The organism is Paenibacillus crassostreae, assembly GCF_001857945.1.
GTDB classification, from domain to species: Bacteria; Bacillota; Bacilli; order Paenibacillales; family Paenibacillaceae; genus Paenibacillus_AQ; species Paenibacillus_AQ crassostreae.
Map to the genome: position 1 here is coordinate 3,460,294 of NZ_CP017770.1, position 115,343 is coordinate 3,575,636.

The window sequence follows — 115,343 nt, forward strand, 5'->3', positions numbered from 1 at the left end:
AACGGGATCATTTGGTGAAGGATCTGGACCCTATTTAAATGCGCATGTATGGGGTAGTGGATCTAACCGTCGCCCTGTGAAGTATTCACGGGAAGAGGCTGTAGCTTATGCAGATCTGTGGTGGGATTCTGAGAACCCAGAATTTATAACCTTTACGGTAAACTGTACTAATTATATCTCGCAGTGCCTCTTTGCAGGGGGGGCTCCAATCCACTATACTGGTAACAGAGCAACAGGTTGGTGGTACAAAGGATACGTAAGCAATAAAGAGTGGTGGAGTTATAGTTGGGCTGTATCTAATAGCTTGGAGTATTTATTGAGTACTAGTACCAAGGGCCTTAGAGCTGAAGTTGTCGATCGGGCAGAACAATTAATGCTTGGAGATGTAATCATCTATGATTGGGATGGTGATGGGAACTATCAGCATAGCACCATCGTAACGGCATTTGACGCTGGAGGAATGCCATTGGTTAATGCAAATACCGTGAGTAGTCGACATCGTTATTGGGATTATAAAGACTCTTATGCTTGGCAAGAGAATACTAAATATCAGTTCTTGCATATTCCAGATATCTTTTAACTTGGGGATTGCATTAGAGAAATTTATAATGAATGATACATGGAAAAATGGAATGACATAACATTAGGTTAGAAAGAGGTTAAGTATGAATAAATCTAGAGTAGGTCTTGTATACGGTGGTAAATCAGGAGAACATGAGGTATCATTGCAAACTGCTTTCGCGGTAATGAACGCCTTTGATTACAATAAATATGACATTATTCCTTTCTACATTACGAAAAAGGGAGAATGGTTAAAAGGGGAAGTACGACAATCTCCTTTTGAGAAGATAGAAGATCTAAAACTAATGAATCATTCGGAAGGATCACAAGCTGCATTAGCTGTTTTATTCAGTCGGTTAAATGACGGAGAATCTTCTGCAACACTGGATCTTATGTTTCCTCTTCTGCATGGAACTTTTGGCGAAGATGGTACCATTCAAGGGTTATTCGAAATGGCTAACATGCCTTATGTGGGTGCAGGAGTATTAGCTTCAGCTGCTGGGATGGATAAGGTAGTTATGAAGAAGTTATTTGCTGAAGCTGGGTTACCGCAAGTTGGCTATCGTTATTTCACACGTAGTCAATGGATGCACGACAGTTACGAAATTATTGTAGGTGTGGAAGATCATTTGGGGTATCCGTGTTTTGTTAAGCCAGCCAATCTAGGTTCCAGTGTAGGAATCTCTAAAGCTAAAGACCGCGATGAACTTGAGCGGGCGATTAACTTTGCCTTGCGTTATGATATTAAGGTCATAGTCGAAGAATTCGTTGATGCAAGGGAAATAGAGGTTAGTGTACTTGGGAATGATGAACCTATGGCTTCAGTTCCTGGTGAAATCGTATCATCAAGCGAGTATTATGACTATGCTGCTAAATATACCGATGGTCAATCACAAATGCTGATCCCTGCACCACTTGATCCAGAATTGGCTGATAGGATTAGGGATGCGGCAATAGTTGCATTTCAAGCGCTTGAAGGAAGTGGAATTAGTCGGGCAGATTTCTTCGTACGTAAATCGGATCAGAGTATCCTTATTAATGAAGTGAACACGATGCCTGGTTTTACACCTTATAGTATGTACCCTCTATTATGGCGGGAGACAGGATTGGATTATGCGACACTACTCGATCGTATGATTGAATTGGCATTGGAACGTTACGCTAGCAAACAAGCATTAGATTATAATAACGATTAATAGATATGTTCTTCTAATCTTGAATAGGAAAGAGGAATCGATTATGGGCTTTCAAACAGAATTTAATTCAGTATGTAAATTTAAGAACGAACAAGAGATTTATGAACTTATGGAGTATGGCCGTGGAAAAATGGTGAAGAAGGGTTTTCGTGTTTTTCCAACAGGACAAAAAGTCATTGCTTATACGCCTGACAACCTTGCAATTGCTATTGTTAAGATTGTTGGATACATTGCCGAGATTAACTTTCAGGGAGAAGAAGTAACGGAAGTAGAGATGGAATTGGTTCGTAAACTAAATGATGAGGAGTCGCGCATCCAGACCGATCTAGCATACGAGATGTTCTTTGGTGATCAAGAGGAATGATTGTTCGGTTCGGATATGTTGCGATGTCCATGGTTGTGCAGGATACATCTCCTTCCAAAACGATGACGATGACCAGTTTTAATAAGTTAGCTGATCGGGAGGGAGCGCTTCTGAAGTTGGAACGTATTGCACGCACGAATCTGCATAATACGTTGCGGCTTCTGAAACATAATGTAGCACACGACATAAAGGTATATCGCTTTTCTTCCAAACTAATCCCACTAGCAACACATGGAGATCTGGAAGATTGGAGCCCTATGCCTGTGTTACAGGATTCATTTGCTGAGGTAGGTGAATTTGTTAAGAAACATGAGATGAGAGTGTCCTTTCATCCAGATCATTTCACGGTATTAAGCACACCGCGTCCAGTGGTTCTAATTAATTCTGTACGTGATCTGAAACATCATGTGACTATGTTGAATGCAATGGGACTTGATGCAACCGCTAAGAACAATATTCATATAGGTGGAGCTTATGGGGACAAGCCATCTGCCGCTGCTCGATTTGAAGAACATTTCGAACATTTAAGCCGGGATATCCAGGAGAGATTAACGCTTGAGAATGATGATAAGACATTCAACGCTATCGAGACTTTGAGAGTATGTCAAAATGTTAAACTACCGATGGTATTGGATATTCATCATCAATGGGTGAACAATGAGGGTGAACTACCATGGGAGCTATGGCCATATATACGCGAAACATGGCAGAGTGAACTGGCGCAAGCTGACGCACAAGTTAATAAACCTTTGGTACCTAAAATTCATGTGTCCAGTCCTAGGAGTGTAAGGGATATCCGAAGTCATGCAGATGGTGTAGAGGTTGGACCGTTGTTAGATTTTCTAAGAAGAATTGCAAAGGATACACCGTATTTAGACGTTATGATTGAAGCTAAAAGTAAAGATACAGCGTTGTTTGGGCTGATGCAGGATTTGGGTCAGTTTGTTACAGAAGGGGTAACCGTTAAAGATAAGGCGAGTATTGAGATCCAACCATAGCCATACAGTGAACTATAGTATGAACACCACTTGAATTTAGAGGTAAAATAAGGTACTTTTAAAGTGATTATGTAAAAAGAGTTCCGAACTGCTAGATTTAAACAGAAAGTAGATGAGTGCTTTGAACCAAAAGGATAAAGTTCCTTATGTTGTGACAAGCAAGAGCTTTACCGCAGTTGCAATTAATGCAGCAGCGAAGGCGGGCGAATGGATCAAGAGTAGATTAGGTACGGTGAAAGAATTAAATACAAAATATTCATCACATGATTTAGTGACAGAAGTAGATAAAGGTGCAGAGCAGATGATACGCAAGCTCATTCTCACACATTTCCCTGATCATGAAATTCTCGGAGAAGAGGCTGTTGAGCCAGGACCAGATGCTTCGGTACGTGCTTTAAAGGAATCTCTAGATGCAGAATACTTATGGATCGTTGATCCTGTAGATGGTACCACTAATTATGTACACGGATTTCCATTCTTTGCTGTCTCTATTGCACTTGCCTACAAGGGTGAAGTCATTGTAGGTGTAATTTATGATATATCAAGAGATGAACTGTTTGTAGCTGAGAAGGGTAAAGGCGCTTATGTTCATGGAAAACCAACCCTAGTCTCGCAGGAATGTACGATTGGAACAAGCTTATTAGCAACGGGTTTTCCGCCTGATCAAAACTTTGCTTTTCCAATAAATATGTTGGGTCTACAACATGTAGCACCAAAGTCTCGTAGTATTCGTGCGGGTGGATCAGCTGCCTTGCATATGGCCTATGTAGCCGCAGGAAGACTTAGTGGATATTGGGAAATCGGTCTGAATTCATGGGATTTAGCTGCTGGAGTTCTTCTGGTGAAGGAATCTGGGGGGGAAGTTACGGATACATTGGGACGCCCTTATGATCTAAGTGTTAGACATATAGTGGCAAGTAACGGTCAAATTCATCATGAATTGATTGAAGCATTGGAAGAAGCAGGAGCTACAGGGTTTTAGAACATATGGTTCTATACAATCGTGAAGGGGGTTCTTTCCTTATGAATGAAAAGGATGATCTGGAACGGCAAATAAGTGAGCTACTGATCGATGGTGAGATGATGAATCAAGAGGATTTACAGGAACAGGGACGAAGAATGATTCCACCTAAATATGAAATTCGTATTCAGACTACATTAGATCCTATTGTAGAAGAGACTCGTAAATACCGAGAAATCGCAGAAGAAATAGATGATAGGTATGATAGTTATTTAGAAAAAGCAGATCGTAACAATACTAAGATGAACTAAGAATAAAGATTTTGGAGAAATCCCTTCAAATTTAAGGGGTTTCTCCTTTTTTTTTATTAGTAGGTAATGGTAAAATAGTTGTATTAAGGTTTGAGTTATTATGTCAGAATGACAAAAAAGGGAGTTGATGAGTTGGTACAATTATGGAAAAAGAAGATTTCAGTTGTGAACTTAGCTGTTTTGCTATCTACAACTTTAGGAATGTTTAGTGGATTGACTTCTGTACAAGCGCAGGCAATAGAGCCAGATCCTTATCGCATTGTTGCACTAGGGGATTCTCTTACGGTGGGATATGAGCCTGAGATGGATCTGACTAGTACACCATATGGATTTGTGGATCGTTTACATGAACAAGGATTATTCCATAGTAGAACAGAGACTATTAATTATGGGATCTTAGGTTTGAAAGGTACAGGATTGGAACATTTTCTAGATGCAGCCCAAAAGGGGGTAGCTATTTCTGCAGAGGATATTCAACCTGGACTTGTAGACCCTAGAGCAGGGGAAATTGGAGCATCTGCTATTCAATTGAAAGCTGACATCCAATCAGCAGATCTCATTACAATTACTATAGGAGGTAATGATTTAGGAATCATTATTAGTGAAGCTGATAATTTGGTTGACGCAGAACTTAACTTAAAAGTAGAGCAATTATTAACTTCTTATAAGACTACAATGACAGCAATCATCGAAAACTTGCATGAAATGAATAAGGATGCACTTATTGTTGTTGCTGATCAATATCAGCCTATTCCTGAAATTGCTAATCGAGCAATGTATCCTAAATTAATTAATGCTGCAAATTCATTTACAGGTGTCGTAGAGCAGTTAGTTACTGATTTTCAAAGTCAAAGTGTGAATATCAAAATTGCTCATGTAGCTGAAGAGTTTGTGGGTGGGGAGAGTACGATGACTCATATTATCGGAGATCGGGATATACATCCTAATCAACTTGGATATGGGGTTATGGCTGAAGTATTTGCAGAAGTCGTCTGGGGTGAATACTTGAAACCAAGTATCAATGATAAAGCTGAACCTATGACAATTGTGGTGAAAGGAAAGGAACTGAAGACCCCTTATCAACCAGTGTTACGTAAAAATCAGAATTTCGTTGCGATCAAGGATATCGTAGATGCTATTGGAGCAACATCTGTTTGGGATAGTAAATCTTCCAGTGCTACAATTACCTATGGAGATCGAACAGTAGTTATTAAGATCGGTTCATCTACAGTCACTGTGAATGGAGAATCGATAGCTGTAACTTCACCAGCTTTTTTACACAAGGTGGGAACTGAAGGGAAAACTTATGTTCCGTTAGCCGTAATTGCTACAGGTCTAGGGTTCGATGTGCAGTATATTGCTTCATTAAGAACCGCCTTCATTAATCAATAATAGAAATTGTTCATAATATTTAGTTAATAGTCGCCTCTATGTATGGGCGGCTATTTATTGTATGGTATTGTAGAGTTATTATAAGAAATGAACTTTGTAGTATAGAAGGGCGGGAGCAACCATTCTTATACGAAAATATAAAAGCGCTTTCAAAAATGTTGGAATTCATTATCAGGTGATTGGTCTCATTTCTCTGTTAATGCTAGTTAGTTTTGCTATTTATATAACAGTTCTGAAAAATGTATTCAGCATTTATGATGAACAAATCTATAAGAAATCATCTCAAGTGTTAACGATGTCCTCTATCGGAATTGAGAGTCAGCTAAAAGAAATGGAAGAGTTATCTTTTAAAGTTGTATCAGATGAGCAAATTCAAAGTTACTTATCGCAACTACAGGATGATAGTTCTGCCTATGAAAAATTGGTATTACATAAAAAGATAACAGATCGAATCATTGCCTTTGCAGGATCGGAGAAATATGTGTATTCGATGATGGTGATAGATCAGGAGAGAAATGTCATGGTAGCGGGCAACCGTGAGGGAATTCCAGAAACACTTCAGAATGACCTTGTTGCACTTGCCGAAGAATATGATGGATCTAATGCATGGATGTTGGGTGGAAGAGGGTTCTCTTTACTTAGCGTTCGAGAAATCAAATCATTCACGAACGCTACGTTCACTTTGGAGAATCTAGGCACACTTGTCTTTCGGGTTCGTATCGATCGAATTGTTGACGATCAAGTGCAAGATGCAGGAAATGAAGGTCAATTAATTATTACGGACGGTAAGGATATTCTCTATCCCCAGGAGCCATTACTAACCGAATCTGAAATGTTGATTGAGATGAATAATGACAAACTCTATAGTATAGATTCTTATGAGCATGGTAGGTATTTCGCAGCGAAATTTCGATCTTCGTATACGGATTGGACCTATTTTCATATAACTCCTTTTCATCAAATGTTTGAACGAATTACGTTCATCAAAAGTTTTGTCACGATCGTCTTTATATTTATTTTTGTACTGGCCATTCTGTTTGGAACGAGGTTAGCGTTAAGTATCACACGGCCGATTGATCGACTTATCAAAAAAATGCGTGATATAGAGGAAGGTGATCTCGATAAATTAGAAGAGTTGGCTTTAGGGACGGTACCTTCTTCTCCGCAATCTGAGGTTGGACTACTTTATCGCACATTCAAAATGATGATTCAACGCATTCGTGAGTTAATTAACGAGAATTACACGAAACAACTACTTATTAGAGAAACCGAACTAAAGGCACTTCAGGCTCAAATCAACCCTCATTTCCTCTACAATACGCTTGAATCCATTAATTGGTTAGCTAAAACGAACAAACAAGATCAGATTTCAAAAATGGTAGAATCTCTAGGATTTCTATTACGTAGTTCAATCAATTTTGACAATCAATTAATTACGCTTGGCAGCGAAATAGATATAGTCATGAGTTATGTAACGATACAAAAGGTTAGATTTGAAGAACGCTTAGAATTCACGATAGACATAGAATCATATTTAGAGAACGCCCTTATTCCAAAACTAACTTTACAGCCACTGGTGGAGAATGCTATTCATTATGCTCTAGAGCCTAATATTGAACCATGTCAGATTGTAATTATAGTAAGGGAAAATCAAGGGGTCATTACTATCTTTGTGCAGGATAATGGACCGGGAATGGACCCAGAGTTTCTTAAACAGTTATCAGAAGGAAAAGTGCAGACATTAGGAAAGGGGATTGGTCTAAGTAATATTGAAGAGCGAATAAAATTGACCTATGGGAGCGAGTGGGGGCTCCATATCGAGAGTGAACCTAACATCAAGACGTCCGTCCAAGTTAGAATTCCCTATATCAAAGGAGGCGAGCTAGATGTATAAAGTGATGTTAGTGGATGATGAACGTATGATTCTCGATGGCATATCACAGGTGGTGGATTGGAGAAGTTCCGGAACTGAACTAATAGCTACTGCTAGAAACGGGATAGAAGCTTACGAGAAGATCATTTCTAACAAGCCAGATATTGTAATCAGTGATATTTGTATGCCTGGACTTGATGGATTGGGTCTTGTAGAGAAAACATGGTTGAGCTACCCAAGTGTAAAATTTATTATGTTGTCTGGACACAAGGACTTCGATTATGCCAGACGTGCCATGCAATATGGGGTGAAGCACTATTTATTAAAACCATGTAACGAGTCGCAAATTCTTAAAGCAATTCAGGAGTTACTAAAGGAACGGGAAGAGCAACAAGAACGTGATAAATTTATGGATCGCATCAAGCATGGACTCCAAAAAGTGTTGCCTCATGTTAAGGAGCAATTTCTTAAAGAATTTATTACGAATAAAACATATGGTACAACGGATGTAGAGTATTACGAGGATTTGTTTGAACTCTCGTTAATTAGCCAATCAGTAAGGATGGTATTAATTCAACTTGATGAGATTCGTGAATATGAGTACTTATTTGCTTTGAAAAATATAGCGGAGGATATTCTTCCAAGTGTTCTACTTAGTACAACGATTGAAGGTCGGTTATTAATTCTTCTACCAGAATCCGATCATGTCGAAACACTTATTCAAGATATTGAAATGGTACGGTCAACATTTTATAAATTCTATAAGCTAGATATCACAATTGCTCTAAGTGAAGCAGATCGTATGGTTAATGCCCGTAAATTGTATCGTGAGATGCTTCAATGTATGAATCATCGTTTTTATATTGGTGAAGGTAGTTTAATTATGATGCATGATTTAGCACTCCATGAACGTGATGGTGCGTTAGATTTAAATTATATATTGGATGAAGAGAAGTTTTGTTTACTCATCAAATCTGGAAATATTGATGAGGTAGGACAAGATATTGAGCGGTTATTTACGCATTTAGATGAGATGAGATTGGAAATTGCTATGACTCGTTCATACGTACTCCAACTTTATGCTGCAATGATACGTATCTGTCCATCAGGGGAGATTAACTCCTTTACGAAGGGGATGACAATGCTGGCAGAAATGGAGACGCTGGCTGGATTGAAGATATTTGTAATCGAAGCAGCGAATCAATTAACTAAGGGATATTATAAGAATAATATTCATCGACAGTCATCAACGGTAGATAAAATGATTTCCATTATCGTGAATAATTATAAGAATGATCAATTGTCTTTAAATGGTGTGGCTAATCAAATTTTATATATGAACCCAGATTATTTAGGTAAGATATTTAAAAAAGTAACCGGCAATAGTTTCTCAAATTATGTGAATCAGTATCGAATCCAGCGCGCCTGTGAATATATTCGCAGCGGTGATAATGTGAGGGTATTCGAACTTGCAGATCAGTTTGGATTCTCAGGCAACTCGCAATATTTCAGTCAGGTATTCAAGAAATATATAGGGATGACTCCAACGGAATTTATTAAATCATGAAAACTCTGTTTTTTTAACCAATAGCTCTGATTTGTGTATTCAACTTCTAGTATCAATTTGGGAAAATAAGCTTACATAATTGAAAGCGTTATCAATCTGAGAGAGATGTTAATCATTATATTTGAAAAGGGGCGAAAAACTTGAGGAAAAAAGCGACCATGTTGTTGACTGTATTAATGCTTCTAATAGTTACTGCATGTGGAAATTCAGCAAACACGAAAGAAACACAAGCTACCGCAACTGAAGGAGAAACGACAAGTACAGAAGCAACAAGTACAGAAACAAAGAAGGATATAACTTTACGGATAGCTTGGTGGGGATCAGATACTCGTCATGAATACACTCAGAAAGTAATCGATTTATACAAATCCGCAAATCCGCATGTCAAAATAGACTTCGAGTATGCTTCCTTCGACGATTATTGGAAAAAACTCGCACCTCAAGCTGCTGCAAATCAATTACCGGATATTGTACAAATGGATGTCTCTTATATTAGCCAATATGCTAAGAACGGACAATTGGAGGATCTCAGTCCATTTATGAATAATCAGATCCAATTATCAGATGTAAGTGAGAATGTTCTCAGCACGGGGATCATTGAAGGCAAGCAATATGGTATTCCCACGGGTGTCAATGTTCTTGGGTTTCAATATGACCCTGCATTGTTGACGAAGGCAGGAATTGATACTATTCCAGAAGACTGGGATTGGGATAAGTATGAAGAACTTGCGGTAACAGCAGCTTCAAATAAATTGTTTTTCGATAGTGGTATGGCTCCGGATGTATTCTTCAACTACTATCTTCGTACCAAAGGCAAAACATTATATAACCCTGAAGGTACAGCTCTCGGATATGAAGATGATGCTTTATTTATAGATTTCTTCGACAGACTTGCACGCCTAGTGAAAGCTGGGGCTGCGCCGGATCCAGGTGTAGCGAATCAATCGAAAGGGATTGTGGAAGAATCTGATCTTGTGAAAGAAAAAGGTGTGGGTATCTGGCAATGGTCGAATCAATTCGTTGGATTACAAACGGTCGTTAATCGTCCGATGGATTTCGCTCCAATGATTGGTCCAGATATGGAAAAGGGTCTGTATATGCAACCAAGTATGTATTGGTCAGTCACTTCTAACTCTAAGGCAAAAGAAGAAGCTGCTAAGTTTATCGACTTCTGGGTTAACGACGTAGAGGCGAACAAGTTAATCAAAGGGGATCGCGGTGTGCCGATCTCTGGCAAAATTAAAGAATCTTTAGCACCTGAATTAAGTGATCAGACAAAACAAGTATTTGAATTCGTTGCAGCTATGGAACCTAAAGCCTCGCCAATGAGTCCAGCACCTCCTGTAGGATCACCTGAAATCATCGCTATGTTGGCGGATTACGCAGAGGAAATTAATTTTGGGCAGACAACAGCAGCTGAAGTAGCACCTAAATTTAGAGAAGCCGCAAATGCCATCTTAGCCAATAACTAGTAGATAAATATACAATTAATAATTCTGAAATCGGAGGTGGAGATGATCCATCTCCGATTTCAACTAAGTAGGATGTTATTAGATATGTAGTAGGGTACAACAGAAAGGGAGGCAGGGTATCTTGCGACGGAATGGTGTTCTGAAATCGAATCTAACCGGATATGCGTTTATTAGCCCGTTTATTATAGGTTTTCTTGCATTTACTTTGATACCAATGGTCATATCATTGTATCTATCGTTCACGAATTATAATTTGTTCTCGTCACCTCGATGGGTAGGATTTGATAATTTCGATAAAATGTTCACGAATGACCCGAAATATTGGAATTCAGTAAGAGTGACCTTAATCTATGTGTTGCTAGGTGTTCCTCTTCGGTTGATGTTTGCTTTATTTATTGCCATGATCCTTAATACGAAATCTCGCATGGTTGGGGCATATCGTACAATGTACTATTTACCTTCCATTATTGGAGGAAGCGTAGCCGTCTCCATTATGTGGCGTAATATTTTTAGTAATGAAGGAATTGTGAATAGTGTGATCGGTTGGTTCGGAATAACTCCAGTACAGTGGTTTGGAAATCCTGACGCTTCTCTAGTCATGCTGATCTCTTTGTCTGTATGGCAGTTCGGATCATCGATGCTCATCTTCCTTGCAGGACTTAAGAATATATCCGTGGAGATGTATGAAGCTGCTGGGGTGGATGGGGCAAAACCAATACGTAAATTTTTCAGCATTACACTCCCCTTATTAAGTCCAATAGTGCTATTTAATCTAATTATGCAGACGATTAGTGCCTTCATGACATTCGTACCTGCCTATATCATTTCTAAGGGTGAGGGCGGACCTATGGATGGAACGATGTTGTATTCACTGTACTTGTTCCGTCAAGCCTTTATGTTTAATAATATGGGCTATGCCTCAGCAATGGCCTGGATGATGCTCATTTTAATTGGGATCATGACTGGACTCTTGTTTATTACTTCTAAGTTTTGGGTCTTTTATGAATCCGAAGGGGGCCGTTGAACGATATGGTATGGAAAAGATTCAAGTGGCCTGTATATCATATTCTCGTGACTGCACTGGCAATTATCATGCTCTATCCTGTAATTTGGATGTTATTTAGTTCGTTTAAAGAAAGTCGATTGATATTCTTAACAGCGGATTCGCTGTTTCCTGACACATGGATTTGGAGTAATTATTCAGAAGGATGGAAAGGGACGATCTATCCTTTCAGTAAATATATGACGAACACAATAGTAATCGTTGTTATTGCAACCATTGGGGCTGTCATATCATCTTCACTGATTGCATTTGGTTTTGCACGTCTTCGCTTCGTAGGGCAGAAATTCTGGTTTGCATTGATGATGGTAACGTTGATGCTTCCACATGATGTGGTACTTGTCCCGCAATACATTATTTTTACAAAATTAGGTTGGTTAAATACGATTCTACCGCTGGTCGTTCCATCTTTTTTTGGTATGCCTTTCTTCATATTCTTAATGGTACAATTTATTAAAACGATTCCAGGTGAATTGGATGATGCAGCAGCTATTGATGGGTGTGGGAAATTTCGTTTGTATTTACAGGTTATTATGCCACTTCTGAAATCATCCCTTGCTACAGCAGCAATTTTCTCATTTTATTGGCGATGGGAGGATCTGCTTGGTCCCGTTCTATATCTCAATTCTCCAGAGAAGTACACCGTATCCATGGCGCTCAAAATGTTCCTAGATAGTGAATCCGCATCGAATTGGGGGGCAATGTTTGCAATGTCCATTGTTAGTTTAATTCCTGTAATCGCCATATTCTTTGCTTTCCAGAAACAAATTGTGCAAGGTATGAGTAGTAGTGGGTTGAAGGGATAAGAGAGGAGATGTAGGTATAAATGAAAGGAATTAATCAAGAATGGGCATTTGACTTTGGAATAGGCACGCCAACAGAAGGTTATATCGGTGTCTCAGCGGATACTCTTTATGATGATGACAGGGGGTATGGCTTTCAAGGGAATGGTCAAGTATTTGCCCGTAATCGAATGGATCGTGATGTGAAAGTTATGGGAGAAGAGCAATTACAACAGAGTTTTTGCATTCCGAAGGGAATGGATTTTATTATTAAAATTCCTGATGGAACGTATCGAATAACTGCGGAGATCGGGGATGCTATTGCCGACACCCATACGATCATAAGGGCAGGAGAGAACAAGGCGGTGTTACCTCCTATTTCAACCTTTCAAGGTGAATTTAAAAAGGTGATGTTTACCGTAGCTGCGCGAAATGGAAATCTCGTATTAAAATTCACGGGATTAGCTCCACGTATCAATAACCTGCATATTTCTCCAGTAGAAACATTAACATTATTTATAGCTGGAGATTCCACTGTGACGGATCAAGCAGCCATTGGATATCCCTATGCAGGTTGGGGACAGATATTACCAGCTCTCTTCAAATATGATGTGCTCGTGGATAATCACGCGATATCAGGGCGAAGTTCACGGAGCTTTATTGAGGAAGGTAGACTTGATGAAATATCGGAGAAAATGAAGTCCGGGGATTTCCTCTTCGTTCAATTCGGACATAATGACGAGAAGAGTGATCCTAAACGAGGAACCAAACCTTATACAACATATAAACAGCATCTGAAGGAATACATAGTGGCTGCTAAGGAGAAGCAAGCTTGCCCGGTATTCATAACTCCTGTCCATAGACGGTATTTCAATGATGATGGTACTCTGTCAGATACACATGGCGACTATATTATAGCTATGAAAGAACTCGCTGTAGAAGAGAACATACCACTGATTGATTTGGCAGCAGAGAGTAAGATTCTTTTTGAAGAAGCGGGAATAGAGGGAAGTAAGCGGTACTTCATGTGGACTTACCCAGGTGAATATATTAATCATCCCGGAGGAGTGGAAGATAACACACATTTCCAAGAACTTGGGGCACTTCGACTAGCAGAACGGGTGGCTGAACAAATTCGTCAACTGGATCTACAACCTCTTCGAATGTATTTAAGATAATGAGTAAGGAGTGATAAGAATGGCTAGTTTAATTGTTGATGAACATGAAATTGCTAAGGTGATTGATCGAGTAGTGGATCGGACGTTTAAGATGGATTTTAACTGGGACTGGCCAGGTGGTGTAGCCTTCTACGGAATTTGTGAGGTATATCAGGCAACAGGTAAGGTGGAATATTTAGAACGTCTTAAGATATGGGCAGATGAGAATATTGAGGATGGGTTACCCCAATTATCAGTTAATGGTGTATCGGTAGGACATTCCTTATTAACTTTATATGAAGCAACGAAAGAGCAGAAATACCTAGATATTGCGATTCAAATGGCTGAATTTCTGTCACATAAGGCAGAACGATTCGGAGAAGGAGTTTTTCAACATACCGTTAACTCTGTGCATGATGTATTTCCAGAGCAGGCTTGGGTGGATACGATGTTCATGGCAGGGTATTATTTACTGCGAATTGGATATCTAACAGGAAATAGAGATTATATTGAGGATGGATTAAAGCAATATCATGGACATGAGAAATATCTTCAAGATCCGGGGAGTAATTTGTATTATCATGGATGGGATCATCTTCAGCAGAACCATATGTCAGGGATGTATTGGGCAAGGGGTAATTCTTGGGCAGCACTTACGATGTCGAAAGCCCTGAAGTTAGTCGAAGTTACTCACCCTTCTTATATGAAGATCGATGGATCGCTTCGTGATCAGCTTAGTGCATTAGTTCGAGTACAATCTCCGGAAGGCTTGTGGCATACTATTCTAGATGATGATACATCTTATCTTGAAATATCAGGTTCAGCAGGAATTGCAACAGCCATTCTAATGCGAGGTCGACTCTATAATAAGTATACACAGAAGGCTATTGATGGAATCCTAGCTCGAATTAATGAAGATGGAACTGTGACTGAAGTCTCGGCAGGAACAGCTGTGATGAACGATATTCAAGGATATCGTGAAGTTCCTTGTAATCGTATTCAAGGCTGGGGCCAAGGCTTAACGCTAGCATTTCTTGCTGAACTATTACGGACTAAAGAGAATCGATTTGGGTGAGAAGAGATGGAGGATATCCAATGAATGATGTAACAGAACAACATACTAATCATAGTAGTCGTGGAAGCATGTACTGGGTCATTCCTGATGGTTATATTCCCCTGATCAGCCAAGGTGAACTTGAGAGTCATGATAGTATTTGTGTACTGAACTGCGGAACACAGAGTGCGGAACTTCATATCACCATTTTCTTTGAAGATCGTGAGCCACTAGAGAATATCGTTCAATCTGTCGACGGTCGAAGAACGAAGCATATCCGAACGGCCACATTACGATCAGATAGAAAATATATTCCCAAAGGCGTACCCTATGCGATTGTCGTAGAGAGTAGTGTCCCAATTATCGTTCAATACAGTCGCCTGGATTCGACACAAGCAGAGTTAGCATTAATGAGTGTTATGGCACATCCTATATCATAAATGAATTTAAGGGCACTCCAAGGCTATAGTCTTGGAGTGCCTTTTTTTATGATTCACGCTTATTACCTAAGAAATTGGTGCCAAGCACACCTAGAATAATCATGATTGCAGCGATCACATGATAGTATTGTAATTGTTCGTTCAGAAAAATCACACCAGCGACCATCGAGACAAGTGTAGAGAAATTAATGAACACACTCATTTTAGAAGCTTCAATACGTGAGAGTGCGAAGCTTGAGAGTAAGGTTGTAACCATAGTGGAGAGAATCCCAAGATACAGTAATGCCCCAATATAGCTTATATCTGTTAGCGGCTGAAGAAATTCATGCAATGTTCCAGCAGTGGTATGTCTTCCTACAGCCATTATATTAAATAATATGAAGCCCACTCCAAGCGTGATGTACGTAAGTTCTATCGGTTTAAACGTACGTGTTAAGGGTCGTGCAAGGACACTGTATCCAGCAAAAGCGAGTGCCGATAAGAGTAGTAATAATACACCTTGGAAGTTACCTGAGCTTACCTGAGAACTACCTTTCATTACAAAGATGAAGATGACACCTACTACAGATACTAGTAGCGATATTTTTTGCAGACTACTGCTCCGCTCCTTAAGAAAATAAGAGGCAAGTATTAAAGTAAAGATGGGTACGGAAGCCTGAATAATTCCAGCCTCTGATGAGGAGGCACTCATGAGTCCAAAAGCTTGAAAGGCGAAAAATAAGACTGGAGATAGCAATGCAAGTCGTAAAATGGGCCAGAGGTCTTTCAGTTTAATACTTACAGATATCCAGCCAAAGATCACAGGAATGCTGATAGCAAAGAAGGATAGTGTGAAGCGATGCGCTAACACATCTAATGGATGTGCTGCGGAGATGGTCATTTTAACGAATAGAAAAGAGAACCCAATAATGATAGCATATAAAAAAGCAGCAAAATAAGCAGAACCATTCTGACGTGTATTATTCAATCGTACCCCTCCTGTATAAATAAGTTCGTGGTTGTGGCTAACCAGCTCATTCAATATACAGGAACCTTTGGAAAGGGTACAATACCAATAAAGCTAAATTGTACCGGTACAATTTATTTCAAGGAGGCACGATGAAGAAATATTCACGACTAATGCTGGCGCTTGAAGGACGTATCCAAACGGGTGAATTCTCGCAAGGAAAGAAACTACCTTCGATCAGAAACTTAGCAGAGATGTATAGTTGTAACAAAAGTACGGTTATTCGTGCATACGAGGAGATGGAGAAGCATCATCTCATATATTCAATACCCCAAAGTGGATACTATGTGGTACAGAAGAAGGGTTGGAATCAAGGTAATTTACCTCAAGAAAATATAGAAATGGTATTGGATTTTGCATCAGCTGCACCAGATCAGCGTATTTTCCCTTATGTGGATTTTCAGCACTGCATTAATAAAGCTATCGATGCTTACAAAGATGATTTGTTCACCTATGGAACACGCAAAGGACTCTCTTCACTTATTCAGATTCTACAGAGACACTTAGCTGGGTATCAGGTATTTGCGGACAAGGAACAAATTATGGTGACTTCGGGTGTTCAACAAGCGCTAGCTATTCTTGTGTCTATGCCTTTCCCAAATGGTAGGGACACGATTGTTATTGAGCAGCCTGGGTACTTTCTATTCATTGAAATGCTGAATATAATGAACATCCCAGTTATAGGAGTGCCTAGGGATGATGAGGGGTTAGATCTGGAGAAGTTAGAGGACATATTCGCAACGGGTTCTATAAAGTTCTTCTACACAATGCCTCGTTTTCATAACCCACTAGGAACCTCCTTAACGCTGAAGCAGAAGCAGGAAATTATACGGTTAGCACTTAAATATGATGTATATATAGTTGAGGATGATTATCTAGCTGATTTGGAGGGCGACTCTAAGGCAGACCCTATTTACGCTTATACGACTTCACCACAAGTGATTTATCTTAAAAGCTACTCCAAAATTCTCTTCCCTGGGCTGCGGGTAGGTGTTGCTGTTCTACCAACGTTGTTGATAGATACGTTCAGTAGATTTAAAGTCATAATGGACATTGATACTTCTATGATATCTCAAGCTGCACTTGAAATATATATGAAAAGTGGGATGTTCGAACGTCATCGTGAGCGGATTAAATCTTCATACAATAGGAAAATGAAACAGTTAAATCAGGCATTAGTTCGGAACTCTGATCATGAATCATTCGCATCTACACCACGTAATCGTGTTATTCATACCATTGTACCCATGCCAAGTAAGCTTTCATTTGCAACCCTGAAGCATGCACTTCATAAACGTAACATTATCGTGGACAGTACGGAGGCATATTATCTTTCTGGTGGATATACTGAGTCAATGCTACGATTGAATGTATCTAATGTACCGGATACGAGCATAGTTACAGGAATCGGAATCATTCGTAGCGAGATCGAAAGGTTACATATTCCACACTGAAGAGAGTGGTAGACTAAGGATTGCTCCTTGTCTACCACTCTTTAATAATTATTTATATTACTAATACAACAATGTAGTGCTTACATCAACTGGAAGCATTTCTCCGCAGCCTCTAGGGTCTGTTCAATATCTTCATCGGTATGAGCTGTAGTTAGGAACCATGCTTCATACTTAGAGGGAGCCAGATTAATACCATGATTCAACATGTGGCGGAAGAATGAGGCGAAAACTTCTCCGTCGGTATCTTGAGCTTCATCATAATTCGTAATCGGATGATTACAGAAATGGGTAGAGAAAGAGCCGCGAATTCGGTTTATCGTTAATGGAATACCATGACGATCTGCTGAGTTTTGTATACCCGCAGTTAGTTTTACGGCTAGACGATTCATTTCCTCGTATACACCTTCGCCCTGAAGAACCTCCAAACAAGCAATACCTGAGAGAATTGAAGCGGGATTGCCTGCCATCGTTCCGGCCTGATATGCAGGTCCGAGTGGAGCAACTTGCTCCATAACATGCTTTCTACCGCCATATGCGCCAATCGGTAAGCCACCACCAATGATTTTGCCTAATGCGGTAAGATCGGGTACGATCGCATCATGATTGTGTAAACCCTCAAAGGTCTGAGTTGATCCATAATGAAAACGAAAAGCTGTGATTACTTCGTCATATATTACAAGGGAACCATTATCATGTGTCATCTTACAAAGACCTTCAAGGAAACCGTCTTGTGGCATAACCATACCGAAATTACCAACAATCGGTTCTACCATAACAGCAGCAACATCATCTCCCCAACGTTCGAGGGCTGCTTTAAGTCCTTCTAAGTCGTTAAAAGGTACTGTAATGACTTCCTGCGCGATACTTGCAGGAACACCCGCACTATCTGGAATACCTAATGTGGAGGGTCCAGATCCTGCGGCCACAAGGACTAAATCCGAGTGTCCATGGTAACAACCAGCAAATTTAATGATCTTATTACGTTTGGTATAAGCACGAGCTACACGTATGGTTGTCATCACTGCTTCCGTACCTGAATTTACGAATCGTACCTTATCCATTGAAGGGATAGCTTCCTTCAACATGACCGCAAGTTGTATTTCCCACTCTGTTGGGGCGCCATAAAGTGTACCATTCTCTGCAGCTTTAGTGATAGCCGCAGTAATATGAGGATGTGCATGGCCTGTAATGATGGGACCATATGCTGCGAGGTAATCGATATATTTATTATCATCTGCATCCCAGAAATAGGCACCATTAGCTCGTTTCATAAATACAGGTGCTCCTCCACCTACGGCTTTGAAAGACCGCGAGGGGCTATTGACACCACCAACGATATGTTGCAGGGCTTGTTCATATAATTGTTCGGAGTTAGTTCTATTTATCATTTGTTAACCAACCTTTTTATGCTTAATTTTTGTTCAATTTGTTGTTTGGTCACTTTCTTCATTATCCATCATCGATTCAACCCCTGGGTCAGTAAGGGGGTCTGTTTCTACTACAGGAGGATTCAATGTGTCTTGTACAAATTGTTGAAGTTCGTCTAAATCTTTTACGGCAATCACAGATGCGCCACCAATCGTTTCTTCAGCGAGCATATCCATTGGAGGAATCTGTTCACTGCTCGACATCGAGCTCTGATATCCAATAGTCGCGAGCTTCCACATGTCGTTGATCGATAGGTTAGTATCGACAAATGGACTTACCTCTTCTAATATCGTTGGAAGCTTCATAATCGATGTTGTAGATATCATTTTCTCTGCAACAGCTTTTACGAAATCACGCTGTCTCCCTGTACGAGTGAAATCAGATAAAGCATCATGGCGGAAACGAACATATTGTAGTGCCATATCTCCATCAAGATGTTGCTGACCTTGCTTGAGGTTGATATCAAACTCATGGTTATCCGCTTTACTACTATATTTCATATCTTTCTCTACGTAGAAATCTACCCCACCAATGGCATCCACAAGTTTAATAAATCCCTGAAAGTCGGTATAAACATAGTATTGAACAGGAATACCTAGAAGTTCACTAATAGTATTCATAGCAGTGTTAGGGCCATGTGTGATAGCCGTATTAATTCGGTCACTACGATATTCAGGAATATCAACATATGTATCCCTTAGTATGGAGAATAGGTAGATTTTTTTCTGTGTGGGATCTAATGTTGCAACCATCATACTGTCAGAACGAGGGATCTCGCCTTCTGATACGCCACGGCCATCCACACCCATAATCAATATACTGACAGGTTCTGTGCCTTCCCATTTAGGAGGTTCTGGTGCTGCAGCTTCGATTTGTTCTACTTGGCTAAAAGGAGATGCATCTCCTTCTTTTTTCAATCCTTCTAAACCATTATAAATAGATGTGAAATAATAAACAGCGTAACTAATCACGGCAAGTAAGAGTACGGCAAGAACCCACCAAATGGTTCTTCTTGTTTTTTTTGTCATGAAGCTTCTTCCTTTCAATAACTCCCAGTAATAATTGCGATTTTCGACATTAAAGGATTTGGGTTCAATACATTATAATTTTTTTTGCAGATACAATCAATTTATTAGTAGAATAATGACATATTATAAAGGGGGAAAGGGTAAATGGAAGCATTAGAAATAGGTTGTGTCGCACCAGAATTTACACTTATGGCTTCAAATGGAAGAGAAGTATCGCTTAGTGACTATCGTGGACGGAAATTGGTGCTTTACTTCTATCCTAAGAACATGACACCAACATGTACGCAGGAAGCATGTGATTTCCGTGACGCGAATTCTGCCATAGAAAAACTAGGTGCCGTAATAATTGGAATTAGTACAGATGAGTGGAAGTCACATAATAAATTTATTACACGTCATGATCTACCATTCCTATTATTGTCGGATGTGGATCATATGATTAGTGAAAAATATGGGGTCTGGCAGCTGAAGAAAATGTTTGGGAAAGAATATCTAGGTATTGTACGCTCTTCCTTTCTTATTAATGAAGAGGGAATACTTATGAAAGAATGGCGTAAGGTTAAAGTCGCTGGACATACAGAAGAAGTATTGGCATCATTACAATCCGAACAATAATTAATATTAAATGTATGATTGCAGATCAACTGACATGCCTGTATGGCGGCAGTGATCTGCTGTTTTGTGTATCTGCTTATGAAAATTCCTTGAAACGCTAGTAGTTGGGAGTAATTGATGGACGGGCAATTCGAGAGATTTAGACTTTGAAGAAAACAAGGTGTTTATTTTTCGGTCTTTTTATGTAAAAAAAGCCAACATCTTAGGGATTTAAGATGCTGGCTTTTTGATCATTTACGTTACAAGGGGGAACACACCACTTCATCCACAATCCCATAGGATTTAGCTTCTTCAGCAGATAAGTAATAGTCTCGTTCCATATCCATTTTTATCTTCTCTAAGGATTGACCAGTCTTTTCAGCATATAAATAATTCAGTTGATCCTTTATTTTTAGAATACGTCGTGCGGTTATTTCAATGTCTGTTGCTTGACCTTGTGCTCCGCCCAAAGGTTGATGAATCATAATTTCACTGTGCTGTAATGCAAGTCGTTTACCTTTATGGCCAGCTAAGAGCAGTAATGATGCAGCGGAAGCAGCAAGTCCTGTGCATATAGTTCTGACTTCAGGTTTGATAAATTGCATCGTGTCATATACTGCGAAGGCGGCTGTAACGGAACCACCAGGACTGTTAATGTACAGAGAAATATCTTTGTCAGGATCATCTGCTGCTAGAAAAAGAAGCTGTGCAACAATGTTGTTAGCCGTAGCGTCGTTAATCTCCGATCCTAGAAATACAATGCGATCTTTCAGTAGACGAGAATAAATATCATAAGACCTCTCTCCGTGAGAGGTCTGCTCAACAACATAAGGTATAATACTCATTTTGGATCCTCCTAAAATTTTTGCGTAGCAAAAATACTTCGAAAGCATGGGTGTTAAAGTTTTTTGAAGAAAAACTAGCATCGTAAGCAAAAATTTATGCTGCCATTTGGATTGGCGATAATGATTGAAACTTTATGCAGACCGGTGAACGGAATTCTTTGTTTACACGTTTCTGTATGGTTGGTTCACTAATGGCAATAATCAGTTCTTCTAGAACGGTGGGACTCTCATATTTAACCGCTTGGAGCAGTCGATTTTTAAACCAATCTTGAGAAATGTTGAGCCAGTAGTGACTAAAGTCTCCGGGATGTTCTTGGGATTTCTGGCGAGCCCGATACAGGAGTGCTTTGACTGCTGTTTCTTTGATCTGTAGTCTATTTGCTATCTCAGACAATGAATACATGAAGCCTTCCTTCATAACGAACGCTAACAATTGCTTGGGAGTTAACCTCTCCATTAGCTGTTCCAACCCTTCTTGAAGATCTTCTGAGCTCTGATCTTCATGGCCACATTCATCTATTGGCCCTAGCTGTAACTTAGACTTTTTGCGCAACTCGTCAATCCATGAATTTCGCGCAATGGTACGCAGTAGGGGCATGGTGATATTGGGTTCGCATTTAGACGAATAGAAGGATAATGTCTTAGCGAGGGTCTCTTGTGTTAAATCGTCAGCGTCCCAACGATTATTAGTGATGGAGAGACAGTGTTTTTGCAATATTGTATATAGATCTTCACATTGTGCCTTTAGTTCAATTTGTGTTTCAATTTTTTTGTGGATTAACATGTTAATCACTCCTTCAGGGCCTATATTTATATAACGTATGAGAAGGTTGGAAAGATACGCCCTCGATTTATTTATAATAAAACAAAGTGAAAAGGAGCCTTATATATCCCTGTCAGGCTCCTCTAGTATGTGCAAAGTCTATGATGAACGTTTAACTTTTTTCTTGTTTTTTTTAACAAACACAATGTGTCTCACTTTTTCACGGAAGCGATATATGATCAACATAAGTACAATAATACCGAGTCCAGAGAAGATCCAAAGAGAATATAACTCTACTAAATGGAAGACAACGGACCATTGTGGACCGAATATTTTACCGAGACCAAGGAAGAGAATGACCCAAAATAGTGCGCCACCATATGCGTATAGGGCAAACTTACGAAAGGGGAGAGCATTCAAGCCCGAGAAATACCCTGTGAAATGTCGGACACCAGGAATAAAATAGCCGATAAAGATCAGACCATGTCCGTATTTGCTAAACCATATCCTCGGTTTTTCTAATTTGTGAGGAGACAGGAACAACCACTTCCCAAATCTATTTATAAAAGGTAGACCCGCTTTTAGACCAATGAAATAAGTGATGGTTATACCGATAGTTGTACCCAAAAAGGATAGAATTAGAAGCCATCCGAAATGGAGCGTACCCAGATAGGAAAGATAACCTGCATAAGCCATAGTTGTTTCTCCTGGAAAGGGGAGAGCGACAAACTCTAATAATAAGCCTATAAATAAAACGAGATAGCCGTGTTCCTCAAATAGAGTTTGAATCCAACGAAGTATTTCCAATTTATACACTCTCCACTATAAAATTAAGCGATTTATAATTTTTAACTCTAGTCTATTTCAATAATCTTCACCATATAATCTATCAGAAATGTCAATTTCATAGAAACGGTGGAGGTTAAATTTATGAATTTACGATGGTTAAATTTGGATAAACACAATTTAAGTTTTTTGATCATGATTCTATTCATTTCAATGGTGATCTTCCCTGTACAATTGCAGGAAGGACAACCTCATACACTTAATCCAGTAGAAACAGAAGTTAATAGTTTGTTACCACAATTGTCTGAGGAAAAAACGGTAGAGTTATTGTCTACATCAAAGACTAATGCTGTTAAGCCAATTACACAAAAAACAGTATATCTTACATTTGACGATGGACCAAGTAAACTCACAGGCCAAGTACTTGATATTTTAAAAGAAGCTAATGTAAAGGGCACCTTCTTTGTTTTGGGGCAACAAGTTCATCAATATCCAGAATTACTTACAAGGACTCTGGAGGAGGGACATGCGGTCGGTAATCACACGTATAATCATAGCTATGATGAACTATATAAGGAATTCTTTCCATTTTGGAATCAAATCAAACAAACAGAGGATGAAATTAATCTCATCACGGGATTCCGGCCGTCCTTAGTCAGGGCACCTGGAGGAACAGCAGGACATTTCGATGATACTTATTTCTCTTTGTTGAAGCAAGGTGGATATCAGGTGATAGATTGGAATGTCGATAGTGGTGACTCGAAGCGAAGAAGTGTTCCGGCCCAAGAAATTATTAAAAATGCGACATTAGAAATCCAAACTGACGAGGTTATTGTCTTAATGCATGATGGTGGTGGACACGAGGAGACCATAAAAGCACTTCCTACGATTATTAAGTTCTACCAGGATAAAGGATATAAATTTGATGTTCTATCATCAGAGCAAGAACCTGTTCAATTTAAAGTGTCGAAGAGCGCACAAACTCTCAACCGTCATCAACCAAGTCAATCATGGATTGCTACTCATGTTATTCCCAATGCGGCTCTATTTGCTGAAGGTAAACGCCTGGTGCTGGAGGTAGGTAGAATGGAGACATCCCTTGAACATGGAGAATATATGATTACTGAAGATAAGATTATGGTACCACTTCGGATAACGATGGATAAATTAGGAGTTCAAGTGAAGTGGGATGCAAAGAATAAGCAAGTGATGATTCAAAAAGGGTTAGAAACACTTCAAATTCATGTAAGTACAGGTGAATGGACTGTATTGAATCGTAAGACGAATGGATTGATTGTGAGCAGGAATGTTCCAATGCAATTGCGAGGAGATACTTTGTGGGTGCCATTACGTGAATTACTTCAGGAAACAGGACATAAAGATATCTCTATTAGTATGAACGAAGAGGAATGGCGTGTATCTACTAGGGAGGCTACAAAGATATATCTTAATCAAAATCTATGAAAATATTTGTTTCTGCATGTCTATGTTCCTTCCTTCATGGAAATACTAGTTGATAGATTTCATATTAATCAATCCATGAGGAGAAGAGAGGAATACAATTGTCTACTCCATCTATGAATCAAAATGAGATTTCATCAGAACTATTAAATAGAATGATTTCGAGAGTGAGCACGGTAATGGTTGGCAAAGAGGCTGAGATCCGTCTTGTACTGATCTCCATGTTAAGTCGTGGACATATCTTATTAGAAGATGTTCCAGGTGTAGGAAAGACACTGTTAGTTCGGGCAATCGCAGCCTGTATGGGGGGATCTTTCGGGCGTATTCAGTTTACTTATGATCTAATGCCTTCTGATATTACAGGTATATCGATCTATCATTCCCATAGTGGTCTCTTTGAATTTAAGGCAGGACCAATCTTATCTAATGTAGTATTAGCAGATGAGATCAATCGTGCATCTCCAAGAACGCAATCGGCTTTACTTGAAGCAATGGAGGAAAAGAAGGTGACCGTTGATGGTACAACTTATCCATTACCACGGCCTTTCACGCTCTTAGCAACTCAGAATCCTCTTCAATTTGAAGGCACATATCGATTACCGGAAGCACAACTTGATCGCTTCCTCATGAGGATTAGTCTTGGATACCCAACTCCTGAGCAAGAGATGGAAATGTTATCACGGATGCAGATGACACATCCTCTAGAGCGTGTAAGACCTGTGATCATGGTTGAAGAGATGGAAGTAATGCAACGAGAAGTACAAAGTGTATTTGTGGATGACTCTATCAAACAGTTACTAGTTACTGTTGCAGCTGAATCACGTCATCATCCCAAACTTCATCTTGGGATAAGTCCACGGGGGACGTTAGCTTGGATGGTTGCTTCACAAGCTGCAGCCTACATGAATGGAAGAATGTATGTGACACCAGATGATATTAAAGAGACCGCCATTGCTGTCCTTTCTCATCGTATGGTGGTTCAATCCCACAACCGGTTGGAGGATGTTACTGGAGAAGAAGTTGTGTTGGAGTTAATATCTAGAATTAGTATGTCTCCGCAACGCAGTCGGAGCGGGAGACGCTCATGAGGTATAGATGGCTTGAATGGGCTTTTGCTTTCGGATGGTTAGGTGTCTTAACTACGCTATTTCAATGGTATGGGGGAGCAACAGTATGGTTCCTGATAGTTCTGAGTACCTTATTTATTGTGGGGGGACTTGTTACACAATGGTTTGGTGCTCGCAGTATTGAGGTTAAGCGGTATATTACTCCATCGCGTCCTATTGCGGGAACAGAATTAGAAATTGAGGTGTGTATTAAATATCGGTCTATATTGCCTCTTCCTTGGATGAGTGTCACAGATTATTTCACCGAGGGGAATTTTTGTAAAGTATGGTTTCCAGGCTGGCATCGAACCTTTACCTATTCGTATAATCTTCAGAATGTACCCAGAGGGATTGTCACTTTTCAAGTCTGCCAAGTAGAGTGGGGTGGACTATTTGGTTGGTTCAAGAATAGCCGAATGATACCTTGTGATGAAAGTATTATTGTACTTCCTTTGCCTATTATGGTTGCTATGGAAGAAGGAATAACTAGTAATGATTGGAGAGCAGGCGAACTGGAAATAACGAAACGCCATTTGATCGGTCATTGGGGGTTAGAAATCCGTGATTATAGGGTAGGGGACCCATTAAGTAGAATCCATTGGAAGAGTTCAGCGCGTCTTGGTCGTATGCAAAGCCGTCTTCCAGAGGATGAATTAGACCAAGAGTTGTGGATCATTCTGGATCAATCAGCTGAGAGTTATAGAGGAATGAGCGCAAGCATAGATATTCAAAATCACAAGGCAGAGCATTTATTTGAATGGGCCGTTTCGTTTGTTGCGGGTCTGTTTCAAACAGCCGATAAAGATGGAATGCATGCAGAGCTTATTGTTGAGAAGAAAGTCCCTATTCCGAATACGTTTACAGTATCAGCCTACCAGTCCAATCTGATGACTCTCGCTCTGATCGAATTGAATGGAACGAAAAGAATAGAAAACATCTTGGAGGAAACAATGGGATTTTTACAATATGGGGGTAGAGTTGCTGTAGTGACAGGGTTTTTACAAGAAGAATCTATCCAAGTGATAGTCAACATGCAGCATCAGGGAATCCATATCGATGTATATTCCGTCCTGCCCTCAATGGCTTTATTAGAATTGAAGGGGGATGTTTCAGAACGAATCAGACAAGTCAGAATGGAAAATATACTCCTTTCTTTAGGAGTTAGATTCTATAGGTTAAATGTATCTTTATCAGAGAAAGAGAATAATGTGGATATCTTTTTAAGCAAGGAGGTGAGAAGGCTTAGTGGTTCATAATCTCCTTTATCGAACACTACTTTCTATACTTCTTATGGGATTGTTTATGGAATGGTTGTATCCACTTCAATTCTTGGATAACGATTCCATCAGCACTTCGTTCATATTTATTTTATATGGTTTATCTGCGTTGAATTTACTTCTAGGGATATTCCAATGGAAGCAATGGATTCGTATTCCGATATATCTTACGATCATTGCGGGTGCGTGGGGGCTTCTTTTTGAAAAAGGCAGAGGATTCGAATGGTACCTATCTGTTGGGGGTATTCTTCAACATGATGTTACGATTGTGATCCAGGAGTGGAGTTTATCGACTCTTGGCGCAGAGACTCGAACATTGATTCTAATCTTAGGATGGGGCATTCTTGTTACAACAGTGCAGTCATTAGCGCTTGACCGGTCAAGCATTGGGCTTTTTGCGGGAGCATCTATCATTTATTTATTATGTTTAGAAGCTTTGTTAGGACTGGAGGTGTTCGCTGATATTGTTCGCACATCTCTACTCTTGATGGTTCTTATAGCGATGCTTTCATTATCTAGGCTCCGTGAACATTCATCAACTCCTCATGAGTTTCTTAATCTACGGTATGTACAGTGGTTTATTTCTGTTTGTATTGTGGTTAGTATGGCCGTATGTGTAGCTTGGATAGGAGACAAAGTTGTTTCTGCTGAACCTACAAAGAAGGTGAACTTAGAAGCTGCGATGGATACATTTAAAGATTGGACAGGCTTATCTATGTATCGTCATACCTCAAAGCAAGCTACGACAGGTTACGGTGCAGGTGAAGGAGATATGGGTGCACCTTTACAAGTATCTAATGAGATTGTGTTCACAGCGGTATCACCCATATCGACTTACTGGAAAGGGGAAACCTTTGGATATTACGATGGACGCCGTTGGGCTGAGCCTCAAGTATATTTCCAGTCGATTGATATGAAGGGTGAAATACAAGGCAGTTACAGAACCGAAGAGCGTGAAAAGGAATCTATCATTCAAACTCTAAATTTCATTCCCTCTAAGACAGGTGAATTTCCTTTGTTTAATGGTGGCAATATAGAAAGGGTTCTGAATATCACAACTGAGAACGGAGAAAAACCCATTTATCTGTTACATGATGAAATTTCAGATACATTAAAGTTTCCAGCAGCGACTGGTTCAAGTCCAGTTAAGAATTATCAAATCGAAGTGGCTATACCTTTGATTCAAACTAATGTATTACGTAACAGTTCTGGTCCTGATCTTGAGTCAGTGACCGAACGGTATCTTCAATTGCCAGAAGAACTTCCCTTGCGTGTTAAAGTACTTGGTAATGAAATAACGACTCATATGACTAATCGTTATGATGCCGTGGTCGCAATAGAGACCTTCTTGAAGAATCAATATACATATTCATTGAAAACTAGCGTACCACCGTCGAATGAGGATTTCGTTGATCATTTCTTATTTCAGTCTAAAATTGGATATTGTAATCACTTTGCTACATCTATGGTTATACTTTTGAGGAGTCAAGACATTCCAGCCCGATTCGTTAAAGGCTATTCGCCAGGGATGCTTGAAACGGGTAGTCAAGATACCTACGTTATTAAATCGTTGAATGCTCATTCGTGGGTGGAGGTGTATTTTCCTCAAATAGGTTGGATTCCATTCGATCCAACTCCGGGATTCTCCACCATTCATGAAAAGTCAGAACCGATAATCATAAATAATCAGAATGCAGAAAGTAAGAATATAGTGGATTCAGTAGTTGATGTGTATACGAACTTGGTCCATTTCTTTGGCAAGATATTCATTAACTTGCAATATTCATTAACACCTGAAGTAGCATATATGCTAATTGGAATGAACTTGGCAGTAGTACTAATAATTGCGAGTGTATGGCGTATTTATCAAGGCCGTAGATATTTTTTTCTGTGGCGGTTACGTTTCATTACCCGAAATACCTTTCCTCAAAAGGAACAGATGTTGAAGGCGTCCTGGATTGTATGGGATGAGTTTGAGCGGAAATTTGGCTGTATTCCTCAGGGGATTACAGTAAGGGAGTACATTTATTCAATTCAGGATGAGAATCTAAGGAAAGAAATCCTCCAATTTACTGAACAATGGGAAAGAATTACCTACGGTGAGACTAGTATAAATCGTACGTATAGCATCTTATTTTTACAACGTTGCACACAACTAGCACATTTACTAAGTAATTAACCAATCCTGCTTTCTTGACGGTATGATTTATCGTTGCGTATAATTAACATCAATGAATTGAGGGAGGCACGTTATGAAAGCAAATGAAATCATCGTAGTCCTAGATTTCGGAGGACAATATAATCAATTGATAGCAAGACGTATCCGAGATCTGGGTGTTTATAGCGAGTTGTTACCATACAACACACCAGCTGAGAAGATCCGAGAACTTTCTCCAAAGGGAATTGTATTCTCAGGTGGACCTTCCAGTGTATATGAAGAAAATGCACCACATGTTGATCCGGCTATTTATGATTTGAACGTTCCAATCCTAGGTATTTGCTATGGAATGCAGCTTATGGCACATCAGCTTGAAGGAAAAGTAGAGCGTTCTTCTAAGCGGGAATATGGTAAGGCAGATTTACAATTTGGATCTCAAACTACGCTTCTTAAAGGGTTAGAGTTGAATCAGACTGTATGGATGAGTCACGGAGACCATGTAGTGGAGCTTCCAGTTGGATTTATTCTTGATGCAGGGACGGAATCTGCTCCAATTGCAGCGATGAGTAACGTTGAGAAGAAGTTGTACGCTGTACAGTTCCATCCAGAAGTTCAGCATTCTGTAAATGGTAACGAGATGATCCGTAACTTCCTATACGAAGTGTGCGAATGTGAAGGTAATTGGACGATGGAATCTTTTGTTGAGGATAAGGTTCGTGAGATTCGTGAACTTGTTGGACAAGATAAAGTACTGTGCGCGCTTAGCGGAGGCGTAGATTCATCTGTTGTGGCAAGATTGATCCACAGAGCTATAGGTGATCAATTAACCTGTATGTTCATCGACCACGGCTTATTGCGTAAAGGTGAAGCTGAGAGTGTAATGGAGACTTTCGTAGGTAAATTTGATATGAAAGTTGTTAAAGTTGATGCGCGTGATCGTTTTATGTCCAAGCTTAAAGGCGTGGATGATCCCGAGCAGAAACGTAAAATCATTGGTAATGAATTTATTTATGTATTCGAAGAAGAATCAGGTCAGTTCGATGACTTCAAATACTTAGCTCAAGGCACACTGTATACGGATATCGTAGAGAGTGGAACAGCTACAGCACAAACGATTAAATCTCATCACAATGTTGGTGGACTTCCAGAAGACATGAAATTCAAACTTATTGAGCCATTAAATACTTTATTTAAAGATGAAGTCCGCAAAGTTGGGGAAGAATGTGGTCTACCAACTGAGATCGTATGGCGTCAACCTTTCCCTGGACCAGGTCTTGCTATTCGTGTATTGGGAGAAGTAACGGAAGACAAGCTTACGATTGTACGTGATTCGGATTATATTCTACGTGAAGAAATTGCAAAAGCAGGATTAGATCGTGAGATATGGCAGTACTTTACGGCTCTTCCTAACATGAAGAGTGTTGGTGTCATGGGAGATGCTCGTACTTATTCTTACACTGTTGGGATTCGTGCCGTAACATCCATTGATGGAATGACTGCTGACTGGGCGCGTATTCCATGGGATGTACTTGAGAAAATCTCAGTGCGTATCGTAAATGAAGTGGATAATGTTAACCGTATTGTGTATGACATTACCTCTAAGCCACCGGCGACGATTGAGTGGGAGTAAACTGGAAAAATTGATGATGTTAATCGCTTAAAAACCCTTGATATATAAGGTTTTGTGAGCATTGGTATTGGTGATATTCCACGTACACCTGCAACAATTGAGTGCCAAAAATTACTCTCTTTTATTTGCGTTTTTTAGCGAATAGAAGAGAGTAATTTTTTTAAAATATAAGAAAGTATATGGTATTCACGATAGAATCAATCGTGCAGCTTTCCTAAACTATTATGTAGATATTTCATCCAAACAATGGGAATACTAAAATGAAATGGTATTTTATATACAGTAATATGGCAATTTACGAACAATAATAAAGATACACAAAATAATGTTCGGATTTATCATTGACAATAGCCTGTTTTCGACCTAAAATGATAAAGCACAACAACATATTTCGTATAATTCCGAGAATAGGCTTGGAAGTCTCTACGAGGTCACCATAATGACCTGGCTACGATTATAAAAGAAACTCACGTTTACAACAGAAATTATCTGTTAATATACGGGATGTTCTCTTTTTACGGGCTGGAGTCTATCAGATTTCAGTTTTTTTGTTGCTGTCAAACATATCTAAGGGGGAAGTATTCTAATGGATCGGTTTTTTAAACTGAAACAGAATGGTACCACAGTGCGTACTGAAATTATGGCTGGATTGACTACATTTATGGCAATGGCTTATATCTTGTCAATCAATCCGAACACGCTAACAGCTTTTGGTCAAATTGATATGGGGTGGTATTCCGTATTTTTGGCTACTGCACTAGCGGCAGGGATTTTCACCATAGCAATGGGTTTGTTTATTAATTTCCCGGTTGCTTTAGCGCCTGGTATGGGCTTGAATGCTTATTTCGCTTCTGTTGTATTGTCTTCAGCAACGACTGATCATCCTTTTACTTGGCAAATGGGCTTGACTGCAGTATTTATCTCTGGGTTAATCTTCATACTATTAACTATTACTCATATACGGCAGATGCTACTTGATGCTATCCCGGATAGCCTGAAACATGCCATTACAGTCGGAATTGGTTTGTTCATTACAGTTCTTGGTCTGAAGAACAGTGGACTTATGGCGATCGGTGTCGAAGCTGGAACCGATATTCCTGCACATACCTATACAGAGGTTCTTTCCTTTGAAACAGTAATTCATTTAGGTAGTCTTCTGGATTCGAATGTTCAATTAGCTCTTGTCGGAATTATTTTAATAGCTATATTAATGGTATTGAATGTTCGAGGTGCGATATTGTTCGGTATACTTGGTACAACGGTTATAGGCATTCTAATGGGTGCGGTAGACTTTAACACATTATCCAGTCCTGATAATCACTGGGTTCCTGATTTCACTCAGTTAAACTTTGTTGCCTTTGACTGGGATGGTATCTTGCATACGGGTCTTGTCTCCGCAATTGTAACGTTTACCTTTGTAGAGTTGTTTGATACATTTGGTACTTTGGTTGGTACGGCTACTCGTGCAGGAATTATGAAAGATCCAGTTGAAGGTAAAAAACGTGTAGGTAAAGCAATGTTTGTAGATGCAGTTGCTGTTACAGGTGGTGCAATGCTTGGGACTTCGACTACAACAGCTTTTGTTGAAAGTTCAGCGGGAGTAGCTGCAGGTGGACGTACAGGACTTACTGCTGTTACGACAGGCGTATGCTTCTTGTTGTCATTGTTCCTTGCACCGATAGCCGCATTGATTCCAGGATCAGCTACATCGGCAGCACTCATTATCGTAGGTGTACTTATGCTTCAATCAATTAAGGAAATCGACTTTATGGATATGGTAGTTGCCATTCCAGCCTTCTTAATTATTGTAATGATGCCTTTCACCTATAATATTGCTAATGGGATCTCGTTCGGGATCGTAGCTTATGTCATTTTAGCTGCTTTCGGCAATCTTAAGGAGAAGAAGAAATATAATATCCACTGGTTAATGTGGGTATTGGCGGTTCTGATTATTCTGCGGTATGCATTCTTGGGTAGTGCAGGTTAATTATCACTTTAATTTAAACTAGTATGGCCTTAAAGGCTATACTAGTTTTTTTGTAGTTATACATTAAACGAAATGAGCTCGTCGACATTTATATAGAAGAAAAGATAAATACTATGAATGAATGATTAAGAGATACGATGATCGATAAATGAGTTCCAACAACTTCCTGTATAAAAATCTTGCATTAAACTTGTACCCATGTTATATTAACTATCCGGCCAAGAAAACATTAAACTTTCTTGGTACGAGCACAGTTTGTAAGTATTATGAGATAAATAAAATACTTGCTTTATCAAACTGAATGCGATATACTATAAAAGTTGTCACCGAGAATGAGGTGCAACAATAACGAAAGAAATTGATCTTTGAAAACTGAACAACGAGTGAGTGGTTTTCACGAAAGTGAGAACAAAACAAATGAGAAATCATTTGATAGAGAAAGAAATTTCTCGTCAGTTTGTTTCAAAATGAGCGAATCGCTCTTTTCATAGTTCGTTCCAAATGGCTGCAAAGCTAATTTGAAACGAACTCCTGATGAATTTCAAATCACTGCAAAGTCGATCTGGAATTCATCCTATATGGAGAGTTTGATCCTGGCTCAGGACGAACGCTGGCGGCGTGCCTAATACATGCAAGTCGAGCGGAGTGATTTGAAAGCTTGCTTTCAAATCACTTAGCGGCGGACGGGTGAGTAACACGTAGGTAACCTGCCTGTAAGACTGGGATAACTACCGGAAACGGTAGCTAATACCGGATAACTTGTTTCCTCTCCTGGGGAGACACTGAAAGGCGGAGTAATCTGCCACTTACAGATGGGCCTGCGGCGCATTAGCTAGTTGGTGAGGTAACGGCTCACCAAGGCGACGATGCGTAGCCGACCTGAGAGGGTGAACGGCCACACTGGGACTGAGACACGGCCCAGACTCCTACGGGAGGCAGCAGTAGGGAATCTTCCGCAATGGACGAAAGTCTGACGGAGCAACGCCGCGTGAGTGATGAAGGTTTTCGGATCGTAAAGCTCTGTTGCCAGGGAAGAACGCTTGGGAGAGTAACTGCTCTCAAGGTGACGGTACCTGAGAAGAAAGCCCCGGCTAACTACGTGCCAGCAGCCGCGGTAATACGTAGGGGGCAAGCGTTGTCCGGAATTATTGGGCGTAAAGCGCGCGCAGGCGGTCATTTAAGTTTGGTGTTTAATTCCAGGGCTCAACCCTGGGTCGCACTGAAAACTGGGTGACTTGAGTACAGAAGAGGAGAGTGGAATTCCACGTGTAGCGGTGAAATGCGTAGATATGTGGAGGAACACCAGTGGCGAAGGCGACTCTCTGGGCTGTAACTGACGCTGAGGCGCGAAAGCGTGGGGAGCAAACAGGATTAGATACCCTGGTAGTCCACGCCGTAAACGATGAGTGCTAGGTGTTAGGGGTTTCGATACCCTTGGTGCCGAAGTTAACACATTAAGCACTCCGCCTGGGGAGTACGGTCGCAAGACTGAAACTCAAAGGAATTGACGGGGACCCGCACAAGCAGTGGAGTATGTGGTTTAATTCGAAGCAACGCGAAGAACCTTACCAGGTCTTGACATCCCTCTGAATCCACTAGAGATAGTGGCGGCCTTCGGGACAGAGGAGACAGGTGGTGCATGGTTGTCGTCAGCTCGTGTCGTGAGATGTTGGGTTAAGTCCCGCAACGAGCGCAACCCTTATGCTTAGTTGCCAGCACATTATGGTGGGCACTCTAAGCAGACTGCCGGTGACAAACCGGAGGAAGGTGGGGATGACGTCAAATCATCATGCCCCTTATGACCTGGGCTACACACGTACTACAATGGCCAGTACAACGGGCTGCGAAACCGCGAGGTGGAGCCAATCCCAACAAAGCTGGTCTCAGTTCGGATTGTAGGCTGCAACCCGCCTACATGAAGTCGGAATTGCTAGTAATCGCGGATCAGCATGCCGCGGTGAATACGTTCCCGGGTCTTGTACACACCGCCCGTCACACCACGAGAGTTTACAACACCCGAAGTCGGTGGGGTAACCCGCAAGGGAGCCAGCCGCCGAAGGTGGGGTAGATGATTGGGGTGAAGTCGTAACAAGGTAGCCGTATCGGAAGGTGCGGCTGGATCACCTCCTTTCTATGGAGAATCGTTTCCTGCAACGGAAACATTCAAAGCGTCCGATGTAAGTCGGCGTAAATAGACTTTGCAATGCAAAGTCGACACTCACTCGTGTTCAGTTTTGAAAGAGCAATCTTTCAAAGTAATATCTTTTCCAATACTTACCGGGTGACTGGTGAGGAAAGAAAATGATATGATATTCTTCCGCTGAACAAGCGGTAGGAATTTGATCCTTGAAAACTAGATAACGAACGAATTTGCAAGTTGAAACATTCTTTTATATTTACGTTTTGTTACTTGTTAACAAAACAAAGTGTAAAAGTAGCTACAATATTTTCTCTTTGAGAAAAATTGAGGTTAAGCTACTAAGAGCACACGGAGGATGCCTAGGCGCTAGGAGTCGATGAAGGACGTGGCGAACAACGAAACTGCCTCGGGGAGCTGTAAGCAAGCTTTGATCCGGGGGTGTCCGAATGGGGAAACCCGGCTGTGGTAATACGCAGTCACTCCCACCTGAATACATAGGGTGGGTAGAGACAGACCAGGGGAACTGAAACATCTAAGTACCCTGAGGAAGAGAAAACAATAGTGATTCCGTCAGTAGCGGCGAGCGAACGCGGATTAGCCCAAACCAAGGAGCTTGCTCCTTGGGGTTGTGGGACGTCTCACATGGAGTTACAAAGGAATATATTAAGCGAAGAGGTCTGGAAAGGCCCGGCATAGAAGGTAAAAGCCCTGTAGCTGAAAGTGTGTTCCCTCCGAGACGTATCCCGAGTAGTGCGGGGCACGTGAAACCCCGTATGAATCCAGCAGGACCATCTGCTAAGGCTAAATACTCCCTAGCGACCGATAGTGAAACAGTACCGTGAGGGAAAGGTGAAAAGCACCCCGGAAGGGGAGTGAAATAGAACCTGAAACCGTGTGCTTACAAAAAGTCAGAGCCCTATTAATGGGTGATGGCGTGCCTTTTGTAGAATGAACCGGCGAGTTACGTTCCCGTGCAAGGTTAAGCTGAGAAGGCGGAGCCGCAGCGAAAGCGAGTCTGAATAGGGCGACATATAGTACGTGGACGTAGACCCGAAACCGAGTGATCTACCCCTGTCCAGGGTGAAGGTGCGGTAACACGCACTGGAGGCCCGAACCCACGCATGTTGAAAAATGCGGGGATGAGGTGGGGGTAGCGGAGAAATTCCAATCGAACTCGGAGATAGCTGGTTCTCCCCGAAATAGCTTTAGGGCTAGCCTCGGATGAAGAGTCGTGGAGGTAGAGCACTGATTGGGTGCGGGGCCCGCAAGGGTTACCAAGCTCAGTCAAACTCCGAATGCCATGTACTTATATCCGGGAGTCAGACAGTGAGTGCTAAGATCCATTGTCGAAAGGGAAACAGCCCAGACCATCAGCTAAGGTCCCCAAGTGTGTGTTGAGTGGAAAAGGATGTGGAGTTGCACAGACAACCAGGATGTTGGCTTAGAAGCAGCCACCATTGAAAGAGTGCGTAATAGCTCACTGGTCGAGTGACTCTGCGCCGAAAATGTAACGGGGCTAAACACACCACCGAAGCTATGGCTAGATGCTTTGCATCTGGGGTAGGGGAGCGTTGTATAGGGGTTGAAGGTGTACCGTGAGGAGCGCTGGACACTATACAAGTGAGAATGCCGGTATAAGTAACGAAAAGATCAGTGAGAATCTGATCCGCCGAAAGCCCAAGGTTTCCTGAGGAAGGCTCGTCCTCTCAGGGTAAGTCGGGACCTAACGCGAGGCCGAAAGGCGTAGTGGATGGACAACAGGTTGAAATTCCTGTACCACCGTAATCCGTTATGAGTAATGGGGTGACGCAGCAGGGTAGTGACGCGGACTGATGGAATAGTCCGTCTAAGCAGTGAGGCTTGTGTGTAGGCAAATCCGCACACTAATAGGCTGGGCTGTGAAGGGGAGCGAAAATTATAGTAGCGAAGGTCATGATCTCACACTGCCAAGAAAAGCCTCTAACCAGGAGAAGGTGCCCGTACCGCAAACCGACACAGGTAGGCGAGAAGAGAATTCTAAGGCGCGCGGAAGAACTCTCGTTAAGGAACTCGGCAAAATGACCCCGTAACTTCGGGAGAAGGGGTGCCCCGGTAGTGTGAATAGCACGAGGGGGCCGCAGTGAAAAGGCCCAAGCGACTGTTTAGCAAAAACACAGGTCTGTGCGAAGCCGTAAGGCGAAGTATACGGGCTGACGCCTGCCCGGTGCTGGAAGGTTAAGGGGAGTGGTTAGGGGAAACCCGAAGCTATGAACCGAAGCCCCAGTAAACGGCGGCCGTAACTATAACGGTCCTAAGGTAGCGAAATTCCTTGTCAGGTAAATTCTGACCCGCACGAATGGCGTAACGATTTGGGCGCTGTCTCAACGAGAGATCCGGTGAAATTTTAATACCTGTGAAGATGCAGGTTACCCGCGACAAGACGGAAAGACCCCATGGAGCTTTACTGCAGCTTGATATTGAATTTGGGTACGATTTGTACAGGATAGGTGGGAGCCTGAGAAATAGGAGCGCAAGCTTCTATGGAGGCGCCGTTGGGATACCACCCTGATCGTATCTAGGTTCTAACCTAGGACCGTAAACCGGTTCGGGGACAGTGTCAGGTGGGCAGTTTGACTGGGGCGGTCGCCTCCTAAAGAGTAACGGAGGCGCCCCAAGGTTCCCTCAGAATGGTTGGAAATCATTCGAAGAGTGCAAAGGCAGAAGGGAGCTTGACTGCGAGACCTACAAGTCGAGCAGGGACGAAAGTCGGGCTTAGTGATCCGGTGGTACCGCATGGAAGGGCCATCGCTCAACGGATAAAAGCTACCCTGGGGATAACAGGCTTATCTCCCCCAAGAGTCCACATCGACGGGGAGGTTTGGCACCTCGATGTCGGCTCATCGCATCCTGGGGCTGAAGTAGGTCCCAAGGGTTGGGCTGTTCGCCCATTAAAGCGGTACGCGAGCTGGGTTCAGAACGTCGTGAGACAGTTCGGTCCCTATCTGTCGTGGGCGCAGGAAATTTGAGAGGAGCTGTCCTTAGTACGAGAGGACCGGGATGGACGCACCTCTGGTGTACCAGTTGTTCCGCCAGGAGCATAGCTGGGTAGCTACGTGCGGACGGGATAAGCGCTGAAAGCATCTAAGCGTGAAGCCCCCCTCAAGATGAGATTTCCCAATTAGTAAGACCCCTTGAAGACTACGAGGTAGATAGGTTGGAGGTGGAAGTGCAGTAATGCACGGAGCTGACCAATACTAATCGGTCGAGGGCTTATCCTAAAAGTTTTCCGTAGGAAAACTAACTTCGGAAGCGTTACGCTTTACATCGAAGGAAAAACTACGGAGACAAGTGTTTCAATGCAGATTCGTTCGTATCTAGTTTTCAGGTGATCAAACATCTGATAGCTGCAGGTCCTTTCTAAGGGCTCATATTTTCTCGCAGCGAAGAACTGATTTTAAGTTGCATGCCCTTTATAAGGGTGGATATTTTGCTGAAGTGAATTCACTGAAGTAAATGGCAACGCATAAATCCTGTTTGGTGGCGATAGCGGAGGGGTTCCACACGTACCCATCCCGAACACGACCGTTAAGCCCTCCAGCGCCGATGGTACTTGGACCGCAGGGTCCTGGGAGAGTAGGACGTCGCCAAGCATAAGAACCACTATTGATTTCGATCAATGATGGTTTTTCTTTGCGTTTTTTTGAATTGAAGAAGGTATATTTCGATTGATAATGGATTCTTAATGTCTTCACAGAGAGTGAGGCTGTGCGTGACCCAAGACTAATATGTTTATCAATGAGTACAAATGATAGAACGTTCATAGAATAGATGCACAGAGTACACTTAATATATTAGAAAATATAAGTGAAGAATAAATAGTTGTAAAAAGTACACTTGAAATAGTGATATATCTGAAAATACACTGATTCCGCAAAATTAGATGTAGGTTTTACAACTAAAATTAGCAAATAGTCTACATGGATGGAAATAGGTGTACTTTATACAACTATTAGTGGGCTTGAAGGGCTTGATAGGCTGAGGCTTCGAGAGATTTGTATACACTTGAAGACCTGGGAGTTGATAGTACTGGTTAGGATATCAGAGAGTAGGACGTCGCCAAGCATAAGAACCACTGTTGATTTCGATCAATGGTGGTTCTTTTTGCGTTTCTAAAATGATATTAAACTTAGAAGGCTTGGTCATGAACGAGTTGCTTGCTGAATAAAATAAATGGACATGTAGTATAGGTGGAAGTAGCCGATACAATGCATACAATCTATATAACAGGAGGATCTATGAATACTTTTATTGGATATATCTTTCTCGGTCTATCATTATCGGCACCAATGGGGCCAATCAATGCAGCTCAAATGGATAAAGGATTGAAGCACGGTTTCATACATGCATGGGTACTAGGTTTAGGTGCAATTGCAGCAGATATATTCTATATGATGTTAGTTTATTTTGGAGTAGTACATTTTCTCAATACGCCATTTATTCAGACCTTTCTGTGGTTATTTGGTTTCTTTGTACTAACATATACAGGTGTAGAAAGCTTAATTGGTGCACATAAAGTTACTTCAAATGAAATGAGAAGTAGTGAAAACTTAAGTAAATCATTTCTATCTGGTTTATTCATGTCATTGTTTAATCCGTTGTCTATATTATTTTGGTTAGGTATTTATGGTTCTGTATTAGCAAAGGCGGCATCAATGTACAATTTATACGATCTTTTATTATACAGTTCTGCAATCATTATAGGTATTCTAATCTGGGATATCACAATGGCGAGTGTGGCAAGTACCTTCCGACATTTATTAACGGATCGAGTTCAGAAACTTATATCATATTCATCTGGGCTGTCATTGATAGGCTTTGGATGTTATTTTGGCATTCAAGCTTGTAAAGTACTATTTTTGTGAAGCAAAGTTACTAGGCATGGAATGGACTAAATCATAGTTTTAGTTCTATTGCGTGTTTCAATTTGTCTTCCGTGGAGGATGATTGTGAATCAGTTATTATTTTGTTTATTTCTTTTGCTTGGCATGATAATCAAAAGAAGAGTATGATCAATTAAGAAACTTAATAATTAGATTAAAGCGGGTGTGAAATTGTCGGATTCATCGTCATCTAAGTCTAACCGCCGACAGCGGTTTCTTTTCATCATCATCGTATTTCTATATTGGTTCTCTATGTACATATATGTCCCCATTTTATCGCCTTACATCGAACATTTAGGTGCGTCCTACACAGTTATTGGAATAATTCTCGGTGTATATGGCCTGGTACAAATTTTATGTAGATTACCCATAGGTATGGGATCAGATTATATCAAGAAACGTAAACCTTTTATCATGCTTGGGATTGTAGCTTGTGGGGTTAGTTGCCTCGGATTTACCCTTACGGAACAATTGGGATGGACATTGGCCGCTAGAGCTATGGCAGGAGTTGCGGCATCTACTTGGGTTGTGTTCACGGTAGGATTCGCAACATTCTATCCCAAGAATGAAGTATCTAGGGCCATGAGTATGATGCAATTCACAATGGTTATCGCCCAACTTTCGAGCATGATGATTAGTGGTTATTTAGTAGAAACGTATAGTTGGAAAGTGCCTTTTGTGCTCGGTGGCATAGTGGCATTAATAGCTTTAGTGTTGTCCTGTTTTCTCAAAGAAACACAAGAGGATGAAACTCGTGTACGGATGTCAGTAAAGGATTTATTACCCGTGATGCGTGATCCAATGTTATTTAAGGTTTCTTTTTTGTCCATACTGGCACATTGTGTATTGTTTATTACGATGTTCGGCTACACACCTAATCAGGCCTTGAATCTGGGTGCTAGTAAGAATGATCTGGCTTGGTTAACGTTAGCGTTTATGGTTCCACATGCAGTAGCTACACTATTTGCTGGGAAATACTTTCTAACCCGTTTCGGTGAAAAAGTAACATTAATTGTTGGTTTTGTAGGTAGTGCAATCTTTACATGGTGTATCCCTATAGCTGATGATTTCAAGTGGTTATGTATAACACAAATATTCAATGGGTTTGCACAAGGATTGATTTTTCCGCTATTACTTGGGAAGTCAGTAGCTACAATTGACTATTCAAAGCGAGCAACTGCTATGGGGTTTTATCAAGCTGTTTATGCTATAGGTATGTTCATTGGGCCTTTTGTAGCTGGATGGGCGAATTCAGTATGGGGATTAGAAGGTGGCTTTAGACTTGGGGCGATTGTTGCTTTTTGTGCAAGTGGACTAGCTTTTTATTGGATGGGCAATAATGAGCAACGACATGAGGTAGCTTGAAAAAGACAACTCTCGAGATTGTAACATCAGATATGAGAGAATTCATTTTTTAGGAGAATTTAACGCATGGGAAATATGTGGACAGAAGAACATCTTATTTATTCTAATGAAATAGATCATAAAGCGAATTGTCGATTATCCACTTTATTAAGTCTGATGCAACGTGCCGCTGATGGAAATGTAGAGCAAATGGGTGGTTCGCGTGATGAGATGCTATCTCGTAACATGGGGTGGATGCTGACAACGATTGATCTGACATGTCAAATAATTCCGAAATTTAATGATACGATAAAAATTTCGACATGGAACAAAGGGACTAAGGGTCCACTGTGGTTAAGAGATTATAAGATCTTAGATGAGAATAACCAAGAAATTGCAAAGGCATGTACATTGTGGGCTCTTGTAGATATTGTTAAGCGAAAAGTGCTTAGACCATCAGCGTATCCGTTTGACATCCATTCCAATCTTGAAGATTCAGCCGGATCTATTCCTGATAAAATGACTATTGCAGACGATATATTGCTGCATGACGCATATTCTATAACTGTAAGATATAGTGGCATTGATAGTAATGGACACTTGAATAATGCTCGATATGCAGATATATGTATGGATGCTTTAACGGTAGAGGAATTGGACAATATGACTATCCAAGGTTTTAAAATTTCGTATCATCACGAAGCCAAAATGGGGGAAGAGATTCATATTCTTCGTTCTGATGTCATAGAGGGTATGATCTACTTCAAGGGACAATCAACGGAGGGTTCCTGTTATTTCGACGCATGTCTGCGGATTCAAGAATAGGAGAAAGTTTTAATGGAGAAGATACCTTCATCATTATGTATTACATGGAGGTGATTTTTTATTGACACTCATCATTTATTGATTTCTGGTTCGATTGATACTGAAGTCATTCTTCCAGATATTGCATATATGAGGACATATATCGCTAATGTATGTTTCGTAGGGGATCCTGTGAGTGGACATTGGATGTTGGTAGATACTGGAGTTGCAACATGCGGAGATGATATAAAGAAGTATGCTGATGCAAGATTTGGTCGTCCGCCAATTCATATTCTCCTAACCCATGGACATTTCGATCATGTTGGTAATGTCATCGCGCTTGCAGATTACTGGGATGTTCCTATTTATGCACATAAGAATGAACTTCCATTTTTGACTGGGCAACAAGATTACCCTCCAGGAGATTCTACAGTAGGGGGTGGTATTATGGCGGTTGTGGCTCCTATGTATCCGCACAAAGCAATTGATCTGCAGAATAGAATTCATCCTTTACCGGCTGACGGAATTATTCCTGAAATGGATGAATGGCGTTATATTCTAACACCGGGGCATACACCTGGACATATATCATTGTTAAGAGATAGAGATAAAGTGCTAATCGCAGGGGATGCCTTTATAACCGTCAAACAAGAATCTGCACTTGCCGTCATGCAACAGGAGAAAGAAATTCACGGTCCTCCTACGTACTTCACTCCAGATTGGGATACAGCCAAAGATTCAATTGTACGCTTAGCAAAATTACCTATAGCACTAGCAATAACGGGGCATGGAGTTCCCATGTCTGGAGAAGAACTTACCGAAGGACTTCAACTACTAGCTCAAAACTTTGATAGCCAAGCAATCCCCGAACAAGGAAGATATGTGAATGAAAAGGAATAACTTGCAGAATTAGAGGCAAGATATTGGAGAGGTGATTGCATGCGAAATGATAAATCGTTGAAATCCAATTCCAATGTTCAGCGAAATAAAGCAAGTCTAAAACAAGAGTCAACGTCACTTTCCCCTGACAAATCTAAAGAGTATCCAGCAAGTCTAAATGGAATCTCTAAAACAGAATCGTAAGTTGAAACTATTTCATTTCGGCAGAAACGGCAATACCGTCCTTGGAAAAGGACGGTATTGCCGTTTCTGCTTATATTTCTCGCTTAAACACTTACCGTCCTTATAAGGACGCCGAAGGCGTTTATACTTGATAGGAGTTGTTTTACTGTAGAGCTAGGATTCAATGTTATAATAATGAAGAATATTGTAAATAGAAAGGTGCAAATGATGAAATCATTAATATTAGCAGAAAAACCATCCGTTGCTCGTGAAATTGCTCGGGTAATGGGGAGTAAAGAAAAGCATAAAGGATATTTCGAGGGACCTAAATACATTGTAACTTGGGCACTAGGACATCTAGTCGGCTTAGCGGAGCCAGAAGATTATGATCATAAATTTGCATCTTGGAACTTAGAGGATTTACCCATTCTTCCAGAATCCATGAAGTTGAAAGTGCTAAGGGAGACAAGTCAGCAATTTAAGGTGGTTCAGCAGCAGGCAAGACGTCAAGACGTTAGCGACTTAATTGTCGCGACGGATGCTGCACGTGAAGGGGAATTGTTAGCACGGTGGATCATGAACATGATCAAATGGAATAAGCCTTTTCAACGTTTGTGGATTTCTTCGCAGACAGATAAAGCAATTAAAGAAGGTTTCGCGACATTGAAGCCAGGGCGTCAATTCGATCGTTTATATGAATCTGCACGCTGTCGAGCTGAAGCGGACTGGATGATTGGCTTGAATATTACAAGAGCGCTGACTTGTAAGTTCAATGCACAGCTATCGGCAGGGCGAGTGCAGACACCATCTCTTGGAATGATTATGGATCGTGAGAAAGAAATTATAAATTTTCGTTCAGAAGAGTATGATACGCTTTCTGGTGATTTAGGGAATTTCACAGCAACGTGGAGAGATAGTCGTGGCGATGCTCGAATGTTCGATCGGACACTAGCTGAAGTCCTACAGAATAAATTACAAGGTAAGACGGGAGTAATAGATAAGGTTAAAAAGTCAGAAAAGGTAGAACCTCATCCGCTGGCGTATGATCTTACTGAACTTCAGCGAGATGCGAATAGACGCTTCGGATTCTCAGCTAAACAGACTTCAAATGTACTACAACGACTCTATGAACAGTATAAACTAGTCACATACCCGAGAACGGATAGTCGCTATTTAACTTCAGATATGACAGGAACTTTCAAGGAACGGCTAGAAAGTGTAGCGGTTGGACCATACGCAACATTAGCGCGGCCATTATTACGCAAGAATCTAACTATCACGAAACGAATCGTAGATGATAGCAAAGTTAGTGATCATCACGCCATTATTCCTACTGAAGAGACGGTTTTATTGAACTTACTTAATGCAGATGAACGGAAACTTTATGATCTTATTGTGCGTCGGTTCATAAGTTTGTTCTACCCACCTGCTCGTTATGATGATGTTGTTGTTAGTGTAAAAGTGGAGGATGAGTTCCTTCATACGAAAGGAACAACAGTTAAAGAGATCGGTTGGCGTGAAGTATATGGTGGTGGAGACGTAGCGGATGATGCGGATGATGATGATTCTTTAGATCAGCAGGATAGTCGATCTGTATTACCTGAATTACAAGTTGGAGATTCTGTAAAAGTAAACCGTTGTACTGTTCGTCCAGGTCGCACGTTACCACCCAAACGGTACACAGAAGCGCTGCTCTTATCTCAAATGGAGAAGTATGGATTAGGAACACCGGCTACCCGTGCAGATATTATTGAAAAACTGGTATCATCGGATACGATTGAGCGTAAGGGAAACATTCTACATCCTACGGGAAAAGGGAAACAATTGATTGAATTGGTATCTCCACAGCTTCGCACCCCAGATTTAACAGCTAAATGGGAATCAGAGCTTGAGAAGATTGCTCGTGGTGATGGAAGCCCTGATTTATTCCTTAAAGGTATTCGTAGTATGTCGAAGGAATTAATCGCAGGTGTAAAAGGGAGTTCCGTGGAATATAAGCCTCATAATGTATCTAATAGTCACTGCCCGGAATGCAACACTCGGCTATTAGAAAAGAAGAATAAACGTGGTACCTTACTCATCTGTCCAAAAGAAGATTGTGGTTATCGCCGCTCGGCTGAGAAAAGATTATCAAATCGCCGTTGTCCACAATGCCATAAGAAAATGGAAATGAAAGAAGGAAAGGCTGGGCTATATGTGCAATGCCTTACTTGCGGAATTACTGAGACTGTAAATAAAGATAACAAACATATCAATAAACGTGAAGAGCGGAAGTTGGTAGATAAATTCACGAAGCAAGAAACGGTAGGTTCTAACTTAGGTGACATCCTGAAGGCAGCTTTAGAACAGAAGAACAAGGGGTAGGAGAAATTAAGTGCACACATTGAAAGATGCTTTATTGTTTCCTACGGATGATAGATTTATAATAGTATTGTAAGGAATTGAAGTGTGATTAAAGAGGGGGGGCATGTAGCAGATGGGAACTGCACTATGGATTTGGTTTATTTTCATAAACATGGTGGGTTATCTGGTCATGTCTGAAGACAAGAAGAGAGCCCAGAAGAGGCGAGATCGCGTACCAGAGAGAACACTTTTCCTGTTAGCAGCAATAGGAGGAGCGTTGGGTGTTATCATTGCGATGTATCGCAAACGGCATAAGACGAAGCATGTAAGCTTCCGAATTGGGATTCCCATTCTACTCTTTATGAACGCTGTTTTGTATGGATATTTTATGATTTAGCTAGTTCAAATTATTCTCATTCATCAGAAAGAGGTGTGGAACATGCTATTTTCTAACATTTTAGTAGCTTATGATGGTTCTAAAGCATCGAAGAAGGCACTGGATCACGCAATTGCATTAACACAAGCAGAACCAAACGCAAAGATTACAGTTATTCATGTTTTTGGTTTTCCACGTGCGTATTTTGGTGAAGCATATGCCGCGATTCCATCTACGGTGACAAAGGATTATTATGATTTATCTGAACAAACCGTACAAGAAGCGAAGGATACCCTACAAGCTGCTGGTGTATCAGGAACCGTTGAAATGATTCAGGGTGCTCCTGCTGATGTCGTACTTGAGTATTCCAAAAAGAACCAATGTGATGTTATCGTTATTGGTAGTCGTGGACTTGGAACTATTCGTTCATATGTCCTTGGAAGTGTCAGTCATAATGTCGTGCAACAAGCTCGAGTTCCAGTACTCGTAGTTAAATAAGTAGTTATGTTCAAGCCAGCCCATCTGTTTAATCAGAAGGTGCTGGCTTTATATATCTATAGTGAAATATGTGAAAAGACGAACAAAATATTTTCATTATGATTAAATGTTCGTGTTTTAGTTGACATAGGGTGATATAGATTGTTAAACTAAGCAAGTGAAATAAGAAATTATTATATTATATATTATTCATATAGATATCTCGTATAAGTCTGGGAATATGGCCCGGAAGTCTCTACCTGAACACCGTTAATGTTCGGACTACGAGGGAATACTACCTAAACCTTGAAATGATAGTACGCAGGGTTGGGTTCTAATGTCGGAAGACAAACGGACTGATGTATTCCTTCCATAGGTCCGGATCCTGAAAATAGAAGTATTTTCTTAGGGTACCGGATCTTTTGTATCAATAAAAATAATGAAATGAATTGTAGGGAAAGTAGGTTGAAGTTATGTTACCAGAGGTCGCTGTTATTATGGGCAGTAAATCGGATTGGGAGACGATGCAGTTCGCTTGTCAAATGCTAGATGAGCTTCAAATCAATTATGAGAAAAAGGTAGTCTCAGCTCACCGTACACCTGATCTAATGTTTACCTATGCAGAAGAAGCTGCTGGACGGGGGATTCGGGTTATTATAGCTGGAGCAGGGGGGGCCGCGCATCTTCCCGGTATGGTAGCTGCGAAGACGCTCATTCCCGTGATCGGAGTACCGGTGCAATCCAAGGCATTGAATGGTCTAGATTCATTACTCTCCATTGTGCAGATGCCTGGAGGAATACCTGTAGCAACAGTCGCCATTGGTAAAGCAGGTGCAACCAATGCAGGCTTACTCGCAGCTCAGATCATTGGTGCATTTTATCCGGAAGTTCAGAAGCGTGTGCAGCTTCGTAGGGATGCTATAAGAGATGAAGTGTTAGAAAGTAGTGATGATCTATGAGTTATAGATTAGATGAAGATCAAGTTCAGTCTAATGATATGCCAAGAACTTTGCTCCCAGGTAGCACAATTGGTATTCTAGGTGGCGGACAATTGGGACGAATGATATCTCTAGCGGGTATTGCAATGGGATATCGATTTATAACGCTTGATCCAACGGTACAGTCTCCGAGTAGTGAAGTGGCTAAGCAGATTGTCGCTGAATACAACGATGTGGATGCTGCGCATGAATTAGCTCAAGCTTCGGATGTTATTACGTACGAATTTGAGAATGTGGATGCAGGCGTAGCGGAAATGCTAGTGAAGCAATCCTACGTACCTCAAGGAAGTACACTATTGTACACGACACAACATCGTTTACGTGAGAAGAGAGCTATAGAAGCAGCGGGTGTTCCGGTAGCGCCTTATCGGGTCATTGATGGAATGGATAGTCTGCAGCATGCGATAGAAGAGTTAGGTTATCCATCGGTGTTGAAGACGGTCACAGGAGGCTATGACGGTAAAGGACAAGTTGTCATTCGTAATGTAGATCAACTGGAAGCTTCTTATACGGAACTTGCAGCTCATGGACGGGAATTGGTGTTAGAGCAATTTATTCCTTTCCAGTGCGAGGTATCAGTTATTACAGCTCGTAGTCCTAATGGTGAAGTGAAGAGTTTTCCTATATCAGAGAATATTCATATCAATAACATCCTTCATTTATCAATTGTGCCTGCTAGAATATCTACACAAGTGCAGAATGAAGCTAGGCGGCTTGCTGAGGCAGTCGCGACGAGCATGGGTGCTGTTGGACTGCTAGCTGTTGAAATGTTCGTTACTGAAGATGGAACATTATATGTCAATGAGTTGGCTCCACGTCCTCATAATTCAGGACATTACACGATGGAAGCTTGTATGACTTCACAATTCGAACAACATGTGCGCGCTATATGTAATCTTCCATTGGGAGATACAACATTATTAACTCCTGTAGTTATGGTTAATGTTCTTGGGCAACATATGGAATCCGTAGTCCAGAGAGTCGGAGAGTTAGATCAAGTTGCGTTTGAGTTAGGCATTGTTCCTAAACTTCATTTATATGGTAAGACGGAGAGTAAGCATAATCGTAAAATGGGTCATATCAACTTGCTATGTAAAGATGTGCAGGATGGATTGGAATGGGTAGAACAAACAAATATTTGGAGGCTGTGAAAACATATGATAGAACGTTATAGTAGACCGGAAATGCGGGCAATTTGGACGGAAGAGAACAAATTTAATTCGTGGCTAGAAGTAGAACTATGTGCTTGTGAAGCGTGGGCTGAATTGGGAGTTATTCCGAAGGAAGATACGATATTACTTCGCCAGAATGCCAAGTTTGATATTGCTCGAATTAATGAGATTGAACTGGAAACACGTCATGATGTGATCGCTTTTACTCGTTCCGTGTCTGAAAGTCTTGGACAAGAACGTAAATGGGTTCATTACGGTCTAACTTCTACCGATGTTGTTGACACTGCACTCGGATATGTATTACTTCAAGCTAATGAGATCCTTGAGAAGGATATTGAGAATTTCATAGAAATTCTGAAAGATAAAGCTATTGCTTATAAAGATACTCCGATGATGGGGAGAACACATGGGGTACATGCTGAACCAACGACATTTGGTCTGAAGATGGCTTTGTGGTACGAGGAAATGAAGCGTAATTTAGAACGTTTTCGTCATGCAGCATATGGTGTACAGTTCGGTAAAATCTCTGGGGCTGTGGGAACATACGCGAACATCGACCCATTTGTAGAACAATTCGTATGTCAGAAGTTAGGTACGACAGCAGCACCGATCTCGACTCAAACGTTACAACGTGATCGTCATGCCGAATACATGGCAACATTAGCTTTGATCGCTACGTCTTTGGACAAGTTCGCTACTGAAATTCGCGCGTTACAAAAGAGTGAAGTTCGCGAGGTGGAGGAAGCTTTCGCAAAAGGTCAAAAGGGATCATCTGCTATGCCACATAAACGTAATCCGATTGGTTGTGAGAATATTTCAGGCCTATCACGTGTAATTCGTGGTCATATGTTGACAGCCTATGAAGATGTAACGCTATGGCATGAACGCGATATATCACATTCTTCAGTGGAAAGAATTATTTTACCGGATGCGACAATGTTATTGAATTATATGCTGAACCGTTTCGGTAATATTGTGAAGAACTTAACCGTTTTCCCAGATAATATGAAACGCAATATGGCTCGTACTTTCGGGGTGCCGTTCTCTGGACGCGTGATGACGAAGCTGATTGATAAAGGATTTAGCCGTGAACAAGCCTATGATACCGTTCAACCTCGCGCGATGCAGGCTTGGGAAGAACAACGCCAATTCCGTGATATTATCGAATCTACACCAGAAATTACAGAAGTACTCAATAATGAAGAAATTGAGGATGCTTTCAATCCAAGCTGGCATTTGAAACATGTAGATACTATATTCACGAAGCTAGGCTTAATTTGAGGTTCTAGATTAGGTAATTTACTGGAAGTGAGGGGGAATGGTCATGACATCAACGGCTATATCTACTGCTGTGGAACTTGTTAACGCACCATTGTTGTATAAAGGGAAGGTACGCGAGCTTTATGATTTAGGAGAGCATGTTCTAATCGTAGTGACGGATCTCATTTCTGCCTTCGATTATGTTCTTGATCCACCTGTTCCTGATAAGGGTAATGTCCTTAACCAGTTAAGTGCATACTGGTTCGAACAGACAGCTGATCTGATGAAGAATCATGTTGTCCATACAGATGTTGAACAGCTTGGAGATCTCATCAATGATAAAGAACGATTGAAGAATCGTATCATGGTTGTTCGTAAGGCAGAACGTATTGATATTGAATGCGTGGTACGTGGCTATATTACAGGTGGCGGTTGGCGACAATATCAAGAGAACGGTGAAGTGAATGGCATAAAGCTTCGTGAAGGCATGCGTAAGAATGAAGCTTTTGAACAGCCTATTTTTACACCAGCGGCTAAGAATGATGTTGGACATGATGAGGATATCTCCTTCGACACGATGAAACAACTCGTTGGTGAAGAGATTGCGCTTGAATTGCAAGAACGAAGTTTGAAGTTGTATAGCTTCGCGCGTGAGTATTGTGATCAACGGGGAATTATTCTAGCTGATTGTAAGTTCGAGTTTGGATTGCTTGATGGTGATGTCATTCTCATTGATGAGATATTTACGCCAGACTCTTCCCGTTTCTGGGCGAAAGAGAAGTATGAATTGGATATAGAGATCGACAGCATGGACAAAGAACCTGTGCGGTCATACCTCGCTTCGTCGTCTTGGGACAAGAATAGTAAACCTGATCGACTTCCGCAAGAAGTAGTAGAAGAGACAACAAGACGGTATTTGGACATTTATCAGCGATTAACGCAATCGTAACATTACATGGATACCCATTCTGAGGAGGAACTTTGAATCATGATTAAAGCTACAGTATATGTCACTATTAAAAAAGGTGTTTTGGATCCCCAAGGTGTCGCTGTTCAAGGAGCGCTTCATTCGATAGGATTCCAAGAAGTAGAAAGCCTTCGTATTGGTAAATATATTGAAATAAATCTAGATATGGATGACCGTGCTGCAGCTGAAGTACAATTGAAGGCTATGTGTGAGAAATTACTAGCCAATACGGTAGTCGAGGATTACCGTTACGAATTGGAGGCCTAACAACATGAAATTTGCTGTCTTAGTCTTTCCAGGATCCAATTGTGATATTGACTGTTACAAAGCGGTAGAAGATACGGTTGGTGAGTCTGTTGATTATGTATGGCACACTGCAACTGATCTTTCAGCTTACGATTGCATTATTGTTCCTGGTGGATTTTCTTATGGTGATTACTTACGGTGCGGCGCGATTTCGCGGTTTGCACCTGTCATGGCTGAGGTAGCTAAGGCTGCTGAACAAGGGAAGTTCATTCTTGGGATTTGTAATGGTTTCCAGATTCTTACAGAAGCGAATTTATTACCAGGTGCACTTCGTCGTAACATGTCGATGAAATTCCGTTGTCATGATACAAAGTTGACTGTGGTTAATAATGAAACTCCTTTTACACGTGAATATCGTAAGAATGAGGAAATTATCATTCCAATCGCTCATGGTGAAGGGAACTACTATTGTGATGAAGAGACGCTTGAGAAGTTGAAAGCAAACCACCAAATTGTATTCACTTACGGAGATAACCCAAATGGTTCAATAGAAGATATAGCAGGAATATGTAATGAAAAAGGTAATGTTATTGGTATGATGCCCCATCCAGAGCGAGCAGTAGATACTCTATTGGGTTCGGAAGATGGTAAACGTATGTTCACATCAATATTGAAGTCTTGGAGGGATACACATGACACAGCAAGTGTCCGCTAAAGAACCGACTGCAGAACAAATTGCGGAGCAACGAATATATCAACAGATGGGCGTGTCGGAGAGCGAGTACGATTTGATCTGTGGGTTCATGGGTCGTAAACCTAATTATACTGAAATTGGCGTGTTCAGCGTGATGTGGTCAGAGCATTGTGCATATAAGAATTCGAAACCATTACTTCGTCGTTTTCCAACGACTGGACCACGTGTTCTAATGGGACCTGGTGAAGGTGCAGGTATTGTAGATATCGGCGATAATCAAGCGGTTGTGTTCAAAATTGAAAGTCATAATCACCCATCAGCGGTAGAACCTTATCAAGGTGCAGCAACAGGGGTAGGCGGAATTATTCGTGATATTTTCTCCATGGGTGCAAGACCCATCGCTACTTTGAATTCCTTGCGTTTCGGAAAGCTTGAAAGTGATCGTGTGAAATATTTGTTCGAGCATGTCGTTTCTGGTATTGCTGGATACGGTAACTGTATCGGTATTCCAACGGTGGGCGGAGAAGTAGTATTCGATGAAAGTTATGAAGGTAATCCGCTTGTAAATGCAATGTGTGTAGGTCTTATCGACCATGATAAAATCCAACGCGGTGTGGCAAAGGGTGTAGGTAACCCAGTATTCTATGTGGGACCTCCAACGGGTCGTGATGGGATTCACGGTGCTACATTCGCATCGATTGAACTTAGTGAAGAATCTGAAGCTAATCGTACTGCTGTTCAGGTAGGCGATCCATTCATGGAAAAGCTAGTGATGGAATCATGTCTAGAACTCATTGATAGTGGTATCGTACTTGGGATTCAAGATATGGGTGCCGCAGGATTAACATGTTCTAGTGCGGAGATGGCAAGTAAAGCAGGTAACGGTCTTGAATTGTACTTGGATCAAGTTCCTCAACGTGAAGAAGGTATGACACCTTACGAAATGATGCTCTCAGAATCACAAGAACGTATGCTATTCGTTGTTGAACCTAAGGACGAGGCGCAAGCTCAAGAAATCTTCGATCGTTGGGGTGTTATCTGTGCCAAAGTCGGAAAGGTAACGGATGATGGACGTCTGAAACTTCTACATCATGGCGATGTTGTTGGCGATATGCCTGTTACGGCTTTAGTCGATGAATGCCCGGTATATGACAAACCATCTTCAGTTCCAGCGTATTATGTAAATAGTGATAAAATTGATACCCTTCGCTATGACGAAGTAACCGATCTTGGAGGAGCATTGAGTAAAATTCTATCCTCTCCAAGTGTGGCGAGCAAAGCTTGGGTATATGATCAATATGATTATATGGTACGTACAAGCACGGCTGTTCGTCCTGGTTCTGATGCAGCTGTCGTTACGATTCGTGGTACACGAAAGGGTCTTGCCATGACAACGGACTGTAATGGTCGTTATGTATATCTTGATCCAGAAGTGGGAGGTAAGATCGCAGTCAGTGAAGCGGCAAGAAACATTGTTTGTTCAGGAGCTGAGCCGTTAGCTATTACAGATAACCTAAACTTTGGTAATCCAGAGAAACCAGAAATTTTCTGGCAAATGGAACAGGCTGTTGATGGAATGGCAGAAGCTTGTAGTGAACTGAATACGCCGGTTATTGGTGGGAATGTCAGTCTGTATAATGAGAATGCAGCTGGAGCCATCTACCCAACACCAGTTGTAGGGATGGTAGGTCTGGTACATGACACGGATCATATTACAACGCAAAGCTTTAAGAAAGAGGGAGACGTTATTCTTCTTCTCGGTCAGACCTTCGCTGAACTTGGAGGTAGTGAATTCCAGACTGTTCTGCATGGTGTAGCAGAGGGTCGTCCTCCGGTTCTAGATCTTCAAGTGGAGAAGAAGTTACTATCCTCTGTACTCGGTGCGATTCAAGGTGGATTAGTTCAATCCGCACATGATTTATCTGAAGGTGGACTAGCCGTAGCAATTGCTGAGTCCTGTATTAGTGGTAGCCTAGGTGCACAAATCAATATCACGACAGAACTTCGTTCAGATATTGCGCTATTTAGTGAGAGTCAATCCCGTATTCTATTATCTGCAACACCTGACCAAGCAGGACAACTGAAGAGTTATATTGAGGAACAGGGTGTTCCAGTAGTAACGATCGGTACTGTAAAGAATAGCAACCTAAACATTAGTATTAACGGACTGAACGCTGTGAATGAATCTGTCGATTCCTTGAAGCAGGTTTGGAAGGATGCGATTCCATGTCTCATGAATTAAAATCTGCTCAAGTACCATTAGATAACTCGACTGATCTTCCTTTGTGGACAGGAGATTTTTATAATGAGGGTACGGGCAGTAGTGATATTTTTGATACGTTAAAAGAAGAATGTGGAGTCTTCGGAGTGTTTGGTCATTCGGAGGCTGCCTCACTCTCCTATTATGGATTACATGCATTACAGCATCGTGGCGAAGAAAGTTGCGGGATCTGTGTAGCAGATGGCAAGGAATTCAACTATCATCGTGGCATGGGTCTGGTTAAGGAAGTATTCGATAAAGACATCATGGCTACTTTGGTAGGGGATGTATCGATTGGACATGTCCGTTATGCAACCAGTGGCGACAGCCGGCTTGCGAATGCACAGCCACTCGTATTTAAATACCGTGATGGTAATTTAGCTATTGCAACGAATGGGAATATCGTGAATGCACCACAAATACGACGTGAGTTAGAAGAAGGCGGCTCCATATTCCAGACCACAAGTGATACTGAAGTGGTTGCCCATCTAATTGCACGTTCATCTAAGGATGTCGTGGAGGCTGCTAAAGATGCCCTTCAACGTATTGTAGGCGGATTCGCATTCCTCATCATGACGAATGATAAGTTACTTGTAGCTTCAGACCCACATGGACTTCGACCGATTACTATGGGGCGGCTAGGTAACTCATATATATTTGCTTCAGAGACTTGTGCACTTGAGGTCATTGGGGCTGAATTAATACGTGATATTCAACCGGGTGAATTGTTGATTCTTGATGAAGATGGGTTGAAGGAAGATCGTTTCACAGAACCACAGCGTAAAGCTTTATGTGCTATGGAATATATCTACTTTGCTCGTCCTGATAGTGATCTCAATGGATCCAATCTACATGCTTCGCGTAAACGTATGGGAAGTCGAATGGCGTTGGAGGCTTTCGTCGATGCGGATATGGTTACAGGGGTACCGGATTCTAGTATTTCAGCAGCCATTGGATATGCAGAACAGACAGGAATCCCTTACGAATTAGGGTTAATCAAGAATAAATATACGGGTCGAACCTTTATTCAGCCAAGCCAGGAGTTACGGGAACAAGGGGTCAAAATGAAATTAAGTGCTGTTCGTCGAGTTGTTGAAGGACAACGTGTTGTGATGATAGATGATTCTATCGTTAGAGGTACGACAAGCCGGCGTATTGTTAACTTGTTGCGTGAAGCGGGAGCTACGGAAGTACATGTACGAATTACTTCACCGCCTTTCAAAAATCCATGTTTCTATGGGATTGACACGCCTAATCGCGAAGATTTCATTGCTCATAACAAAACCATCGATGAAATATGTCAAGAAATCAATGCCGATTCACTAGCTTTTCTTAGTCCTGAAGGGCTCATTGGTGCCATAGGTGGAGATAATGCGAATGATCATAATGGCGGATTATGCCTCGCTTGCTTCAATAATGAGTATCCAACTACGCTAGACTTCGGTGGAGAAGAAAAAGGTGGATGTGGTTGTTAAGAGATTAGCCAATTCTGGAAGGAGTGTTGTTACAAGTGTCTGAGGCATACAAAAGTGCAGGAGTAGATATTGCAGCGGGAAATGAAGCAGTCGAACGGATGAAGAAACATGTGAAACGGACATTACGTCCAGAAGTGATGACCGATCTTGGGGGATTTGGTGCCTTATTCAATTTGAATAAGGATAAATATGATGAACCTGTGTTGGTATCCGGTACGGATGGTGTGGGTACGAAGTTGAAGATTGCCTTTGCTATGGATAAACACGACACGATTGGAATTGATGCTGTAGCGATGTGCGTGAATGATATCATTGTACAAGGAGCAGAACCGCTCTTTTTCCTAGATTACCTTGCATGTGACAAAGTTCTGCCAGAGAAAATAGAAGCAATCGTAGCTGGAATTGCTGAAGGTTGTCATCAGTCAGGTTGTGCATTGATTGGTGGCGAGACTGCGGAAATGCCTGGGATGTATTCGGAAGGTGAATATGATATTGCGGGATTCACAGTAGGTATTGTGGATAAGAAGAATATCATTAACGGATCGACAATCTCACCTGGGGACATTGTGATAGGACTGGCTTCTAGTGGTGTACACAGCAATGGATTCTCATTAGTACGGAAGCTACTTCTTGAACAAGCAGGATATAATTTACATGATGAAATCACAGAACTAGGTGGGAAATTAGGAGACACATTACTGATCCCTACGAAGATTTATGTGAAGTCTTTGCTTGCTCTTATTGAAAAAGTGAATGTTAAAGGTATGGCTCATATTACAGGTGGTGGATTCATTGAGAATATACCACGTATGCTACCTGATAACGTTAATGTAAATATTGATTATGGATCATGGCCGATTCTACCGATCTTCGAATTAATGCAGAAGCAAGGTGGGATTTCTAATCGGGATATGTTCACAACCTTCAATATGGGGATTGGATTAGTATTGGTCGTAAATCAGAAGGATGCTTCAGAAGCATTGCGCGTATTGCAAAGCCATGGGGAAGCAGCTTTTGTTATTGGTCATGTCGATGAAGGAGAATCCATCGTTACTTTCTCTGGGGCTGACGTATAATGAGTCATTATCGTATTGCTGTATTTGCTTCTGGAACAGGTAGTAATTTTCAAACACTTGTAGATGCTGGGAAAGCAGGACTTCTTGGTGGTGCAAAGGTAGAATTGCTGGTCTGCGACAAGCCGAATGCGCCTGTCGTTCAACGGGCTCATGATGCAGGGGTACCGGTTCATGTATTCACGCCTAAATCCTATGCTTCACGCGAAGCCTATGAGATAGAGATCGTGGGGCAATTAGAAACTTTAAATATAGAGTTAGTTGTGTTAGCAGGTTATATGCGTCTGTTGACAACTGTGATGGTAGAGAAATATGCGGGTCGTCTCATCAACATTCATCCATCCTTATTGCCATCTTTTCCAGGCACAAATGCTATTCTACAAGCACTGAATTATGGTGTGAAACTAACGGGTGCTACAGTGCATTTCGTTGATGGTGGAATGGATACAGGCCCTATTATAGCTCAGCAGAGTATCGAAATTGAGTCTAATGCTACAGTAGAATCACTTTCCCAGAACATTCATGATATTGAACGGGAACTATATCCCCGTGTTGTGACATGGTTTGCAGAAGGACGTGTTCGATTGATGGATAGACAGGTTACGATCATTTCGAATAGCTAATGATGATGATTGATAACATGTGTTGTGATTACAGATATTTCGATATTTCTTGGGAAATATCGTTTTAGAATCGTAAGTTGTGTTATATCATGACGGATTGTTAAATGAAGTGCATCAAGGCTTGATCTGACAATCCTCACATATAAAGGAGGATCCAATTCGTGAGTATAAAAAGAGCGTTAGTCAGCGTATCAGATAAACAAGGTATCGTGGATTTTTGCCGCGAGCTGTCTGCATTAGGTGTGGAAATCATTTCGACAGGTGGAACAAGCAGCTTACTTGCTAAAGAAGGCGTTCCAGTTACCGGAATTTCAGAAGTTACAGGGTTCCCAGAAATCATGGATGGACGTGTCAAGACACTTCATCCAGCAGTACACAGTGGATTATTAGCTGTTCGTGATAATGTGGAACATCAACAACAGATGAAGGAATTGGACCTCGGATATATCGACCTTGTTGTTGTTAACTTGTATCCTTTTCAAGAAACCATTGCAAAACCAGACGTATCCTATGAAGAAGCTATTGAGAACATTGATATCGGTGGACCTACTATGCTTCGTTCAGGAGCCAAGAACCATGCCTTTGTAAGTGTGGTTGTAGATTCAAGCGATTATAGTGCAGTGCTTGAGGAAATCCGTAAGGATGGAGATACAACATTGGAAACACGCAAACGACTTGCTGCAAAAGTCTTCCGTCATACAGCGGCTTATGATGCCCTTATCTCTGATTATCTGTCGAATGTTACTGGAGATCCATTGCCTGAACGCCTGACTGTGACCTATGAGAAAATTCAAGATCTACGATACGGTGAAAATCCTCATCAAAAAGCAGCATTTTACCGTAAGCCACTAGCACCTCAAGGGACATTAACTACTGCCGAACAGTTACATGGTAAGGAGTTATCTTATAACAATATCAATGACGCTAACGCTGCTCTCCAAATTGTGAAGGAATTTGATGAACCTGCGGTTGTTGCTGTTAAACATATGAATCCATGTGGCGTCGGCACAGGAAGTAATGTATATGAAGCATATCAAAAAGCGTATAATGCTGATCCAACTTCTATCTTTGGGGGGATTGTTGCAGCTAACCGGACGATTGATGCGGCAACTGCAGAACTTCTAAAAGAAATTTTCTTAGAAATTGTTCTAGCACCTGATTTCACGCCTGAAGCACTTGAAATTCTTACGAAGAAGAAGAACATTCGTCTGTTAAGAATGGGTGAATTCGGCTCGGCGAAAGAACGTAACAGTCAATTCTTATTTACATCCATTGATGGTGGTATGGTTGTTCAAGAGAGTGATATTCATTCTGTTGATACTTCAGATTTGAAGGTCGTTACAGATCGTCAACCAACAGAGGATGAATTAAAGCAACTGTTGTTCGGATGGAAAGTAGTTAAGCACGTGAAGTCTAATGCGATTGTACTGGCAGCAGATAATATGACAGTTGGTGTAGGTGCAGGACAGATGAATCGTGTAGGATCAGCGAAGATCGCGATTGAACAAGCGGGAGATAAGGCTAAAGGTTCGGTGCTAGCATCCGATGCATTCTTCCCAATGGGAGATACAGTTGAATTCGCGGCTAAAGCTGGAATTACAGCTATAATTCAACCTGGTGGCTCGATTAAAGATGAAGAGTCCATTAAAATAGCGAATGAAAATGGGATTGCGATGGTATTCACAGGAGTTCGTCACTTTAAACATTAGTATAGGTGAAATTATTCGTCTTTAACGTTAAGAATCAGATGTTTCTAATTTGAAAATAGGTTACCAAAGGGAGAGCAAACATGGATATATTGGTCGTTGGCGGTGGCGGACGTGAACATGCCATCGTATGGGCGCTAGCGAAGAGCCCAGAGGCTGGAGTCATATATTGTGCACCGGGTAATGCAGGTATTGGATCGATCGCTGAATGCGTACCTATTGCTGTGAATGAGTTCGATGCTCTGACTGCTTTTGCGAAAGATAAGAATATAGATCTTGTGGTAATCGGACCGGATGACCCTTTAGTAGACGGCATTGTGGATGCATTCGAGGCAGAGAATATTCCTGTATTTGGACCGAGAAAGAATGCAGCAGCGATTGAAGGAAGCAAGACATTCATGAAAGATTTATTGCATAAATATCATATTCCAACAGCAGCTTACGAGAAGTTCGACAATTATGAGAGTGCTAAGGCATATTTAGTAGCACAACAGGTTCCAATCGTAATCAAAGCAGATGGCCTAGCCGCTGGAAAAGGTGTAACGGTAGCCTTTACGATGGAACAAGCGGAAAAGGCGCTTTATGACATTATGGTTAGTAAAGTATTTGGTGATGCTGGAAGCCATGTTGTCATTGAGGAATTCCTTGCTGGTCAAGAAATGTCTATTCTTGCATTCGTGGATGGGGAAACTGTTCGACCGATGGTGGCTGCACAAGATCATAAGCAGGTGTTTGATGATGATCAAGGCCCCAATACGGGAGGGATGGGGACGTATTCTCCATTACCACATATCGATTCAAAAATTATTGCAGAAGCCATTGAGATGATCATCAAACCAACGGCAAAGGCAATGGTTGCGGAAGGACGTTCTTTTCGTGGGGTGTTATTCGCTGGTCTGATGATTTCACCAGATGGAACACCAAAAACGATTGAATTCAATGCTCGCTTCGGAGATCCCGAGACTCAAGTTGTATTACCAAGGCTCAAGAGTGACTTACTTGCTATCATGCTGGCTGCTGTGAACGGAACACTAGCAGACATCGAGATCGAGTGGAGTAATGAGGCAGCAGTGTGTGTAGTGCTTGCATCAGGTGGCTATCCAGCATCGTATCCGAAAGGACTTGCCATTCATGGGTTAGATGAGGTGCGAGATGCACTTGTATTCCACGCGGGTACTGCGAAGAATGAAGCTGGAGAGTGGGTAACGAATGGTGGACGTGTTCTAGGCGTTGTAGGTCTCGGACAAGATATTGCTCACGCCCGAGCTAAAGCTTACGAGGAAGCGGCTCATATTGAGTTTGAAGGCAAACAACAACGTTCGGACATCGCAGCTAAAGCACTTCTTAAATAGATAGAGCAGATTAGTCATGAAACATTAGGGGAACAAGAGCGGACTATATAGAGATCTTAAATAGAATTATAAATAAAAATCCTAAAAAGAAAGGCCTTCCTGAAACTAGGAAGGCCTCTAAATATATCATGGAGCAAATTTATACTTGATAAACTAGTGTTTGATAAAGTCTTTATACTTAGCGAAGAGAACGGAATTGTCCTGAAGAAGCGGTAGCGTTCGCCTTTGCCCCTGAATTTTCACCGCAAATAGCGGTAGATTAAAAAATTCGGGGGCAACAGCGATCGTAAGGACAATCCGTTATCGTAGCGACCATGTATACAGATAAATTAAATGTTTAAAAAGTGTTTATTTCGAAATATCAACAAATCCTTCACCAAACACATCACGTACGTCATGTATCGTTACAAAGGCATTGATATCAATAGCTTTAACGATTTTCTTGAGTGTAGAAACCTCTTGTTTACTAATAACAATGTAAAGCACTTCTTTGGGATCTTTGGTAAAGTACCCATGCCCCGCTAGAACAGTTACACCACGTTCCATAAACAGGGTGACTTTTTCAGCAATTTGATCTTGTTCATTTGATATAATCATGACGGCTTTTTTCGGGTTCAGACCTTCAATGATAAAGTCCATAATCTTGGTTCCTACATAGAGCATAATGATCGAATACATCAGACTTTCTGCTCCGATGATGAAATAAGAAGAGAAAACAATGATTAAGTCAAAGAATAATAAGGAGTAACTAATATTCCAGTCCAAATATTTGTTCGTTATTCTTGCGAGAATCGCAGTTCCTGCCGTTGTACCTCCAACACGTATAATCATTCCGATCCCTACACCTGTGAATATACCTCCGAATATGGCATTTAGAATGAGTTCATCAGAGGATATACTCCAGTTAACGCTTAAGTGGAGGAACAGAGAATTAAAGACAACGGCTATAATAGTATAAATGGTTGTTGTTTTATCCAAAAATTTATAGCCAATTAGAAGTAAGAAGGAATTTATAATTAAGCTGACTAGTCCGGGAGACCATTGGAAAAGGTAATAAAAGATAATCGTTAGGCCCGTGACGCCACCCTCACCAAACTCATTTGGAATAACAAACAAATTGACAGCTAATGCAAATAGAAAAGCACCAGCTATAATAAATAGGATATCGATGATTCTTTTTTTCATATAAAATCCATCCTTATCTTGTTGAATGAAGTGTTCATATACTTCTATGTAAAATACATGAATATCTAGCAAAGAATAAATCGTAACGCTGGATGATTTATATGTCAATAATATTTATTGCCTTATAGTTAAATTAATATGTAAGAATCAATTTCATAATTATGCAAACCAATTTAATCGGAGATTATGAATTTGATTCATGTAGGCAAATCTTCATCTCTAGTTGAAAAATAGATATGATAAGAGTACGGTTGTAAGATAGGAATAGAAACAGAAGGCTTCGAAAGCTATAATTTGAAATTGGAGTGAGGAGAAGAATGACAGAATTGAAAAAAGAGAACAAGCTAGGTCGCGTAAGGATGGAGGATATTATTCGTGCGCATCATGTTCTACGTGAAGTGATTGTTCGCACACCTTTACAATGGGATGCTGTACTTTCAGCTAAGTATAACTGTAATGTATATCTGAAGAGAGAGGACTTACAAGTAGTACGGTCTTTTAAGATTCGCGGTGCGTATAATATGATTCGTAGTCTTTCTGAGGAAGATTTAGTAAAAGGGATCGTCTGTGCAAGTGCTGGGAATCATGCTCAAGGTGTGGCATTTTCTTGTAAAACATTAGGGATTCAAGGCAATATCTATATGCCAAGTACAACACCTAATCAGAAAGTGAAGCAAGTCAGACGATTTGGTGGGGATAATGTAAAGGTAGTACTGGTAGGTGATACGTATGACGATGCGTATGCTGAAGCGATGAAGGCTTGTGAAGAACAGGGATTGACGTTTATACATCCTTTTGATGAACCTCGTATTATTGCAGGAAATGGTACAGTCGCTATGGAAGTGATGGAAAGTTTAGATACTCCCGCTGACTTTATTTTTGTGACTATTGGTGGTGGAGGGTTAGCTGCAGGGATTAGCTCTTATATTAAAGCTGTAAGCCCCCAGACGAAATTGATTGGGGTAGAGCCATTAGGGGCGGCATCCATGAGTGAGGCACTGTTACGCAAAGAAATTGTAACTTTAGATGAAATTGATAAATTTGTTGATGGTGCAGCAGTTAAACGTGTAGGTGATCTAACATATGAGATCTGTGCCAAGTCGCTAGATGATGTATTGAAGGTGCCGGAAGGGAAAGTATGTACCACGATCTTGGAACTATACAATGAGAATGCGATTGTAGTGGAGCCTGCTGGAGCATTACCCGTATCAGCATTGGAATTATATCGTGAGCAAATTGAAGGTAAAACGGTGGTATGTATTATTAGTGGTGGGAATAACGATATTGCTCGAATGCAGGAGATTAAGGAAAGATCACTTGTGTATGAAGGACTCAAACATTATTTCATGATCAACTTCCCGCAACGTGCAGGTGCACTTCGTGAATTTCTCGAAGATGTATTAGGACCTGATGATGATATTACGAACTTTGAATATACGAAAAAGCATAATAAAGAGAATGGTCCGGCCCTTGTCGGAATTGAGTTAGATTCCAAAGAGGATTATGGAGCTTTGATAGAACGTTTAAATCAAAAAGGTTTTGAGTATAAGGACCTTAATAAGGAAGGAAACCTGTTCAATTTATTGTTTTAATAGGAATCAATTTCATAATCGCTAGGTTAGCATAATTATGAAAATGATTCAGGAATCAATTTCATAATCGCCTAGGTTAGCATAATTATGAAAATGATTCAGGAATCAATTATTACAAAGGCGTGATACGATGGAAACTCGTATCACGCTATTTTCATATCTGAATCAGAATGAGAATAACCCTTCTACGTTCACTTCAGATGAGGTATATCGGTTGACCCAATCATTGGTTGAGGGTTGATATTGGTAATCTTGTTTCCATGTTGCAATATTGATTAGAATGGAGCGAATAGCCGAAGTGATGAGAAGAATTTCGCGACGGGTCATAATAGGATGAATAGATAATCTAACCCAACCTGGCTTATAAGTTAAATCTCCTTTATCTAATTGATCCGTTATTAGGTTAGAAGTTTTCTCATTCATATGAAGTAAGTAGTGGCCATAGGGTCCTGCACAGGAGCAACCACCACGAGCCTGTATTCCAAAGCGATCATTGAGTAGCTTGGTAAACAGATTATAGTGAATGTTGAGGACGACAAAAGATATAATACCAATACGATCCTCAGATTGGCTCTCCAATACAAATATTTCTGGGATCTGTGATAATTCTTTCATAAGCAACGAGGTCAGCTCTTGTTCACGCTGATTAAGCTGCTTGCAACCCATCTTTTCTTTCAGAGAAATACACAATGCAGTTCTAATCGTTTGGAGAATGGGAGGTGTTCCACCATCTTCACGTGTCTCGATATCCTTGTAATATCGTCGACCACCCCAAGCATTAGTCCAAGATACCGTTCCACCCCCTGGATGATCAGGGACTTGGTTCTTATAGAGTTCTGAATTGAAGATTAGGACTCCACAACTTCCAGGACCACCAAGAAATTTATGAGGTGAAAAGAATATAGCATCCAATCGCTCAGTAGGTGAAGTCGGGTGCATATTGATATTCACGTAAGGTGCACTAGCTGAGAAATCAACAAAACATACACCTCCATATTTATGCATGATTCGCGCTAGTTCATGATAGGGTGTCGAGATACCCGTCACGTTAGAACAGGCGGTAAATGAGCCGAATTTATATGTTCGATGACTATACTTCAATAAAGCTTGTTCTAACTTATCTGGATCCACACTTCCCTGTTCTCCTGGATCAATACATACGACATCTCCGATGGTCTCTGCCCAAGATATATGATTGGAATGATGCTCCATATGACTTACAAAAATAACCGGACGCCTTTTCTCTGAAAGGTTTAAATGACCTTGAAGCCACTCAGGAACTTTTAATCCTAAAATACGCTGGAGCTTGTTTACCGCCGCGGTCATACCGGAATCCGTCATGATAAGAATATCTTGATCGTTGGCATTCATATGTCGTTTAATGATGTTCCTCGCTCTTTTGTAAGAGTTAGTCATCGTTGTGCTTGTTATATTGGACTTCGTGTGTGTGTTAGCCATATAAGGTCCAAAAGAATCCATAATACATGATTCTATAGGACGGTAAAGTCGTCCACTCGCAGCCCAATCAGCATAAATAAGCTGTTTCTTTCCATAGGGAGATTGGAAAGAATAGTCTATTCCAACAGTTTGACTACGAAATGAATTGAAATATTGTTCTAATGATGAGATCGAATCTATATTCTCAACGTAATCATCACTTTGTATCTTCAACACTATACATTCCTCCGTCATATCCTGATCTAAACACAGTATATGTGCGAGGCTGATCATAGGTTAAAGCCCAACTTTATATAAACAATTGCATGTCCGAATCAAGAGCATCTTTTAAATAAGCTTGAGCATCAATGATTTCAACCTCTGGTAAGAACTCCTCTGCCTTGAAGCCCATTATTTCTACGGATAATTTACAAGCATAGAACTTAATATTCTTCTTCCTAGCACCTTTTAAAAAGTGAATGAGTTGCGGAGCCCCCTGATCTTCCATCATTTCTTCAAGCATCCATTTCCCAAGACCACTGAAATTCATTTTAGATAAAGGTAATGCTTCCGGTCCTTTGGGTGTAATCACAGTCATCAGTTTTTCATAGATTGTCTTATCCTCTAACGTCATTTTCTCTGGATCTCTCAATAGAAAGAGTCCCCAAAAGGCGAAAAACATCGTGACGTCCACATTAATATCACGTGCAGTATTCGCCAATATCAAACCAGCCATGGCTTTATCGTAATCTCCGCTGAACATAAGCAGATTCATCCTCTTATTCATGAGTTAACCTCCTCTAAGTTATTGAAATATGGATAGTATGGGACAAATTAAGATATGATATGCGAAAAAACGTATTGAAATATCGATATGAAGTAAGATACACTATGGATAATAAATGTTAACGTTAACATTTTAGACTTCGATCGTACCTTTTTGATGTTCATTTACACAAATTCATTTAGAAAAGATGGTGAATGTATTGAAAAAGTTTATGGGGGAAGATTTTTTACTTACGACTGACACAGCGGTCCAATTGTACGAGAACTATGCGAAAGATTTGCCGATTATCGACTATCATTGTCATTTGAGTCCACAAGAGATTTTTGAGAATAAGAAATTTAAGAACATTACAGAAGCATGGTTGTATGGTGACCATTATAAGTGGAGAGCGATGCGTGCAAATGGTGTACCAGAACAATATATAACAGGCGATGCCAGTGATTATGATAAGTTCATACAATGGGCTAACACGGTACCTATGCTTATTGGAAATCCATTATATAACTGGACGCATTTAGAGTTACAAAGATTCTTCGGTGTTCACGAGGTATTGAATGGGCAAAGCGCTCCTGCCATCTGGGAGAAGGTCAATGCTCAACTGACGGGTGTAGATTTCGGGGCAAGAGATTTGATTATGAAATCGAATGTCACGGTGGTCTGCACAACAGATGATCCAGCTGATTCACTGGAATACCATCAACAAATAAAGGGATTAAAAGATTTTAATGTGAAAGTACTTCCTAGCTTTAGACCTGACAAGGGACTTGAAATTAGAAGAGATAGTTTCCTTCCATGGATAGATCGGTTATCAGATATTTATGGATCGTCTGTAGATAACTACGAAACGTTATTACATGCACTAGAATCTCGAGTTAGATTCTTCCATTCTATCGGTGGGAAAGTATCGGATCACGCACTTGATATAGTCATGTTTGAAGACACAACAAGAGAAGAAGCGGGTACTATTTTTGCAAAAGCTCTTCAAGGTGAGTCACTTACATTGGATGATGAGAAGAAATATAAGACGTATACACTTACATTCCTGGGGAAATTGTACGCTGAACTTGGTTGGGTAATGCAGTTGCATATGAATGCACTTAGAAATAACAATACTCGTATGTTAAATGAATTAGGTCCTGATACAGGTTATGATTCAATGAATGATAATGAGATCGCGAAGCCACTTGTGAAATTATTAGATGGTTTAGAGCAAGCTAGTGCTTTACCTAAGACGATTATTTATTCATTAAATCCTAAAGATAATTACGTCATTGCAGGCATCATCGGAAGCTTCCAAGGTGGTGGCGTAGCGGGTAAAATGCAGTTCGGCACAGCATGGTGGTTCAATGATAATAAAGAAGGTATGCTCGATCAAATGAAGGTACTTTCTAATCTTGGATTGTTGACCCGTTTCGTAGGGATGTTAACGGATTCACGGAGTTTCCTATCCTATACACGGCATGAGTACTTCAGACGTCTAGTTTGTCGTTTGATTGGCGAATGGGTAGAAGAGGGTGAAATTCCTTATGATATGGAGCTGTTGGGCTCTATTGTTAAGGGCATTTCACACCAGAACGCGAAAGAATATTTTGCATTTGAATAGGAAGGTACACACATGTCCGTTACGATTAAAGATATAGCTAGACTGGCCAAAGTCTCACACACGACTGTATCACGTGCACTTAATGATAGCCCGCTTATCAAGGAAGAGACGAAGAGGAAAATCATGGATCTCGCGGAACAGTTAAATTATATTCCAGATTACAATGCCAGAAGCCTGGTTATGCAGAAATCGTATACCGTGGGTGTATTCTTCACTAGCATTACAACAGGGACATCAGCCAGTTTCTTCTCAGATGTTATACGTGGAGTAAATAGTGTTATTAGTGAGAATTATAACTTATTCGTGCGCGGGATCGATAACTATAAGGATTATCATTCGATCAACAAGAAGAGGTTCGATGGGATTATTCTGATGAGTCAAAGTGAAGTCGATAACGCATTTATATATCATGTTATGCAGAGTGGAATTCCCTTCGTAGTGCTGAACCGACAGGTACAAGATCCTACGATTATCAATATTGTTCCGAATGACAAAGTAGGAGCGTATGAGGCGGTAACTTTTTTAATCGAGCAGGGACATCACAAAATTGCCATCATTGAAGGAATTGAAGGGTTTAAGTCAACACAGGTACGTAAGGATGGATATCTGAACGCGTTAATTAAACACAGTATACCGATTCGTCAGGAATATATGCTGCAGGGTAGTTATGATATGGAGAGCGGCTACCAAGCCTTGGAACAAATTATTGAACTGGAGAATCGCCCTACCGCTGTATTTTGTTGTAATGATGATATGGCTATTGGTGCAATGAGGGCAGCTTTTGATCAAGGGATTAATATTCCTGGTGAACTATCCATTATTGGTTTTGATGATATTGGGTTCGCACATTATACAACACCAGCATTAACAACAGTGAAGAGACCTATAGAACAGATTAGTATCGAAGGTGCTAAGAAAATATTAGAGTTGATCAATGAACCCAAATCAACAGGTGAGATCATATTTGTAGAAACAGAACTGAAGATTCGTGATTCGGTTAAGAAAATGTAGCATAGATTAGGTTATAGGTTATCTATGAATTGCAGTGTATAGGGAATTTCAGAAGCTTATACACTGCATTTTAATACAGTATCAAGTGAAAATAATCACAGCTATATTTAGGGTTACAGTAATTATAGCTATAGACTAATCTTCTTATAATTGTTAACGTGTGCATTCAAGATGGTTTTGAATGGATAATAAATAGTTGAATGGAGGCATGGAAATGCAATCTTTAAACCGAAATTATCGATCACAAAGTACTGCTACGAGTTATTCGGAAAAAATAGTTCAGTTTGGCGAAGGGAATTTTCTTAGAGCGTTTGTAGATTGGATGGTCTATGTCATGAATCAAGAGGCGAATTTTAACGGTAGTGTCGTTGTTGTTCAGCCATTAGAACAAGGAATGATCGATCACTTGAATAAGCAGGATGGCCTTTACACGCTATATTTACAAGGTATGAAGAATAGTGTAGCAGTGAAGGAACATAATGTCATCGATAGTATCAGTAGAGGAATTAACCCATATCAAGATCATGAAGCCTATCTAGCTTTGTCATCTAGTTCAGATCTTCGATTTGTTGTCTCTAATACGACAGAAGCAGGAATTGCCTATGATCCGCATGATAAGCTTGATGATCGACCTCAGAATAGCTTCCCAGGTAAGCTAACAGCATTCCTATATCGACGATATGTTGCATTTCAAGGATCTTGCGATAAAGGGCTAATTATCATTCCCTGTGAACTGATTGATCGTAACGGAGATAAGTTGAAGAAGGTTGTCCTCCAATATGCAACGTTATGGAAACTAGAGCAATCATTCATAGACTGGATTGAGGAATGTAACACATTCTGTTCAAGTCTTGTAGATCGTATTGTACCTGGATACCCTAGAGATTCAATTGCTGAAATCACAGAAGAACTGGGATACGAAGATGGTCTGGTTGTTGTTGGTGAACAATTTCATCTATGGGTGATTGAGGGACCACAGTGGATAAAGGAAGAATTACCAGTAGAAGTATCTCGATTAAATATTGTTGTTGTTGATGATATGGCTCCGTATCGAACGCGCAAGGTCAGAATATTGAATGGTGCTCATACAGCTATGATGCCAGTTGCCTATTTGTATGGACTTGATACCGTAGGAGAATCCATTGATCATGAAATAGTAGGTAAATATGTTAGAGATCTAATAGAACATGAGATTATTCCTACGTTGGATATGCCACAGGAAGAACTGAAGTCATTTGCCGAAGATGTGATTGAGCGTTTTCGTAATCCTTTCGTCCAACATTACCTTATGAGTATTTCACTGAATTCAATTTCCAAATTCAAGACGAGAAATCTTCCGTCCCTATTGGAGTATGTGAATCGAACTTCCATGATTCCATATAGATTAGCCTTCTCCCTCGCAGCACTTATCATATTCTATCGTGGGAAGAGAAGAGAAGAATCTTATCAAGTATCGGATGATGCATCCATCCTAGAATTCTTTGGAGACTTGTGGGATTCATGGGATGGTACAATACAGACTCTTAAAAAGCTTGTAGTCAGCGCATTAGGTAACGCGACGCACTGGGAATTGGATTTGAACCAAGTTCCTGGCCTGAGTGATGTTGTATTGAAAGATGTAATCAACATCGATCAATTAGGAATGATGCAAGCATTACAACAATTGATGCAGGAATAGGAGGAGTTAACATGGTCAAGGAAACGATGAGGATTCATGTGAATGATAATGTAGCTGTGGCTCTTAGAGAATTAAAGGCAGGCGAATTGGTGCAGATTAGCGACCGTCAGATTGTTGTGCATGAAACTATAAGTCAGGGTCACAAACTTGCAATAGCGACGATCACACCAGATCAAGATATAGTAAAGTACGGATTCCCTATCGGTCATGCAACTGTGGAGATTGGTGTAGGGGAGTGGGTCCATACCCATAATACAAAGACGAATTTAAAGGGGATTGAGAATTATCAATATCACCCACGCTGGAACGTGAATCCTTATGAATTGAAGAACATGACCTTCAAAGGATATAGACGACAAGATGGTCGAGTGGGCATTCGTAATGAATTATGGATCATACCTACTGTAGGGTGTGTGAATGGTGTAGCAGAAGCTATTATGACAAGGTTTAAGGAGACAGTCGGAATAGCTCCTTTTGAGAACACACTCGTTCTTAAACATAATTACGGTTGTTCACAGCTCGGTGAAGACCATATTCATACAAAAACTATGTTGCAAAATGCAGTTCGACATCCGAATGCGGGTGGTGTACTCGTGCTTGGACTAGGTTGTGAGAATAATGAGATGACATCTTTCAAAGAATCATTAGGTCAATATGATGCGGAACGTGTGAAATTCCTAATATCTCAAGAAGTATCGAATGAGATCGAGGAAGGAGTGAAACTCTTACTTGAGATTCATCAAGCTGCAGAAGGGGATCAAAGGAGGGATGTTCCGCTATCGGAACTTCGAATTGGTTTGAAATGTGGTGGTTCTGACGGTTTTTCAGGAATTACGGCGAACCCATTACTAGGACGGTTATCTGATTTCCTTGTGGCACAAGGAGGTACGACAGTCTTAACTGAAGTACCGGAGATGTTCGGAGCAGAGACATTATTAATGGAGCGGGCGGCGAATGAGAAAGTATTCCATAAGATCGTTGCACTCATTAATGATTTCAAACAATATTTCTTGGAGTATAATCAGCCTGTCTATGAGAATCCTTCCCCAGGGAATAAAGCGGGTGGGATCACAACATTAGAAGATAAATCACTCGGATGTACTCAAAAAGCAGGAACATCAACGATTATGGATGTATTAAAATATGGTGAGACGTTACAAAGTAAGGGCCTTAATCTGCTAAGTGCACCGGGTAACGATCTTGTTGCAGCTTCTGCATTAGCTGCAGCAGGATGCCAACTCGTATTATTTACAACGGGCAGAGGAACCCCATTTGGTACGTTTGTTCCCACAGTCAAAGTATCTACGAATTCAGCAATCTATCATCTGAAGCGACATTGGATCGATTACAATGCGGGCACACTTGCGAAAGGCGCAGAAGCTAATGAATTATTAACAGATTTCGTGAGTTATATTATTTCAGTAGCAAGTGGAGAACAAGTGAATAATGAGAAGAATGATTTTAGGGAGATTGCTATTTTTAAATCTGGAGTAACGCTATAAGTTTGTTAAAAAGGAACATGATATGGGTAAGGCGTGGTATATTTAGTGTTAGTTTCTGATTTAGATAGATAGAAAGAAGGAATAACATTGTCACGTCTTGTGTATTTAGCCCTTATTGCTCTAAGTCTTATATGGGGTGGTTCGTTCTATTTCATCAAAATGCTTCTTGAAGACTTCGGTCCTTGGAGTATCGCATTTCTAAGATCATTCGCGGGATTACTGGTGATCGTCATCATTATGATTGTATTAAAGAAACCTTTTGGTTTGCGTACCATTGCATGGATTCCTATGACATTGATGGCCTTGATTAATACAGCTATTCCTTGGGCACTTATTGGATATAGCGAAACGCGTCTACCTAGTAGTATGGCTTCCGTATTGAATGCTACAACTCCAGCTTGGACGATTATCGTGGGTGTATTATTCTTTAAGTCAATATCTTATGGGAAGCAATGGCTCGGAATTGGAATAGCAATGATTGGTGTCGTTGTGTTACTAGATATCAACCCAACAACGCTTATCTCGGTAGATATGCTTGGTTTTGCTTGTATGATTGGCGCGACATTCTGTTATGCAATTGGATCCCAACTGTCCAAGAATCTTCTAAGCAAAGGATATTCAATGTATCAGGTTACTTTTGGAACATTGCTATGTACAATGATTGGGAGCGGGACGATGGCATTTACTACGGAGGGAGTTCCTTTCTCGGAACTAGGTTCAGGAACGAATATGCTAATGGTTCTGGGATTAGGTGTATTCGGCTCAGGGATCGCGTATATCCTGTTCTATTATATGGTTGAAAAAGGGAGCCCCGAGTTCGCAACGATGGTGACATATCTCGTTCCATGTACAGCTGTTATCTGGGGATACACTCTGTTGAATGAACACATCAAATGGACGTTGCTCGCTGGATTGATCATTATTCTAGCGGGTGTCTTCATCGCAAGCCGTAAGAATAAGAGGAAAGATCTAGATCAATCTTCGGAAGAATCGAGTATTCAGAACGAAATAGCTTCCGTAATGAAATAGATAGAAGTAAATAAAGAAGCCTTCTCGGATCAACGGTTGTGAGAGATCACAAAGTTGAACTGAGAAGGCTTTTAAATATACTAAGTGATTAGTACCCCCAAGAAGGGAAGTACTCTTTGCGGAATTTCTCGACTGTAGCATTAAGCTTATAGTTATTATCTTTTAGCACATCCATGTAGGATTGAAGTGTTAGTAGATAATCACTATCCGTTGTTCCTTTTTCAGCAAGAAGAGCTAAGTAGGAGTCTTTGGCTTCGGGATTCATTGATTGGGTATCATAATCGAACAAAGGTGTATTATTCAGGCCATATACCGAATAAATGATGTAATTCTGGTATAGATTCTCGATTTGCTTGGTGCGATTAGAATTAGGATATAGCTTCAAGTATGCTTCTTGTGCTAGAGCACGCTTAGCGACCTCATCCCAACTAATCATAAGAGCGGCGTCTTTTGCAGGAGCATGAGCAGATTCCACGGACATGATGTCGAGATAATTTTTAATTGCAGGCATAACATAGGGACGATAGTTCTTTAATGAAAATTCATAGTCAATGACTGGGAAGAAGGTTCCTTCTGCAGTCTCTAGCTTATACCCGCTATCTTTCGCATCTTGAAAAAGAGTACGTAGGCTTGAACTTGTAGTCCGCGCGATCAGAGTATCGAAACTATCATTTTGTTTATAGATCTTTGCAATGTTCTCCTGTACAGAATCAACAAAGAATTTATCTGACCACGTATCCAATGCTGCTTGTTGAGCATTCTCTAATCGCAGTGTCATTAACCCTGCTTGATATGAATTAACTTCATAAATATGTGCCTTGAGAAATTTGTGTGAGTTCTTAAGTTGATTTGGTTGTTGTACCAGAATGAGAAATTTGTTGTATACATGTTCAGCACGTTTATTAACGGCTGATGCTTTAACTGACACAACGTTAGTACTTGATGTACTTGTTATAGCTTGATCACCAGAAGCACTTACATCCACAATTCCTGAAGCCTGCATTGCAACGAATATAGTTAGGATTGAGGCCGAAGTAACAAAAGTTTTGATTCTCATTAGCTGATTACCTCCGTTTGATTATTTGCGTTTGAATAGAACCAGCAAACCCAATAAACCGACAATGGATATTAGAAGACTTAACCATGGTTGAATCGTAAAGATGGGCAAGATATTCCTAAAGGTATAACCTAACATCATGATCATTACCAAAACGATAATGTATACAACGATGGCCTTCAAATTTAGCCTATGCGACACATACTGTTTCTCTTCTGACCCACGATTTAATATTTTCGTAACAGCTTCAATCAATAGAATTGAACCGCCAGCAATGATAATGAGCGATAAAAGGCTGACTTGATTAAAGGTTGACTGGTTCCCGTTAAGCCATTGTCCAACGAATCCAATCAGTGATTCCATAAAGAAGAATATGGTCAGTGCAATCCAAGGAATCAAGATATAGTATTGAAGGTTTGTGAGTGGTTTTCTTGTGGTAAGATTAGCTATTTGCGTTCGGCTATATTCATCAGCTTCTATTCTTAATAATTGACGTGCGGTTATGCCTTTTTGTTGCACTTCTAATATCTGATGTGCTAATTGAAGCAGAAATTGTTCTCTTTGAATCTTGTCTGCTTGGCTATCGCGGAAATTAACAATGATATCCTCATAGTAGTCTTTATTCTCTGGCGTCATTTGTTCTCTTAGGTGATTATTTTCTTTCATCATAGCTTTGATTGTCATTATGAGCTCCCCTTATCTAGTTTAAGTATAAGAATTGATGGGATTGTTTGCAATGTGACAATAATGTGCAGGTGTATAAAAGCGCTAGATATTTCTCAAAATAGACTGAGAAAATGTTTTATATCTAACACGAGGAGGAATTAGAATGGAGCCGAATGGAGAGTTTGATTTCAATTCAGAAATAGCAGCAGAGTTGACATCTGAGGAAGATGGAGTTACTCCATCTATGTGGGATGCCCAAAATTCAGCTGATCAAGGAAATGACTTCATGGCTGATTGGGAAGGTAGGAAAGAAACGCATAATATGTTCTTGCAAAGTTACGATTGATTAGAAAACATTAAATGGATAGGAATTCAATTGACATTCCCTTTTTAGCAATGCTACAATTAATCCACATTAATCTTATCGGATTTAATAGTATTGAAAACGCATGAAGCGTTAGGGGGAACATGGTATGGAACGCCACATCATCATTAAGCATAATCAAGAGGAATTAACAGCGAATATTCATTATCCAGCAACAGTAATGAAGAAAGAAGGACGAGGCAAAGAAAGAGTCCCTTTAGTAATTATTTGCCATGGCTTTGTTGGCAATCGGATTGGTGTAGATCGATTGTTCGTGAAGACAGCGCGCGAGTTGGCTGATGAAGGTTATATGGTTGTGCGTTTTGATTATATAGGTTGTGGAGAAAGTACAGGTAACTATGGGGATGAAGGAATGGAATCGATGATTGATCAGACTCGTACTGTTCTTGACTATACACTTGCTTGTGCTGATGTGGACCCCACACGTGTAACCTTGATTGGGCACAGCTTAGGAGGAGCTGTGGCTATTCTTACTGCAGGACGTGATCGTAGAGTTAAGAACCTTGTCTTATGGGCTGCTGTTGGCTATCCCTTCAATGATATTGTGAAGATAACAGGCCGTGAAGTGTATGAAACAGCAGTTAAAAAGGGGGGATCTGACTATTTGGGCTATGATTTAACACCGAAATTTTTTGAGTCATTAGCACCATTTCAACCATTTCAACAGGCAGGTAAATTTAATGGGAATGTCTTAGTTATACATGGAACATCAGATGACTCAATTCCCGTCGATTATGCTTTCCTTTTTCAGAAAATCTTCTGGATGCGTGCGGAAGGTCGCTGCGATAAGGAAATTATTTTTCAAGCCAATCACACCTTTTCTTCTGGACTTCATCAGGAACAGCTACTTCACAAGACCAAGCATTGGCTAAATGAACAAGAAGACATACAACAAGATTGGCAAAATTGGATGATATAACAATTTCAGGGTAATGTTTATTGGTAAAATTCCTCCATTAGCTGTAAAATAGTAAGTAGCAACATATACTGGTGTATGGAGGTTGACATCGATGACATTACCCTCTTTATTTGTAGCTCACGGTTCACCTATGCTAGCTTTGGAAGACCATGAATATGTAAGATTTCTACAAGATATAAGTCAACAATTCAGAACACCCAAAGCTATCGTGTTATTCTCAGCCCATTGGGATACACCGGATCAATCTATGACCGTAGATGAGACACATAGTACAATGCATGATTTCTACGGATTTCCAGAAGAAATGTATAAATTGAATTATCCTGCTGCAGGAGATTTAAGGCTGAACGCAGTGATTGATGGAATTTTTAAACAGAAAAATTTACACTATGTACCTATTGAAGGCCGTGGGCTTGATCACGGAGCATGGGTCATACTACAGAAGATGTATCCAGAGGCTAACATACCAGTCATTGAACTGTCAGTAGATTCTAAACGTTCACCGAAGGAACAATATGACATAGGTTCGATGCTTGCAGAACTTCGTAAAGAGGATGTACTAGTAATCGCTAGTGGCGGACTTGTGCATAATTTAAGAAAACTAAATGACTCTCCACAACCAGATGCTTGGGCAGTCGAATTTGATAATTGGATCGTAGAACAACTTGAGCAATGGGATTTAAGAACCTTATTTGAATATGAACATAAGGCTCCCCATGCGGAACAAGCTGTTCCTCGTTATGCGGTTGAACATTTCATTCCGCTCTTCTATGCAATGGGAGCAGCAGACGATGATCGAACAGCAAAACGACTATTTCAAGATTATCAATATGGTAATCTAAGTTTAAACTGTTGGATGTTCGGTTCTTAATAGTTGAAATGATTTAACTCGAAATAATGAATATAACAAGAAGAGCAGGGCTTTAATAAGCCCTGCTCTTCTTGTTATATTCATTATTTGTTACATGGCACCTTTAGATTCTAAATGTGGAAGCTTCGATATTGGTCTTTTTCCCATATGAGGGAATAGGTTTCGAAGATAAGGGATTACCCAACGATCCAGACCGATACGTCCACCATTAGCAGCAGCAACGACGATAAACATTTCCATTAATAGCATTTGAACATTGGTACTTATCGTTCCAGATAACAGGAAGGCCGAATTCATTATCATAGCCATGAGTGCAGCGAATGTAGTAAACATACCTAGAATAAGTCCTAACCCTACTAAAGTCTCACCTAATGGAATAAGTACATTAAAGAAATTGACGCTAGGTAAAGCGGCATTCTCTAAGAATGTAGCCCACCACCCTTGAACAGTAGGATTATCACCTGTACTCTTAGCGATTGCTCCTTGTAGAAATCCTCCTGCATCAAAGCCGCCTGTTAATTTATGAATACCACCTGTGAACCATGTATAACCTAGATATAACCGGATGAAAGTAAGGATGAATGCAATAACTTTGTTAGTTCTTAGTAATTGATTGAACATAATTTTCTCACTCCTTGAGGTATATTGTGTATTTTTGTAGATGATCTCTTTGATGTCTTTATTATAAGTGAAATATTTCACTTGATATGTGATTTAAATCACAAATTTAAAATATATATTAAGATAATAAAAATTAAATAGAATTTATTGTTTGAAATTAGGATGATGACAGACAGAAAAGATCTTTTATGCTTAAATAAAAAGAACAAGAAAATATTACTTAGGAGGAATATTGAGTAAATGAAACGATTGAGGTTAAATGGCATCATTTCTATTAGTGGTCTAATTGTGATATTAATTCTTTCGTCTTGTGCAAATTCTAATAGTGCTGAACAAGCAACACCAGTTCCATTACCATTGGTTGAAGAAGAGCCCGTAGAGATCATTACGCTACCTCTGTACACGGCTCCATTAACCGGACTTCCCATTGAAGAACCTTCAATTGCTCGTCCAATAGCGGTAATGATTAATAATGCTCCTGCAGCAAGACCACAAACGGGTCTCAGTAAAGCAGATATTATCTATGAAGTTCTTGCTGAAGGTGGAATTACACGTCTTATTGCGATCTACCAAAGTCAGAACGATGCTGTTGCAGTAGGTCCAATTCGGAGTATAAGACCTTATTTAATTGAAATAGGGGATTTATATAATGGATTACTTGTTCATGCAGGGGGAAGTCCAGATGCATATTCAATCTTGCAGAAGCAGAAGAAAGATGATTTAGATGAGATTGGAAAAGCAGGTTCATTTTTTTGGAGAGATAAAAGTCGAAAAGCTCCACATAATTTATACTCCGATACGGACAAGCTAAGAGAAGGTGCAGAACAATTAGGATATGCACAAGAGGTGGAGATTCCAACCTATCCTTTTCGTTCAGAATATGAAGTCGTAACAGGAGAGAATGCTGAGAAAGTTGACATTACCTTTCAATTGAAGGATTATACCGTATCTTATGAATATGATGAAAGTACTAAGTTGTATAAACGATTCATTAATAATAAATCTCATATTGACTTGATGAATAACGTACCGTTAGAAACGGCAAATGTAATTATAATGGGTGCTGACCATCGTGTTCTTGATGATGTGGGGAGACTTTCCGTAGATCTAGATTTAGGTGGTGAAGCACTAATACTCCAACATGGAAAGTTGATTAGAGGAAATTGGATTCATACTCAGGATGATGTTATTCGTTTCGTTAAGGATAATCAGGAGATTCCATTACTACCGGGTAACACCTACATAAATATTGTACCCAATGAGCCTACTTTTGACAGCCATGTGACAGTCTCAAATCCATCATCATTATTAGAATAATCCACTTATTTCGCCAAAATAATATGATTTTTGACACTGTTATGTAGCTGGTTTAAAATAACATAGCGAACTTCGTAAAATAAAATGACTGTTTTTGTGAAATTAGTGATTTTGATTTTACAAAAGAGATGCCAGTTGTGATAGAATAACAAGGTTGTCATCAAGTATTAAGTTAAATGAATGGTAATATTTCTGTGAAGGGGTAATCAAATGAGAATAAAGAAGAAGGACATATTTTTTGAAACGATGGAGAATATGGCTGATAAAATCGTACAAGCTGCGGATTATTTCGCTGAGAACGTTGCAGATTTTAAGGATGTAAATGTATTTGCAACAGAAATGAAGAAGTATGAATCACAGTGTGACGAGTACACACACATTATCATTAAGGAACTTAATAAAACATTCATTACACCGATTGATCGTGACGACATTTTGGCTTTAACCTCTAGCTTAGATGATGTCATTGATGGAATGGAAGCTACGACATCTCGGTTCTATATGTATAACTTAGGAAAACCTGACGAGTATATCGTGCAGTTTGCAGAAATCTTACGTCAATCTTCATATGAGATACAGAAAGCTATTCACTTATTGTCACAGAAGAAATTGTTAGCTATTCGTGAACACACTATACGTTTAAATGATCTTGAGAATCAAGGTGATGATTTGCTTCGAATTTGCATCAAGAATTTGTTTGCAACGGTTACTGATCCAATTGAATTGATTAAGAAGAAAGAAATATATGAACGTCTAGAACAAACAACGGACACTTGTGAAGATGTGGCCAATATGTTGGAATCAATTATTATGAGCAACTCTTAAGGGGTTTACGAATATGGAAACATCAATATGGATATTAGGTATCGTTATTTTTCTCGCCTTAGCATTTGACTTTATAAATGGGTTCCATGATACGGCTAACGCTATTGCGACATCAGTCTCTACCCGTGCTTTGAAACCGAGACCGGCTATTATTATGGCAGCATGTATGAATTTTCTAGGTGCTATTATGTTTACAGGGGTTGCTAAGACCATTGGGGGAAGTGTAGCAGATCCAGCAACACTCGATAATGGGATTGAAGTTGTTATAGCAACATTACTTGCTGCGATCATTTGGAACTTAGTGACTTGGTGGTTCGGGATTCCATCATCTTCATCTCATGCATTAATTGGTGCATTAGCTGGGGCTGTGCTAGTAGGAGCGGGATCTAGTCATGTGAAATGGGAAGGATTTATTAGCATTGTTAAAGTGCTTATCTTCTCTCCATTAATTGCTTTTGCGGTCGGATTTATAGTTATGACTGTTTTGAAATGGATTTTTGCCAAGAAGAGTCCCCATACGGTGAATAAAGGATTTCGCTCAATGCAGGTTATTACTGCAGCGTTTCAATCATTCACACACGGAACAAATGATGCTCAGAAGGCGATGGGTATTATCACATTTGCTCTGGTAACAGCGGGAGTGCAGGACACATTGGAAGTTCCTCTTTGGGTTAAATTATCAGCAGCGACAGCGATGGCGCTTGGTACATCTATCGGAGGATGGAAGATCATCAAAACGATGGGAACTAAAATTTTTAAAATCGAGCCGATTAATGGCTTTGCAGCAGATATTACTGGAGCTTCCGTCATATTGTCTGCAACAATTCTTCACATGCCAGTAAGTACTACACATGCCATTACATCTGCTCTATTAGGTGTTGGTAGTGCCAAACGTGTATCTGAGGTGAAGTGGTCATTAGCGGGCCGTATCATCCTTACATGGTTTATTACTATTCCCATTTCAGGTCTACTTGCAGGTGTGATATTTAAAATCTTATTCTAAATTTTTGTATATGAATAAACTGAATAGTAATTTAAAATAATAGAATCGGCCAATCAATACAGGTTGGCTTTTTTGTATTTTTAAGATGGAAAGGAATAACTTATGATTAGGACTATTGCTATAACGCATGCGCATGAGGTGAAAGTAGGGATAGCGTTAAAGGATATCCATATGAATGACTATGCTTGGATCTGGACGGATTTCAATTGTCCTACACCAGATGAAGCTGAACTCCTAGATACATATTTTCATTTTCACCCACTAGCTATTGAGGATTGCATGGTTGTGTTACAAAGACCTAAGTTGGATTTCTATGATGAGTTGCAGTTTCTTGTTCTTCATGCGTTGAACCCCGATACATTAAATGTAGAAGAAGTAGATTTATTCTTAGATCATAATTTATTAGTATCCTTTCATCATAAACAATTGACGGAGATTGATGAGGCATGGGAACAAATCATTCAGCACGCTAATGATCGTAAGATTTGGTCTCGTGGCCCTGTCGCGTGTGCGTATACTCTGATTGATAAGATGGTAGATCTTTATTTCCCTGCACTATATAGTATTGAAGATGAATTGGCTGAGATCGAGAACATAGGGAGCGATGAATCAGTCGAAGAATTAATGAAACAGGTATTTGACCTTCGTGGACGATTATTGAAATTGCGACGAACGATAGTCCCTATGCGTGATCTCATGTATCGAATAATTAATTCACAACATATTAAGAATAGTGGAGAACATACGGTTTATTTTGCCGATATTTACGATCATTTGATAAAGCTGACGGATATGATCGAAGCAGACCGTGAAATGACTGCAGATATGCGTGATAGTTATATTTCACTTAATTCCAATCGAATGAATGCGATTATGAAGACTCTTACCGTGATAACGACGGTCTTTATGCCTCTAACCCTAATAGCAGGTGTTTATGGAATGAATTTTGACAATATGCCGGAACTTCATTGGCAATACGGATATGCATTTATTTTACTAGGTATGTTCTTGCTTGGCGGTGGTATGGTGATTTGGTTTATAAGACGCGGCTGGTTTAAATAATAGAAAGCTACAGTGTTATAGTTTGGACTTTATGTTCTTTTAGACTTCCGATATGGAGTAGACTTCCTCGAATTCTTGGAGAAGGTACGATTGGAAGTCTTCTTGCGCTGCGTTGTCGTGGACTTTTTACGTCGACGCTTTCTTGGGGTGTAGTATAAGTCATCTCCATCTTTAGCTGTGCTTTTGGTTGAACCTTTTCCAAAGGTACCCATCATTAGTTTGATCATAGGGGCCATCTGTTGGACTCCAGCCATAACTTTTTGGAACTTACCCATGGAGCTAACAATCCCATCTATACCACCCATTCTATCGATAACACCTTTGAGTTCGCCTATGTTAGCTAAAGAGAATCCTGTTTTCGCAGGGGTGGCAGGTGGTAATACGGTTGCCGCTGTAGTTGTGGCAGGATCAATCCATTCACCACCTCCTTGATAAGGGATCTGGGATGATGCTTCAAGCTGAGGAATATCTCCTAATGATTCAATTCCAGGGTATGCATTATTATATGAGGGTGAAGAAAAAGGACCGAGTGAACGTTGATTGCTCGGAGAATGACGATGGTAATGCACAGGCATGATTATCACTATCCTTTTCAGATTGGTTAATAACACAGTATGTTGTAGGCGTACATAATGTATGGACGAATGCCTGGATCACATAGGGTAGGAGCGGAAAGAGGCTTCTGCCTATACTTTGTTTATATTGTTTTAGAATCAATTCTTTACTGCGTAACTCCGTTAATGCTTGAAAAGATTGCTTCGACTAAAGTACAATAGAATTACATAGTAATAGTAGAGGATGATTATCGGTGCAATTAAAGAAGCTGAATGACAAAAGTGTGGACCAATTATTTGAAGCGATACTAACTCTTAAGAATGTTGAAGAATGTTATGTGTTCTTCGATGATCTGTGTACGGTAAATGAAATACAATCACTCTCTCAGAGATTGGAAGTAGCACGTATGCTAGGTAAAGGTTCAACATATAATCAAATCGAGGCAGAAACTGGCGCAAGCACAGCTACAATCTCACGTGTTAAGCGTTGTTTGAATTATGGTAATGATGGGTACAAAATGTCATTGGAACGTTTAGGACGATAACATGGTGAGCCCAGGCGTGTTAATAATCAGCCACGGATCCAGGGAATCTTCTTGGGTAGAGCTTGTGGATGAAGCTGTGAATCAATTACCGCTGCAGGAATCTATTCCTGTGGCGGTTTCATTCTTGGAGCTTGTACAGGGAAGATTGATTCAAGATGGTATCAATCAACTCGAAGCACAAGGTGTAACTGATATTATCACCATTCCACTGTTTGTATCTTCAGGGAGTACGCATGTTGATGAAATTGCTTACGCGCTAGGTGTGAAAGAGACGGCAGATTGCGAAACAGATCTGGCACCTTTTCACATCCAAGCTAATATACATTATGGACTTCCGATGGACGATGATCCTGATATTGCTCAGATGATCTGGGATAAAGTAAGAGATCAAGTAAGAGATCAAGCTTCATCTTCAGAACATGGTCGTCAAGTTATACTTCTTATTGGTCACGGAAGTATTTATGAACATTTCCGAGTCCGCTGGGAACAGGGTCTTTCATCACTCGCGTCAAAAGTAAAGGCGATGAGCGATGTGGTTACTGTAGATTATGCATTATTAAATCCAGACTCTGTTAAGCAGAGAATGGAATATTGGATCAATGAACAAGGATTCGAGGTGATTGTATTCCCGCTCTTCTTGAGTGAGGGATATTTCACTCAGAATGTAATACCGGGTCGACTTGAGGAATTTAAGTATCGTTATACCGGTGAGGCACTTCTGCCACATCCCTTGCTGTCGCATTGGATTGGTAAACAGATTTATGCTATGTTACAAATGATCAAATAATAATAACAGGTGGTTTCTGGTATGAAGAGAGCAAGGTTAATCTATAATCCTACTTCTGGACGAGAGGAAATGAAAAAAAGACTAGCTGACATATTAGAACGCCTCGACCAAGGTGGTATTGAGACTTCGGTCCATGCTACAACGGGAGAAGGAGACGCGACTCGTGAAGCTGCAGAAGCTGTAGAACGCGGGTATGATATGATCATTGCCGCGGGTGGCGATGGTACGTTGTATGAAGTCGTTAATGGAATAGCTGGCAAAAAAAATCTTCCACCACTCGGCTTATTTCCGCTGGGAACAACTAATGACTTCGCTCGAGGACTTGGTATTCCTAAGAATTGGGAAGAATATTGTGATCTGATTATTCAACAAGAGACAAGACCTATAGATGTAGGAAAAGCCAACGATCGTTATTTCATTAATATTGCGGGTGGCGGAACGTTAACGGAATTGACATACGATGTTCCAAGTAAGCTCAAGACTTTAATCGGACAACTTGCCTATTATCTAAAAGGAATAGAGAAGATGGTTCGCTTATCACCACAGGAACTTATTATCAAGGCGAATGGACAGGAAACTTTGCATGATGAATTTATGTTGTTTCTCATTGCGAATACGAATTCCGTTGGGGGATTCGAACTACTGGCTCCAGATGCGCGTATTGATGATGGTTTATTTGATGTCATTGCACTAAAGAACTGTAGTTTACCTGAATTCGTTCGTGTCGTTAGTATGGCACTCCGTGGTGAACATCTGCGGGATAAGAAAGTCATTCATTTCCAAACAGATTATATGGAGGTCACTTCACCAGGTGAAGTGTTGTTGAATCTTGATGGTGAGCTAGGGGGTTCATTACCTGGTACTTTCGAGATGTTGAAGCAACATATACAGATTTTCGCTAAAGCAGATTTAAAATAGTTACCCATGAGAAAATTAAGGGAAGAAGTGAATATAGCATCATGAGAAAACACCGTAGCGGTCGCTCATCCGACCGCCATAGCAATCCTGCTCCATTGATTGGATTGCCGGTTACCAAGAACGACGAAGTCGTCATCGACATTGTCGGTATGAACCATGACGGAGATGGGGTTGGCCGTGTAGAAGGCTATACCCTATTTGTGCGGGGGGCTCTCCCAGGGGAGAGCGTTCTGGTGAAAGTTCTGAAAACCAAGAAGCAATATGGTTATGCTAAACTATTAAATATCATAGTTCAGAGCCCTGATCGTATTGAAGTGCCCTATTCGATCAAGGATCAATATGGTGGATGTCAGCTACAACATATGGATTACAACGCACAATTGATATGGAAGCGTCAGTTAGTAATAAACAACCTAGTGCGCATTGGGAAATTAGATGTACTAGATGAACAAGTGAGTGGGGAAGCTGCAGAACAAGGGATTAAGGTACATGATACAATCGGCATGGACAATCCTTGGCGTTATCGCAATAAAGCCCAAGTCCCCATCGGAGAATCTGATGGAGAGCTTGTAGCGGGCTTCTATGCCCGAGGAAGTCATCGTATTATCGATATGGATGTATGCCTTATACAGCATGAGACCATTGATCAAATCCTTAATCTTGTTAAAACTATCGGTCGTAAGCTTGGTATCACAGCTTATAACGAGGAAACAGGACAAGGTTTACTTCGCCATGTTGTCGTTAAAGTGGCCTTCCGTACAGGAGAAATAATGGTTGTCTTAGTAACGAATGGTGCGAAGATACCGAATGTTGACACCTGGATTGCCGAGATTACCAAGTCTATGCCAGCTGTGACTAGTATATGTCAGAATATCAATACGAAGCAGACGAACGTCATCTTCGGTGATAAGACTAATGTATTGTGGGGGAATGAAGTCATCTACGATTATATTGGTGACGTGAAATTTGCCATCTCCGCACGTTCATTCTATCAAGTGAATCCAGTCCAGACTGAAGTGCTGTATAGGAAAACACTGGATTATGCGGGACTTACAGGAGCAGAGACCGTCATTGATGCCTACTGTGGCATCGGAACGATATCGTTGTTCTTAGCTCAACATGCGAAGAAAGTCTATGGCGTAGAAATTGTCCCTGAGGCAATCGAAGATGCACGGGCTAATGCTAAGTTGAACGGTATGACCAATGTCGAATTCGAAGTCGGCGCTTCAGAGGATGTCATTCCTCGCTGGAAGGAGCAAGGGATCACGCCGGATGTGATCGTCGTAGATCCACCTCGTAAGGGCTGTGATCCGCGCTTACTAGAGACGATCCTAACGATGCAACCGGAGCGGGTGGTGTACGTGAGTTGCAACCCATCGACATTAGCGCGCGATCTGAGAGTGCTCGAGGATGGCGGTTATCGGACGGTTGAGGTGCAACCGGTGGATATGTTCCCGCATACGGTGCATGTGGAGTGCGTGGTAAGGATATATCGAGAGGATGTAACAAATTAATAAACCCGTGATATAACTAATAAAGTCCAGCTAAAATCGTAATAAAGTCCTGATATTCCTGAGTGAGTGAATGAGAAAGGCAGCAGATACCGCCAACCTCCAGGCACACCCAGAAGCCTGCAAAAGAACCGAAAAAAACCGAGTGAAAACCAGGTATATCCCTGTTTTCACTCGGTTTTTCTTTTGCCTCGTTAAATACCTCGGGGTTGTCGTCAGATCGCCGCGGCACACGAAACCCATGATATTCCTGCCTTTTCCCCAAATCGACTCCCCTCTTTACGAACTTCTTCATCCATCTCCAATCGTTTGTCTCCCCATTCATTTCCCCCTGATCTTTTGCATGGCGGTTTTGTAGCAAGAGTTTATTTATGCATGCAACGGTGGAATGCGGGTTGAGGTGGTGTGAAGTAGCAGGGGTTTATTAATTGGGAACAGAGGATTAGGGTAGAAGCATAATTGATAAAACTTTGAAACGCTCAAAGCGTTAGTAGGATATGATCTCCGTCAGCGTTTTTTTGTGCGAATATTTATTTGCTGACAAGCTGTTGTCGCTGATTCTTTTTTATTAATAGTGACGCTTAAACACATACCATCAAAACGTGTCGAATATTGCAAAAAAATGTTGAAATGTTTGCGTTTTGCAAATATAATAAAGCTAACATGAACTACATAATGCTCAAATCGAAACGGCAAACCTATTAAAAAGTAGGGACGCAAAACTATGGACCTAAGGAAGATAATTCTATGGTCGCCAAGTTACCGAAGGTGAGGTGAACCTCTAAAACATCACTCTTCTGGATGTTTATATTTTTATATTTGGAGGGACACATGGCGAGAATAATGATTGCTGACGATAGCCCTTCTGTTCGCTTCTTGATTTCAATTTTAGTTACTCAGGCAGGTCATGAAGTCGTTTTACAAGCAAATAATGGACGTGAGGCTTTAAATGTCTACTTTGAGACGAACCCCGACTTATTGATTGTCGATTTTCAAATGCCTATTATGGATGGCATTTCTCTCATAGAAGAGATTACGAAAGTAGATCCCGATGCCAAGATCTTGATGTGTACAGGTTCAATTGAAAAGTTACAGTGTGATTCGAGAATGAATAAGGGTGTTACGGTAATCGCAAAACCGTTTGATAATAAAGACTTTATCGAAGCCGTTTCAACAGCCTTAGCGAATTGAAAGGAATATAACAAGTGAGGTGTTACCTATGTCAGATATCAGTGAACAAGAAATATTAAAGTTGTTGAAGAAACTCGACCAATATTCTCATTCACAGGAACGAGAGGGAATAGGATCATCTTCAACTACGCCTATTAACCTAGATGATGAGGTCGTGGATGGATTTATTAAGGTTGAGCATGGAAAGGTCATTGTTGGAAATCCGTCCAATGGGGGTAAAGTCCCTACTTTAAAGGTACAAGCTCCTGTCAAGCTGTTGATAGATGGACAAGAGATCAGTAAAGAGACTAAAGTTTCTTCTGAAAGCGTAATCGAGTGGAAGATTGAAGAAAAGCCCTTATTCGAAATATCAGTATCAGAAGACAAAATAGATGCATATTTAACAATTAATCGCACACAGAGACATGCATGGTCGTTAGCTGATAAGGCTCTTGAATTGGGTGTAACACTGACTGCGGAGGAAGATTCATCAATCGTTTTGGAGACCATCAACCTGCAAGATATTCTTACAGCAGTTGAAAATATGAACATTAAGATGAATCTGGATGTACCAGCCATACATATGGAAATCCTTCAGCTTTCTCATCGACCTGTGAAGATCGCAAGAGGTAAGCCGCCTGTTCAAGGTCAGGACGCCCGACTGGATATATTCTTCTCGGAAAACATCGAGAACATCTTAACCGAGGTACGGGGGTTAATCGACTATAAAAATCACATGAACATTCCCTCCGTCAAGAGTGGAGATGTCATTGCTAAGAAAACACCACCTGTAGAAGGACAAACGGGGTATGATGTGCTTGGAAATGTGTTATTTCCCGATCCGGTTAAGGACATTCGTATTGCTGGGAGGGATAACGTAGAGATTACATCGGATTCCATTGTTATTGCTAAAAAAGAGGGAAGACCTCGAGTCACAGGTAATCAAATTAAGTACTTTGACATCAATACGGCTTACCTTGTGCCAGGTAACGTTGACTTACAAACAGGCAATATCGTATTTGCAGGTGACGTGATTGTCTACGGAGATGTTATGGATAACATGATTATTGAATCACTGGGGAACATTTATGTGGCTGGCAGCGTTTTTAATTCGACTTTAACAGCCACTGGGAGTATTGCAGTGAAGGGAAACGTCTTCGGGAGTAATTTGTATTCTGGATATTTCGGGATGCTTTATAACAGGCTCTATAATAATTCCAAACAGTTGATGGATATACTTGAAAAAATGATGCAAAGCGCAAAAATGTTATTAAGTGAAATCAGTAAGAAGAATATGCAAGTGCGGTATGGCCAAGTGTTGCTACTGGTTATAGAAAGCAATTATCAGCAAGTATGGGATGTTCTGAAAGAATTGATGGGTGTTATTTCAGGCATACAGTCTTACAATAAAGATGCTTTGCAAGAACTGAACAACTATTTAGAGTTATTCCTCCAGCCAACAAAAATAGTGGAAATCATGACAGCTCCTAGAATGGAAGATTTCTTGCGAGTCTTAAAGAAAGCATTCATGAGAGTCGCTTTAAGTCAGGAATCGCAAGTCCAAATCAACATAAACCAAGGTCAGAACTCAACATTAAAGTCGAATGGAGACATCCTTATCCGAAAAGAAGGCGTTATCCAATGCGACCTTTATTCAGCAAGGAATATCATTTTCTTTCTGGACAATTCCGTTTGCCGAGGCTCCAAGCTTGAAGCGGGAGATACGATCTCTGCCATGTATGTTGGTGGCATCACAGGTGTAGTGACAAGCCTTAAAGCAACAAAGAAAGTTATTGTGAAGAAAATGTTTGAAGGTCGAGTTATCATTGATCGGCAAAGCATGGATATATTTGAACCGATTGAAGAAAAGACGTTTGATCATAACAGTTTTAACCAACTTTAAGTGGGTGACTCTTATCGATAATACGCGTTTTATTGGGAGAAGATTAAATAATAATGTTTATTCGAGGCAAGGCAGCTTACTTCTACCTCAGAACAGTATCTTAGACAATCATCATCTTGATCTCCTTCACCAACACGGAATCGAGATATGGCGAGAAGACATCCAACTGGTTACGGAAGTCATAATGGAAGAAGCGATTTCAGAAGTTCAAGCGATCTATGAAAAGATTCATCACCAAACGGAACAGCTATCGAATCAAGGGATACAGGATGAGTTAATGCCGAAAATCCAAGAATTATGTATCAACAATAACCTATCGAATGTTATATTAGAATTAAGTAAAAAGGATAATTATACCTATCGACATTGTATTGGAGTTGCGGTTATTTCGTTTTTAATCGGAAAATGGTTGAGGATGAAAGACGAAGAGCTAAGTGAACTTGCCATTGCGGGTTTATTGCATGATCTTGGCAAGGTTAAGATTCCTGATTTGATATTAAATAAAGCAAGTAGGCTTAATGCTGACGAGTATGCCGAAATGAAGCTCCATACACTTTTGGGGTATGAGATGATTCGGAATATTTCAGAAATGACGGAACAACAAGCTCTAGTTGCGCTTCAGCATCATGAAAGAGAAGATGGCAGCGGATATCCATTTGGAGTTTCGGGCGAAAAGATCACTCCATTCAGTAAGATCGTATCAGTCGCTGATGTGTTTCATACGATGATTTCAGAACGAGTGTATAAGAAACCAGTACCCTTGTACCAAGTGTTTCAGGAAATCTACAAAAGTTCCTATGGATTGTTTGATCCAAAGATTGTTCATAGTTTTATCATGAACATGATGAACAGATTGGTTGGCGATCATGTGATTTTGACGGATGGTCAAGTGGCTCGTATAGTCATGCTCCATCCAGACGATCTTATCAATCCTTTAGTTGAGGCTAAAGGACAATTTTATGATTTACGACATTCTGAACATAAAATCTTAGACTTTGCCAGCAATCAATAACGAAACAAATGGAGGTTCCCATGAAAGTCTCTACTTTAAGATTATTAAGAAAAGAAAGAAAGATGACTTTACAAGCTGTAGCAGAGTCAATCGGTGTAGCTAAAAGCACCTATGCCTGTTATGAACTAAATTATCGACAGCCGCCCATTGAAGTGTGGCAGAAGCTGGCCATACTTTTCAACACATCCGTCGACTATATAATCGGAGCTACGGATGATCTTCATCCCCAATATAAATGTACGAATGCGAAAGCGATTCTTAAAAATTCGAAACTTCACTGGGATGGAGTACCATTAACGGCGAATGACCTTGAAATAGTTCGTGATCTTTTGGAGAGGGTTGTTCAGGAAAGGATAAGTTCTAAGGATAAGAAGGGGTTGTCTAGCATTTGATGTTGCCAGACTGCGAGGTGTAAATAAGATGAAAGATATAATCGATTCCTTGAAACATTTTAAGCTGACCAAAGAAATAAGAACATTACTAACACAAATACATCCAATGAACAAAAGACAATCTGATTTATATAATGTTTTCAAAAAACTCTACGATTCAGAACTGATTGGGGATCAAGAACTGTTTTCTCTCCAAACTCGACTCTCCCTAAGTCATTATTGTATGACGATGGAAGAAAAGTTAAATGGTCTGCTATGTGGAGCTTATTTATTTGAGGAAGATGAAAAACGATTATGGTTCGGAGCAGGTCCGAGTATACCAGATGGCTACAAAGAATATTCACATGGGCTTGATGTCAAAATGGATATTCCAGGTGGGGCAGAAGAGCCGATTTACCTTAGAAATACATTAATTGTAAGTAATATTGAACGCGGTGAAGACATTGTAACATTAAATCATAAGAAGGAAATGATGGCGGACGGATTTAAATCGTATTGTTGTACTCCTTTGGAATATCAGGGTAAGATGATCGGTCATACCGTTTTATTTTCTGATCAATTAAGAGATTTTTCTGGCTCTGAAATCGATATGTTTCAGGACCATCGCAATCAAATTGAAAAAAGATTATCCCAGATTAAAGATGAAATAATCTTCATTTTAAAGAAATCACAGTGATTTCGGTTATGATATTGCTTGTGATCATAGATTTTTCTTTGTTGATAAGTACTATGAAACTGATTTCATTTAGATTTCTAAAAATGGGATGATGGGAAAACGATATTATGATGTTTCTATCATGGATGGTTATGAAAAAAATGTAAGCGGAGAAAATTGCTGATCTATTAAGTGGTAAAGACTGGAGTTGATTCGCCATCCGCGAATGGTCACCTGAGCACGATAAGATGGGCAAAGGTGTCACGTTGTCTAAAGAAGAGATCGTTGCACTGAGGGATTTGCTGAACGGATTGAAAATTTATAAAGAGGAGAATTCATTGTGAGCCTAACTCGAGAAGACTTTTTTTGTGGAGCATTTCTTTCTTATCTATTAAACAATAGAATTGTTCCTGCCATATTTGAAGAACGAATAGACCCAAATAGAAAAATATATGACTTCACTACTAATAAGGGCGATTTTCGTGTGTATGTTAAGTCTAGCGAAAAGCCAGTCAATGAAAGTAGTCAAAAGAATGGTTGTAGATGGAATTTTCCGTTTACTGAAAATCAGATTGATGAGTTGAAAAGTGTTAAATCTGAAGGAAGGCAGATGTATTTTGCTTTTGTTTGTGGAAAAACAGCATTAAATAAAAGTAAAATTGCAATTATTCCAGAAAGTATCATATTTAAATATATTGATATTGACAGAAATAATAAATACAAGGGTCAAAGTATAAAAATAAAACTTGTCAAAGGGCATTGGGACTTCGATGTCTACGGAACAGCTAGGTCAGACAAAGTAGACGGATTAGATAATACATTAAAGGTAAGAGTGAAAAATATTGATGAACTTTTCGGGCAAGAGCAAACTGCATAGAGCAAGAAACAATCTCATTAGCTGGAATGACCGCGAACCTAAATATGATATCCGCGAATGGTCACCTGAGCATGATAAGATGGATAAAGGTGTTACGTTGTCCAAGGATGAAATTGTTGCGTTGAGGGATTTGTTGAATGGGTTGGGGTTGTAACCACAGTAGAAATGATTAGAAATGACTGCATAAATATAATTTTGTATGGAGGGGTAGAGTTGAAAATTAAGACGATTAATCCAACAAACATAAATCGATTACGTATTGCATTTGAGAATGTGCTTCTAGACAATGGTATTAGGTATACTAAAGTAGGTATAACAGAGGATGGAGACGAATTGGTTTTCCTGTTTGAAGGGAACGATAAACTGCATACCTTCAAATGGAATAAAAAAACGTGTGTTGGTCATGGCACCGAAGAAATAGCCAAAAGTGTACTGGAACCAATGATAACCAGATTAAAAGGGATTTAATTAACTTTCTTGAGGAGCATTATGATCAGAAAACCATGCAAACTAGATACTGACTTTCAACGATCAATTTCATTCCAAAGAGAAATAGAAGTTTGGCTTGATGGAGAGCTTGATACAGTAGGTAAGGTAGAGTCGTTCACCGACGAAACTGTTAAAATAGATGGTAGCTACTTTATTCGAGAGAATTGTAAATTTTGGATGATATGAATGGGTTATTGCATTAGGTACTAAAGTAAGAAAAAAAACAAGGTGGGATACTCATGAGTAAAGTGTTTACAATTAAACAAAACATACTTAAAATTATTTCGGATGCTGAGCCTATTACAACTTCTTTCATGAATAAATCCGAGTTACTTGAGATTGAATTTGTTAAATTGTATAGTTCTCTTCCCGATTTTTATCGATATAGTATATCTTCTGACAATAATCTGATGGCTGAATTAAACGAAGGAAAGCAATGGTGGGTAATAGGATCTATTGATAACACTGAAGGTTTGTTGTTTCCAAGATTTAATCCTACGAAATGACTGTTGTATCTGCATTCAAATTTGAGGAGGCCTATCATGACTGAAGAAATATTGATGGTTAAAATTCAGAATACCCTTGCTGAAGGAAAAGATCTATATAATGCAACTCGTGGAAATTGGGTTATTGATAAAAGAAGATTTAAAAATATTCGATATGTAGTTGGAATTCAAAACGGAGAAGTAGTATCTGTCTATGAGCCGAAAGAGTGGAGTATCATAGAAAGTGGTGAGGACGGAGGGAGAAAGTTTTTTGATGGTATAGAATTACAAGACAGTGCTCTTTTTAATAAATTTCAGAAAGCAGCTCCCAAAATGCTTGAGAAATTTGGAAACGGTCAAGCAATTGGATATATAAGCTTGCCCGAAATATAATGATCTGAAAAATTGGAGGTTGCTCAATAAAATGCGAGTTTCAAATTGAAATTATTGATAGCGATCCTTAAACATGATAATCTGAGTTTAACACTTTGCTAAAGGATGGCTTACATATGAATAAACCTTTATTTATCATTATCGGTAGCACTCGAATAAAACTTAGCAATATCAAGGATTATGCGATTTATACGGAGTACAGCACGTCAACTTCAGAAAAAGTGACTAAAACGTCTAAGACCACATATGAGAGACGGATAGGAAAAGTAGTAGGATTTTTAGGAAAGATTCAAAGCTTTTCCTCTAATCTTAGTGAAAGTGATCGTGAAAAACTACAGAAAGAAATTGAAGATAATTATTCAGATGCTGTAATCACAAAGGAAGATGTGATAGAAGAACTTGCTGAAAGATACTTACTAATATCAACTTTTCAAGGCGATCGTTTTAGATTTTATGAAAGTAATGTAGATATTGTTTCAAAACTTCGAGAATTGGATATTCATTTTACAGAATAAAATGTTGATTTAAACTACTATAGAGCAGGTATTTGCTGTTCCAGAATGTCTGTATATAGAAAAGATAAAGAACCGAGAGCACATCGCCTACGGTTCTTTACTTTGTATACATTTGTAAGAATTCTATAAACAAAAATAAACTACTTGATACAGTAGTTTCCATAAGATATATTAGATTAGTGTGCCTAATAAACGGTACATATTTACATTACTATTCCCAATTAAGGAGGTATATTTGTGCATCCATAAATCTTGTATTCCGTAGGATCTGAAACATTAAAAGTACAAAAACTGAAAAAGAACATATTCAATTTGCATAATTTACTTTTATAATTTATCACGATTCACGTTAAAACACAAGTGAAAATCAGCAAGTTTTATATTTTTTCTTTTATTGAACTGGTGGATAGAAATTGCGAATTAGCAAGAATCCCTTGTTCTATAAGGGTTTTGGAACAATGGTGATTAAAAGGGTAGATGCTTTTTCCGAAAGTAACAAATGAAATTATATAGTGAATTAATATATTTTACATTTAAAACTTGGAGGTCATAACACCTTGAAAAAAAGCATTGTTCGCATACGTCAGATTAAGCTTTCTAAAAGCAACATCGGAATTTCTAATGGCAAATTCATAATTACGCAACAAGAACCTGTTTTGATCCAGCAGTCAGAGAACCTATACTACCACACCCTGTTTCGCTTACTCAACAAGCCGTTCCCACCGCAATATGACAATCGAAACGACTATACTACTGATGCCTTCATATTAACTGGTGAAATGATAGAAGACAACGAAAGAGATAACAATCCAGCCAAGCGCAAATCATTTGCCGAGATCATCGAGAAAGGAATATGGATAGCTGATATTCATTATTTACGTTCTATTTGCAGTGTTTCGATGAAACGATCTCAACGTACTTTGTTCGTTCGAGCAGACTTGCGAGACCATTTGGATGAGTATTTATCACTCGGTAAAAATAAACAAATCAAGCAAACCATTATCAGCAAGTATCTGGCTTCGATTGGATTGTGTTTATCCAGCGCTAATATTGTTGAGAACAAGCCAAGAATATGCGTAATCGAAGATGCCATCAAGCCTGTTACCGAGAACGTCCTTCAGGTACGTAATTACAGGAAGACAGAAAACGAAGCCGAAGAAAATGAACGTATCCAACAACTTATGATTCAGCAAGATATACAACAAGAGCAGAATAAGTTAGCTAAGGCAGAAGCGAAAGAAAGACTATCACAGGATGCTCTTGCTAAACTACCCAAATCCCAATTTCAATTTCATAAGGCTCATGGCAAATGGTTTGATGAGAATCGGTATGTCCGTGCAGAAGATATATTGAAGCCAGTTGCCCACACCCTCTTTCAAGGAATCTATTATCCTGCCTATGAACTTTCACAGACGGAGGAGCGCATACAGATTCCATTAACTCCTTATAGTGTAGGCAAAGAGTTGGCAGCAATGAAGGATTATTCGCATGATACAAACTTATTCGATGGAATGGGACTTTGTTCAATTGAATGGGCGACGAAAATCAGTAAGGCATTAAAACTCGATTATGTGCCAAGCGCTTTTCAATATCGTGATCTGATGCAGAAAGGATTATTGCTGAAAATGGATTTTAAAGCCTATTTCGCTAAACATGGCATTACGGCTATCCCTGATTTGTGGGGCAAGCCTCATACCATTAAGGAGATTGATCTGATCCTCACGGCAAGTCAGTTTAAGATGTTTCTAGAGAAAGAGAAAGATGACGACAAATTGTTCTCCAGCATTCAAGAGTACGATGATCTCAAGGATCATTATGGATTCAAGCATATCGCCATAGCTGCTGTAAGTAAACAAATGGTGGACACGAATCCCTATATCCAAACCGCCTATCAACATATACAGGCATTTGCGCTCACACCAAAGGAACTGAATCGTCTTGTGCTGCCGACATCCAAATTAGCGAGAGAACTGGTTAAGGGACAGAATATTTCATTTATCAAAGCTTACCTTGGCATGTATCCCCATGAAGAGGAATCGGATTATGAACTGCGAGATTATTTTGCTGAAGCCTTGGACATACACGATGGAATGCTTGATGATCCCCATATGCGAAAGTGGCTGGCTGGACGAGCACAAGATATTGTGAAGGATGTTTATCAAGGGAAATTTTATGTTCGAGGATTTACAAATCCTATCGCTGTTGATCCTATTGCTTTTATGGAATGGGCAATGTACCGCGATGTAGATAAAATCGTTGGTTTCCTTCATAAGGGAGAATTTTATGCCAAAGGAAGAGAAGGGCGATTTGTCGGTATTCGCAATCCTATCGTTCATTACAGTGAGACGCTCAAAATGGAATTCGTAGAGTCGGATCATAAATGGATCAAAGATATCGATGGGGTGGTACTATTCAATGCCCATTCCCTTGCCGCGCTACGCATTGGGGGCGCAGATTTCGATTGGGATCAGATCAGTGTTTACGATAATGAAATCTTGCTGTGGAATATTATCAACTCGGATGTGATTATTCCATGTTCAGATGAAGCGCCCAAAACGAAGGAGAAACCTCTAAAAATACAATCCATCATCGAATACGAATTGTTCTCCTTGTCGAACGAAACTGGGAAAATAACCAACATTGGCACAACCTTTGCTAATCGCTCTTGTGAACATAACAATGGCGATCCAAGCCAATACAGCTTTGAATGTGCAGTTTCCAAAATTCTGCAAGGCGATGTCATAGATTCTCAGAAGTCTGAAGTCCCTGTTGTCATACCGAAAATTTTAAAGCAAGAAGCCAGATTGAAGCCTTATTTTATGATCAATATCGACTTTGGCGATAAAAGAAATTATCAAAAGCGTGAATGGGCAGAATCACCCTTAAATCAATTGGTGATACGTGCGGAGAACTGGATGAAGAAAGTGTTCTCAGAAGATGGTGATGTTTTGAAGGACGAAATCGAGGGGTATGTGAATCCAAGCCGACAAACCTATAGGTTGCTTCAAGATAAAACGATGTGCGATACGGCTACATTTAATCGTATTATTACTGAATTAAAGCCAGTTTATGATGACTGGATGAGTGAGAAAGAAAATATTGATGCGACTTATGATCCTAGTCAGGCTATTGGCAAAGATCAGCGGAAAGAAGTGGGTAAGCAACGAAGAAAAGCGTACAGTCTGCTGAACGAGGAGATACGAAAGCGAGGTCTTGAGATTTATGCGGAGCCTTCCGTTCTTGCTTCATGCGCGGCGCAAATTTCTTACATTCTTACTAAAAGTGAGATCAGCGGTAATAGTTACGCTCGGAATGACAACTATGGATTTTGCTGGACAGTTTGTCCGTCAGGAATCATTGCTAATATGAGGGTGCATGAAAATTACAGCAAACAAGATATCTTGGAGGTGAGCTCGCTGAATCATTTGAGAAGAGACTTCGGTGGTAAGCGGCTTGCCGTACAAGATGGTTTAGGCGTGGTTGACGGTGAGGAAGTAAAAGTGGTATTGCCAGATGGTATCTATAAGATTCGCTCGGTTATCGGGAAGCACTTTATTGAAATCGATGTGGAAAGAGAAGCAAATGTTGTCTACGCGTTCAATAAAATCAGTAATAAGCCGGAGTTAAAGTTGAAGCCGATTAGAGCCCATTACGTGAAGCTGCTCAAAATAAACCCAGATATGTCCCCTGTTCAATTGTTTGATGTTATAGAAGAGTTGGACATGCATTTGCAAAACAATACTAAAGGTTACCTCGCATTATTCGACCAAACTGAACGTTATCTTGGCTCTATTGCCAGTGAGTATGTAACGGGAGGTTCTGGAGAGGAAGCCTATGACTTGGAACAATATATCGGGACAAAGGTAACGATTGCTGAGAAAATAATGTCTTACTCAAAATCTATTGCGATCAAAATTAATATATCTTAATGGGTTATAGCCCCGCTACGAGCGGGGAGGAAGGGAAAGAAGAAGGACAAAAAGACAAAGACAACAAACACCTATGACCATATTGATTGGTGCTCACACTATATTGAATCAAAACGGAGGTGAATCAATTTGAACTATTTTTACTGTTACGATGGCCAGATGATGCGGAATTTACAAATTAGAAATATCCGTTATATTACTCGCGCATTAACCATCGATAAGCATCAGAAGTTTTGGCTATATGAGATTAACAATGAATTTCAGCAAGCATTAGAGGAAATTAAGAATACACAAATTTAAGGAGTGAGTCTGTGGCAGTTAATCGAGACAAAGAAATCGGGAAAATGTTCAACTATTTAGGTAAAGGTCATAAGACTAATATCCATACGGATGCATTTAGGGATATCGCTAATGTATTCTTCGATTTTTATGACGAGTATGATAAGCAATTTACCCAATTTTTAGAATTTAAGAATGGTGAACATGAGCAGCAGAAGTCTGATCCGAATGTGTCATGGGTCTGTAATGCCAGTATGGGTCATGGTAAAACGACTGTTTTGATCAGTTTTTTAAAATGGCTTGTATCAGAAACAAAGCATAAGAAGAAAATTCCTGTTCTAATGGTTATCCGTGAAAATAATATGGCCGATGATATATTTAATGAAATGAAAGCGTTTAATGAAAATTGTATTGTGGTCGTTGATAAGGATAATAAAGAAAATATCGAGATATATGTTCCTTATCATCAGATTGTGATTATTACACATGCTCGAATGGACAATCTCGCACTAGGTTATGGAAATCAAAATCAATATTCCACATGGCATCAATATAATCAGTGGGCATTTAGTAGTAGAGAAAAATTAGATCCGAAGAATTTAATCAATAAACGGAAAAGAATGCTCATAGTTGATGAGAAGCCGAGTGGTAAAAATTGTTCTTTTTTTGATATCGCCAGTAAAAATAATGGACTAGACTGGTTCGATAATTTATCTAAAACATTGAAATTATCCAATATTTTGGTTCAAGATTACAGGTCTCAAATTAGTAATTTGATTTCGGATCATCTATATATTAATGAGACCAGCCATACTAAAGCATTGATTTATAATGATCGGTATAAAGATAATATTCGAGTTGAAAACTTGAAATCTATTCTCAAAAAGATACTCAAATCTGATGAGAGTAAAAGGAACATAGAGTCGATTAAACAATTGAAGCATTTTGAAAAGTTGCTCTATGAGGATAATGTTGGGCGAATTGATAATTACGATGACAGAGGTGTAGTAGGCAGGAAAATTATCGTATCCGAACGAATCGACTATATGAAACTTAAAATGAACATGTTAGTGCTTGATGGGACTGCTGTCTTAAACAAACGACAGTATATTGGCTTTAATTTGAAGGAAGTTAAGAATTACAATGACTATTCTCGGTTGACAATTATTCAAGATCTTATCAACACCAGCAAATATAGTAGGAGTAAGGAAAAGTCGACTACTCAAAAGACGATTCATGAGCGAATCACTAAACTTCACCAGGCTCATACCGAAATGTTTGTACTGCCTATGAAGTATGATATACCGATTTATAAGGGGATGGGGAGTATTCATAAAATTCACTTAGACTCATTTGAGATAAAGGTGAATGAAAATACGAAGCCGATTAATCTATTAAATACGACTGGTAAAAATATATTAAGAGATATTTTGGCACTGTATTTAACGTCTGTTCCTAAAATGAATGCGGATTATTATAAAGCCATTGCAATTAGTCTTTATGGTGACGATGTTGAATTAGATATTAATGAAGATGAAAATTCAACTTGTTGGTTTAAAGATATGAAATTGGAGATGATCTACAGAGGTGAACTTTATGCGGAAATTTTGCAAATTATTCATCGGACAGCATTAAGAAAGATAAAGGATAAAACCCCAATCCATATTTATATAGCATTTGATGATTCAAAAGGAGACTCGTATTTACGTGATTTTCAACCGCTAGTATATGAATTAAATGATTGGTACTTTAAAAATTGTAAATACACATGGCATCAACTCCACGATGATTCTTTGTATGGACTTGAGGATAAAGTCAAAGCATTCGCGGATGATATATCAAAATGGATTTCGAAGAATATCACGTATTTTAATAAGTTGCCGTTACCTTTGTCTAAAATTGATGAAGGAAAAGATGGTATTGGTGAAAAATTCAGAAATTGGCTGAAGAGAAATTGGAGAGGAAACGAAGAATTGATTAATAAAAATTTTGCTGATCTTGGTTTTGAGATTTATGAAAAAAAAGATAAAAATAGTGATCGTACTAAATATATTGCCACATTTAAGAATCATCGTATCCATTCAAAATGGGAAGATATCGGATAGCTGATTAACGTGGTACAACTTCTTCTATATATAGGGAGAAAATGCACCACGCCAAAAAAACAAAATTATCGCATCCGCCAACTCCAAGATGGTTTTCCTTGGATTGGTGGGGCGACAGCAAAGAAATACGCAAAAAGGCGCACTTACTTTTTGGGTTTTCTGCGGTAGGTATTTGAACTTGGTTTTGAATTGAAACAATTAATGTAATAGGAAGCTATTTAGAGCCATATTCGTATGGTTCTTTTTTTATGCCCAAAAGTTTAAAATTTTGAATTTTTACATGGAAATATATCTTGATGAATCTAAAACGTAAAGGGAGAATTTTAAAATGGAAATGGTATCGATTCACGATTGGATGAAATTTAGGAGTTTGGAAACATTACCGCAGAAGGCTGGAGTGAGCCGAGACAAACTTGGACTATTGGTTGCAAAGGAACTGGCCGATAACGCACTCGATCACTGTGGTCAATGTGAGGTCGGCTACTTAGAACCGAATGGTTTCTATGTGAAGGATAATGGTGAGGGTATCGATTCTGCTCTACTGTCAGAATTATTCTCGATTAATCGTCCGTTTATGTCCAGTAAAATATTGAGGATGCCAACTCGCGGCGCACTAGGAAATGGTCTACGAGTGGTAACTGGATCGGTGATTGCTTCAGGTGGGACTATGCATGTATCAACTAGAGGGAAACGGTATCAAATACAGTTTCAGCCGGATGGATCGTCCATTGCTGAGATTATTGGTGATGATGTCAATACTGGAACTACAATTGAAATTCAGTTTGGTGATTCGTTAAAGGTTGACCTGGATTGGGCTGAAGCAGCTATCTATTATAATCGTGGTGATGAGTATAAAGGTAAAACGTCAGGGTACTGGTATACATCGGAATCGTTTTATGAATTGTGCCAAGGACATAGCGGAAGCGTTCGAGATTTGGTTTCGGAATTTGATGGTTGTACTGGAGCCAAAGCTGGGAAACTGGCGAGTAGTTATAAGAATCGATTATCGAACTCAATGACGTTCGAGGAAGCGGAAGAGCTACTTGGAACTATTCGAAATGGTAGCAAACAAGTAAATCCAGATCGTCTAGGAAGCATGGGAGAAGTTGCAGGTTATTCTTATTATAACTCCAATGATCAATTTACTGTGCCTACTGGTCGTGGGATGTATGGAGCCGAGATTCCATTTGCTGTTGAAGCGTGGATTGATTTTGATACTCCTGCTGGACTCGATGTGCTCATTAACAAATCGCCTATAACAGGACAGATGAACCTGTATCGTGGAAAAAAGGACATGGTGATTTCAGGCTGTGGTTTATTCGAAAATATAAATATGAAACTTGCCCATATCGTCATCAATATTATTACGCCATATATGCCGATTGTCAGTGATGGGAAGGAACCTGATCTGAAACCAATGAAGGACGCGATTGTACAAGCCGTCACGAAAGCGGCAAGTAAAGCGAAACGCAGTCTGCCAAAGGAAACACGTAAATCGCAGAAGGATATCATCCTGAACAATCTTCAAGCTGCCATTGACAAAGCAAGTGGGAATGGGCGTTTACCTTTCAGCCTTCGACAAGTGTATTATGCGATTCGGCCATATATTATCACAGAATTGAACAGGCAGCTTGAGTATGGTTACTTTTGTGGTGTGGTTACGGATTACGAGGCTGTACATGGTGATATTCCGAAAATGTATCGAGATAATCGAGGAGTATTGTATCATCCGCATACTGGTCAGGAAATTCCAATTGGAACATTGACTGTTCAAGGTTATAAGCGACCTGAATGGACGTTCAATAAGATTCTGTATTCTGAGAAGGAAGGTTTGTTTCCACTACTTAAAGATGTGAAATTTCCTGAACGCTTCGATTGTGCATTGGTCACGTCCAAAGGGTATGCAAGTCGAGCCGTTAAGGATTTGTTAGATATGCTTGGCGAAACGGAGAGGAGTTGCAATTTTTCTGTATACACGATGCTGATGCAGCAGGAACTAAAATTTATGAGACGCTCGTTGAGGAAACAAAAGCCCGTCCTGGACGAAAAGTAAAAGTGATCAATCTTGGACTCGATCCATGGGAAGCAATGAAGATGGGATTGGAAGTTGAAGAGTTGGAGAAGAAGAAAGATGAAAAGCCTGTTGCAGCATATGTTCCTGAACAGTGGAAGCTATGGCTACAGACGAATCGTGTTGAATTGAATGCTATGGATTCTGAACTGTTCGTGTCTTGGCTGGAAGGAAAGATGACGGAATATGACAAAGGTAAAGTTATTCCTGACACGATAACTTTAACGAATAGTCTGGAGCAAACTGTTCGTAAACGTGTAGAACAAGAAATAGTAGATGAAATACTGCGAGAAGCTGGTTACGAGGAACGTGTTCGTCTACGGATGCTTCATTTATCGACTAGCCTAACAAAACGATGTGAGTTGCTGGTGGAGGAAGTTTCAAATGTGCTGAACGACTATCGCGAAAAATGTTGGCATGATGTCGTTAGCAATATTGGTAATCAATTGGAATTGTAGGAGTTGAGAATAAATGCAGTGGTATAACGGGTTGAAATATTTCGCTTATCGAGTGCAAACTTATCAAGTTAAATGGCGGTTCAAAATACCAAAATTTTAAATTATACATAACTTAACGCAGGAACTTTGGCTAATCGCTAGGGTTCTTTTTGCTTTATACAGAATAGGGGAATAGACAATGGAATTTATAAAATTAAAAATTGATCAACTGGTTCATGCTGATTATAATCCGAGGAAGGATTTAAAAGCTGGTGATCCAGAGTTTGAGAAGATTCGCAAGAGTATTGAGGAATTTGGCTATTGTGAGCCGATTATATGCAACAGAGACTATACAATTGTAGGTGGACACCAGAGACATAAAGTGTTGAAGGCGCTCGGATACGAAGAAGTGGATTGTGTGTTGATCGATGTTGATAAGACGAAAGAAAAAGCTTTAAACATTGCGCTAAATAAAATCACAGGTGAATGGGACTTTGATGCGTTAGCTGGATTGCTCGATGAATTGAAGCAAGAGGAATATAATATCGAGCTGACTGGATTTGATTTCTCGGAAGCTGAGAAGCTATTCGATGAGTTTAACAAAGACGATGAGTCAGATGAAGATGATTTTGATGTTGATGATGCTCTGTCTGAGAATCCAATAACTTTGCGTGGTGATATATGGCTGCTAGGTAAACATCGATTAGTTTGCGGCGATAGCACAAATGAGCAGGATATGGCAACGTTAATGGATGGTAAGAAAGCCAGGTTAATTGTGACTGATCCTCCTTATAACGTGGATTATACCGGAAAGACCAAAGATGCGTTGAAAATTGAAAATGATAAGATGGATAATGAGCAGTTTTATGGTTTTCTATTGGCAGCATATAAACGGATGTATGAAGTGGCAGATGATGGAGCGAGCATATATGTTTTTCATGCTGATAGTGAAGGGCTGAACTTTAGGATGGCTTTTAGAGATGCTGGATTTAAATTGACACAATGTTGTATCTGGGCGAAGTCCAGCATGTGCCTCGGAAGGCAATCGTATCACTGGAAGCATGAGCCAATTCTTTATGGAAATAAGCCAACTTATAAAAAATATTGGAACAGTGACCGAAAGCAAACTACTCTGTGGGAATTTGATAAACCATTCCGAAATGAATTTCATCCGACCATGAAGCCTATTCCGCTGATAACCTATCCGATCAAAAATTCCAGCAAGATTGGTGATATTGTACTCGACTCATTTGGTGGCTCAGGAAGTACATTAATTGCTTGCGAGGATACGGATCGAATTTGCTATACGATGGAACTGGATGAGAAATATGCAGATGTAATTGTGAAACGGTATATTTCTCATGTTGGCAGCGATACTGGCGTGTATTTGATTAGGGATAACGTAAAGTATCCGTATCAAGAAGTGAATTCCTTGAATGGGATTCACAAACAGCAGATATCATTGATTACTATGCAAATATGATTAAATTACGAAAAGAATATCATATAGTCTCAATAAAAAAAATTGGAGTTATTAGCTTTAGTAGAAATGCTGGTGTTGGTGAAGGAGTTGTGAAAATTACCTATAAAGATAAAAATGGCGATGAACGGTACGAGATAAACAATTTAAAATTTAGTTTAGATTCTAAAGATAGCTGGAAAATAACATCAATATTAAGAGATTAGCACGACTAGGAATGTCGAAGTCTGCCGCTCAAAAGCGTTACTCGAATACATCTAGGAAAAAAGGCTGCTAACATGTGACTTTTTTCCTAAAAGAAACCTACCAAACTAAGGAAATTGATTATATAATGGGAAAAGTTCCTAAACATAACCGGAGGGGTCAAACATGTTAGATTTTATCGCAATTATTTTGTTTTTCGTATTCATCTATCTGCTTATTGCAATCATCAAACCATCCACATTTCTCAAGTTCACAAAGATGCAATTTTCTCGCGGTAAGACAGCGCTTTTTGCGTTCATCTCATTAGTTCTGTTCCTAGCGACCATAACTGCAGCGGCACCTGATGAAACGGCAAAAGGCATTGAAGATGGCAAGAGTACCACTGCCGTAGCAGAAGCGGATGCAAACGATGCAGTTGATGCTAAGGCAAAGGCGGACGAAAAAGCAAAGAAGGAAGCTGGGAAAAAGGCGAAGGAAGAAGCGGAGAAGAAAGCGAAAGAAGAAGCTGCAGCCAAGAAGAAAGCCGAGGAAGAAGCGAAAGCAAAAGCTGAAGCAGAGGCAGCACTTGCTAGAAGTAAGAATCCCGAATGGAATACCGCTGAGTTAGATGCCATGGAGAATGGCAACATACATCTAGCAATAGACATGTTGAAGGCCATTAAGAACGAGCCAGTCACGCCCATTCAAGCCGACGCTGGTTCGGTATTTAAGACACCATGGAATTATTACGGAAAACCAGTCGAGTTTACTTTATATGTCGCTATTGTCCAAGACTACCCACCAGATAGTGAAACAGGTCAGATTGGTATGCTCTCCGAGGTTGTCGGAACTACCGAAGATGGAACGATCATCGACGTTATTGGACTTGTCCCAAGCGGCGATATTGCAGTTGGTGACGAGATTACTATAGTTGCCTACCCTGTCGGCCATGTGACCGTTGACAATAAGCTAGGTGGTCAAACAGATCAGTTATCGGTAGTGACAAACAAATACTAAGGTTTCAACTGAGAATCCTGTGCGTCTACTGCACAGGATTTTTTGTCGCTTAACGGGATGGCTTAACTTCATAGATCATCGTATAAACAACCGAGGTGATAACGTGATTTTCGTTGATAACGGGAAACATTAGTTGAATAGGTACGATGACTTTAAGTAAAACGGAATAGTTAATTGATAATGATTATAAAAACTATACAGTAGTCTATGCATCATTGCATAGGCTTTTTTGTTTGACTGGAGGTGTGTTGATTATGTCTAAGGAAAAGAAATCGAAGAAGCCGACCAAGTATGAGTTGAATGTTGAACCACGTTTTGATGAGATTAGGCAATGGATTAAGGATGGAGTAATTGATGATGAGATTGCAGTTCGATTAGAGATACATATTACCACGTTGTACGAATATGTAAAAATACATCCTAAATTCACAAAGTTAATGGAACGTCCATCAAAGTATGAGACCCATATCGTACCAAGATTCAACGAGATTAGAGATTGGTGCCAAGAGGGATTAACAAATGAACAAATGTGTGAGAAACTCGGCATCCATCCTGCTACTTGGTATGAGTATGCAAACAAGCACCCAACCTTCAACGAGCTTATTAATTGGAGTAAGTCTGTTACTATAAATCGCGTGGAAACTTCACTTTTTAAATTAGCGATGGGGTATGAATACGAAGAAATCAAAACAATTATTGAAGAGGACAAGAATGGCAAGAAGAAAACCAGGATCGAGAAGGTGAAACGTCATCAGCCCCCAAACCCGACAGCAATGATATTCTACTTGAAGAACCGAGCTCCGAACGAATGGAACGATAGACGTGAAATTATTATCGATACTAAAGCTGCTGAACTCGAACGGAAGCTACTATTCCTTGAGATGATTGAAGCTGATGTAATAGAAGCTGAATATGAAGCCATAGAGGAGTCCGGCCATATTGAGGAAGGCTTCGAAGAGCCAGATGCATAAGGTTATGTCGTCAGTAATTCGATAGATAAAGGGTGAAATGTGCCTCGAAAAGGGCAGTATTCGGCTATAAAACAGGCATTAATCCAACATAATAAAAGTTATGCATCTAGTTGACTGTCTCCCCCACCAACGGTATGATGTGACACACAAGCGAAAGGTGGGGGCGATATGCCGTATTTACAGGGGTTTGAGGCACATTTACGCAGTAAGGATCGAAGCGAGAACACAGTATCCTGCTACTTGAGGGATATATTGCAATTCATGGCTTGGTATCGGGGTAAGACGGAGTATGGGTTGGAGAAGCTGATCGAACTGGATGGGGTAGAGTATAAGAAGTACCTTCAAAGCAGCGATCAAGCCATACTGACGATCAACCGGAAGATAGCCAGTATCAATGTATTCTGCCACTGGATGCACAAACAAGGCTATATAAAGGAAGAGATACACGTTGAAGCGGTAAGAAACAAGGATGTCCGGCAATATAAAGGGTTAGAGGATACAGACATGTGGAAGGTACGGAACGAGATCCATCGACATGGCAACCGAATGCATATCTGTATCATAGAGTTGTTGATTGGAACAGGCATCAGGGTAAGCGAATTAGTCGGTATTCGGCTGAAAGATATAGACATGAGCGAACGTAAAGGGTTATTGCGGATACTCGGCAAGGGGAATGCTCAACGAACGCTTCCTATTAATAAGGATGTACGTAAAGCACTCACTCGATACTTGGAAATTAGACTGGAAAGCGACTCGGAATACTTATTCATCGGGCAGCGTGGAGCATTTGAGAGAAATGCGGTCAACTTGATACTCAATAAATATGGGGATCGGGTAAATGTGAAGGTAACTCCGCATATGCTCAGACATACACTAGGATATAGGTTAATAAAGAATACACCGCTGACTACTATTCAGCAAATATTGGGACATGATCACGTTTCCACTACAAATATCTACACTTTGACAACCGAAAAGGATATGGCTGAAGCATTAGCGAATATTGAGTGGTAGAGATACCGCTCTTTTTGTTCTTGTCAGGGAGGGGGGCGGCTTCTATATGGGAAACCGGAGCCGCTAGCAAAGGATGCAGGAATTTTTGTTGGAAAATAGAGGTGAAAGCATTGTATTGGTAGAACTGTTTATATACCTCGTGTTATAAAGTTGGGGAAATAACTACATAATAGGTGATATAACTATATGAGTGTAAATATTAAAATTTATCCAGACTATTTTCCTGCGAATTGCCCTCCAAATGATGCTCTAGAAGAAGAAATAATTGTTTATCGTTTATGTGAAAGTAATCCAGTAAGTGAGAATGATTTTTTATCACACTTTATATTGAATCCAAATAGAAATTATAATGGAAAGTTGCAAGCTTTCGGTTTATCTGTTATTTCTGATATAGAGGAAATTGAGAAAATGAGAAATATATCTCCAATCATGCGAAAAAAGAAGTACGTTGCTACCGGAATGACGATGGGATCTAGTGGTGTAATTAAAAAAACTCCGAGTAATAACTGTAATTCTCATATAACTTGGTGGTTAATTAAAGAGGCACTTCCTCATGCTTATTTTGAAGTATGCAAAGAGGTGGTTTAGTATGGAAGCAGAATTTGTTGGTGTAGATTTATTGGGTAAGCTCTATATTGAAGAGATGTTTTTGTTTTATGATGAACCTCAATTATTTACATGTATAAGTAAATTTGGACAAAGATTCATGGTTCTTTATGTTGATTATACTGAACAAGATCAAACATGGTTATTTGCTCCACTAACCGAGGCGAGACTGGCATTCGCAAAAAGTAACAGGATATCACTTTATGATGTATTTACTAAGCCTGAGGATGAATTCATATGGAAAGTGATAAAAGAAAATAACTCAAATATTGCAAAGGCAACTCAAATTGATCCAATGGGTATATCGAGTGATCTATTACCAACTGAAGATGCATATCTTAATTGGAAAAATGATGAAATGATGCCATGCATAAATGAAAAAATCTTTGAAATGGCTCAATCTGAGAGAAGAGATATAGTTAATTTATCATTGGAGATAGCTAACGGTCATGTGAGGGAAATAGATTGTGTTTCATTAGGAGAAGTTCTTTCGAATACACAGAATATATTGTACATGCTTGCTCATAGAGGTAATAGTGCGAGAGGGAAAATTCCCAGTAATATTAAGGTTGAAAATAGTCTGCAAGTAACAGGAACATATGCAGCTTCGTTTGGTATTCAATTAAAATCAAATGAGCTGAGCGATCTTTTAGGAGAAACTCGACTTAGTGATACTTTGAAGTTATTCGCACAATTATTGATGACTAAAAGTGATCCTGTAGAGTTGAAGGCTTTTTTAATTACCCAGAATCAAAGAGTTGTTCTGAAATATAGGAATTTAATGAAAACGTTAATTGAAGCGGATACCGGAATAAAAGTTGAAATTGCTTCTCCAAATAAAAATTATTTTGACGTAAAGTTGTCTGTTCAAGATGTGAAGAATACTCTTAGTATATTAGATGGCGAAATAAATAATATGGTAACAGTGGAGAAGATATTTGGTGAAATTGTTGGTATTCATACTGAGAAAAAAACTTTCTCTTTTAGAAGTGTAGATGGAGAACACATTACAGGAAAACTCGCGGATCATTTTAACGAAACAACATTTGAGGTTCCAAAACATATGGAAATAGTGGTTGAACAAAAGATTCAACTGAACAATTTAACTAAACGGGAAAAGTATATTTACACGCTAATCAAAGTTAATGACACTACGGAAGAATTGACTAATGAAGATGTAGAATAGGAAGTGATTAAGTTATAGATGCTGAGGAAAATTACAATGTATTCAATGTAATACGCCAAACACAACTTCTCAAACAATACATGGAGAAGCACTTTATTCCACCAAAAATGAAGCAGCTAATCGAAACCTTCTCTTTTTCAGAATTACGAAAACTTATAGCTGAAATGGATATCGAGTATTTCGCTCTATGTTACTTTCCAAAATACTTTGACCGAGAGTTCGGACAATTTCACCGTCAACTATTTGCTGAATTAAAACATATGTTTTCCAATATTGGGCTGATTACGGCTTTCGGACTCCCTCGGGAACACGGAAAGTCGACAATCAGTTCTTTTTTATTTCCGCTATATGCAACTCTATATGATAAATCGCAGTTCACGCTGATTATATCAGCAACAGAGCAAATTGCTCTTCCTTTCCTTGATATGATCAAAGATGAGCTAGAAACGAATCAGATGCTGATTGAGGATTTTGGCATTCGTAAAGGTTCTCGCTGGAACAATAATGAGATTTGGCTTAGGAGTAAAAACGGCTTAGACTCGTGCATCATGATTCGTGGGATTGATGGTTCTCTCCGAGGCATCCATTATAAGCATCACAGGCCAACACTGGTTTTACTCGATGACTTGCTTAAAGATGATACAGCTAAATCGGAAACCAAACGTGATCAAATTAAAAGTACATTCACCGATGTCGTTCTACCAATCGGTACGCGAGATACGAATATTCTTATATGCGGTACAATCCTAAATGAAGAGGATATCATGGCTGATTTGCTCAAAGGTAAAATTCCAGGAGTCAGAAGTATACGGAAGGCAGCTGTCATTCAATTTTCAGAACGAGATGATTTGTGGGCAGAATGGGAAATCAAATATAACAACCTTCAAGACGAGGACAGGATCAACACTGCCTTGTCTTTTTTTATTGCCAACAAAGAGGATATGCTTGAGGGTACAGAAATCCTTTGGAGCGAGTATCTGGATTATTATTATCTCATGTGCAAGAAGCAAGCGATGGGTGAGAAGTCGTTCTATAAGGAGCTTCAAAACGATCCACGCTCAACTGACGACTATATCTTCCAGAACATCATGTATTGGGATCGTTTGCCTGAATTTGAAGAGATGGAGATTGCTATGTATATTGATCCAGCTATCAAAGCCGGAAAAAAGAATGATTACTCTGCTATTTCAATCATAGGTCAGCATCGTAAGACGAAGCAGATTTATGTGATTGACGGTAACGTATATAAACTACTGCCGGATGATTTGTTCCAAGTGGCAATCGAAAAGTTGATCACCTATCCCGTTGATAAAATAGGATTCGAGACTATACAAGCACAAAGCTATATGAAACAAAAGTTTGAGGAAGAGTTGTGGAAATCGAAAATATATACGCCAGTTGATAGCGTGAATTCCAAAGGACAGAAACATGAGCGGATTATTAGTTTGGAGCCTGAAGTGAAGAAGGGTCATATTTTGTTTAATACGGACAATATTCGCTACAATAATCAAGTGAAGGATTATAATCGCAACTGCCGTTTTGACGATGCTCCTGATAGTTTATATGGGGCAGTTCAATTGATTCAGTTGGTTAAGAGTTTGAAGTTCTATGATCGGAGCTTGTTGTTTTGATAGTGCAACATCCCTTGATCGATGGCGGCTGCAGTCGGTTGATAGCCAATGAATTTGCTAAGTGCTGGTTACAAACTTCTATGTTATACTTCCCATATACTAGATTACTTGGAGGAATATATATGGCATTGATCAGAAATTTAAGTAAAATATCAAGAAATTCAAGATTACAGACAGAGGCAGAGTCTACATATAATGTATTAGTTCAGAATGGTAAGAAATACATTCAGATCAATACTTATGGATCAAAAGAACGAGTACATACCAACGTAGTTAGCCAGAGTATACAACTAGATGAGCAAACAGCCAAGCAACTGTTAGTAATAATTAAATCAGAGTATGCTTTGTAATTATCAAATCGCAATAGATTTAATAAGGGAGGCATTACGCTGGCTACATATAAACAGATTCAAGAATATGTTAAACAAAAGAATGGTTATGTTCCTAAATCATGTTGGATTGCACATATGAAAGAAGTATGTGGCCTTAATCCTAAAGTGGCACCAAACAGATATGCAGCCAATGTCAGAATGTATCCGTGTCCATTAGAAAAACAGGATAATATTAAAGATTCTTTTCGTCACTTTAACATGATTTAAAAATATAGCGACTAGTAGGAGTCCTCACTATTTTGGTGGGGGCTATTTTTATGTCCATTTGAAGGGAAATAACGCAATGCAGATAACAGAATCAATAATTCTCGAATGTCTAAACGAACTTAATCAAACTGCGCTAACGAAGCAAATATACTTTGACTATTACAACGGCAACCATGCTATTCTCAAGGATTATGCCATGCAGGAGAGCCGAAGCAATCGAAAACTAATTTTCAACTTTCCGAGAAAATTCGTGGACAATGAAGTCGGATACATATTGGGCAAGCCAGTGAATTACGTATCAAAGTCCGATCACGATGAAGTCACTCAAAAAATTGATCTACTTATGAGCCATTGGGAAAAGGAACATAACATTAATCTGCGGAAGCAAAGTGAAATATATGGTGAGAGCTATGAGCTGAATTATCTGGATTCAGATGGTCAGTTTTCGGCAACCGTTTTAACACCACAGAATGCTTATGTACTGGAAGACGGAACAGCGGAACGTAATGCCCTATTGGGGCTACATAAGTTTACAAAACGATTTGATGATAAAGTTTACTTGGACGTTTATACGGATCAAGAAATCTTGCACTATGAATTGATAGGTGATAAGAAAATCAGTTTAAGCAAACAGAGTAAATCACCTGAACTCAAATACCTCGGTAAACATGATCACATCTTTGGAAGAGTCCCCATTATTTCTTGCCCAGCAAACACTGAGCGGAAATGCGGCTTCCAAGATGTGATTTCTTTATTTGATGCCTATAATGCGCTGAACTCGGATTTGGTCAATGAAATTGCTGATCATCGGAATTCTTATTTGGTTATTGAAAATGCCAAGTTGGAAGCAGAAGACCTGCTGAATATGAAGAAGATGGGCATCATCCAAGTTCCTATAGGTGGTAAAGTAACGTGGCTGATTAAGGAGATCAATGATTCGTTTGTGAAAAATGAACTGGATAATCTCGAACGTAAAATTTATGACATGATGGACCAGGTGAACTTCAATGAAAATTGGGCATCGAATACATCCTCACTGGCAATCCGAAATAAGCTGCTGAATTTAGAAAATAGGGTGGCGATTCGTGAAGCGATGATGGAGAGTGTGATCAAACAGAGGTTAGGAAACCTCTTCACGTTTCTGCAAATTAAAGAAGGTGTTCAATATGATTATCGAGATATCGCTGTTAAGTTTACACGTAACTTGCCAACAGATTTGGTGGGATTAGCTGATGTCATCGTCAAGCTGAAGGATATTGTTTCGCATGAATCTTTGCTTGCCTTATTGCCGTTTGTTGAAAATCCGAAGCTTGAACATAACAAGTTCCATTCCGAAAAACAATGGGTTATGGAATTGACTGGAGAATCAGCACATGCAGAATAAAAGCAAAATCAAACAACTCGTCAAAAATAATTGTGCCTCCTATTTGGGAGATAAGCATGGGTTCTCCAATTATTGTTGCTGGAAAGATGGTTCATGTGTATTTTTCGATAACGAGAATCCTCTACCTAGCTGTAGATATTTTGAAAATGGAGTGTTACCAACTGATGAGAAGTTGGAACGTGAATATATGTTGGAACGGAATATGCATGTTGAGAGACAGATAGCAAAGCCGAAGGTTAATTGTAAGAAATGTGGGACTACATTCGAGGCAAATTCTAATCGGCAACATTACTGTGGAAAATGTGATGAAAATAATAAGAAGGATAAGGCAAAATTACGAATGCGGAAGATGAGACGAAAACAAGCTTGATGTTACGCTTTAGAGGGTTTAAAAAGCTATATATATCAAGGGTTTTACATGTGCAAAAGTGGGGAGTTGGTATGTTTGTACCTTTTCCTCGTTTTTGCTATTTCTAATGCGTAACATCGTAGTCCTGGGCATGACTCTAAACTGTTACAAAACAAATAGAAATGCGTGTTCGGTTCAAACGAGTCGAATGGGTATCAAAGGAGATAGTCAAAATGGATTTGGATCAAGTAAAACAATTTATTGAAGCAAATGGCACAACAGAGGAAGTGAAATCGTATCTTCAGGTTTTGAATCCAATGAGCGTTGAAGGTATTGAACAATTCGTTCAATCTGATAAAGATGCGAAAAGTTGGTTCGATAGCACCGTGGACAAGCGTACCACAAAATCACTAGAAACGTGGAAAGCCAATCAACTGGAAGGATTGCTGGATGCTGAAATTAAGAAGCGTTTCCCTGCGAAGGATGAGAAAGAAATTGAAGTGGAGAAGCTTCGTGCTGAAATGGAAACCATGAAACTGGAGAAGCAGCGCGAACGATTAACGAGCCAAGCCATCAAAATAGCCAGTGAAAAGAAACTTCCACTCACGTTAGTGGATTTTTTTATTGGTGCAGATGAAACGACAACGACAGCGAATCTGGCTGTATTTGAACAGTCCCTCCAATTGGCGGTACAGCAACAAGTAGAACAGCGCCTAAAAGGTGATGGTTATACGCCCCCTGCAGATTCAACGGGCAAGACGTTCACACTCGATACAATCAAAGGTATGTCGCAAGACGAAATCAATAAGAATTGGGAACAAGTAAAACAAGCCTTACAAAACAAATAAAAATCGAAAAGGACAAGGTGAATACATATGTCAGTACAAAATTTTATCCCTACAATTTGGAGTGCACGTTTAAATGAAAGCTTTAAGAAGAATCTAGTCTATGGAAATGTTGTGAATACCGATTATGAAGGCGAGATCAAAGGGCAAGGTTCAACGGTTAAAATTAATTCGATCGGCGCAGTAACCATCGGTACATATGATAAGGCAGCAGGGATTGGTAATCCGCAGGAACTGGACTCTGCACAAAAAACGCTAACCATCGACCAAGCTAAGTTTTATAATTTTACAGTCGATGATGTGGACGCTGCCCAAGCCAATGTGGATTTGCTAAGTGGAGGTATCGTAGAAGCATCCTATGGGCTCGCTAATGTGGTGGATCAATATATCGCAGGGTTTTATACGGAAGTGAAAGCTGGCAATACAATCGGAAACGATACAACGCCTATTGTTCCGACTTCCGCTACAGCCTATGATTTACTTGTAGATTTGGGTGTTGTTTTAGATGAAAACGATGTGCCGGAAGGGGATCGCTTTGTCGTTGTTCCTGCTTTCTTTTATGGATTACTCGTCAAAGATCCACGCTACACGAAGGATGCTAATGTCATGCGGACGGGATTTGTTGGTAGCATCGATAATATGTCGGTGTACAAATCGAATAATGTGCCGAACACGACTGGGGCAAAGTATAAAATAATTGCTGGACATAAGAGTGCCATCTCATTTGCTGGTCAAGTGGATTCCGTTGAAGCTTATCGTCCAGAGAAGCAATTCTCAGATGCGATTAAAGGTTTGCAGGTCTATGGTGCAAAATGTATTAAGCCAGAATCGCTTGCTGTTCTCACGGCAAATAAGTCTTAGTCAATAAATACATAGAGCCTAGTGGGTGTCCTTAACTGGATGCCCTTTTTTAATTTAATGGGGGTGGAATATATGTGGTTCAAGAACAAAGAAACAGAAATCCAATGGGAAGTGACTGATGAGGAATTAATTAAACGTCTAGAGAAGAATGCTAATTATGAAATAGTGGAATCAGAAAAAACTGAAATAATAGTGTCGTCTCAAACAGTCATCACTAAAAACGTGAAAAGCACAACGACAAGGAGCAAGCCAAATGATTGAACAACTGGAATTGTTGAAACAACTATTGGGGATCGATTTATATGATAGTTCAAGGGATGAGATCATAAATCACTATATAAAAAAAGCCAGAAGCAATATACTCGGCTATTGTAATATTGAGAGTCTTCCGGTTGCATATGATGCTGTGGTTGTCGATTATGCCCTGTATCTCTACAAAAATAAAGATTCGGTAGGCTTGGTTCAAAAGCAAGAAGGCGAACGTTCAGCCAGTTATGAACCAGGTATCCCACAAAGCATTCGACTGGCCCTTCCTCTGCCTAGAATCAAAGTAGGGTATTGAGCATGTTCAATGAAATTAAACTTGAGATCTTGGAGGCTGTAGATTTGATGGTGGTTAAAACGATCTATGCTGATGTACAGCCATACATAAAGAGTTATACGTTTGAAGACGATATTTCACTAGAAGTTACCCATCGAGCCTTCTGTGAAATAGATGCTCTACTGAAACTAAGTCGATACGTGAAAATTAGTGATAACATATTCATTCTCTTGGACTTGAAAGAATGGAGCGATTATCTGGAACTGTTCTTGTATCGTTGCAAGCCTGATTTTGTATAGGAGGGAGATTTAATGACAAGAAGTATAGAAACGATGATAGACTTCTTCCTTCGGGAGAAAGGTGAACATATACATATAAACGGTGTGCAGCAAATTGCTCTCATTCGAGATGCAACCGATAAAATTCAATCAAGCGATGAAAAAATAATACGTGCTGCAACTCCATTACATACGGGTAATTTTATTGATTACCGAAATGAACGCTATTTGATAACAAGCGAAATTGTTCAAAATGAACAATCTAATCGCGGCAGGATACGCAAGTGTAATTACGGCATCGCCTTTAACTGGGATGGGAACGTGAAATGGTTTAATGCCATTTTGGAAGGGGAAACCTTCTCTGTTAGTTCAGGTACAATTATCTCCGTACCAACAGGAACAATCCATGTGTATCTGCAAGATAATGCGGATACGAAAAGCATTACACTTAGCCAGCGATTTTACAACACACATCAGCCGTTTAAAGTGAACGGTATTGACCGTACTGTTAAAGGAATCATCAAACTCAGTTGTTCGCTGGATTCTATCTCATCTGCTGTTGACGATGTAGATAATAATATAGTGGATCGCTGGAAATATGAAGTTTCTCATACATATGCATTAACAATAGACAATGTAACAACAACTCAGGTACTAATCAATGATGTTTTGCAATTAAATTATACAGCCACAGATAATGGGAAGGAGATCCCGACTCCGGCCATTACTTTTACTTCAAGTGATGCAAATGTGGTCAGCGTTGATAACCAAGGAAAAGTGATGGGAAAACAGGTAGGACAAGAAACGATTACTGCGAGG

The 115,343-nt window shown here is 39.9% G+C and carries 107 protein-coding genes, 3 rRNA genes and 3 riboswitches (2 of these 113 only partly in view); of the genes, 96 read left to right on the forward strand and 14 right to left on the reverse strand.

The features are described 5' to 3' along the window. The 15 genes from LPB68_RS15960 to LPB68_RS16030 all read left to right on the forward strand — a co-directional run. On the forward strand, window positions 1-580 hold the 3' portion of the coding sequence (locus LPB68_RS15960; RefSeq protein WP_068659055.1) for an amidase domain-containing protein. Its footprint begins 425 nt before the window's first position; only the last 580 of its 1,005 coding nucleotides appear in the window; the start codon falls outside the window, past its left edge; it ends in the stop codon at window positions 578-580. An 85-nt stretch (window positions 581-665) separates the two neighbouring features. After that, window positions 666-1,757: a D-alanine--D-alanine ligase gene (locus tag LPB68_RS15965; protein ID WP_068659056.1), complete on the forward strand. Its 1,092-nt coding sequence runs from the start codon at window positions 666-668 to the stop codon at window positions 1,755-1,757. A 43-nt stretch (window positions 1,758-1,800) separates the two neighbouring features. Next, window positions 1,801-2,121: a hypothetical protein gene (locus tag LPB68_RS15970; protein WP_068659057.1), complete on the forward strand. Its 321-nt coding sequence runs from the start codon at window positions 1,801-1,803 to the stop codon at window positions 2,119-2,121. Further along, window positions 2,118-3,119, forward strand: a complete 1,002-nt coding sequence (uvsE, locus tag LPB68_RS15975; RefSeq protein ID WP_068659058.1) for a UV DNA damage repair endonuclease UvsE — start codon at window positions 2,118-2,120, stop codon at window positions 3,117-3,119. Before LPB68_RS15970 ends, uvsE begins: the two co-directional genes overlap by 4 nt. Before the next feature lie 112 nt (window positions 3,120-3,231). Continuing rightward, window positions 3,232-4,101 (forward strand): inositol monophosphatase family protein, encoded by an 870-nt coding sequence (locus LPB68_RS15980; protein WP_068659059.1) that lies wholly within the window; start codon window positions 3,232-3,234, stop codon window positions 4,099-4,101. 41 nt (window positions 4,102-4,142) lie between these two features. Next, window positions 4,143-4,391, forward strand: a complete 249-nt coding sequence (locus tag LPB68_RS15985; protein ID WP_068659060.1) for a hypothetical protein — start codon at window positions 4,143-4,145, stop codon at window positions 4,389-4,391. 132 nt (window positions 4,392-4,523) lie between these two features. Continuing rightward, the gene (locus LPB68_RS15990) at window positions 4,524-5,783 is read left to right on the forward strand and encodes an SGNH/GDSL hydrolase family protein (RefSeq protein ID WP_068659062.1); all 1,260 of its coding nucleotides are present in this window, start codon (window positions 4,524-4,526) and stop codon (window positions 5,781-5,783) included. Window positions 5,784-5,958: 175 nt separating this feature from the next. Further along, on the forward strand, window positions 5,959-7,677 hold the full coding sequence (locus LPB68_RS15995; RefSeq protein WP_237087895.1) for a sensor histidine kinase: 1,719 nt from the start codon (window positions 5,959-5,961) through the stop codon (window positions 7,675-7,677). Next, on the forward strand, window positions 7,670-9,223 hold the full coding sequence (locus LPB68_RS16000; protein ID WP_068659064.1) for a response regulator transcription factor: 1,554 nt from the start codon (window positions 7,670-7,672) through the stop codon (window positions 9,221-9,223). The genes LPB68_RS15995 and LPB68_RS16000 overlap by 8 nt, the downstream gene beginning before the upstream one ends. 140 nt (window positions 9,224-9,363) lie before the next feature. Then, window positions 9,364-10,695, forward strand: a complete 1,332-nt coding sequence (locus LPB68_RS16005; protein ID WP_068659066.1) for an ABC transporter substrate-binding protein — start codon at window positions 9,364-9,366, stop codon at window positions 10,693-10,695. A gap of 121 nt (window positions 10,696-10,816) precedes the next feature. Continuing rightward, the gene (locus LPB68_RS16010) at window positions 10,817-11,719 is read left to right on the forward strand and encodes a carbohydrate ABC transporter permease (protein WP_068659067.1); all 903 of its coding nucleotides are present in this window, start codon (window positions 10,817-10,819) and stop codon (window positions 11,717-11,719) included. Between the two features lie 5 nt (window positions 11,720-11,724). Further along, window positions 11,725-12,561, forward strand: a complete 837-nt coding sequence (locus tag LPB68_RS16015; RefSeq protein ID WP_068659068.1) for a carbohydrate ABC transporter permease — start codon at window positions 11,725-11,727, stop codon at window positions 12,559-12,561. A 20-nt stretch (window positions 12,562-12,581) separates the two neighbouring features. After that, entirely contained in the window at window positions 12,582-13,715 is a 1,134-nt protein-coding gene (locus tag LPB68_RS16020) for a rhamnogalacturonan acetylesterase (RefSeq protein WP_068659069.1), read from the forward strand. A gap of 19 nt (window positions 13,716-13,734) precedes the next feature. After that, window positions 13,735-14,769 (forward strand): glycoside hydrolase family 88/105 protein, encoded by a 1,035-nt coding sequence (locus tag LPB68_RS16025; protein WP_068659071.1) that lies wholly within the window; start codon window positions 13,735-13,737, stop codon window positions 14,767-14,769. 20 nt (window positions 14,770-14,789) lie between these two features. Next, a complete protein-coding gene (locus LPB68_RS16030; protein WP_068659073.1) occupies window positions 14,790-15,188 on the forward strand; it encodes a sensory rhodopsin transducer in 399 nt (132 codons plus the stop codon). Window positions 15,189-15,234: 46 nt separating this feature from the next. On the opposite strand, the gene LPB68_RS16035 is transcribed toward LPB68_RS16030, so the two are convergent. Beyond that, a complete protein-coding gene (locus LPB68_RS16035) occupies window positions 15,235-16,155 on the reverse strand; it encodes a DMT family transporter (RefSeq protein ID WP_068659075.1) in 921 nt (306 codons plus the stop codon). A gap of 131 nt (window positions 16,156-16,286) precedes the next feature. Here LPB68_RS16035 and LPB68_RS16040 point away from each other — a divergent pair, with 131 nt between their 5' ends. After that, a complete protein-coding gene (locus LPB68_RS16040) occupies window positions 16,287-17,648 on the forward strand; it encodes an aminotransferase-like domain-containing protein (protein ID WP_068659080.1) in 1,362 nt (453 codons plus the stop codon). An 80-nt stretch (window positions 17,649-17,728) separates the two neighbouring features. Here the strand turns inward: LPB68_RS16040 and LPB68_RS16045 are convergent, their stop codons facing one another. After that, on the reverse strand, window positions 17,729-19,036 hold the full coding sequence (locus LPB68_RS16045) for a glutamate-1-semialdehyde 2,1-aminomutase (protein ID WP_068659084.1): 1,308 nt from the start codon (window positions 19,034-19,036) through the stop codon (window positions 17,729-17,731). Window positions 19,037-19,069: 33 nt separating this feature from the next. Beyond that, window positions 19,070-20,104: an LCP family protein gene (locus LPB68_RS16050; RefSeq protein ID WP_068659085.1), complete on the reverse strand. Its 1,035-nt coding sequence runs from the start codon at window positions 20,102-20,104 to the stop codon at window positions 19,070-19,072. Between the two features lie 144 nt (window positions 20,105-20,248). On the opposite strand from LPB68_RS16050, the gene bcp reads away from it, so the two are divergent. Further along, window positions 20,249-20,719 carry a thioredoxin-dependent thiol peroxidase gene (gene bcp, locus LPB68_RS16055; protein WP_068659086.1) on the forward strand — a complete coding sequence of 157 codons (471 nt, stop codon included), beginning with the start codon at window positions 20,249-20,251 and terminating at the stop codon, window positions 20,717-20,719. A gap of 239 nt (window positions 20,720-20,958) precedes the next feature. Here bcp and clpP read toward each other — a convergent pair whose 3' ends face one another. The 3 genes from clpP to LPB68_RS16070 form a co-directional block, all read right to left on the reverse strand. Then, the gene (gene clpP / locus LPB68_RS16060; protein ID WP_068659087.1) at window positions 20,959-21,543 is read right to left on the reverse strand and encodes an ATP-dependent Clp endopeptidase proteolytic subunit ClpP; all 585 of its coding nucleotides are present in this window, start codon (window positions 21,541-21,543) and stop codon (window positions 20,959-20,961) included. A gap of 94 nt (window positions 21,544-21,637) precedes the next feature. Then, window positions 21,638-22,327, reverse strand: a complete 690-nt coding sequence (locus LPB68_RS16065) for a sigma-70 family RNA polymerase sigma factor (protein ID WP_068659088.1) — start codon at window positions 22,325-22,327, stop codon at window positions 21,638-21,640. A 138-nt stretch (window positions 22,328-22,465) separates the two neighbouring features. Then, complete coding sequence (locus LPB68_RS16070; protein ID WP_068659090.1) at window positions 22,466-23,113, reverse strand: DedA family protein; 648 nt, start codon at window positions 23,111-23,113, stop codon at window positions 22,466-22,468. A gap of 123 nt (window positions 23,114-23,236) precedes the next feature. On the opposite strand from LPB68_RS16070, the gene LPB68_RS16075 reads away from it, so the two are divergent. From LPB68_RS16075 to purD, 29 genes are all read left to right on the forward strand, one after another. After that, window positions 23,237-24,556 carry a polysaccharide deacetylase gene (locus tag LPB68_RS16075; RefSeq protein WP_232510246.1) on the forward strand — a complete coding sequence of 440 codons (1,320 nt, stop codon included), beginning with the start codon at window positions 23,237-23,239 and terminating at the stop codon, window positions 24,554-24,556. Window positions 24,557-24,654: 98 nt separating this feature from the next. Then, window positions 24,655-25,641 carry an AAA family ATPase gene (locus LPB68_RS16080; protein WP_335582296.1) on the forward strand — a complete coding sequence of 329 codons (987 nt, stop codon included), beginning with the start codon at window positions 24,655-24,657 and terminating at the stop codon, window positions 25,639-25,641. Next, window positions 25,638-26,915, forward strand: a complete 1,278-nt coding sequence (locus LPB68_RS16085; RefSeq protein ID WP_068659094.1) for a DUF58 domain-containing protein — start codon at window positions 25,638-25,640, stop codon at window positions 26,913-26,915. The genes LPB68_RS16080 and LPB68_RS16085 overlap by 4 nt, the downstream gene beginning before the upstream one ends. Beyond that, window positions 26,905-29,115, forward strand: coding sequence for a transglutaminase-like domain-containing protein (locus LPB68_RS16090; protein WP_068659096.1), 2,211 nt, complete (start codon window positions 26,905-26,907; stop codon window positions 29,113-29,115). Before LPB68_RS16085 ends, LPB68_RS16090 begins: the two co-directional genes overlap by 11 nt. Window positions 29,116-29,188: 73 nt before the next feature. Next, window positions 29,189-30,724 carry a glutamine-hydrolyzing GMP synthase gene (gene guaA, locus LPB68_RS16095; protein WP_068659097.1) on the forward strand — a complete coding sequence of 512 codons (1,536 nt, stop codon included), beginning with the start codon at window positions 29,189-29,191 and terminating at the stop codon, window positions 30,722-30,724. Window positions 30,725-31,095: 371 nt separating this feature from the next. After that, a riboswitch (purine riboswitch) is annotated at window positions 31,096-31,195 on the forward strand. A 115-nt stretch (window positions 31,196-31,310) separates the two neighbouring features. Beyond that, window positions 31,311-32,711, forward strand: a complete 1,401-nt coding sequence (locus LPB68_RS16100; RefSeq protein ID WP_068659098.1) for an NCS2 family permease — start codon at window positions 31,311-31,313, stop codon at window positions 32,709-32,711. A gap of 575 nt (window positions 32,712-33,286) precedes the next feature. Then, window positions 33,287-34,842, forward strand: a 16S ribosomal RNA gene (locus LPB68_RS16105). 337 nt (window positions 34,843-35,179) lie between these two features. Then, a 23S ribosomal RNA gene (locus tag LPB68_RS16110) occupies window positions 35,180-38,108 on the forward strand. Window positions 38,109-38,363: 255 nt separating this feature from the next. Continuing rightward, window positions 38,364-38,480: ribosomal RNA gene (gene rrf / locus LPB68_RS16115) — 5S ribosomal RNA — on the forward strand. Together the 16S, 23S and 5S rRNA genes form the textbook arrangement of a ribosomal RNA operon. Before the next feature lie 645 nt (window positions 38,481-39,125). Continuing rightward, the gene (locus tag LPB68_RS16120; protein WP_068660999.1) at window positions 39,126-39,752 is read left to right on the forward strand and encodes a LysE family transporter; all 627 of its coding nucleotides are present in this window, start codon (window positions 39,126-39,128) and stop codon (window positions 39,750-39,752) included. Between the two features lie 189 nt (window positions 39,753-39,941). Then, a complete protein-coding gene (locus LPB68_RS16125; protein ID WP_068661000.1) occupies window positions 39,942-41,135 on the forward strand; it encodes an MFS transporter in 1,194 nt (397 codons plus the stop codon). 66 nt (window positions 41,136-41,201) lie between these two features. Continuing rightward, complete coding sequence (locus LPB68_RS16130) at window positions 41,202-41,939, forward strand: acyl-[acyl-carrier-protein] thioesterase (RefSeq protein WP_068661001.1); 738 nt, start codon at window positions 41,202-41,204, stop codon at window positions 41,937-41,939. A gap of 78 nt (window positions 41,940-42,017) precedes the next feature. After that, entirely contained in the window at window positions 42,018-42,818 is an 801-nt protein-coding gene (locus LPB68_RS16135; RefSeq protein ID WP_335582297.1) for an MBL fold metallo-hydrolase, read from the forward strand. Window positions 42,819-42,857: 39 nt separating this feature from the next. Further along, window positions 42,858-43,001: a hypothetical protein gene (locus LPB68_RS23165; protein ID WP_198402182.1), complete on the forward strand. Its 144-nt coding sequence runs from the start codon at window positions 42,858-42,860 to the stop codon at window positions 42,999-43,001. A 207-nt stretch (window positions 43,002-43,208) separates the two neighbouring features. Continuing rightward, window positions 43,209-45,344, forward strand: coding sequence for a DNA topoisomerase III (locus LPB68_RS16140; protein ID WP_068661027.1), 2,136 nt, complete (start codon window positions 43,209-43,211; stop codon window positions 45,342-45,344). Window positions 45,345-45,456: 112 nt separating this feature from the next. Continuing rightward, a complete protein-coding gene (locus LPB68_RS16145; protein ID WP_068661003.1) occupies window positions 45,457-45,720 on the forward strand; it encodes a DUF1294 domain-containing protein in 264 nt (87 codons plus the stop codon). Window positions 45,721-45,762: 42 nt separating this feature from the next. Continuing rightward, window positions 45,763-46,197: a universal stress protein gene (locus LPB68_RS16150; RefSeq protein ID WP_068661004.1), complete on the forward strand. Its 435-nt coding sequence runs from the start codon at window positions 45,763-45,765 to the stop codon at window positions 46,195-46,197. A 182-nt stretch (window positions 46,198-46,379) separates the two neighbouring features. Continuing rightward, window positions 46,380-46,481: riboswitch (purine riboswitch) on the forward strand. Window positions 46,482-46,649: 168 nt separating this feature from the next. Next, window positions 46,650-47,135, forward strand: coding sequence for a 5-(carboxyamino)imidazole ribonucleotide mutase (purE, locus tag LPB68_RS16155; RefSeq protein ID WP_068661005.1), 486 nt, complete (start codon window positions 46,650-46,652; stop codon window positions 47,133-47,135). Beyond that, a complete protein-coding gene (purK, locus tag LPB68_RS16160; RefSeq protein ID WP_082865827.1) occupies window positions 47,132-48,325 on the forward strand; it encodes a 5-(carboxyamino)imidazole ribonucleotide synthase in 1,194 nt (397 codons plus the stop codon). The genes purE and purK overlap by 4 nt, the downstream gene beginning before the upstream one ends. A 6-nt stretch (window positions 48,326-48,331) precedes the next feature. After that, window positions 48,332-49,627, forward strand: coding sequence for an adenylosuccinate lyase (gene purB / locus LPB68_RS16165; RefSeq protein WP_068661006.1), 1,296 nt, complete (start codon window positions 48,332-48,334; stop codon window positions 49,625-49,627). 43 nt (window positions 49,628-49,670) lie between these two features. After that, a complete protein-coding gene (locus tag LPB68_RS16170; protein ID WP_068661007.1) occupies window positions 49,671-50,555 on the forward strand; it encodes a phosphoribosylaminoimidazolesuccinocarboxamide synthase in 885 nt (294 codons plus the stop codon). Between the two features lie 39 nt (window positions 50,556-50,594). Further along, a complete protein-coding gene (gene purS / locus LPB68_RS16175) occupies window positions 50,595-50,840 on the forward strand; it encodes a phosphoribosylformylglycinamidine synthase subunit PurS (protein ID WP_068661008.1) in 246 nt (81 codons plus the stop codon). Window positions 50,841-50,844: 4 nt separating this feature from the next. After that, complete coding sequence (gene purQ / locus LPB68_RS16180; RefSeq protein ID WP_068661009.1) at window positions 50,845-51,534, forward strand: phosphoribosylformylglycinamidine synthase subunit PurQ; 690 nt, start codon at window positions 50,845-50,847, stop codon at window positions 51,532-51,534. Beyond that, window positions 51,512-53,755 (forward strand): phosphoribosylformylglycinamidine synthase subunit PurL, encoded by a 2,244-nt coding sequence (purL, locus tag LPB68_RS16185; protein WP_068661010.1) that lies wholly within the window; start codon window positions 51,512-51,514, stop codon window positions 53,753-53,755. The genes purQ and purL overlap by 23 nt, the downstream gene beginning before the upstream one ends. Continuing rightward, a complete protein-coding gene (gene purF, locus LPB68_RS16190; protein WP_068661011.1) occupies window positions 53,740-55,248 on the forward strand; it encodes an amidophosphoribosyltransferase in 1,509 nt (502 codons plus the stop codon). The genes purL and purF overlap by 16 nt, the downstream gene beginning before the upstream one ends. 35 nt (window positions 55,249-55,283) lie before the next feature. Continuing rightward, the gene (gene purM / locus LPB68_RS16195) at window positions 55,284-56,324 is read left to right on the forward strand and encodes a phosphoribosylformylglycinamidine cyclo-ligase (RefSeq protein WP_068661012.1); all 1,041 of its coding nucleotides are present in this window, start codon (window positions 55,284-55,286) and stop codon (window positions 56,322-56,324) included. Next, window positions 56,324-56,944, forward strand: coding sequence for a phosphoribosylglycinamide formyltransferase (gene purN / locus LPB68_RS16200; RefSeq protein ID WP_068661013.1), 621 nt, complete (start codon window positions 56,324-56,326; stop codon window positions 56,942-56,944). The genes purM and purN overlap by 1 nt, the downstream gene beginning before the upstream one ends. Before the next feature lie 161 nt (window positions 56,945-57,105). Beyond that, window positions 57,106-58,653 carry a bifunctional phosphoribosylaminoimidazolecarboxamide formyltransferase/IMP cyclohydrolase gene (gene purH / locus LPB68_RS16205; RefSeq protein WP_068661014.1) on the forward strand — a complete coding sequence of 516 codons (1,548 nt, stop codon included), beginning with the start codon at window positions 57,106-57,108 and terminating at the stop codon, window positions 58,651-58,653. Window positions 58,654-58,733: 80 nt separating this feature from the next. Next, entirely contained in the window at window positions 58,734-60,002 is a 1,269-nt protein-coding gene (gene purD / locus LPB68_RS16210) for a phosphoribosylamine--glycine ligase (protein WP_068661015.1), read from the forward strand. 348 nt (window positions 60,003-60,350) lie between these two features. On the opposite strand, the gene LPB68_RS16215 is transcribed toward purD, so the two are convergent. Then, window positions 60,351-61,187: a YitT family protein gene (locus tag LPB68_RS16215; RefSeq protein ID WP_068661029.1), complete on the reverse strand. Its 837-nt coding sequence runs from the start codon at window positions 61,185-61,187 to the stop codon at window positions 60,351-60,353. A 317-nt stretch (window positions 61,188-61,504) separates the two neighbouring features. Between LPB68_RS16215 and ilvA the strand changes: the two genes are divergently transcribed. Next, window positions 61,505-62,779, forward strand: a complete 1,275-nt coding sequence (gene ilvA / locus LPB68_RS16220) for a threonine ammonia-lyase IlvA (RefSeq protein WP_068661016.1) — start codon at window positions 61,505-61,507, stop codon at window positions 62,777-62,779. 165 nt (window positions 62,780-62,944) lie between these two features. Here the strand turns inward: ilvA and LPB68_RS16225 are convergent, their stop codons facing one another. Next, complete coding sequence (locus tag LPB68_RS16225) at window positions 62,945-64,453, reverse strand: aminotransferase class V-fold PLP-dependent enzyme (protein ID WP_232510305.1); 1,509 nt, start codon at window positions 64,451-64,453, stop codon at window positions 62,945-62,947. 73 nt (window positions 64,454-64,526) lie between these two features. Further along, on the reverse strand, window positions 64,527-65,003 hold the full coding sequence (locus tag LPB68_RS16230) for a DsrE/DsrF/DrsH-like family protein (RefSeq protein WP_068661017.1): 477 nt from the start codon (window positions 65,001-65,003) through the stop codon (window positions 64,527-64,529). Between the two features lie 199 nt (window positions 65,004-65,202). On the opposite strand from LPB68_RS16230, the gene uxaC reads away from it, so the two are divergent. The 5 genes from uxaC to LPB68_RS16255 all read left to right on the forward strand — a co-directional run bounded on the left by uxaC (window position 65,203) and on the right by LPB68_RS16255 (window position 71,826). Next, on the forward strand, window positions 65,203-66,606 hold the full coding sequence (uxaC, locus tag LPB68_RS16235) for a glucuronate isomerase (protein WP_068661018.1): 1,404 nt from the start codon (window positions 65,203-65,205) through the stop codon (window positions 66,604-66,606). A 12-nt stretch (window positions 66,607-66,618) separates the two neighbouring features. After that, window positions 66,619-67,617, forward strand: coding sequence for a LacI family DNA-binding transcriptional regulator (locus tag LPB68_RS16240; RefSeq protein WP_068661019.1), 999 nt, complete (start codon window positions 66,619-66,621; stop codon window positions 67,615-67,617). Window positions 67,618-67,831: 214 nt separating this feature from the next. Continuing rightward, the gene (locus LPB68_RS16245; protein ID WP_068661020.1) at window positions 67,832-69,295 is read left to right on the forward strand and encodes a tagaturonate reductase; all 1,464 of its coding nucleotides are present in this window, start codon (window positions 67,832-67,834) and stop codon (window positions 69,293-69,295) included. Between the two features lie 11 nt (window positions 69,296-69,306). Next, on the forward strand, window positions 69,307-70,797 hold the full coding sequence (locus LPB68_RS16250; RefSeq protein WP_068661021.1) for a UxaA family hydrolase: 1,491 nt from the start codon (window positions 69,307-69,309) through the stop codon (window positions 70,795-70,797). A gap of 87 nt (window positions 70,798-70,884) precedes the next feature. Continuing rightward, on the forward strand, window positions 70,885-71,826 hold the full coding sequence (locus LPB68_RS16255; RefSeq protein ID WP_068661022.1) for a DMT family transporter: 942 nt from the start codon (window positions 70,885-70,887) through the stop codon (window positions 71,824-71,826). A gap of 88 nt (window positions 71,827-71,914) precedes the next feature. Here LPB68_RS16255 and LPB68_RS16260 read toward each other — a convergent pair whose 3' ends face one another. Both LPB68_RS16260 and LPB68_RS22370 read right to left on the reverse strand, forming a co-directional pair. Next, the gene (locus LPB68_RS16260) at window positions 71,915-72,883 is read right to left on the reverse strand and encodes a hypothetical protein (protein WP_068661023.1); all 969 of its coding nucleotides are present in this window, start codon (window positions 72,881-72,883) and stop codon (window positions 71,915-71,917) included. A gap of 21 nt (window positions 72,884-72,904) precedes the next feature. Then, the gene (locus LPB68_RS22370; protein WP_082865829.1) at window positions 72,905-73,567 is read right to left on the reverse strand and encodes a DUF1129 family protein; all 663 of its coding nucleotides are present in this window, start codon (window positions 73,565-73,567) and stop codon (window positions 72,905-72,907) included. Between the two features lie 145 nt (window positions 73,568-73,712). Between LPB68_RS22370 and LPB68_RS16270 the strand changes: the two genes are divergently transcribed. The 3 genes from LPB68_RS16270 to LPB68_RS16280 all read left to right on the forward strand — a co-directional run bounded on the left by LPB68_RS16270 (window position 73,713) and on the right by LPB68_RS16280 (window position 75,724). Further along, window positions 73,713-73,895 carry a hypothetical protein gene (locus LPB68_RS16270; RefSeq protein ID WP_068661024.1) on the forward strand — a complete coding sequence of 61 codons (183 nt, stop codon included), beginning with the start codon at window positions 73,713-73,715 and terminating at the stop codon, window positions 73,893-73,895. A 127-nt stretch (window positions 73,896-74,022) separates the two neighbouring features. Then, window positions 74,023-74,853 carry an alpha/beta hydrolase gene (locus LPB68_RS16275; protein ID WP_068661025.1) on the forward strand — a complete coding sequence of 277 codons (831 nt, stop codon included), beginning with the start codon at window positions 74,023-74,025 and terminating at the stop codon, window positions 74,851-74,853. 91 nt (window positions 74,854-74,944) lie between these two features. Beyond that, window positions 74,945-75,724, forward strand: a complete 780-nt coding sequence (locus LPB68_RS16280; RefSeq protein WP_068661026.1) for a DODA-type extradiol aromatic ring-opening family dioxygenase — start codon at window positions 74,945-74,947, stop codon at window positions 75,722-75,724. A gap of 90 nt (window positions 75,725-75,814) precedes the next feature. Here the strand turns inward: LPB68_RS16280 and LPB68_RS16285 are convergent, their stop codons facing one another. Beyond that, complete coding sequence (locus LPB68_RS16285) at window positions 75,815-76,345, reverse strand: DoxX family protein (protein WP_068661032.1); 531 nt, start codon at window positions 76,343-76,345, stop codon at window positions 75,815-75,817. Window positions 76,346-76,585: 240 nt separating this feature from the next. Between LPB68_RS16285 and LPB68_RS16290 the strand changes: the two genes are divergently transcribed. The 4 genes from LPB68_RS16290 to corA all read left to right on the forward strand — a co-directional run bounded on the left by LPB68_RS16290 (window position 76,586) and on the right by corA (window position 80,552). Next, window positions 76,586-77,662 (forward strand): DUF3048 domain-containing protein, encoded by a 1,077-nt coding sequence (locus tag LPB68_RS16290; RefSeq protein WP_068661033.1) that lies wholly within the window; start codon window positions 76,586-76,588, stop codon window positions 77,660-77,662. Between the two features lie 210 nt (window positions 77,663-77,872). Beyond that, window positions 77,873-78,487, forward strand: a complete 615-nt coding sequence (locus tag LPB68_RS16295; protein WP_068661034.1) for a DUF47 domain-containing protein — start codon at window positions 77,873-77,875, stop codon at window positions 78,485-78,487. 13 nt (window positions 78,488-78,500) lie between these two features. After that, complete coding sequence (locus tag LPB68_RS16300; protein ID WP_068661035.1) at window positions 78,501-79,490, forward strand: inorganic phosphate transporter; 990 nt, start codon at window positions 78,501-78,503, stop codon at window positions 79,488-79,490. A gap of 102 nt (window positions 79,491-79,592) precedes the next feature. Then, window positions 79,593-80,552, forward strand: a complete 960-nt coding sequence (corA, locus tag LPB68_RS16305; RefSeq protein WP_068661036.1) for a magnesium/cobalt transporter CorA — start codon at window positions 79,593-79,595, stop codon at window positions 80,550-80,552. Between the two features lie 29 nt (window positions 80,553-80,581). Here corA and LPB68_RS16310 read toward each other — a convergent pair whose 3' ends face one another. After that, window positions 80,582-81,127, reverse strand: coding sequence for a hypothetical protein (locus LPB68_RS16310; RefSeq protein ID WP_068661037.1), 546 nt, complete (start codon window positions 81,125-81,127; stop codon window positions 80,582-80,584). Between the two features lie 233 nt (window positions 81,128-81,360). Between LPB68_RS16310 and LPB68_RS16315 the strand changes: the two genes are divergently transcribed. Genes LPB68_RS16315 through rlmD form a run of 4 tightly spaced genes read left to right on the forward strand, consistent with a single transcriptional unit; the run spans window position 81,361 to window position 84,870 of the window. Continuing rightward, window positions 81,361-81,651, forward strand: a complete 291-nt coding sequence (locus LPB68_RS16315) for a YerC/YecD family TrpR-related protein (protein ID WP_068661038.1) — start codon at window positions 81,361-81,363, stop codon at window positions 81,649-81,651. Between the two features lies 1 nt (window position 81,652). Next, window positions 81,653-82,438, forward strand: a complete 786-nt coding sequence (locus tag LPB68_RS16320; RefSeq protein WP_068661039.1) for a sirohydrochlorin chelatase — start codon at window positions 81,653-81,655, stop codon at window positions 82,436-82,438. A gap of 21 nt (window positions 82,439-82,459) precedes the next feature. Continuing rightward, window positions 82,460-83,356 (forward strand): diacylglycerol kinase, encoded by an 897-nt coding sequence (locus tag LPB68_RS16325; protein WP_068661040.1) that lies wholly within the window; start codon window positions 82,460-82,462, stop codon window positions 83,354-83,356. A 41-nt stretch (window positions 83,357-83,397) separates the two neighbouring features. Further along, window positions 83,398-84,870 carry a 23S rRNA (uracil(1939)-C(5))-methyltransferase RlmD gene (gene rlmD / locus LPB68_RS16330; RefSeq protein ID WP_068661041.1) on the forward strand — a complete coding sequence of 491 codons (1,473 nt, stop codon included), beginning with the start codon at window positions 83,398-83,400 and terminating at the stop codon, window positions 84,868-84,870. 16 nt (window positions 84,871-84,886) lie between these two features. On the opposite strand, the gene LPB68_RS16335 is transcribed toward rlmD, so the two are convergent. Then, the gene (locus LPB68_RS16335) at window positions 84,887-85,162 is read right to left on the reverse strand and encodes a hypothetical protein (RefSeq protein WP_157756238.1); all 276 of its coding nucleotides are present in this window, start codon (window positions 85,160-85,162) and stop codon (window positions 84,887-84,889) included. A gap of 386 nt (window positions 85,163-85,548) precedes the next feature. Next, a riboswitch (cyclic di-GMP riboswitch) is annotated at window positions 85,549-85,634 on the forward strand. A gap of 64 nt (window positions 85,635-85,698) precedes the next feature. Here LPB68_RS16335 and LPB68_RS16340 point away from each other — a divergent pair. From LPB68_RS16340 to LPB68_RS16495, 33 genes are all read left to right on the forward strand, one after another. After that, on the forward strand, window positions 85,699-86,058 hold the full coding sequence (locus tag LPB68_RS16340; protein ID WP_068661043.1) for a response regulator: 360 nt from the start codon (window positions 85,699-85,701) through the stop codon (window positions 86,056-86,058). 28 nt (window positions 86,059-86,086) lie between these two features. Further along, the gene (locus LPB68_RS16345; RefSeq protein WP_068661044.1) at window positions 86,087-87,940 is read left to right on the forward strand and encodes a flagellar assembly protein A; all 1,854 of its coding nucleotides are present in this window, start codon (window positions 86,087-86,089) and stop codon (window positions 87,938-87,940) included. Next, entirely contained in the window at window positions 87,912-88,952 is a 1,041-nt protein-coding gene (locus LPB68_RS16350; RefSeq protein ID WP_237087896.1) for an HD-GYP domain-containing protein, read from the forward strand. Before LPB68_RS16345 ends, LPB68_RS16350 begins: the two co-directional genes overlap by 29 nt. A gap of 20 nt (window positions 88,953-88,972) precedes the next feature. Further along, window positions 88,973-89,344 (forward strand): helix-turn-helix domain-containing protein, encoded by a 372-nt coding sequence (locus LPB68_RS16355; RefSeq protein ID WP_068661045.1) that lies wholly within the window; start codon window positions 88,973-88,975, stop codon window positions 89,342-89,344. Window positions 89,345-89,372: 28 nt separating this feature from the next. Then, the gene (locus LPB68_RS16360; RefSeq protein ID WP_068661046.1) at window positions 89,373-90,020 is read left to right on the forward strand and encodes a GAF domain-containing protein; all 648 of its coding nucleotides are present in this window, start codon (window positions 89,373-89,375) and stop codon (window positions 90,018-90,020) included. 319 nt (window positions 90,021-90,339) lie between these two features. Then, window positions 90,340-90,876, forward strand: coding sequence for a hypothetical protein (locus tag LPB68_RS16365; protein ID WP_068661047.1), 537 nt, complete (start codon window positions 90,340-90,342; stop codon window positions 90,874-90,876). After that, on the forward strand, window positions 90,845-91,030 hold the full coding sequence (locus LPB68_RS22375) for a YdbC family protein (protein ID WP_082865834.1): 186 nt from the start codon (window positions 90,845-90,847) through the stop codon (window positions 91,028-91,030). The genes LPB68_RS16365 and LPB68_RS22375 overlap by 32 nt, the downstream gene beginning before the upstream one ends. Window positions 91,031-91,089: 59 nt before the next feature. Next, window positions 91,090-91,344 (forward strand): hypothetical protein, encoded by a 255-nt coding sequence (locus tag LPB68_RS16370; protein ID WP_068661048.1) that lies wholly within the window; start codon window positions 91,090-91,092, stop codon window positions 91,342-91,344. 21 nt (window positions 91,345-91,365) lie between these two features. Continuing rightward, window positions 91,366-91,551 (forward strand): hypothetical protein, encoded by a 186-nt coding sequence (locus LPB68_RS16375; RefSeq protein ID WP_068661049.1) that lies wholly within the window; start codon window positions 91,366-91,368, stop codon window positions 91,549-91,551. A 53-nt stretch (window positions 91,552-91,604) separates the two neighbouring features. Beyond that, the gene (locus LPB68_RS16380) at window positions 91,605-91,871 is read left to right on the forward strand and encodes a hypothetical protein (protein WP_068661050.1); all 267 of its coding nucleotides are present in this window, start codon (window positions 91,605-91,607) and stop codon (window positions 91,869-91,871) included. A gap of 36 nt (window positions 91,872-91,907) precedes the next feature. Further along, complete coding sequence (locus LPB68_RS16385; RefSeq protein ID WP_068661051.1) at window positions 91,908-92,243, forward strand: hypothetical protein; 336 nt, start codon at window positions 91,908-91,910, stop codon at window positions 92,241-92,243. A 116-nt stretch (window positions 92,244-92,359) separates the two neighbouring features. Beyond that, the gene (locus LPB68_RS16390; RefSeq protein ID WP_068661052.1) at window positions 92,360-92,758 is read left to right on the forward strand and encodes a hypothetical protein; all 399 of its coding nucleotides are present in this window, start codon (window positions 92,360-92,362) and stop codon (window positions 92,756-92,758) included. 557 nt (window positions 92,759-93,315) lie between these two features. Next, the gene (locus LPB68_RS16395; RefSeq protein ID WP_068661053.1) at window positions 93,316-96,687 is read left to right on the forward strand and encodes a hypothetical protein; all 3,372 of its coding nucleotides are present in this window, start codon (window positions 93,316-93,318) and stop codon (window positions 96,685-96,687) included. A 129-nt stretch (window positions 96,688-96,816) separates the two neighbouring features. After that, window positions 96,817-96,987, forward strand: coding sequence for a hypothetical protein (locus LPB68_RS23170; RefSeq protein ID WP_198402183.1), 171 nt, complete (start codon window positions 96,817-96,819; stop codon window positions 96,985-96,987). A gap of 11 nt (window positions 96,988-96,998) precedes the next feature. After that, window positions 96,999-99,071, forward strand: a complete 2,073-nt coding sequence (locus LPB68_RS16400; RefSeq protein ID WP_068661054.1) for a hypothetical protein — start codon at window positions 96,999-97,001, stop codon at window positions 99,069-99,071. Between the two features lie 328 nt (window positions 99,072-99,399). Beyond that, window positions 99,400-101,124 carry an ATP-binding protein gene (locus LPB68_RS16405; protein WP_068661055.1) on the forward strand — a complete coding sequence of 575 codons (1,725 nt, stop codon included), beginning with the start codon at window positions 99,400-99,402 and terminating at the stop codon, window positions 101,122-101,124. A 2-nt stretch (window positions 101,125-101,126) separates the two neighbouring features. Further along, window positions 101,127-101,600 carry a hypothetical protein gene (locus LPB68_RS16410; protein ID WP_068661056.1) on the forward strand — a complete coding sequence of 158 codons (474 nt, stop codon included), beginning with the start codon at window positions 101,127-101,129 and terminating at the stop codon, window positions 101,598-101,600. Window positions 101,601-101,778: 178 nt separating this feature from the next. Further along, window positions 101,779-103,062 (forward strand): site-specific DNA-methyltransferase, encoded by a 1,284-nt coding sequence (locus LPB68_RS16415; RefSeq protein ID WP_068661057.1) that lies wholly within the window; start codon window positions 101,779-101,781, stop codon window positions 103,060-103,062. Window positions 103,063-103,428: 366 nt separating this feature from the next. Beyond that, a complete protein-coding gene (locus LPB68_RS16425) occupies window positions 103,429-104,259 on the forward strand; it encodes a hypothetical protein (protein ID WP_068661059.1) in 831 nt (276 codons plus the stop codon). 254 nt (window positions 104,260-104,513) lie between these two features. Next, on the forward strand, window positions 104,514-105,230 hold the full coding sequence (locus LPB68_RS16430; protein WP_068661060.1) for a transposase: 717 nt from the start codon (window positions 104,514-104,516) through the stop codon (window positions 105,228-105,230). A 168-nt stretch (window positions 105,231-105,398) separates the two neighbouring features. Beyond that, complete coding sequence (locus tag LPB68_RS16435) at window positions 105,399-106,244, forward strand: tyrosine-type recombinase/integrase (RefSeq protein WP_068661061.1); 846 nt, start codon at window positions 105,399-105,401, stop codon at window positions 106,242-106,244. A gap of 186 nt (window positions 106,245-106,430) precedes the next feature. Further along, window positions 106,431-106,832 carry a hypothetical protein gene (locus LPB68_RS16440; protein WP_068661062.1) on the forward strand — a complete coding sequence of 134 codons (402 nt, stop codon included), beginning with the start codon at window positions 106,431-106,433 and terminating at the stop codon, window positions 106,830-106,832. Window position 106,833: 1 nt separating this feature from the next. Then, complete coding sequence (locus LPB68_RS16445; RefSeq protein ID WP_068661063.1) at window positions 106,834-108,036, forward strand: DUF6575 domain-containing protein; 1,203 nt, start codon at window positions 106,834-106,836, stop codon at window positions 108,034-108,036. Window positions 108,037-108,116: 80 nt separating this feature from the next. Next, window positions 108,117-109,667, forward strand: coding sequence for a phage terminase large subunit (gene terL / locus LPB68_RS16450; protein ID WP_068661064.1), 1,551 nt, complete (start codon window positions 108,117-108,119; stop codon window positions 109,665-109,667). A gap of 122 nt (window positions 109,668-109,789) precedes the next feature. Continuing rightward, complete coding sequence (locus tag LPB68_RS16455) at window positions 109,790-110,017, forward strand: hypothetical protein (RefSeq protein ID WP_068661065.1); 228 nt, start codon at window positions 109,790-109,792, stop codon at window positions 110,015-110,017. A gap of 325 nt (window positions 110,018-110,342) precedes the next feature. Beyond that, a complete protein-coding gene (locus LPB68_RS16460) occupies window positions 110,343-111,650 on the forward strand; it encodes a phage portal protein (protein ID WP_068661066.1) in 1,308 nt (435 codons plus the stop codon). Further along, entirely contained in the window at window positions 111,640-112,020 is a 381-nt protein-coding gene (locus LPB68_RS16465) for a hypothetical protein (RefSeq protein ID WP_068661067.1), read from the forward strand. Before LPB68_RS16460 ends, LPB68_RS16465 begins: the two co-directional genes overlap by 11 nt. 212 nt (window positions 112,021-112,232) lie before the next feature. Further along, window positions 112,233-112,847 carry a DUF4355 domain-containing protein gene (locus tag LPB68_RS16470; RefSeq protein ID WP_068661068.1) on the forward strand — a complete coding sequence of 205 codons (615 nt, stop codon included), beginning with the start codon at window positions 112,233-112,235 and terminating at the stop codon, window positions 112,845-112,847. A gap of 27 nt (window positions 112,848-112,874) precedes the next feature. Further along, window positions 112,875-113,705: a phage capsid protein gene (locus LPB68_RS16475; protein WP_068661069.1), complete on the forward strand. Its 831-nt coding sequence runs from the start codon at window positions 112,875-112,877 to the stop codon at window positions 113,703-113,705. 72 nt (window positions 113,706-113,777) lie between these two features. Beyond that, entirely contained in the window at window positions 113,778-113,966 is a 189-nt protein-coding gene (locus tag LPB68_RS16480) for a hypothetical protein (RefSeq protein WP_068661070.1), read from the forward strand. Continuing rightward, complete coding sequence (locus LPB68_RS16485; protein WP_068661071.1) at window positions 113,959-114,267, forward strand: phage head-tail connector protein; 309 nt, start codon at window positions 113,959-113,961, stop codon at window positions 114,265-114,267. Before LPB68_RS16480 ends, LPB68_RS16485 begins: the two co-directional genes overlap by 8 nt. Window positions 114,268-114,314: 47 nt before the next feature. Beyond that, window positions 114,315-114,545 carry a hypothetical protein gene (locus LPB68_RS16490; protein ID WP_237087920.1) on the forward strand — a complete coding sequence of 77 codons (231 nt, stop codon included), beginning with the start codon at window positions 114,315-114,317 and terminating at the stop codon, window positions 114,543-114,545. 12 nt (window positions 114,546-114,557) lie between these two features. After that, window positions 114,558-115,343, forward strand: partial view of a hypothetical protein gene (locus tag LPB68_RS16495; RefSeq protein ID WP_068661073.1) — the 5' portion only. Its footprint extends 366 nt past the window's final position; only the first 786 of its 1,152 coding nucleotides appear in the window; it begins with the start codon at window positions 114,558-114,560; the stop codon falls past the right edge of the window.

What these genes read in the sequence shown, in the direction of transcription:
- LPB68_RS16390 (WP_068661052.1), top strand. Translation starts at nt 92,360, where the DNA reads ATGAATAAACCTTTATTTATCATTATCGGTAGCACTCGAATAAAACTT.
- LPB68_RS15970 (WP_068659057.1), top strand. Translation starts at nt 1,801, where the DNA reads ATGGGCTTTCAAACAGAATTTAATTCAGTATGTAAATTTAAGAACGAA.
- bcp (WP_068659086.1), top strand. Translation starts at nt 20,249, where the DNA reads ATGGAAGCATTAGAAATAGGTTGTGTCGCACCAGAATTTACACTTATG.
- LPB68_RS16320 (WP_068661039.1), top strand. Translation starts at nt 81,653, where the DNA reads ATGGTGAGCCCAGGCGTGTTAATAATCAGCCACGGATCCAGGGAATCT.
- LPB68_RS16050 (WP_068659085.1), bottom strand. Translation starts at nt 20,104, where the DNA reads ATGACAAAAAAAACAAGAAGAACCATTTGGTGGGTTCTTGCCGTACTC.
- LPB68_RS16145 (WP_068661003.1), top strand. Translation starts at nt 45,457, where the DNA reads ATGGGAACTGCACTATGGATTTGGTTTATTTTCATAAACATGGTGGGT.
- LPB68_RS22375 (WP_082865834.1), top strand. Translation starts at nt 90,845, where the DNA reads ATGAACTTTTCGGGCAAGAGCAAACTGCATAGAGCAAGAAACAATCTC.
- LPB68_RS16140 (WP_068661027.1), top strand. Translation starts at nt 43,209, where the DNA reads ATGAAATCATTAATATTAGCAGAAAAACCATCCGTTGCTCGTGAAATT.
- clpP (WP_068659087.1), bottom strand. Translation starts at nt 21,543, where the DNA reads ATGAGTATTATACCTTATGTTGTTGAGCAGACCTCTCACGGAGAGAGG.
- LPB68_RS16445 (WP_068661063.1), top strand. Translation starts at nt 106,834, where the DNA reads ATGGAAGCAGAATTTGTTGGTGTAGATTTATTGGGTAAGCTCTATATT.
- LPB68_RS16170 (WP_068661007.1), top strand. Translation starts at nt 49,671, where the DNA reads ATGACATCAACGGCTATATCTACTGCTGTGGAACTTGTTAACGCACCA.
- LPB68_RS16295 (WP_068661034.1), top strand. Translation starts at nt 77,873, where the DNA reads ATGAGAATAAAGAAGAAGGACATATTTTTTGAAACGATGGAGAATATG.
- LPB68_RS16375 (WP_068661049.1), top strand. Translation starts at nt 91,366, where the DNA reads ATGATCAGAAAACCATGCAAACTAGATACTGACTTTCAACGATCAATT.
- terL (WP_068661064.1), top strand. Translation starts at nt 108,117, where the DNA reads ATGGAGAAGCACTTTATTCCACCAAAAATGAAGCAGCTAATCGAAACC.
- LPB68_RS16230 (WP_068661017.1), bottom strand. Translation starts at nt 65,003, where the DNA reads ATGAATAAGAGGATGAATCTGCTTATGTTCAGCGGAGATTACGATAAA.
- LPB68_RS16000 (WP_068659064.1), top strand. Translation starts at nt 7,670, where the DNA reads ATGTATAAAGTGATGTTAGTGGATGATGAACGTATGATTCTCGATGGC.
- LPB68_RS16280 (WP_068661026.1), top strand. Translation starts at nt 74,945, where the DNA reads ATGACATTACCCTCTTTATTTGTAGCTCACGGTTCACCTATGCTAGCT.
- corA (WP_068661036.1), top strand. Translation starts at nt 79,593, where the DNA reads ATGATTAGGACTATTGCTATAACGCATGCGCATGAGGTGAAAGTAGGG.
- LPB68_RS16245 (WP_068661020.1), top strand. Translation starts at nt 67,832, where the DNA reads ATGCAATCTTTAAACCGAAATTATCGATCACAAAGTACTGCTACGAGT.
- LPB68_RS16120 (WP_068660999.1), top strand. Translation starts at nt 39,126, where the DNA reads ATGAATACTTTTATTGGATATATCTTTCTCGGTCTATCATTATCGGCA.
- LPB68_RS15985 (WP_068659060.1), top strand. Translation starts at nt 4,143, where the DNA reads ATGAATGAAAAGGATGATCTGGAACGGCAAATAAGTGAGCTACTGATC.
- LPB68_RS22370 (WP_082865829.1), bottom strand. Translation starts at nt 73,567, where the DNA reads ATGACAATCAAAGCTATGATGAAAGAAAATAATCACCTAAGAGAACAA.
- LPB68_RS16355 (WP_068661045.1), top strand. Translation starts at nt 88,973, where the DNA reads ATGAAAGTCTCTACTTTAAGATTATTAAGAAAAGAAAGAAAGATGACT.
- LPB68_RS16440 (WP_068661062.1), top strand. Translation starts at nt 106,431, where the DNA reads ATGAGTGTAAATATTAAAATTTATCCAGACTATTTTCCTGCGAATTGC.
- LPB68_RS16405 (WP_068661055.1), top strand. Translation starts at nt 99,400, where the DNA reads ATGGAAATGGTATCGATTCACGATTGGATGAAATTTAGGAGTTTGGAA.
- LPB68_RS16020 (WP_068659069.1), top strand. Translation starts at nt 12,582, where the DNA reads ATGAAAGGAATTAATCAAGAATGGGCATTTGACTTTGGAATAGGCACG.
- LPB68_RS16460 (WP_068661066.1), top strand. Translation starts at nt 110,343, where the DNA reads ATGCAGATAACAGAATCAATAATTCTCGAATGTCTAAACGAACTTAAT.
- LPB68_RS16045 (WP_068659084.1), bottom strand. Translation starts at nt 19,036, where the DNA reads ATGATAAATAGAACTAACTCCGAACAATTATATGAACAAGCCCTGCAA.
- rlmD (WP_068661041.1), top strand. Translation starts at nt 83,398, where the DNA reads ATGAGAAAACACCGTAGCGGTCGCTCATCCGACCGCCATAGCAATCCT.
- LPB68_RS16085 (WP_068659094.1), top strand. Translation starts at nt 25,638, where the DNA reads ATGAGGTATAGATGGCTTGAATGGGCTTTTGCTTTCGGATGGTTAGGT.
- purQ (WP_068661009.1), top strand. Translation starts at nt 50,845, where the DNA reads ATGAAATTTGCTGTCTTAGTCTTTCCAGGATCCAATTGTGATATTGAC.
- LPB68_RS16100 (WP_068659098.1), top strand. Translation starts at nt 31,311, where the DNA reads ATGGATCGGTTTTTTAAACTGAAACAGAATGGTACCACAGTGCGTACT.
- LPB68_RS16015 (WP_068659068.1), top strand. Translation starts at nt 11,725, where the DNA reads ATGGTATGGAAAAGATTCAAGTGGCCTGTATATCATATTCTCGTGACT.
- LPB68_RS16025 (WP_068659071.1), top strand. Translation starts at nt 13,735, where the DNA reads ATGGCTAGTTTAATTGTTGATGAACATGAAATTGCTAAGGTGATTGAT.
- LPB68_RS16345 (WP_068661044.1), top strand. Translation starts at nt 86,087, where the DNA reads ATGTCAGATATCAGTGAACAAGAAATATTAAAGTTGTTGAAGAAACTC.
- LPB68_RS16065 (WP_068659088.1), bottom strand. Translation starts at nt 22,327, where the DNA reads ATGTTAATCCACAAAAAAATTGAAACACAAATTGAACTAAAGGCACAA.
- LPB68_RS16285 (WP_068661032.1), bottom strand. Translation starts at nt 76,345, where the DNA reads ATGTTCAATCAATTACTAAGAACTAACAAAGTTATTGCATTCATCCTT.
- LPB68_RS23165 (WP_198402182.1), top strand. Translation starts at nt 42,858, where the DNA reads ATGCGAAATGATAAATCGTTGAAATCCAATTCCAATGTTCAGCGAAAT.
- LPB68_RS16290 (WP_068661033.1), top strand. Translation starts at nt 76,586, where the DNA reads ATGAAACGATTGAGGTTAAATGGCATCATTTCTATTAGTGGTCTAATT.
- LPB68_RS16040 (WP_068659080.1), top strand. Translation starts at nt 16,287, where the DNA reads ATGAAGAAATATTCACGACTAATGCTGGCGCTTGAAGGACGTATCCAA.
- LPB68_RS16480 (WP_068661070.1), top strand. Translation starts at nt 113,778, where the DNA reads ATGTGGTTCAAGAACAAAGAAACAGAAATCCAATGGGAAGTGACTGAT.
- guaA (WP_068659097.1), top strand. Translation starts at nt 29,189, where the DNA reads ATGAAAGCAAATGAAATCATCGTAGTCCTAGATTTCGGAGGACAATAT.
- purB (WP_068661006.1), top strand. Translation starts at nt 48,332, where the DNA reads ATGATAGAACGTTATAGTAGACCGGAAATGCGGGCAATTTGGACGGAA.
- purE (WP_068661005.1), top strand. Translation starts at nt 46,650, where the DNA reads ATGTTACCAGAGGTCGCTGTTATTATGGGCAGTAAATCGGATTGGGAG.
- purN (WP_068661013.1), top strand. Translation starts at nt 56,324, where the DNA reads ATGAGTCATTATCGTATTGCTGTATTTGCTTCTGGAACAGGTAGTAAT.
- LPB68_RS16490 (WP_237087920.1), top strand. Translation starts at nt 114,315, where the DNA reads ATGGTGGTTAAAACGATCTATGCTGATGTACAGCCATACATAAAGAGT.
- LPB68_RS16380 (WP_068661050.1), top strand. Translation starts at nt 91,605, where the DNA reads ATGAGTAAAGTGTTTACAATTAAACAAAACATACTTAAAATTATTTCG.
- LPB68_RS16430 (WP_068661060.1), top strand. Translation starts at nt 104,514, where the DNA reads ATGTCTAAGGAAAAGAAATCGAAGAAGCCGACCAAGTATGAGTTGAAT.
- LPB68_RS16250 (WP_068661021.1), top strand. Translation starts at nt 69,307, where the DNA reads ATGGTCAAGGAAACGATGAGGATTCATGTGAATGATAATGTAGCTGTG.
- LPB68_RS16270 (WP_068661024.1), top strand. Translation starts at nt 73,713, where the DNA reads ATGGAGCCGAATGGAGAGTTTGATTTCAATTCAGAAATAGCAGCAGAG.
- LPB68_RS16425 (WP_068661059.1), top strand. Translation starts at nt 103,429, where the DNA reads ATGTTAGATTTTATCGCAATTATTTTGTTTTTCGTATTCATCTATCTG.
- purF (WP_068661011.1), top strand. Translation starts at nt 53,740, where the DNA reads ATGTCTCATGAATTAAAATCTGCTCAAGTACCATTAGATAACTCGACT.
- LPB68_RS15980 (WP_068659059.1), top strand. Translation starts at nt 3,232, where the DNA reads ATGAGTGCTTTGAACCAAAAGGATAAAGTTCCTTATGTTGTGACAAGC.
- LPB68_RS16310 (WP_068661037.1), bottom strand. Translation starts at nt 81,127, where the DNA reads ATGCCTGTGCATTACCATCGTCATTCTCCGAGCAATCAACGTTCACTC.
- LPB68_RS16385 (WP_068661051.1), top strand. Translation starts at nt 91,908, where the DNA reads ATGACTGAAGAAATATTGATGGTTAAAATTCAGAATACCCTTGCTGAA.
- LPB68_RS16465 (WP_068661067.1), top strand. Translation starts at nt 111,640, where the DNA reads ATGCAGAATAAAAGCAAAATCAAACAACTCGTCAAAAATAATTGTGCC.
- LPB68_RS16455 (WP_068661065.1), top strand. Translation starts at nt 109,790, where the DNA reads ATGGCATTGATCAGAAATTTAAGTAAAATATCAAGAAATTCAAGATTA.
- LPB68_RS16325 (WP_068661040.1), top strand. Translation starts at nt 82,460, where the DNA reads ATGAAGAGAGCAAGGTTAATCTATAATCCTACTTCTGGACGAGAGGAA.
- ilvA (WP_068661016.1), top strand. Translation starts at nt 61,505, where the DNA reads ATGACAGAATTGAAAAAAGAGAACAAGCTAGGTCGCGTAAGGATGGAG.
- LPB68_RS16475 (WP_068661069.1), top strand. Translation starts at nt 112,875, where the DNA reads ATGTCAGTACAAAATTTTATCCCTACAATTTGGAGTGCACGTTTAAAT.
- LPB68_RS16335 (WP_157756238.1), bottom strand. Translation starts at nt 85,162, where the DNA reads ATGAAGAAGTTCGTAAAGAGGGGAGTCGATTTGGGGAAAAGGCAGGAA.
- LPB68_RS16275 (WP_068661025.1), top strand. Translation starts at nt 74,023, where the DNA reads ATGGAACGCCACATCATCATTAAGCATAATCAAGAGGAATTAACAGCG.
- LPB68_RS16260 (WP_068661023.1), bottom strand. Translation starts at nt 72,883, where the DNA reads ATGAGAATCAAAACTTTTGTTACTTCGGCCTCAATCCTAACTATATTC.
- LPB68_RS16130 (WP_068661001.1), top strand. Translation starts at nt 41,202, where the DNA reads ATGGGAAATATGTGGACAGAAGAACATCTTATTTATTCTAATGAAATA.
- purK (WP_082865827.1), top strand. Translation starts at nt 47,132, where the DNA reads ATGAGTTATAGATTAGATGAAGATCAAGTTCAGTCTAATGATATGCCA.
- LPB68_RS16150 (WP_068661004.1), top strand. Translation starts at nt 45,763, where the DNA reads ATGCTATTTTCTAACATTTTAGTAGCTTATGATGGTTCTAAAGCATCG.
- LPB68_RS16415 (WP_068661057.1), top strand. Translation starts at nt 101,779, where the DNA reads ATGGAATTTATAAAATTAAAAATTGATCAACTGGTTCATGCTGATTAT.
- LPB68_RS16240 (WP_068661019.1), top strand. Translation starts at nt 66,619, where the DNA reads ATGTCCGTTACGATTAAAGATATAGCTAGACTGGCCAAAGTCTCACAC.
- LPB68_RS16470 (WP_068661068.1), top strand. Translation starts at nt 112,233, where the DNA reads ATGGATTTGGATCAAGTAAAACAATTTATTGAAGCAAATGGCACAACA.
- purS (WP_068661008.1), top strand. Translation starts at nt 50,595, where the DNA reads ATGATTAAAGCTACAGTATATGTCACTATTAAAAAAGGTGTTTTGGAT.
- purD (WP_068661015.1), top strand. Translation starts at nt 58,734, where the DNA reads ATGGATATATTGGTCGTTGGCGGTGGCGGACGTGAACATGCCATCGTA.
- LPB68_RS16360 (WP_068661046.1), top strand. Translation starts at nt 89,373, where the DNA reads ATGAAAGATATAATCGATTCCTTGAAACATTTTAAGCTGACCAAAGAA.
- LPB68_RS16030 (WP_068659073.1), top strand. Translation starts at nt 14,790, where the DNA reads ATGAATGATGTAACAGAACAACATACTAATCATAGTAGTCGTGGAAGC.
- LPB68_RS16075 (WP_232510246.1), top strand. Translation starts at nt 23,237, where the DNA reads ATGAATTTACGATGGTTAAATTTGGATAAACACAATTTAAGTTTTTTG.
- LPB68_RS16435 (WP_068661061.1), top strand. Translation starts at nt 105,399, where the DNA reads ATGCCGTATTTACAGGGGTTTGAGGCACATTTACGCAGTAAGGATCGA.
- uvsE (WP_068659058.1), top strand. Translation starts at nt 2,118, where the DNA reads ATGATTGTTCGGTTCGGATATGTTGCGATGTCCATGGTTGTGCAGGAT.
- LPB68_RS16485 (WP_068661071.1), top strand. Translation starts at nt 113,959, where the DNA reads ATGATTGAACAACTGGAATTGTTGAAACAACTATTGGGGATCGATTTA.
- LPB68_RS15965 (WP_068659056.1), top strand. Translation starts at nt 666, where the DNA reads ATGAATAAATCTAGAGTAGGTCTTGTATACGGTGGTAAATCAGGAGAA.
- LPB68_RS16340 (WP_068661043.1), top strand. Translation starts at nt 85,699, where the DNA reads ATGGCGAGAATAATGATTGCTGACGATAGCCCTTCTGTTCGCTTCTTG.
- purL (WP_068661010.1), top strand. Translation starts at nt 51,512, where the DNA reads ATGACACAGCAAGTGTCCGCTAAAGAACCGACTGCAGAACAAATTGCG.
- LPB68_RS16215 (WP_068661029.1), bottom strand. Translation starts at nt 61,187, where the DNA reads ATGAAAAAAAGAATCATCGATATCCTATTTATTATAGCTGGTGCTTTT.
- LPB68_RS16300 (WP_068661035.1), top strand. Translation starts at nt 78,501, where the DNA reads ATGGAAACATCAATATGGATATTAGGTATCGTTATTTTTCTCGCCTTA.